Annotated in this window: 99 protein-coding genes (2 of these 99 cut by a window edge); 52 read left to right on the plus strand and 47 right to left on the minus strand. The window is 67.8% G+C overall.

Going from position 1 to position 115343, the window contains the following annotated elements:
• The 6 genes in view from EGM71_RS17035 to leuB are tightly spaced (at most 60 nt apart) and all read left to right on the plus strand, a layout consistent with a single transcriptional unit that may run on beyond the window.
• Positions 1-976 carry the 3' portion of a threonine dehydratase gene (locus EGM71_RS17035; protein WP_188485880.1) on the plus strand. It extends 116 nt beyond the left edge of the window, so 976 of the gene's 1092 nt are visible here — the last part of the coding sequence; its start codon lies off the left edge, out of view; it ends in the stop codon at positions 974-976.
• A complete protein-coding gene (locus EGM71_RS17040; protein ID WP_188485883.1) occupies positions 973-2559 on the plus strand; it encodes a 2-isopropylmalate synthase in 1587 nt (528 codons plus the stop codon). The genes EGM71_RS17035 and EGM71_RS17040 overlap by 4 nt, the downstream gene beginning before the upstream one ends.
• A gap of 10 nt (positions 2560-2569) precedes the next feature.
• Positions 2570-3349: a class I SAM-dependent methyltransferase gene (locus EGM71_RS17045; protein WP_188485885.1), complete on the plus strand. Its 780-nt coding sequence runs from the start codon at positions 2570-2572 to the stop codon at positions 3347-3349.
• 60 nt (positions 3350-3409) lie between these two features.
• On the plus strand, positions 3410-4828 hold the full coding sequence (gene leuC / locus EGM71_RS17050; protein ID WP_188485887.1) for a 3-isopropylmalate dehydratase large subunit: 1419 nt from the start codon (positions 3410-3412) through the stop codon (positions 4826-4828).
• Entirely contained in the window at positions 4828-5406 is a 579-nt protein-coding gene (gene leuD / locus EGM71_RS17055) for a 3-isopropylmalate dehydratase small subunit (RefSeq protein WP_188485889.1), read from the plus strand. Before leuC ends, leuD begins: the two co-directional genes overlap by 1 nt.
• The gene (gene leuB, locus EGM71_RS17060) at positions 5396-6457 is read left to right on the plus strand and encodes a 3-isopropylmalate dehydrogenase (protein WP_188485891.1); all 1062 of its coding nucleotides are present in this window, start codon (positions 5396-5398) and stop codon (positions 6455-6457) included. Before leuD ends, leuB begins: the two co-directional genes overlap by 11 nt.
• Before the next feature lie 58 nt (positions 6458-6515).
• Here leuB and EGM71_RS17065 read toward each other — a convergent pair whose 3' ends face one another.
• Both EGM71_RS17065 and EGM71_RS17070 read right to left on the minus strand, forming a co-directional pair.
• A complete protein-coding gene (locus tag EGM71_RS17065; protein WP_188485893.1) occupies positions 6516-7526 on the minus strand; it encodes a hypothetical protein in 1011 nt (336 codons plus the stop codon).
• 73 nt (positions 7527-7599) lie between these two features.
• Positions 7600-8373, minus strand: a complete 774-nt coding sequence (locus EGM71_RS17070; protein ID WP_188485895.1) for an SDR family oxidoreductase — start codon at positions 8371-8373, stop codon at positions 7600-7602.
• Positions 8374-8490: 117 nt separating this feature from the next.
• Between EGM71_RS17070 and EGM71_RS17075 the strand changes: the two genes are divergently transcribed.
• Entirely contained in the window at positions 8491-9396 is a 906-nt protein-coding gene (locus EGM71_RS17075; protein WP_188485897.1) for a LysR family transcriptional regulator, read from the plus strand.
• Positions 9397-9595: 199 nt separating this feature from the next.
• On the opposite strand, the gene EGM71_RS17080 is transcribed toward EGM71_RS17075, so the two are convergent.
• Together EGM71_RS17080 and EGM71_RS17085 are read right to left on the minus strand one after the other, a co-directional pair.
• The gene (locus EGM71_RS17080) at positions 9596-12757 is read right to left on the minus strand and encodes an efflux RND transporter permease subunit (protein WP_188485898.1); all 3162 of its coding nucleotides are present in this window, start codon (positions 12755-12757) and stop codon (positions 9596-9598) included.
• Between the two features lie 3 nt (positions 12758-12760).
• Positions 12761-13900: an efflux RND transporter periplasmic adaptor subunit gene (locus tag EGM71_RS17085; RefSeq protein ID WP_188485900.1), complete on the minus strand. Its 1140-nt coding sequence runs from the start codon at positions 13898-13900 to the stop codon at positions 12761-12763.
• A gap of 123 nt (positions 13901-14023) precedes the next feature.
• Here EGM71_RS17085 and EGM71_RS17090 point away from each other — a divergent pair, with 123 nt between their 5' ends.
• The 3 genes from EGM71_RS17090 (at position 14024) to EGM71_RS17100 (ending at position 16863) form a co-directional block, all read left to right on the plus strand.
• On the plus strand, positions 14024-14704 hold the full coding sequence (locus EGM71_RS17090) for a TetR/AcrR family transcriptional regulator (protein WP_188485902.1): 681 nt from the start codon (positions 14024-14026) through the stop codon (positions 14702-14704).
• 136 nt (positions 14705-14840) lie between these two features.
• Positions 14841-15488, plus strand: coding sequence for a protein-L-isoaspartate O-methyltransferase family protein (locus tag EGM71_RS17095; RefSeq protein ID WP_188485904.1), 648 nt, complete (start codon positions 14841-14843; stop codon positions 15486-15488).
• A 16-nt stretch (positions 15489-15504) separates the two neighbouring features.
• On the plus strand, positions 15505-16863 hold the full coding sequence (locus EGM71_RS17100) for a TolC family outer membrane protein (RefSeq protein ID WP_188485906.1): 1359 nt from the start codon (positions 15505-15507) through the stop codon (positions 16861-16863).
• A gap of 96 nt (positions 16864-16959) precedes the next feature.
• Here the strand turns inward: EGM71_RS17100 and EGM71_RS17105 are convergent, their stop codons facing one another.
• Positions 16960-18159 carry an amino acid transporter gene (locus EGM71_RS17105; protein ID WP_430544064.1) on the minus strand — a complete coding sequence of 400 codons (1200 nt, stop codon included), beginning with the start codon at positions 18157-18159 and terminating at the stop codon, positions 16960-16962.
• 271 nt (positions 18160-18430) lie between these two features.
• Positions 18431-19729, minus strand: a complete 1299-nt coding sequence (waaA, locus tag EGM71_RS17110; protein WP_188485909.1) for a lipid IV(A) 3-deoxy-D-manno-octulosonic acid transferase — start codon at positions 19727-19729, stop codon at positions 18431-18433.
• 60 nt (positions 19730-19789) lie between these two features.
• Between waaA and EGM71_RS17115 the strand changes: the two genes are divergently transcribed.
• Positions 19790-20707, plus strand: a complete 918-nt coding sequence (locus tag EGM71_RS17115) for an LpxL/LpxP family Kdo(2)-lipid IV(A) lauroyl/palmitoleoyl acyltransferase (RefSeq protein WP_188485911.1) — start codon at positions 19790-19792, stop codon at positions 20705-20707.
• A 100-nt stretch (positions 20708-20807) separates the two neighbouring features.
• On the opposite strand, the gene EGM71_RS17120 is transcribed toward EGM71_RS17115, so the two are convergent.
• From EGM71_RS17120 to EGM71_RS17130, 3 genes are read right to left on the minus strand one after another with little or no spacing between them, the layout of a single operon-like run.
• The gene (locus EGM71_RS17120) at positions 20808-22139 is read right to left on the minus strand and encodes an O-antigen ligase family protein (protein WP_188485913.1); all 1332 of its coding nucleotides are present in this window, start codon (positions 22137-22139) and stop codon (positions 20808-20810) included.
• Entirely contained in the window at positions 22120-23235 is a 1116-nt protein-coding gene (locus EGM71_RS17125; RefSeq protein WP_188485915.1) for a glycosyltransferase, read from the minus strand. The genes EGM71_RS17120 and EGM71_RS17125 overlap by 20 nt, the downstream gene beginning before the upstream one ends.
• 15 nt (positions 23236-23250) lie before the next feature.
• On the minus strand, positions 23251-23448 hold the full coding sequence (locus EGM71_RS17130) for a zinc-finger domain-containing protein (protein WP_005410967.1): 198 nt from the start codon (positions 23446-23448) through the stop codon (positions 23251-23253).
• Positions 23449-23869: 421 nt separating this feature from the next.
• On the opposite strand from EGM71_RS17130, the gene EGM71_RS17135 reads away from it, so the two are divergent.
• Positions 23870-27214: a GH92 family glycosyl hydrolase gene (locus EGM71_RS17135; protein ID WP_188485917.1), complete on the plus strand. Its 3345-nt coding sequence runs from the start codon at positions 23870-23872 to the stop codon at positions 27212-27214.
• A complete protein-coding gene (locus EGM71_RS17140; RefSeq protein ID WP_014038425.1) occupies positions 27211-27954 on the plus strand; it encodes a basic secretory protein-like protein in 744 nt (247 codons plus the stop codon). The genes EGM71_RS17135 and EGM71_RS17140 overlap by 4 nt, the downstream gene beginning before the upstream one ends.
• 424 nt (positions 27955-28378) lie before the next feature.
• On the opposite strand, the gene EGM71_RS17145 is transcribed toward EGM71_RS17140, so the two are convergent.
• Together EGM71_RS17145 and EGM71_RS17150 are read right to left on the minus strand one after the other, a co-directional pair.
• Positions 28379-30670 (minus strand): NADP-dependent malic enzyme, encoded by a 2292-nt coding sequence (locus EGM71_RS17145; RefSeq protein ID WP_087923578.1) that lies wholly within the window; start codon positions 30668-30670, stop codon positions 28379-28381.
• Between the two features lie 230 nt (positions 30671-30900).
• Positions 30901-32244: a dicarboxylate/amino acid:cation symporter gene (locus EGM71_RS17150; protein ID WP_188485919.1), complete on the minus strand. Its 1344-nt coding sequence runs from the start codon at positions 32242-32244 to the stop codon at positions 30901-30903.
• Positions 32245-32576: 332 nt separating this feature from the next.
• On the opposite strand from EGM71_RS17150, the gene EGM71_RS17155 reads away from it, so the two are divergent.
• Together EGM71_RS17155 and EGM71_RS17160 are read left to right on the plus strand one after the other, a co-directional pair.
• On the plus strand, positions 32577-33746 hold the full coding sequence (locus tag EGM71_RS17155; protein ID WP_072167603.1) for an OprO/OprP family phosphate-selective porin: 1170 nt from the start codon (positions 32577-32579) through the stop codon (positions 33744-33746).
• Between the two features lie 66 nt (positions 33747-33812).
• Entirely contained in the window at positions 33813-36455 is a 2643-nt protein-coding gene (locus tag EGM71_RS17160; RefSeq protein ID WP_188485921.1) for a hybrid sensor histidine kinase/response regulator, read from the plus strand.
• A 561-nt stretch (positions 36456-37016) separates the two neighbouring features.
• Here EGM71_RS17160 and EGM71_RS17165 read toward each other — a convergent pair.
• From EGM71_RS17165 to EGM71_RS17180, 4 genes are read right to left on the minus strand one after another with little or no spacing between them, the layout of a single operon-like run.
• Positions 37017-37667: a response regulator gene (locus tag EGM71_RS17165; protein WP_005410976.1), complete on the minus strand. Its 651-nt coding sequence runs from the start codon at positions 37665-37667 to the stop codon at positions 37017-37019.
• A gap of 28 nt (positions 37668-37695) precedes the next feature.
• Entirely contained in the window at positions 37696-38751 is a 1056-nt protein-coding gene (locus EGM71_RS17170; protein ID WP_188485923.1) for an ABC transporter substrate-binding protein, read from the minus strand.
• The gene (locus tag EGM71_RS17175; protein WP_188485924.1) at positions 38748-40139 is read right to left on the minus strand and encodes a sensor histidine kinase; all 1392 of its coding nucleotides are present in this window, start codon (positions 40137-40139) and stop codon (positions 38748-38750) included. The genes EGM71_RS17170 and EGM71_RS17175 overlap by 4 nt, the downstream gene beginning before the upstream one ends.
• The gene (locus tag EGM71_RS17180; protein WP_005419188.1) at positions 40132-40821 is read right to left on the minus strand and encodes a response regulator transcription factor; all 690 of its coding nucleotides are present in this window, start codon (positions 40819-40821) and stop codon (positions 40132-40134) included. Before EGM71_RS17180 ends, EGM71_RS17175 begins: the two co-directional genes overlap by 8 nt.
• Positions 40822-41063: 242 nt before the next feature.
• On the opposite strand from EGM71_RS17180, the gene EGM71_RS17185 reads away from it, so the two are divergent.
• The 5 genes from EGM71_RS17185 to EGM71_RS17205 all read left to right on the plus strand — a co-directional run bounded on the left by EGM71_RS17185 (position 41064) and on the right by EGM71_RS17205 (position 47563).
• Entirely contained in the window at positions 41064-42203 is a 1140-nt protein-coding gene (locus EGM71_RS17185) for an OprO/OprP family phosphate-selective porin (protein ID WP_188489875.1), read from the plus strand.
• A 75-nt stretch (positions 42204-42278) separates the two neighbouring features.
• Complete coding sequence (locus EGM71_RS17190) at positions 42279-43607, plus strand: CitMHS family transporter (RefSeq protein ID WP_188489877.1); 1329 nt, start codon at positions 42279-42281, stop codon at positions 43605-43607.
• 24 nt (positions 43608-43631) lie between these two features.
• Positions 43632-44372 (plus strand): acetoacetyl-CoA reductase, encoded by a 741-nt coding sequence (gene phbB / locus EGM71_RS17195; protein ID WP_012481221.1) that lies wholly within the window; start codon positions 43632-43634, stop codon positions 44370-44372.
• A 208-nt stretch (positions 44373-44580) separates the two neighbouring features.
• Positions 44581-45105, plus strand: a complete 525-nt coding sequence (locus EGM71_RS17200) for a hypothetical protein (RefSeq protein WP_188485926.1) — start codon at positions 44581-44583, stop codon at positions 45103-45105.
• A 160-nt stretch (positions 45106-45265) separates the two neighbouring features.
• Positions 45266-47563, plus strand: a complete 2298-nt coding sequence (locus EGM71_RS17205; protein ID WP_188485927.1) for a TonB-dependent receptor — start codon at positions 45266-45268, stop codon at positions 47561-47563.
• Positions 47564-47999: 436 nt separating this feature from the next.
• On the opposite strand, the gene EGM71_RS17210 is transcribed toward EGM71_RS17205, so the two are convergent.
• Positions 48000-49253 carry a flavohemoglobin expression-modulating QEGLA motif protein gene (locus tag EGM71_RS17210; RefSeq protein ID WP_188485929.1) on the minus strand — a complete coding sequence of 418 codons (1254 nt, stop codon included), beginning with the start codon at positions 49251-49253 and terminating at the stop codon, positions 48000-48002.
• A gap of 209 nt (positions 49254-49462) precedes the next feature.
• Positions 49463-50572, minus strand: a complete 1110-nt coding sequence (rsgA, locus tag EGM71_RS17215) for a ribosome small subunit-dependent GTPase A (protein WP_188489879.1) — start codon at positions 50570-50572, stop codon at positions 49463-49465.
• A 114-nt stretch (positions 50573-50686) separates the two neighbouring features.
• On the opposite strand from rsgA, the gene EGM71_RS17220 reads away from it, so the two are divergent.
• Genes EGM71_RS17220 through EGM71_RS17230 form a run of 3 tightly spaced genes read left to right on the plus strand, consistent with a single transcriptional unit; the run spans position 50687 to position 53306 of the window.
• A complete protein-coding gene (locus tag EGM71_RS17220; protein ID WP_188485931.1) occupies positions 50687-51961 on the plus strand; it encodes a pyridoxal phosphate-dependent aminotransferase in 1275 nt (424 codons plus the stop codon).
• 3 nt (positions 51962-51964) lie between these two features.
• Positions 51965-52582: an SGNH/GDSL hydrolase family protein gene (locus EGM71_RS17225; RefSeq protein WP_188485933.1), complete on the plus strand. Its 618-nt coding sequence runs from the start codon at positions 51965-51967 to the stop codon at positions 52580-52582.
• A 4-nt stretch (positions 52583-52586) separates the two neighbouring features.
• Positions 52587-53306: a class I SAM-dependent methyltransferase gene (locus EGM71_RS17230; RefSeq protein WP_188485935.1), complete on the plus strand. Its 720-nt coding sequence runs from the start codon at positions 52587-52589 to the stop codon at positions 53304-53306.
• A gap of 44 nt (positions 53307-53350) precedes the next feature.
• Here the strand turns inward: EGM71_RS17230 and EGM71_RS17235 are convergent, their stop codons facing one another.
• The gene (locus EGM71_RS17235) at positions 53351-54130 is read right to left on the minus strand and encodes a polysaccharide deacetylase family protein (RefSeq protein WP_188485937.1); all 780 of its coding nucleotides are present in this window, start codon (positions 54128-54130) and stop codon (positions 53351-53353) included.
• Between the two features lie 59 nt (positions 54131-54189).
• On the opposite strand from EGM71_RS17235, the gene grxD reads away from it, so the two are divergent.
• On the plus strand, positions 54190-55116 hold the full coding sequence (gene grxD / locus EGM71_RS17240) for a Grx4 family monothiol glutaredoxin (protein WP_188485939.1): 927 nt from the start codon (positions 54190-54192) through the stop codon (positions 55114-55116).
• 76 nt (positions 55117-55192) lie between these two features.
• Here grxD and EGM71_RS17245 read toward each other — a convergent pair whose 3' ends face one another.
• Both EGM71_RS17245 and EGM71_RS17250 read right to left on the minus strand, forming a co-directional pair.
• A complete protein-coding gene (locus EGM71_RS17245; RefSeq protein WP_075676279.1) occupies positions 55193-55732 on the minus strand; it encodes a DUF924 family protein in 540 nt (179 codons plus the stop codon).
• A gap of 43 nt (positions 55733-55775) precedes the next feature.
• Positions 55776-56552, minus strand: a complete 777-nt coding sequence (locus EGM71_RS17250; RefSeq protein ID WP_005414446.1) for an AMP nucleosidase — start codon at positions 56550-56552, stop codon at positions 55776-55778.
• A 152-nt stretch (positions 56553-56704) separates the two neighbouring features.
• On the opposite strand from EGM71_RS17250, the gene EGM71_RS17255 reads away from it, so the two are divergent.
• The 5 genes from EGM71_RS17255 to EGM71_RS17275 all read left to right on the plus strand — a co-directional run bounded on the left by EGM71_RS17255 (position 56705) and on the right by EGM71_RS17275 (position 61681).
• Positions 56705-58114 (plus strand): amidohydrolase, encoded by a 1410-nt coding sequence (locus EGM71_RS17255; protein WP_188485941.1) that lies wholly within the window; start codon positions 56705-56707, stop codon positions 58112-58114.
• The gene (locus EGM71_RS17260) at positions 58114-59376 is read left to right on the plus strand and encodes an amidohydrolase family protein (RefSeq protein ID WP_188485942.1); all 1263 of its coding nucleotides are present in this window, start codon (positions 58114-58116) and stop codon (positions 59374-59376) included. The genes EGM71_RS17255 and EGM71_RS17260 overlap by 1 nt, the downstream gene beginning before the upstream one ends.
• A 219-nt stretch (positions 59377-59595) precedes the next feature.
• Complete coding sequence (locus EGM71_RS17265; RefSeq protein ID WP_188485944.1) at positions 59596-60228, plus strand: 2-hydroxychromene-2-carboxylate isomerase; 633 nt, start codon at positions 59596-59598, stop codon at positions 60226-60228.
• Positions 60229-60323: 95 nt separating this feature from the next.
• Positions 60324-61265, plus strand: a complete 942-nt coding sequence (locus EGM71_RS17270; RefSeq protein ID WP_188485946.1) for a DegV family protein — start codon at positions 60324-60326, stop codon at positions 61263-61265.
• Between the two features lie 77 nt (positions 61266-61342).
• Positions 61343-61681, plus strand: coding sequence for a hypothetical protein (locus tag EGM71_RS17275; RefSeq protein WP_071305891.1), 339 nt, complete (start codon positions 61343-61345; stop codon positions 61679-61681).
• A gap of 144 nt (positions 61682-61825) precedes the next feature.
• On the opposite strand, the gene EGM71_RS17280 is transcribed toward EGM71_RS17275, so the two are convergent.
• The 4 genes from EGM71_RS17280 to EGM71_RS17295 all read right to left on the minus strand — a co-directional run bounded on the left by EGM71_RS17280 (position 61826) and on the right by EGM71_RS17295 (position 67001).
• A complete protein-coding gene (locus tag EGM71_RS17280) occupies positions 61826-63238 on the minus strand; it encodes an efflux transporter outer membrane subunit (RefSeq protein WP_188485948.1) in 1413 nt (470 codons plus the stop codon).
• The gene (locus EGM71_RS17285; RefSeq protein ID WP_188485950.1) at positions 63235-64317 is read right to left on the minus strand and encodes an HlyD family secretion protein; all 1083 of its coding nucleotides are present in this window, start codon (positions 64315-64317) and stop codon (positions 63235-63237) included. The genes EGM71_RS17280 and EGM71_RS17285 overlap by 4 nt, the downstream gene beginning before the upstream one ends.
• 23 nt (positions 64318-64340) lie before the next feature.
• Positions 64341-65867: an MFS transporter gene (locus EGM71_RS17290; RefSeq protein WP_223224490.1), complete on the minus strand. Its 1527-nt coding sequence runs from the start codon at positions 65865-65867 to the stop codon at positions 64341-64343.
• Between the two features lie 225 nt (positions 65868-66092).
• Positions 66093-67001 carry a LysR family transcriptional regulator gene (locus EGM71_RS17295; protein WP_075676271.1) on the minus strand — a complete coding sequence of 303 codons (909 nt, stop codon included), beginning with the start codon at positions 66999-67001 and terminating at the stop codon, positions 66093-66095.
• 141 nt (positions 67002-67142) lie between these two features.
• Between EGM71_RS17295 and EGM71_RS17300 the strand changes: the two genes are divergently transcribed.
• Together EGM71_RS17300 and EGM71_RS17305 are read left to right on the plus strand one after the other, a co-directional pair.
• Positions 67143-67589, plus strand: coding sequence for a universal stress protein (locus tag EGM71_RS17300; RefSeq protein ID WP_188485952.1), 447 nt, complete (start codon positions 67143-67145; stop codon positions 67587-67589).
• A gap of 5 nt (positions 67590-67594) precedes the next feature.
• Positions 67595-68065 (plus strand): hypothetical protein, encoded by a 471-nt coding sequence (locus tag EGM71_RS17305; RefSeq protein ID WP_188485954.1) that lies wholly within the window; start codon positions 67595-67597, stop codon positions 68063-68065.
• A 52-nt stretch (positions 68066-68117) separates the two neighbouring features.
• Here the strand turns inward: EGM71_RS17305 and EGM71_RS17310 are convergent, their stop codons facing one another.
• The 5 genes from EGM71_RS17310 to EGM71_RS17330 form a co-directional block, all read right to left on the minus strand.
• Positions 68118-69563, minus strand: a complete 1446-nt coding sequence (locus tag EGM71_RS17310; protein ID WP_188485956.1) for a GGDEF domain-containing protein — start codon at positions 69561-69563, stop codon at positions 68118-68120.
• 148 nt (positions 69564-69711) lie between these two features.
• On the minus strand, positions 69712-70542 hold the full coding sequence (fghA, locus tag EGM71_RS17315; protein WP_188485957.1) for an S-formylglutathione hydrolase: 831 nt from the start codon (positions 70540-70542) through the stop codon (positions 69712-69714).
• 50 nt (positions 70543-70592) lie between these two features.
• On the minus strand, positions 70593-71702 hold the full coding sequence (locus tag EGM71_RS17320) for an S-(hydroxymethyl)glutathione dehydrogenase/class III alcohol dehydrogenase (protein WP_135275069.1): 1110 nt from the start codon (positions 71700-71702) through the stop codon (positions 70593-70595).
• Between the two features lie 58 nt (positions 71703-71760).
• Positions 71761-72036, minus strand: a complete 276-nt coding sequence (frmR, locus tag EGM71_RS17325; protein WP_005411009.1) for a formaldehyde-responsive transcriptional repressor FrmR — start codon at positions 72034-72036, stop codon at positions 71761-71763.
• 71 nt (positions 72037-72107) lie between these two features.
• Entirely contained in the window at positions 72108-73013 is a 906-nt protein-coding gene (locus tag EGM71_RS17330) for a LysR family transcriptional regulator (RefSeq protein WP_188485959.1), read from the minus strand.
• A 130-nt stretch (positions 73014-73143) separates the two neighbouring features.
• On the opposite strand from EGM71_RS17330, the gene EGM71_RS17335 reads away from it, so the two are divergent.
• Complete coding sequence (locus EGM71_RS17335; RefSeq protein ID WP_188485961.1) at positions 73144-74247, plus strand: alkene reductase; 1104 nt, start codon at positions 73144-73146, stop codon at positions 74245-74247.
• A 49-nt stretch (positions 74248-74296) separates the two neighbouring features.
• On the opposite strand, the gene EGM71_RS17340 is transcribed toward EGM71_RS17335, so the two are convergent.
• The gene (locus EGM71_RS17340; protein WP_188485963.1) at positions 74297-74974 is read right to left on the minus strand and encodes an SMI1/KNR4 family protein; all 678 of its coding nucleotides are present in this window, start codon (positions 74972-74974) and stop codon (positions 74297-74299) included.
• 114 nt (positions 74975-75088) lie between these two features.
• Here EGM71_RS17340 and EGM71_RS17345 point away from each other — a divergent pair, with 114 nt between their 5' ends.
• Positions 75089-75505 (plus strand): VOC family protein, encoded by a 417-nt coding sequence (locus EGM71_RS17345; RefSeq protein ID WP_188485964.1) that lies wholly within the window; start codon positions 75089-75091, stop codon positions 75503-75505.
• A gap of 12 nt (positions 75506-75517) precedes the next feature.
• On the opposite strand, the gene EGM71_RS17350 is transcribed toward EGM71_RS17345, so the two are convergent.
• Entirely contained in the window at positions 75518-76213 is a 696-nt protein-coding gene (locus EGM71_RS17350) for a DAPG hydrolase family protein (protein WP_188485967.1), read from the minus strand.
• Positions 76214-76288: 75 nt separating this feature from the next.
• On the opposite strand from EGM71_RS17350, the gene EGM71_RS17355 reads away from it, so the two are divergent.
• Complete coding sequence (locus EGM71_RS17355; protein WP_188485969.1) at positions 76289-76951, plus strand: TetR/AcrR family transcriptional regulator; 663 nt, start codon at positions 76289-76291, stop codon at positions 76949-76951.
• A 127-nt stretch (positions 76952-77078) separates the two neighbouring features.
• On the opposite strand, the gene EGM71_RS17360 is transcribed toward EGM71_RS17355, so the two are convergent.
• A complete protein-coding gene (locus EGM71_RS17360) occupies positions 77079-77963 on the minus strand; it encodes a LysR family transcriptional regulator (RefSeq protein WP_188485970.1) in 885 nt (294 codons plus the stop codon).
• A 107-nt stretch (positions 77964-78070) separates the two neighbouring features.
• On the opposite strand from EGM71_RS17360, the gene EGM71_RS17365 reads away from it, so the two are divergent.
• The gene (locus EGM71_RS17365; RefSeq protein WP_032129891.1) at positions 78071-79129 is read left to right on the plus strand and encodes an NAD(P)-dependent alcohol dehydrogenase; all 1059 of its coding nucleotides are present in this window, start codon (positions 78071-78073) and stop codon (positions 79127-79129) included.
• A gap of 65 nt (positions 79130-79194) precedes the next feature.
• The gene (locus tag EGM71_RS17370) at positions 79195-80451 is read left to right on the plus strand and encodes an NnrS family protein (protein WP_188485972.1); all 1257 of its coding nucleotides are present in this window, start codon (positions 79195-79197) and stop codon (positions 80449-80451) included.
• Positions 80452-80518: 67 nt separating this feature from the next.
• Here the strand turns inward: EGM71_RS17370 and EGM71_RS17375 are convergent, their stop codons facing one another.
• A complete protein-coding gene (locus EGM71_RS17375; protein WP_188485974.1) occupies positions 80519-81883 on the minus strand; it encodes a glutamate--cysteine ligase in 1365 nt (454 codons plus the stop codon).
• 152 nt (positions 81884-82035) lie between these two features.
• Between EGM71_RS17375 and EGM71_RS17380 the strand changes: the two genes are divergently transcribed.
• From EGM71_RS17380 to EGM71_RS17390, 3 genes are all read left to right on the plus strand, one after another.
• The gene (locus EGM71_RS17380; protein WP_100440123.1) at positions 82036-82740 is read left to right on the plus strand and encodes a VIT1/CCC1 transporter family protein; all 705 of its coding nucleotides are present in this window, start codon (positions 82036-82038) and stop codon (positions 82738-82740) included.
• Positions 82737-83561, plus strand: a complete 825-nt coding sequence (locus tag EGM71_RS17385; protein WP_188485976.1) for a helix-turn-helix transcriptional regulator — start codon at positions 82737-82739, stop codon at positions 83559-83561. The genes EGM71_RS17380 and EGM71_RS17385 overlap by 4 nt, the downstream gene beginning before the upstream one ends.
• Positions 83562-84183: 622 nt before the next feature.
• Entirely contained in the window at positions 84184-85158 is a 975-nt protein-coding gene (locus EGM71_RS17390) for an MBL fold metallo-hydrolase (RefSeq protein WP_188485978.1), read from the plus strand.
• 98 nt (positions 85159-85256) lie between these two features.
• Here EGM71_RS17390 and yihA read toward each other — a convergent pair whose 3' ends face one another.
• Positions 85257-85859, minus strand: a complete 603-nt coding sequence (gene yihA, locus EGM71_RS17395; protein WP_126930274.1) for a ribosome biogenesis GTP-binding protein YihA/YsxC — start codon at positions 85857-85859, stop codon at positions 85257-85259.
• A 156-nt stretch (positions 85860-86015) separates the two neighbouring features.
• Between yihA and EGM71_RS17400 the strand changes: the two genes are divergently transcribed.
• From EGM71_RS17400 to EGM71_RS17415, 4 genes are all read left to right on the plus strand, one after another.
• On the plus strand, positions 86016-86816 hold the full coding sequence (locus tag EGM71_RS17400) for a c-type cytochrome (protein ID WP_049442872.1): 801 nt from the start codon (positions 86016-86018) through the stop codon (positions 86814-86816).
• Positions 86817-86922: 106 nt separating this feature from the next.
• Positions 86923-87573, plus strand: a complete 651-nt coding sequence (locus EGM71_RS17405) for a thiol:disulfide interchange protein DsbA/DsbL (protein WP_049442871.1) — start codon at positions 86923-86925, stop codon at positions 87571-87573.
• A 106-nt stretch (positions 87574-87679) separates the two neighbouring features.
• Positions 87680-88516 carry a thiol:disulfide interchange protein DsbA/DsbL gene (locus EGM71_RS17410; protein WP_188485980.1) on the plus strand — a complete coding sequence of 279 codons (837 nt, stop codon included), beginning with the start codon at positions 87680-87682 and terminating at the stop codon, positions 88514-88516.
• 53 nt (positions 88517-88569) lie between these two features.
• Positions 88570-89307 carry an endonuclease/exonuclease/phosphatase family protein gene (locus tag EGM71_RS17415; protein ID WP_170871753.1) on the plus strand — a complete coding sequence of 246 codons (738 nt, stop codon included), beginning with the start codon at positions 88570-88572 and terminating at the stop codon, positions 89305-89307.
• Positions 89308-89418: 111 nt separating this feature from the next.
• Here EGM71_RS17415 and EGM71_RS17420 read toward each other — a convergent pair whose 3' ends face one another.
• On the minus strand, positions 89419-90288 hold the full coding sequence (locus tag EGM71_RS17420; protein WP_049447799.1) for an EamA family transporter: 870 nt from the start codon (positions 90286-90288) through the stop codon (positions 89419-89421).
• A 72-nt stretch (positions 90289-90360) separates the two neighbouring features.
• Here EGM71_RS17420 and EGM71_RS17425 point away from each other — a divergent pair, with 72 nt between their 5' ends.
• The 4 genes from EGM71_RS17425 (at position 90361) to EGM71_RS17440 (ending at position 94341) form a co-directional block, all read left to right on the plus strand.
• The gene (locus tag EGM71_RS17425; protein WP_188485982.1) at positions 90361-90843 is read left to right on the plus strand and encodes an Lrp/AsnC family transcriptional regulator; all 483 of its coding nucleotides are present in this window, start codon (positions 90361-90363) and stop codon (positions 90841-90843) included.
• An 11-nt stretch (positions 90844-90854) separates the two neighbouring features.
• A complete protein-coding gene (locus EGM71_RS17430; protein ID WP_188485984.1) occupies positions 90855-91403 on the plus strand; it encodes a M23 family metallopeptidase in 549 nt (182 codons plus the stop codon).
• 185 nt (positions 91404-91588) lie between these two features.
• Positions 91589-93748, plus strand: a complete 2160-nt coding sequence (gene fhuE / locus EGM71_RS17435; RefSeq protein ID WP_188485986.1) for a ferric-rhodotorulic acid/ferric-coprogen receptor FhuE — start codon at positions 91589-91591, stop codon at positions 93746-93748.
• 143 nt (positions 93749-93891) lie between these two features.
• Positions 93892-94341 (plus strand): hypothetical protein, encoded by a 450-nt coding sequence (locus tag EGM71_RS17440; RefSeq protein WP_188485987.1) that lies wholly within the window; start codon positions 93892-93894, stop codon positions 94339-94341.
• Between the two features lie 49 nt (positions 94342-94390).
• On the opposite strand, the gene EGM71_RS17445 is transcribed toward EGM71_RS17440, so the two are convergent.
• From EGM71_RS17445 to EGM71_RS17455, 3 genes are all read right to left on the minus strand, one after another.
• Complete coding sequence (locus tag EGM71_RS17445) at positions 94391-97252, minus strand: TonB-dependent receptor (protein WP_188485989.1); 2862 nt, start codon at positions 97250-97252, stop codon at positions 94391-94393.
• Between the two features lie 271 nt (positions 97253-97523).
• Positions 97524-97931 carry an ExbD/TolR family protein gene (locus tag EGM71_RS17450; RefSeq protein ID WP_223224491.1) on the minus strand — a complete coding sequence of 136 codons (408 nt, stop codon included), beginning with the start codon at positions 97929-97931 and terminating at the stop codon, positions 97524-97526.
• Between the two features lie 71 nt (positions 97932-98002).
• The gene (locus EGM71_RS17455) at positions 98003-98410 is read right to left on the minus strand and encodes an ExbD/TolR family protein (RefSeq protein WP_014038483.1); all 408 of its coding nucleotides are present in this window, start codon (positions 98408-98410) and stop codon (positions 98003-98005) included.
• Positions 98411-98561: 151 nt separating this feature from the next.
• Between EGM71_RS17455 and EGM71_RS17460 the strand changes: the two genes are divergently transcribed.
• The 3 genes from EGM71_RS17460 to EGM71_RS17470 all read left to right on the plus strand — a co-directional run bounded on the left by EGM71_RS17460 (position 98562) and on the right by EGM71_RS17470 (position 102127).
• On the plus strand, positions 98562-100547 hold the full coding sequence (locus EGM71_RS17460) for a transglycosylase SLT domain-containing protein (protein ID WP_188489885.1): 1986 nt from the start codon (positions 98562-98564) through the stop codon (positions 100545-100547).
• Between the two features lie 67 nt (positions 100548-100614).
• Positions 100615-100851 (plus strand): hypothetical protein, encoded by a 237-nt coding sequence (locus EGM71_RS17465; RefSeq protein ID WP_049447806.1) that lies wholly within the window; start codon positions 100615-100617, stop codon positions 100849-100851.
• 55 nt (positions 100852-100906) lie between these two features.
• Complete coding sequence (locus EGM71_RS17470) at positions 100907-102127, plus strand: multifunctional CCA addition/repair protein (RefSeq protein WP_188485991.1); 1221 nt, start codon at positions 100907-100909, stop codon at positions 102125-102127.
• A 49-nt stretch (positions 102128-102176) separates the two neighbouring features.
• On the opposite strand, the gene EGM71_RS17475 is transcribed toward EGM71_RS17470, so the two are convergent.
• The 3 genes from EGM71_RS17475 to EGM71_RS17485 are packed head-to-tail and all read right to left on the minus strand — an operon-like array spanning position 102177 to position 104036.
• Positions 102177-102611 (minus strand): SseB family protein, encoded by a 435-nt coding sequence (locus EGM71_RS17475; RefSeq protein WP_005419309.1) that lies wholly within the window; start codon positions 102609-102611, stop codon positions 102177-102179.
• Between the two features lie 49 nt (positions 102612-102660).
• Entirely contained in the window at positions 102661-102996 is a 336-nt protein-coding gene (locus tag EGM71_RS17480; protein ID WP_101766079.1) for a hypothetical protein, read from the minus strand.
• Positions 102993-104036 carry a S41 family peptidase gene (locus EGM71_RS17485; RefSeq protein ID WP_188485993.1) on the minus strand — a complete coding sequence of 348 codons (1044 nt, stop codon included), beginning with the start codon at positions 104034-104036 and terminating at the stop codon, positions 102993-102995. Before EGM71_RS17485 ends, EGM71_RS17480 begins: the two co-directional genes overlap by 4 nt.
• Positions 104037-104450: 414 nt before the next feature.
• On the opposite strand from EGM71_RS17485, the gene EGM71_RS17490 reads away from it, so the two are divergent.
• A complete protein-coding gene (locus EGM71_RS17490; protein WP_188485995.1) occupies positions 104451-104885 on the plus strand; it encodes a hypothetical protein in 435 nt (144 codons plus the stop codon).
• Between the two features lie 158 nt (positions 104886-105043).
• Here the strand turns inward: EGM71_RS17490 and EGM71_RS17495 are convergent, their stop codons facing one another.
• From EGM71_RS17495 to EGM71_RS17520, 6 genes are all read right to left on the minus strand, one after another.
• A complete protein-coding gene (locus EGM71_RS17495; RefSeq protein ID WP_188485997.1) occupies positions 105044-108070 on the minus strand; it encodes an autotransporter outer membrane beta-barrel domain-containing protein in 3027 nt (1008 codons plus the stop codon).
• A 399-nt stretch (positions 108071-108469) separates the two neighbouring features.
• Complete coding sequence (locus EGM71_RS17500) at positions 108470-109552, minus strand: acyltransferase family protein (RefSeq protein WP_223224492.1); 1083 nt, start codon at positions 109550-109552, stop codon at positions 108470-108472.
• Positions 109552-110700 (minus strand): N-acetylglucosamine-6-phosphate deacetylase, encoded by a 1149-nt coding sequence (gene nagA / locus EGM71_RS17505; RefSeq protein ID WP_188485999.1) that lies wholly within the window; start codon positions 110698-110700, stop codon positions 109552-109554. Before nagA ends, EGM71_RS17500 begins: the two co-directional genes overlap by 1 nt.
• Complete coding sequence (locus EGM71_RS17510; protein WP_188486001.1) at positions 110700-111728, minus strand: SIS domain-containing protein; 1029 nt, start codon at positions 111726-111728, stop codon at positions 110700-110702. The genes nagA and EGM71_RS17510 overlap by 1 nt, the downstream gene beginning before the upstream one ends.
• A 7-nt stretch (positions 111729-111735) precedes the next feature.
• Positions 111736-112803, minus strand: a complete 1068-nt coding sequence (locus EGM71_RS17515) for a LacI family DNA-binding transcriptional regulator (protein WP_188486002.1) — start codon at positions 112801-112803, stop codon at positions 111736-111738.
• Positions 112804-112842: 39 nt separating this feature from the next.
• Positions 112843-114132: a sugar MFS transporter gene (locus EGM71_RS17520; RefSeq protein ID WP_188486005.1), complete on the minus strand. Its 1290-nt coding sequence runs from the start codon at positions 114130-114132 to the stop codon at positions 112843-112845.
• A gap of 376 nt (positions 114133-114508) precedes the next feature.
• Between EGM71_RS17520 and EGM71_RS17525 the strand changes: the two genes are divergently transcribed.
• Positions 114509-115343, plus strand: the 5' portion of a protein-coding gene (locus tag EGM71_RS17525) for a glucokinase family protein (protein WP_049442849.1). 182 nt of this gene lie beyond the right edge of the window; only the first 835 of its 1017 coding nucleotides appear in the window; the start codon lies at positions 114509-114511; the stop codon falls past the right edge of the window.

The following is a 115343-nucleotide window of genomic DNA, read 5'->3' on the forward strand; positions in this document are numbered from 1 at the left end:
CGAGCGCTTCGGCACCTGGCTGAAGCTGGAAAACCTGCAGCGCACCGGCTCCTACAAGGTGCGCGGCGCGTTGAACGCGCTGCTGGCCGGACGCGAGCGCGGAGACACCCGCCCGGTGATCTGCGCTTCGGCCGGCAACCACGCCCAGGGCGTTGCGTGGGCGGCCTATCGCCTGGACGTGCCGGCCATCACCGTGATGCCGCATGGTGCACCCGCCACCAAGATCGCCGGCGTCGCCCACTGGGGCGCCACCGTGCGCCAGCACGGCACCAGCTATGACGAGGCCTACGCCTTCGCCGTCGAACTGGCACAACGCCACGGTTATCGCTTCCTGTCCGCGTTCGACGACGCCGACGTGATCGCCGGCCAGGGCACGGTCGGCATCGAGCTGGCCGCGCATGCACCAGACGTGGTGATCGTGCCGATCGGCGGCGGTGGCCTGGCCTCCGGCGTTGCACTGGCGCTGAAATCGCAGGGCGTGCGCGTGATTGGCGCGCAGGTGGAAGGCGTCGATTCGATGGCACGTGCGATCCGCGGCGACGTGCGCGAGATCGCCCCCGTCGCCTCGCTGGCCGACGGCGTGCGGGTGAAGATTCCCGGCTTCCTGACCCGCCGCCTGTGCACCTCGCTGCTGGACGACGTAGTGATCGTGCGCGAAGCCGAGCTGCGCGAAACCCTGGTACGGCTGGCGCTGGAGGAACACATCATCGCCGAGGGCGCCGGTGCGCTGGCGCTGGCCGCCGGTCGCCGCGTGGCCGGCCGCCGCAAGTGCGCGGTGGTATCCGGCGGGAACATCGATGCCGGCGTCCTGGCCGGCCTGCTCACCGACATCCGTCCGCGCCCGCCACGCAAGCCTCGGCGACGGCGCAGCGAAACCCCGCGTTCGCCCGGCAAGGCCAGCGCTCTCGCCTCCCCCACCTCTTCCCCTTCGCCCCTGCAAGCCGTCGCACCCGCTGTCGAGGAGATTTCCCTGTGACCACCATCGAACGAATTACCACCCCGCGCATCCGCATCTTCGACACCACCCTGCGTGACGGCGAGCAGTCCCCCGGCTGCAGCATGAGCCCGCCGCAGAAGCTGGTGATGGCGCGTGCGCTGGACGAACTGGGCGTGGACATCATCGAGACCGGCTTCCCGGCCAGCTCGCAGTCCGACCGCGAAGCGATGGCGCTGATCGGCCGCGAACTGCGCCGCCCGAGCCTGACCCTGGCGGTGCTGTCGCGCTGCCTGCAGGCGGACATCGAAACCTCGGCACGTGCTCTGGAAGCGGCGGCCAACCCGCGCCTGCACGTGTTCCTGTCAACCAGCCCGCTGCACCGCGAGCACAAGCTGCGGATGACCCGCGAGCAGGTGCTGGAGTCGGTACGCAAGCATGTATCGCTGGCACGCTCGTACATCGACGATGTCGAATTCTCGGCCGAGGATGCCACCCGCACCGAACTGGACTACCTGATCGAAGTCTCGCGCGTGGCCATTGCCGCCGGTGCCACCACCATCAACCTGCCCGACACCGTCGGCTTCACCACGCCGGAAGAGATCCGCGCGATGTTCCAGCAGGTCATCGCCGGCGTCGCCGATGTACCGAACGCGGCCAACGTGATCTTCAGCGCGCACTGCCACAACGACCTTGGCCTGGCCGTGGCCAACTCGCTGGCCGCCATCGAAGGCGGCGCGCGCCAGGTCGAGTGCACCGTCAACGGCATCGGCGAGCGCGCCGGCAACTGCTCGCTGGAAGAGATCGCGATGGTACTGAAGGTGCGCCAGGCCTTCTACGAGCAGGACAGTTCGATCAACACCCCGCGCATCGTCGGCACCTCGCAGCTGCTGCAGCGCCTGGTCGGCATGCCGGTGCAGCGCAACAAGGCCATCGTCGGCGCCAACGCCTTCGCCCACGAGTCGGGCATCCACCAGCACGGCATGCTGCGCCACCGTGGCACCTACGAAATCATGCGCCCGGAAGACGTGGGCTGGGAGGATTCGCAGATGGTGCTGGGCCGCCACAGTGGCCGCGCGGCCGTCGAAGCGCGCCTGCGTGCGCTGGGCTTCTGGCTGGACGAAGACGAGCTGAAGCTGGTGTTCGAGCAGTTCAAGGGCCTGTGCGAACAGCAGCGCGTGGTCACCGATGCCGACCTGCAGACGCTGATGCAGGGCGGCTCCAACGCGCAGGGCTACCGCCTGGCCTCGATGACCATCAGCGACGTCGGCAGCCGCGCCAACGCGCTGGTGGAACTGTCAGACCCGGATGGCAACCGCGTGGCCGAGACCGCGCAGGGCGACGGCCCGGTCGATGCGCTGTTCGGTGCGCTGTCGGCCGCCACCGGCGTGCAGCTGATGCTGGACAGCTACCACGTGCACAGCGTCGGCATCGGCGCCGATGCGCGCGGCGAAGCCAACCTGAGCGTGCGCCACGAAGGCGTGGAGTACGACGGCACCGGCACCAGCAAGGACATCATCGAAGCCTCCGCGCTGGCCTGGCTGGATGTTGCCAACCGCCTGCTGCGCCAACGCCAGGCCTCCGCCCATAGCAGCACCGACGTTCCCGCCCCTGCCACCGCCTGAGGAACCCACCATGAGCGCCTTCGACACCATCACCCCGGCCAGCGCCGCTGGCCAGCAGTGGAACGCCCAGGACTATGCGATCGACGCCGGCTTCGTGCCGGTGCTCGGCGGCGCGGTATCGCGCCTGCTCGACCCGCGCGCCGGCGAACGCATCCTCGACCTGGGCTGTGGCGATGGCGTGCTCAGCACCGAACTGGCGCTGAGCGGCGCGCGCATCCACGGCGTGGATGCCTCGCCGGAACTGATCAATGCCGCCCGCGCGCGCGGCGTCGACGCGCAGGTGATGGATGGCCACGCGCTGACCTTCAACGCCGAGTTCGATGCGGTATTCAGCAATGCCGCGCTGCACTGGATGGGCACCCCGGACCGCGTGCTGGAAGGCGTCCGCCGCGCGCTGCGCCCCGGCGGCCGCCTCGTCGCCGAGTTCGGCGGCCATGGCAACGTGGCCACGATCATCGCGGCGGTGCAGGCCGCGCGCGTGGCCCACGGCCACGCCGCCAGCGCCTTCCAGTGGTACTTCCCGACAGCCGATGCCTATGCCGACCGCCTGCGCCAGCATGGCTTCCAGGTACAACTGATCGAGTGCACGCCGCGCCCGACCGCGCTGCCGACCGGCGTGGCGGGCTGGCTGCGGGTATTCGCCGCACCGCTGCTGGACGACCTGCCCGCGGAGGCACGCGCCACTGTGCGCGAGGCCGCCACTGCCCTGCTGGCCGAGCTGCCGCGCAATGCCGCCGGCCAGCCGCTGGCCGACTACGTGCGCCTGCGCGTGCTCGCACGTCGTCGCTGACTTGACCGTTCCGCCTTCTTTTCTGATGTTCGCTACTTCGTACTTCTGCCAGGCATACGCATGACTTCCGCACCCCGCACCCTGTACGACAAACTGTGGGACGCCCACGTGGTGGTCCCCGAATCCGAAAGCGCGCCCGCCGTGCTGTACATCGACCTGCACCTGATCCACGAGGTGACCTCGCCGCAGGCGTTCACCGAACTGCGTGAGCGCGGCCTGTCGCCGCGCCGCCCGGATCGCACCAAGGCGACGATGGACCACTCCACGCCGACCCTGCCGGCCGCTGCCGACGGCACGCTGCCCTACGCCAGCGCAGCCTCTGAAGCGCAGGTCGCCACGCTGGCACGCAACTGTGCCGAGCACGGCATCGAACTGTTCGACATGGACTCGGACAACCGCGGCATCGTCCACGTGATCGCACCGGAACAAGGCTTCACCCAGCCGGGCATGACCATCGTCTGCGGCGACAGCCACACCTCCACCCACGGGGCCTTTGGTTCGCTGGCGTTCGGCATCGGCACCAGCGAAGTCGGCCACGTGCTGGCCACGCAGTGCCTGCTGCAGCGCAAGGCGAAGACGCTGGCGATCACTGTTGATGGGCCGCTGGCACCCGGCGTCGGCGCCAAGGACGTGGTCCTGCACATCATCGGCGTGATCGGCGTCAACGGTGGCACCGGCCACGTGATCGAGTTCCGTGGCAGCACCATCGAAGCCATGGATATGGAACAGCGCATGACCCTGTGCAACATGTCGATCGAAGCGGGTGCGCGTGCCGGCATGGTGGCGCCGGACCAGGTCACCTTCGACTTCGTCGCCGCTACGCCGCGCGGCCCCAAGGGCGCCGATTTCGACGCAGCCGTGGCGCGCTGGCAGCAGCTGCGCAGCGATGAGGGCGCGCGTTTCGACAGCGAAGTGCACATCGACGCCGCCGACATCCGCCCGACCCTGACCTGGGGCACCCATCCGGGCACCGCGATCGCAGTGGATGCGCCGATCCCGGCGGCCAACGATGCCGCCGCACAGAAGGGCCTGGACTACATGCATTTCCAGGCCGGCAAGGCGCTGGCCGGTACACCCGTGGACGTGGTGTTCGTCGGCTCATGCACCAACGGCCGGTTGAGCGACATGCGCGAGGTCGCACAGGTCCTGCGCGGTCGGCGCGTCGCCGACCGGGTGCGCATGCTGGTGGTGCCGGGCTCGGAGATCGTCAAGCGCGAGGCCGAGGCCGAAGGCATCCATGAGATCGTGCGCGCGGCCGGGGCCGAGTGGCGCGAACCGGGCTGCTCGATGTGCATCGCCATGAACGGCGATCTGGTCGCTCCAGGCCAGTTGGCCGTGAGCACCAGCAACCGCAATTTCGAAGGCCGCCAGGGCCCCGGTTCGCGCACGCTGCTGGCTTCGCCGATGAGCGCCGCCTGGGCCGCGGTGAACGGGCACGTCGCCGATACCCGCGAACTGTTCGCACAGGAGGTGGCGTGATGACCGGTTTCCGTACCCTGACCTCGTCCAGCGTGGTGCTGGCGCAGACCAACATCGACACCGACCAGATCATCCCGGCGCGGTTCCTGTCCACCACCGAGCGCGCCGGCCTGGGCCGCAACGCCTTCAACGACTGGCGCTGGCAGGCTGACGGTTCGCCGGTGGCCGACTTCGCCTTCAACCAGCCGCACAACGCTGGCCGCAGCATCCTGCTGGCCGGCCGCAATTTCGGCTGCGGTTCTTCGCGCGAGCATGCCCCGTGGGCGCTGACCGACCTGGGCCTTTGCGCCATCGTCAGCAGCGAGATCGCCGATATCTTCCGCGGCAACTCGCTGAAGAACGGCCTGCTGCCGATCGTGCTGGACGAGGCCGACGTGCAGGCGCTGATGCAGCGGCCAGACGATGAACTGACCATCGACGTCGCCGCGCGCGAGCTGCGCACGCCTGACGGCCGCGTCTATTCCTTCCCGCTGGATGGCTTCTCGCAGACCTGCCTGCTGGAAGGTGTCGACCAGTTGGGGTATCTGTTGGGCCGTGTCCCTGAAATCGAACGTTACGAGAGTGAGCATGCACGCTGAAATTGTTGTCCTGCCCGGTGATGGCATCGGCCCGGAAGTGGCCGCCGCGGCAGTGGCCGTCCTGAAGGCCGTCGCCGAACGCTTCAACCACACCTTCACCTTCAGCGAGCACGACATTGGTGGCGTCGCCATCGACCGTCATGGCGAACCGCTGCCCGCCTCCACGTTGACCGCCTGCCAGGCCGCCAACGCCGTACTGCTGGGCGCGGTTGGCGGCCCGAAGTGGTCCGACCCCAATGCCAAGGTGCGCCCGGAACAGGGCCTGCTGGCGATCCGCAAGGCGCTGGGCCTGTATGCCAACCTGCGCCCGGTGCGTACCCACGAAGCCGCACTGCACGCCTCGCCGATCAAGGCCGAGCTGCTGCAGGGCGTGGACTTCGTGGTGGTACGCGAGCTGACCGGCGGCATCTACTTCGGCGACAAGACCCGCGACGCCGACAGCGCCAGCGACCTGTGCCGCTACACCGTGGCCGAAATCGAACGCGTACTGCGCAGTGCGTTCCGCCTGGCCCAGCAACGCCGCGGCAAGGTCACCTCGGTGGACAAGGCCAACGTGCTGGAAACCTCGCGCCTGTGGCGCGACGTGGCCGCGCGCATCGGCCGCGAGGAGTTCCCGGACGTGGCGCTGGAGCACCAGCTGGTTGATTCGATGGCGATGCACCTGCTGGCCAAGCCGCGCGAGTACGACGTGATCGTCACCGAGAACATGTTCGGCGACATCCTCACCGACGAAGCCTCGATGCTGGCCGGTTCACTGGGCCTGCTGCCCTCGGCCTCGCTGGGCGAACCCGGTGCGGTCGGTATCTACGAGCCCATCCACGGTTCGGCCCCGGACATCGCCGGCAAGGGCATCGCCAACCCGTACGCGACGATCTTCAGCGCCGCGATGCTGCTGCGCCATTCGCTGGGCCTGGAAGCCGAGGCTGCGGCGGTGGAAGCCGCCGTGCACGCCGTGCTGGACGATGGCGTGTTCACTGCCGATCTGGCAGCCCGGGGTTCCGCCGTGAGCACGGCGGCCGCCACCGACGCAGTGCTGGCCAAGCTGGGGTGATACATGCGGGTGCCGGGACACGCCCGGCACCCGGCCCTGTGCCGGTGATGCGATCCGCTCAGCGCGGACGGCTGCGCACGTAGTCGCTGGCGCAACCGGCGATGACGTGATCCTCGTCGGTACGCATGACAATGTGCTGCGGGATCCAGTCGCCCCCCTTGAACGCGACCGGCGGCAATGCGCGCTGCCAGGCCGCCTTGCCAATGCTGTGCGAGGCGTCCATGCCGGCCCTGGCCAGCACAGGGTTCAACGCGGCATCGCCGAGATCGGCACCGAAGAAGCCGCCAAATGCCAGCGCGACCGTATGCGTGGCAACGCCATGGACGCGGAAAGGCGACTGCAGCCCGATCAGCAGCAGGGGCAGCTCTTCATCACCGACGGTGTAGCTCACCTCTGTGACCGAACGGACCTCCTGTGGCCATTGGAACTGCGGGCGCTCTGAGATGCCCTGCCAGAACGCCTGCAGCCGGCGCATCGTGGCCTCGTCGGCGCGGCACTCGCTGGCTTCCTCCAGGTCCTGCACAGCCATTGCCGGACGTGCCGCGGCGTCCTTGCCCGTTGCCTGGGGTGCACACCCCTGTCGATAGCCGTCCCCCGCACTGCGCACGATGACCGAGGTTGTGGGCGCAGACCAGAGCGCGAACGGCTCGCGCAACGTGCTCGACTGCAGCCGCAGGCCATGGGCAGCGATGACGCGCTCGCGCTGCACGGTGTCGAGCGCAATCGAGAAACCGAATGCGTCGGCAATGATCTGCGATGCATCGATACCATGGACCGTCATCGGCTGGGGCGGAATGATGACGGTCATCCGCTGATCGTCATCCTCGCTCTTCTCCTCGAAACGCCAGCCGCGCAGTTCCGCAGTGCGTTCGGCGACGTCGGTATAGCGTGCCGCGCGCAGGCGGCTGACGACGCGCTGCTGCAGATCCGGGCCTGCGCTGCATTCAAGCACCTCACGCAGATCATTCTGGAACAGCACTGCATCTGTGTCTGCGGTCTGCGCACGGGCGCTCCCGCTGCAGGCAGTCAGCAGCAGCAGCGCCAGAGCGCAGATCGTGCGGATGAACATGGCAGGCGCTCCGGCCCTGGAACAGCCCGCTATTGTGCCTGCGCGCCTTTTGCAGCGTCGAGCCCGCGCAACGTTACTTGGTGGTGTAGCCCCCATTGACCAGGATGGTCTGGCCGGTCATCCACCAGCCATCGGTGACCAGGAAGCGGATCCACGGCACGATGTCGGCGATGTCGGTCAGGCCAGTGCGGGTGAACGCCGACAGCGCCGCCGCGGTCTTGTGATACGCCTGCGCGTCGGCGCTCTCGGCCGGATAGAAGAACGGTGTGTCCATCGGGCCGGGGCCGATCGCGGTCACCGAGATGCCGCGCTCACCGAACTCCTTCGACGCCGCACGGGTGAAGTGCTCGACCGGTGCCTTGGTGCCGGCATAGCTGGAATAGAACGGCGTGAACGCACCCAGCAGTGAGGTGACCAGGGTGCAGATGCGGCCGCCGTCATTGACGTGACGTCCGGCCTCCTTGAGGAAGAAGAACGCGGCCTTGGCGTTGACCGCGCTCATCTCGTCGTACTCCGCTTCGCTGATGTCCAGCAGTGGCTTCTTCAGTACCTTGCCGACCGTGTTGATGGCAATGTCGGGACGGCCGACCGCGGCCACGGCATCGGCGAACAGGCGCTCCATCGCTGCCGCCGACGTCAGGTCGCCCTGCAGGGCCACTGCCTTGCTGCCAGCCGCCTGCACCGCGGCAACGGTCGCCTCCGCGTCGGCCTGGGTACCTGCGCTGTTGTAGTGAATGACGATGGCCCTTGCGCCCTGTGCGGCGAAGTCGCGGGCCAGCAGGCCGCCCAGGTTCTTGGCGCCACCGGCGATCAGCACGGTCTTGCCCTTGAGGGAATGGTCGGTCATGGCTTCGGTCTCGGGAGGGGGCTGCCCGGGGTGGCAACCCTGCCCTGACGACGATATCGTGCAGAAAATGCGGATAAAGCCCGCCACATTGACTTAACTTTCCAGAGCAAGCGAACAATGGACCGGATCGATCGCTTCCGCATCTTCACCCGGGTGGTTGAGTGCGCCAGCTTCACCCGCGCCGCCGATCAGCTCGGCCTGCCCCGCTCCACCGTTTCCGCGGCGGTGGCCGAGCTGGAGCAGCGGCTCGGCACCCGCCTGCTGCAGCGCTCGACCCGGCGGGTATCCACCACCCACGACGGCGACGTGTTCCATGCCCGCTGCCTGCGCCTGATCGCCGAAGTTGAAGACGCCGAGTCGTTGTTCCGCCAGGATGATGCGCAGCCGATCGGCCTGCTGAAGATCGATGTGCCCAGCCGCATCGGCCGCCGCATCCTCGCCCCGGCCCTGCCCGACTTCTTCGCGCGCCATCCGCAGGTTGAAGTGGACCTGGGCATGACCGACCGCGCGGTGAACCTGATCGAAGACGGCTGTGATGCGGTGCTGCGGGTCGGCCAGCTGGGTGACTCCAGCCTGGTGGCCCGCATGCTGGGACAGCTCGACTTCGTCAACGTCGCCGCGCCGGCCTACCTGCGCGAGCACGGCGTACCGCAGCATCCTGCCGACCTGCAGCAGCACCGCGCGGTGAACTACGCATCGCCGACCACGGCGCGGGTGGAACCGTGGGAATGGCAGGACGGTGGCCAGCTGCGCACGCTGCCGATGCCTGGCTGGGTACGGGTAAACAGCGCCGAGGCCTCGATCGCGTGCTGCGTGGCGGGGCTCGGCCTGCTGCAGATTCCGCGCTACGACGTGCAGGCGGAACTGCACTCCGGCGCGCTGGTGGAAGTGATGCCGCAGTATGTGGCGCAATCGTTGCCGGTAACCCTGCTGCAGCCGCATCGGCAGCATCGTGCGCAACGCGTGCAGGTGTTCATCGAATGGCTGCTGCCAGTGCTGCGGAGCGGCCTGCAGCTGCAGTAGATCCACGCCATGCGTGGATACATGCTTCAGTGCCAACCAAGGTTGGCACCTACCAGGGCAACGACCCGCTGCGGTAGATCCACGCCATGCGTGGATGACGGAACCTGAAATCCGCAGCCACCCATGGGGTGGCTCTACTGGGAGACGTACCAACCAGGGTTGGCACCTGCCAGGGGCCGTGGCCGCAGAACCCGGGGCATTACGCCCCGGATTCGTCGGGCTTCACCCGGAACCACGCCGCGTACAGCGCCGGCAGGAATACCAGCGTCAGCACCGTGCCCACGATCAGGCCGCCCATGATCGAGATCGCCATTGAGCCATAGAACGCGCTGCGCGACAACGGAATCATCGCCAGCACGGCCGCCAACGCGGTCAGCACGATCGGGCGGAATCGACGCACCGTGGCATCGATGATCGAATGCCAGCGATCATGCCCGGCGTCGATGTCCTGCTGGATCTGGTCGATCAGGATCACCGAGTTTCGCATGATCATGCCGGCCAGTGCGATCGTGCCCAGCAGCGCGACGAAGCCGAACGGCGCGCGGAACAGCAGCAGGAACAGGGTCGCACCGATGATGCCCAGCGGCGCGGTCACCAGCACCATCGCCGCACGCGAGAAGCTGCGCAGCTGCAGCATCAGCAGCGTGGCCACCACGATCAGGAACAGCGGCATGCCGGCCTTGATCGAGTTCTGGCCACGTGCCGAATCCTCAACCGAGCCACCGGTTTCCAGCAGGTAGCCACTGGGCAGTTCGGCACGGATGCCGTCCAGCGTCGGCACGATCTGCTGCACCACGTCCAGCGCTTGCATGCCATCGCTGATGTCGGCACGCACGGTCACCGTCGGCAGGCGGTTGCGATGCCAGATGATGCCGTCCTCGAACGCGTATTCCAGCCGCGCGACCTGCGACAGCGTCACCGCCGTGCCGCTGCTGGTGGGCATCGCCAGGCTGCCGATCAGGTCCAGCTGCGCGCGCTCGTTGTCCGGGCCACGCAGCAGCATCTCGATCTGGCGATTGCCTTCGCGGTAGGTGCTGACGCTCATGCCCGACAGCGAACTGCTGAGGAACTGGCTGACCTGCGCGCTGCTGACGCCCAGCGCACGCGCACGGTCCTGGTCGATCACCAGTCGCACCACCTTGCTCGGCTCGCTCCAGTCGAGATTGACGTTCATCACGTGCGGGTTCTCCCGCACCTTGGCCTCGACCTGGCGCGCGATCGCCTGCACCTGCGCAATGTGCTCACCGGAGACACGCATCTGCACCGGATAGCCGACCGGCGGTCCGTTCTCAAGCCGGGTCACGCGCATCTGTACATCCGGGAACTGCTTGACCACGTCCTTCAGCATCCAGTCGCGGGTCGCTTCGCGGGCCTTGGCGTCTTCGGTAAGCACCACGAACTGGGCGAAGTTGGTCGCCGGCAGCTGCTGGTCCAGCGGCAGGTAGAAGCGCGGCGAACCGGTGCCGACGTAGGCCACGTAGTTGCTGATGCCCTCGCGCTGCTTCAGCAGCTTTTCCAGCTTGCTGGCCTGCGCCTGGGTGGCCGCCAGCGATGCGCCTTCGGCCAGTTCGATGTCCACCATCAGCTCGGGCCGGGTGGAATCGGGGAAGAACTGCTGCGGAACGAAGCGGAACAGCATCAGCGAGCCGATGAACAGCGCGATGGTCGCACCGATCACCCACCAGCGATGGCGCAGGCAGGTATCCAGGAAGCCACGGAAGCGGGTGTAGAACGGCCGCTGGTACGGGTCATGGTCGTGCGCATGCTCCTTCGGCGCGATCCAGCGCGCGAGCGCCGGATGGCGGTCGGCCCACTGCAGGCGCTTGGCACGCCAGCGACCGGCCAGACTGTCAGGCTTGGGCAGCTGCGGGTTGAACAGGTCCGGCAGCATCTTGTCGCCGAGGTACGGGATGAACAGCACCGCTGCGATCCAGGACACCACCAGCGCGATGGTCACCACCTGGAACAGCGAACGGGTGTACTCGCCGGTGCTCGAAGCCGCCGTTGCGATGGGCAGGAAGCCGGCCGCGGTGATCAGCGTGCCGGTCAGCATCGGGAACGCGGTCGATTCCCAGGCGAAACTGGCCGCACGCAGGCGGTCGTAGCCCTGCTCCATCTTGGTGGCCATCATTTCCACCGCGATGATCGCATCGTCCACCAGCAGGCCCAGTGCCAGCACCAGCGCGCCCAGCGAGATCTTGTGCAGGCCGATGTCGAAGTAATGCATGACGAAGAAGGTCATCGCCAGCACCAGCGGAATGGTCACGCCCACCACCAGGCCGGTGCGCAGGCCCAACGAGAAGAAGCTGACCAGCAGCACGATCACCACCGCTTCGGTCAGTACCTGCACGAACTCGCCAACCGACTCCTCCACCGCGTGCGGCTGGTCGGAAACCTTGCGCAGCTGCATGCCGGCCGGCAGGGTCCTCTGCAGGCGCTCGAACTCGGCATCCAGGGTGGCACCAAGTTTCAGGATGTCGCCGCCATCCTTCATCGCCACCGCCAGGCCGATCGCATCCTGGCCCATGAAGCGCATCTTCGGCGACGCCGGATCGGCAAAGCCACGCTTCACCTCGGCGATGTCGCCCAGGTGCAAGGTCCGCTCGCCGGCCTGGATCGGGAACTTGCGGATGTCCTCGATCGAATCGAACTGGCCGGTCACGCGCAGCTGCACGCGGTCGGTCGGGGTTTCGAAGAAGCTGGTGGCGGTCACCGCGTTCTGGTCGGCCAACGCCTGCTGCACCTGCTGCAGCGACACGCCCAGCGTGGCCAGCTTGGTGTTGGACAGTTCGATCCAGACCTTCTCGTCCTGCAGGCCGACCAGGTCGATCTTGCCGACGTCAGGCACGCGCTGCAGTTCCAGCTGGATGCGGTCTGCATAATCGCGCATCACCGCGTAATCGAAGCCTTCGCCGGTCAGCGCATAGATGTTGCCGAAGGTATCGCCGAACTCATCGTTGTAGAACGGCCCGACGATCTCGCGCGGCAGCGTCGCCTTGATGTCACCCACGCGCTTGCGCACCTGGTACCAGAGGTCGGGGATCTGCTTGGAGCGCAGGCTGTCGCGGGCCATGAAGATCACCTGCGATTCGCCCGGGCGGGAGTACGAGCGGATGAACTCGTACTCGCCGGTGTTCATCAGCGCCTTCTCGATCGGCTCGGTTACCTGCCGCGAGACCTGCTCGGCGGTGGCACCGGGCCACATCGTGCGCACCACCATCGCCTTGAAGGTGAAGGGTGGATCTTCAGACTGGCCCAGATGCTTGTAGGACCAGGCGCCGATGACAGCGAAGGCCAGCATCGCAAACAGCACCAGCGGGCGATTGCCCAACGCCCATTCGGAGAGATTGAAGCGGCGCACGGATCAGTGCCCCTTGCCTGCGGCCGGCGCAGCGGCCGGCGTAGCCGCCGGTGCCAGCACTGGACGATTCTGGCGGTCGACCGGCGTCACCACCTGGCCTTCGCGCAGAAGATGGCCGCCGGCAGCCACCACCCAGTCACCTGCGGCCACGCCGGACAGCACCGGCACCGCCTGCGCACCATAGGCGCCGATCGTCACCGGGGTGGCCTTCAACGCACCGTTGGACGGATTGACCACCCACACACTGGCCTTGCCATCACTGCCGCGCAGCACCGAGCCGAGCGGCAGCTGCAGGGTGCCACTGCGGCCAGCGGCGGCGAACACCCGCGCGCTCTGGCCCAGCTCCACTTCGCTCAAGGCTTCCGGGGCCAGGCTGACCCGCGTGGCATAGGTGCGTGCCTGCGCATCGGCGGCCGGTGCAATCTCGCGCAGGGTACCCGGCAGCAGCTGGCCCGGGCGGTTCCACAGTTCCACCTGCACCGGCTGCCCGACCTTGTAATCACGGATGTTGCTTTCCGGCAGCGCGATCAGCACTTCGCGGCCACCATCTGCGGCCAGGGTGAACACTGTCTGCCCGGCACTGACCACCTGCCCGGCTTCGGCCTGGCGGCTGGCGATCACGCCGTCGGCCGGCGCGCGCAGCTGCGCGTACTCGGCCTGGTTGCGAGCCACCGCCAGGTTGGCGCGGGCGGCATTGGCCTGGCCCTGCGCGGCCTTGAACGCGGCGGTCTGCTGGTCCAGCGCCGAGCGGCTGACCAGTTGGTCTTCGGCCAGCTTGGCATAGCGCTTCTGGTCATCGCGGGCGCGCACGAGGTCGGCTTCCGCCGCCGCCAGCTGCGCCTGCGAGGCTGCCGCCTGCGAGGCGTAGTCGGCCACGTCCAGCTCAGCCAGCAGCTGGCCCTTCTTCACGCGTTGCCCGGCGTCGACATGACGCTTGACCAGGTTCCCGCCGACCCGGAACGACAGCGGGCTCTCCTGGCGGGCGCGCACCTCGCCGGGGTAGGCCGCCGGCGCTTGTCCGTCCTGCGTGGTGGGATGCACCACCAGCACCGGAATGGCCGCCACCGGTTCGGCGGCCTGCCTGCCACAGGCTGCCATCACCACCGCCAGCACGCCAACACCCAACCAACGCATGTTCTTCATGAGGTACAAGACCTGAAAAGGGGATCCGGGGGAACGCGCCGGCAACATACTGTTGCGACACGGACATTAGTGAACCAGCCGGTATAGTATAAATATCGAACCGCTTGGTCTAGTATTGTCGCGATGAGTTCTCACACTTCCCGCAAGCCGTCGGCCAAGCCCGCTGCCAAGGCCACCGGACCCGGGCGCCCCAAGGACCTCGGCAAGCGCGCGGCGATCCTTGAAGCAGCCAAGGCACTGTTCATCGAACAGGGCTATACCGGCGTGAGCATGGACACCATCGCCGCTCAGGCTGGCGTCTCGAAGCTGACTGTGTACAGCCACTTCGGCGACAAGGAGACCCTGTTCTCCGAGGCCGTGCAGTCAAAGTGCATTGAAATGCTGCCCGACGCGCTGTTCGTGGCCGACGCGAACGGTCCGCTGCGCGACCAGCTGATCGGCATCGGGCTGGCCTTCTTCGAGCTGATCACCTCCGACGCGGCGATCTCGATCCAGCGCATGATGATGGCGCCGGAGACCGACGAACGCCTGCGCGAGCTGTTCTGGCAGGCCGGCCCGGAACGCACCTGCGAGGCCCTGGCCGACTTCCTGCGCGCGCGCGGTGAGCGCGGCGAACTGGATATCCCCGACTATTACCTGGCCGGCCAGCAGTTCCTGACCCTGGTCAAGGGCGAAGTGCACATGCATATGATGTGCGGCATGCCACTGTCACCGGTGGAGTGCGACCCTCTTGCCCATGTGACCGCCAGCATCGACTTCTTCCTGCGCGCCTATGCGCCGCGAGGGGCCGGGACGGCTGAATAACCAAAACTGAACGAACCGGAGGTCGCGATGACTTCCGGCACTGCGACCCCGGCCACCCGGCAGCTGATGCTCTGGGCGCGCCGCCGGCCTCCGGCACCGGTAAAATGGCCGGCCCACTGCGCTGGATTTGAACCTCATGACGATTGATTACGCCCACGCCCGCGAACTGATGGTGGAACAGCAGATCCGTCCCTGGGACGTGCTGGACATCAAGGTGCTCGACGTCCTGGCCCGCCTGCCGCGCGAGGCCTTTGTCGCCGACGCGCACCGGGCACTGGCCTACGCCGATGTCGAACTGCCGATCGGCCACGGCCAGAAGATGATGAAGCCGGTCATCGAGGGCCGTACCCTGCAGGCGCTGGACCTGCAGCCGGGTGACGAAGTGCTGGAAATCGGCACCGGCAGCGGCTTCCTGTCGGCCTGCATCGGCGCGCTGGCGCGCGACGTGCTGAGCCTGGAGATCGACCCGGAGCTGGCTGCCGCCGCACGCGCCCGCCTGGATGCCTCCGGCCTGGGCACGAATGTCCGCGTGGAAGTGGCCGACGCCCTGACCTGGCAGACCGAACGCCGCTTTGACGTGATCTGTGTCACTGGTGCGGTCGACGTGGTGCCGTCACAGTTCGCTTCGTGGCTGCGTCCGGGTGGTCGCCTGTTCGTGATCCATGGCCGTTCGCCGGCGATGGAGGCCCTGCTGGTCAAGGCCGACGGCAGCAGCGAGTCCCTGTTCGAGACCGATATCGATTACCTGCGTGGTGCCGCCCCGGCCCCCCAGTTCCACCTCTGAGTCCAAGGAAGCCGCAATGATCCGCCGATCCCTCGCTGTTGCGCTGGCCACTGCCCTGCTGCCGTTGTCCGCCCATGCCGCCGACCTGCTGCAGGTCTACGAAATGGCGCGTAATGGCGATCCGCAGCTGTCCGCCGCCGAATCGACCCGGCTGTATGACAAGGAAGGCGCCGTGCAGGCGCGCGCCGCGCTGCTGCCGCAGATCAACGGCCAGGCCACGCTGAACCGCTCGCGCAGCGAGGCGAACCATGACGCCAACTCCGGCACCGTGACCAGCAAGCGCCGCAACTACACGATCGACGGCAGCCAGACGCTGTTCAACTGGACCCAGATCAACAACCTGCGCTCGCAGCGCGAGCTGAGCAAGGCGGCGGACTTCACCCTCGATTCGGCCAACGACAGCCTGATCGTGCGCACCTCGGCGGCCTACTTCAACGTGCTGGTGGCGATCGAATCGCTGAACGCCGCACAGACCAATGAAGCGGCCGCGAAGAAGCAGTTCGACTTCGCCGACAAGCGCCTGGAAGTGGGCCTGGCGCCGATCACCGACGTGCACGAAGCACGCGCCCAGTACGATCAGGCGCGCGCCAACACCATCGTTGCGCAGAACACCCTGGCCGATAACTACCAGGCCCTGACCGAACTGACCGGCCAGCCGGTGGTGAACCTGCGCGGCCTACCGGCCGACTTCCGTCCGGAAGTGCCGGCCAACCGCGGCAACATCGACGAGCTGGTGCGCCAGGCGAGCTCGCAGAATCCGGCGCTGAAGGCTCAGGAACTCAAGGTCAGCGCCGCCGAAGCCGGCGTGCAGGCTGCTCGTGGCGGCCATTACCCGACCCTGTCGCTGGGCGGCAGCTGGGGCAAGAGCGCGACCTGGGGTGACAGCACCGGCGCCGGATCGTTGTCGCCGGATGCACGCACCAACAGCATCGGCCTGACCCTGAGCGTGCCGATCTTCTCCGGTGGTGCCACCCAGTCCGGCGTGCGCCAGGCACTGGCCCAGCGTGACATCGCACAGGACGGCTACGAGCAGCAGAAGCGCGCCCTGGACCGCAACACCCGCAATGCCTACCAGACCCTGGTACAGGGCATCAGCGAAGTGGAAGCCCGCCGCCTCGCGGTGGTCTCGGCACAGAGCGCCTACGACGCGTCGCAGGTCGGCCTGGAAGTCGGCACCCGTACCGTGCTGGACGTGATCCAGAACCAGCGCATCCTGTTCTCGGCGCAGCTGGATTACGCCAACGCCCGCTACACCTTCCTGCAGAACCGCCTGCTGCTGAGCCAGTCGCTGGGCGCGCTGGACGTGGCCGAGCTGCAGGACGTCAACCGCCTGCTGACCCAGGACGCGGGCAACCCGTCGACGACCACGCACTGAGTCGTCGCCCTGCCGGCAACGAAGAAGCCACCCGCAAGGGTGGCTTTTTTGTAGGCGGTGCATCCACACGCCCCCATGGAGTGGCCCCACGAACCGTCAGCCCGGCCATGCCCGCAGGCGTTCCAGCGCCGCAAGCACGCACAGCGCGGCTGCCAGGGGCGCCAGCATCGGCATCATCAGCTCGCGTCCGGCTGCGCCTTGCCCGGTGTCATCCCGTCGCCGCAACACCGCCAGGCACAGCGCCGCCATCACCACCAGCGTCGCCGCACCCGGTAGCGCCGGCAGGGTGCCCTGAGGCAGCCACAGCACCAGCATCACCGCCGGAAGCCCGACCACCACTGCACTCAGGCCCGTGCCGGATCGTCTCACCGCATCAGCTGCGCGGGGCCACAACGACGTGGCCAGCCGCACGGCAATCATCAGCAGCACCAGCTGCAGGGCGGCCAGGCCCGCTGCCCCGGCCAGCGGCAACAACGGCAGCATCCACTGCAGCTGCGGATGCACCTGCAGCGCCACCGACAGTGGCCGGGTACTGGCCAGCGCGGAAAACTCGACCAGCCCGGCCTGCAGTGCTGCCAGCACGATCAGCAGCAACATCGCCAGCAACGAGACCAGCGCCAGCACCGCCGGCTGCCACATCGCACCCTGGCGGCGCAGCGCAGGAAAGCCCAGTGCCAAGCCTACGCTGGCAAATACCCCCAGCAGCGGTACTGCAGCCGCCAGCACACCGCCCAGCCCGAAGCGATACGGCGCGGTCGCCGCTGGCAGCCAGGGAATCCAATGCGCGTAGTGCACATGACGTGCCGCCAGCGCCAGCAGCAACACCCCCACGCCGATCTTCACCGTCAGCAGGGCACAGGCCGCCAATGCCACACCCCGTGGCGGCAGCAACGCCAGCGCACCCAACATCAGCAACCCCACCGCCGCCGTTACCTGCTCGGGCAGCCAGTTGCTGGCCTGGAGGCCTCCCGCAGCCAGCACCGCGTGTACATGGTGGGCCATGGACTGCGCCGCACCCGCCGTGGTCGCCACCAGCTCAAACAACAGAATCGTGCCCAGAACGGCGGCCACCCGTGGCCCCCAGCTGGCGGCCAGCAGCCCATGCAGGCCTTCGGCCGCCGGCAGTCGCAGCACCAGATCCTGCAGGCAGCACAGCACCAGGCCGGCCCCCAGTGCGGCCAGCAACAGGCTCAGCACGATGGCCGGGCCGGCCTGCGCCGCCGTGTGCTGGCCCACCAGCGCGATCACGCTGCCGCCCACCAGCAGCGTCAGCGCCACCACCGCCAGATGGTCCATCCCCAGCCGCGCCCCACCGGTGCCATCCCTACCCCTGTCGCCGTCCATCGCAAGTTCCCTTGATACCCGCCCAAGCGCGGTCGACAGCAGGCTGGCAGCCTGCGTCGCGCTGCGGAATCAGAATCGGTGCCGTGTGCGCCACGATGTGATGGCAGGCACGCTGCCATCGGCAAGGTCGGTCCAGCAACGACAGAAAAATCGTCGCTAAGCAGAATTGATGAAGTTGATCACGACAGCACTCGTCTGCGACACCGAAGCTGCGCTGCCGGGATCACTCGCGCGGCGGCGGCAGGTGCGGCGCAACCAGGGCAAGCGTGCGCTGCAGCGCACCGCGGCCATTGCTGACCAGCGTGCAGCCCGCACGCGCCATGTCTTCGCGGGCCTGGGCATCGTCGAGCAGGTGCTGCAGCAGATCGCCCACCGCCTGCGCATCCTCGCCGATCAGCAGCGCACCGGCCTCGCGCATGCGCCGGGAGATTTCCGCGAAGTTGTGCAGGTGCGGGCCGGTCACCGCCGCCGTTCCCATCGCGGCGGGCTCCAGCAGGTTGTGGCCACCGATGGCCTGCAGGCTGCCGCCGACGAAGGCGACCTGGGCACAGGCGTAGAACGGCATCAGCTCGCCGAGGGTATCGATGACGAACACGTCGGTGGCGGCGTGCGGCCACTGGTCCACGCGGCGGGTCGCCACGCTCCAGCCCTGCTCGCGTGCCAGCGCTTCCACCTTCGGGAAGCGCTCGGGATGGCGCGGTGCCCACAGCAGCAGCAGTTCCGGATGCTGCTGGCGCAGGCGCCGGTGCAGGTCGATCACCGCCTGCTCTTCGCCATCATGGGTACTGGCGGCGATCCACACCGGGCGCGCGCCCGGCACCCGTGCATGGAACTGTTCGACGAAGCCCTGCACGTCCGGCGTGGTGATATCGAACTTCAGGTTGCCCAGGGCCTGCACCTGGCCGGGCTCCGCCCCCAGCTGCACGAAGCGCTCGGCATCGTCCTGCGACTGCGCGGCCACGCAGGTGACGGTGCGCAGCGCGCGGCGGATCAGTGCGGCCAGCAGCCGGTAGCCGCGCAGCGAACGCGCCGACAACCGGGCATTGAGGATGTAGACCGGAATACCGCGGTCACGGCAGCCGAACAGCATGTTCGGCCACAGCTCGGTTTCCAGGATCAGCGCCAGGCTGGGCTGGAAATGGCCGAGGAAGCGGTTGACGCTGCCCGGCACGTCGTACGGCAGATAGACATGGTCCAGTGCGTCGCCCCAGAGCGCACGCACACGCTCGGAGCCGGTCGGAGTGATGGTGGTGATGACCCAGCGGATGTCCGGGCGCTGCTTGCGCAGGGCATTGACCAATGGCGCGGCGGCATTGACCTCGCCCACCGAGACCGCGTGCAGCCACACCCGCGGCTGGCCGGTCGGCTGCGGATAGGAGGCGTAGCGTTCATCCCAGCGCCGGAAGTATTCACGGACCCGGAAGCCGCGCCAGACCAGGTGGTACACGGTGATCGGCAGCAGGATGTAGAGCACGACCGAGTACAGGCCGCGCAGGATCCATTCGACAGGGTCTTTACGCATGCCGCAAGGATACGGGAGCCCCCCGGGAAAGACACGCGGCCGCCTTGGTAGAATGGCCCCATGTCAGATGCCTCCACCGCCGTCCGCCCGTCGCTGCGCGATCCGCGCAACTGGCCGATGTTCGCCGCCATGTTCGGTGCCTTCGCCATCGCCCGCCTGCCGTGGATGCTGCAGCGCGCGCTGGGCCGGGGCGTCGGCTGGATCACCTGGCGCCTGCTCGGCAGCCGCCGCCGCGCCGCCGAGGTCAACCTGCAGCTGTGCTTTCCCGAAAAGGATGAAGCCTGGCGGCAACGCCTGGTGCGCGACAGTTTCGATGCGCTGGGCGTTGGCGTATTCGAGTGCATCCGCGCCTGGTGGGGCAGCATCGACAGCATCCGCCCGCAGGTACGGATCGAAGGCCTGGAACACCTGCGGCAGATGCAAGCCGAAGGCCGCGGCGTGCTGCTGGTCTCCGGCCACTTCATGACCCTGGAAATGTGCGGCCGCCTGCTGTGCGACTACGTCGACCTGTCCGGCATGTACCGCAGGCACAAGAACCCGGTGTACGAGTGGGCGGTGAAGTTCGGCCGCCTGCGCTATGCCAAGGCGATGTTCGCCAACGAGGACATCCGCGCGACCGTGCGCCACCTGAAGAAGGGCGGCTTCCTCTGGTACGCGCCTGACCAGGACATGCGAGGCAAGGACACCGTGTTCGTGCCGTTCTTCGGCCACACCGCTTCGACCATCACCGCGACCCACCAGCTGGCGCGGATGACCGGTTGTGCGGTGATTCCGTACTTCCACCGCCGCGAAGGCGGAAGGTACGTGCTGAAGATCGGCGCACCGCTGGAGAACTTCCCCAGCGAGGACGTGGAAGCCGATACCACGCGGGTCAACCAGGCCATCGAAGAGATGGTGCGCGAAGCCCCCGACCAGTACCTGTGGATCCACCGCCGCTTCAAGCGCCAGCCCGGCGGCCGGAGTGATTTCTACAAATAACCGGATGCGGTGGAAGGGCCGGCATGCTCGTGGTAGTCGCCAACCTTGGTTGGCGCCGATGAACCGAGGCCGGTCCCGGGGAGCCAACCAAGGTTGGCGACTACTGCATCGGCGGAGATTCGTCCGATTCGCGGGCCAGCAGGCTGCCGGCGAACAGGGCCGCCAGCAGCACGGTCAGGCCACCCCAGAACGCGGAATAGAACGCCAGGTGCGTATTGAGCGGGAACACCGTGACCGCCAGCGCCAGCATCGCCGGTCGGGCGCGATCACGCGCAGCCGGCGGAGCATAGCGCCAGGCCCGCCAGGCCTGCGCCACTGCCGCCAACCACAGCAGCAGGCCCAACACGCCGGTCTCGGCAAGGACTTCCAGCACGATCTGGTGGGCGTGCAATGCCGGTTGGTTGCCCCACACGGCGGGGCCCTCGTCGGCCACGCAGGCCGGATACGCATCGCGGAAGCCGCGCGCACCGACACCGTTGACCGGATGCTCCTCGATCATGCACACGGCCGCCTTCCAGATCCGCGCGCGTCCCGAAAGCGCCTCGTCAACGCCCTGCCCGTCTTCGTTCCATGCCTGTGCCGTGCGCGCAACGCGCTCGCGCAGCTGCGGCACGCCCGCTGTCAGTGCGGCCGTACCCAGCGCTGCCACCAGGGCCAGCAGCAGCAGCCGCTTCCAGCCGAACTGGCGCACGCCGCTGTAGGCCAGCACCAGCACAAAGGTGATCCACGAGGCACGCGAACCGGCCAGCAGCAGCACGCATCCCAGTGCGGCAGCGGCCAGCAACCACCCTGCGCTACCGAAACGCCGCGCCATCGGCAGCAGCAGGAACGGTGACAGGCTGGCCAGCACCTGGCCGAATTTCAGATTGCAGGGCCCGAGCGCGCCACTGAGGCGGTCGGCCAGTGCGGCTTCGTCGGCCGGGCACAGCGCGTGGCCACTCACGGCCAGCTTCAGGTGCTCCAGCGACCAGAACCACGGGCTGGTGCCGGCCAGCGCCTGCACCAGCGCGTCCAGCGTCCACGCCGCGGTGATCAGCGCCAGGCCGCCGAAGGTCAGCCGCCGCCGTTCCGGCGTGGCCACCGCGATCGCCACCAGCCACATGAAAGGCAGGTAGCGCAGGCCGGCGGCAGCCTTGGTCCACGAGGCCGAAGGATCGATCGCATCGATGGCCGAGAACGCCTGCGGCAGCCAGTAGCCGAGGAACAGGATCGAGGTCAGCGCCCACGCCGCCGTGCTCAACAGGTGCGGGCGCCGCTGCAGCCGGCGCATGACCATGCGCGCGGCAGCATAGAGCGCGCCGAGGCCCAGTACGGTTTCGGCGATGCCCGGCAACGGCCACATCGCCACGTACGCCAGCACCCACCAGGGCGCCCAGCGCCCGGCGCGGTCGTCACGCACGATGACAGCGGGGTCAGCCAGCGAGATCGGCATAGAGGCGGAGGGTATCGCGCTGCATGGCCTGCAGGGTAAACGGGATGCGGGTCGGCAAGGACGGCGGCTGCGCCAGCAGGGCCAGCGCACGTTCACCCAGCGCGCGTGCATCACCGAGCGGCACCGCGCCGCTGGGCTGCAGTTGCTGCAGCAGTTCGCCGACGCCGCCGTGGTCCCAGCCCAGCACCGGGCGGCCGACCGACAGCGCCTCGACCACGGTGCGGCCAAAGGCTTCCGGCTTGTCCGACAGCTGCAGCACCAGATCGCTGACGGCGTAGGCCTGGGCGATGCGTGCGGTAGGCGTGCTGATCTGTACGGCCCCGGCCACACCCAGTGCCGCAGCCTGGCGGCGCAGGTCGGCCACGTAGGCCTCGCGCCCGGGTTCATCGGTGCCCAGCATCCACAGCTGGGCCGGCACGCCGGCGGCACGCACATCGGCCAGCAGGCGCAGCGCGTGGGCGTGGCCCTTCAGCCGGGTGCCGCGCCCGGGCAGCAGCAGCAGCGGGCCTTCAACCTGGGCCAGCCAGGGATAATCGGCCGCAAGGGCCAGTCGTGGTCGACGGTCGGCACGCGCTACGCGTGGGAACTGGCCGACATCGACACCACGGGGAATGACCTGCAGTTTCTCTTCCGGCACCGTCGGGTAGTGGCGTTGCACGTAGGCGCGCACGGTATTGGACACGCAGATCACGCGTTCGCCACTGGTCATCACCGCGCTGTAGCGGCTGGGCGAATTCAACCCGTGCACGGTGGTCACCCAATGCGGACGCTGCGCGGCGGGCATGGCGCGGATCGCATACAGGCCCAACCAGGCCGGCAGCCGCGAACGCGCATGCACGATGTCCGCACCGACCTCGGCAAACAGCCGGCGCAGGGTCGGCAGATGGCGCAGGGTCAGCAGCGACTTGTGGCCGATGTCCAGCGTGAGGTGCTCGGCACCGCTGTCCAGCAGCGGCTGCACCAGGCGGCCACCCGCGGATACGACCAGCGCACGATGGCCGGCAGCAACCAGGGCCGCAGCAATTTCAAGGGTCGAGCGCTCGACACCACCGGAGTGCAGCGCCGGCAGCAACTGCACCACGGTCAATCGGCGCATCGAAGGGGCCGCCGTTTAGTCGGCCAGCACGAACACGGAACCGCAGTACGGGCACTGCGCTTCGCCGTTGGGCTCGTCTTCAATCGGCAGGTACACGCGCGGATGCGAGTTCCACAGCGCCATTTCCGGGGTCGGGCAGCTCAACGGCAGATCGCTGCGGTGCACGGTGTAGCGCTTCTCGGCGTTGGCGGGCGCGGTGGCGGTATGGCTCATGGCGGATGTCGGTGAACGGGTTGCGAGGCCTGTGATTCTAGCATCTGGGCCGCACCGACATTGCGCCGCAACGGGCCTTTGCGCGCTCCCGCCACTGTCGCGCAGCTCCAGGCCGCACCCCTGGGCGTTGGCACCCAAGGGGATTCTGCGGTGGTTCCGGCAGGTTCCCTCGCCAGAATCGTCTCCAGCGATATTTCCCGCATTTGGATCGAACTAAATGGCACTTGTCAGCGCGCGGCGGCTGTTGCAGGATCGAGCCAGGTCGCACCCCGACCCCTCCAATCCGACCCGATCGCATGGCCCGCCCCCACCGGACCGGCATCGCCTCTTCCACTGCCAGCCCGGCGGTCGGAGCGATGCTGTCCGTGGTGTCCGCCGATGCGGGTTCTGCCCGCCGCCAGCCCTTCCGGGAGACCCTTGCATGACCCTGTCCGATCCGCGCCGCGCCCTGCTTCCGCTCGCCCTGGCCCTGGCCTGTGCGACCACTGCGATGCCGGTGCTGGCGCAGGGGCTGCAGACCTCGTTCGAACCGGGCGAACCTGCCCCGACGCAGACCGCGGGCGCGCTGCAGGTCACGATCGGCAATGGACCGGCCGCGCCCTACACCGCCAAGCGCAACGCCGGCTACAGCGGCCTGCATGCGCTGCGCTACAGCAGCGAGGGCGGCAGCGCGCGGCGCGAACTGTTCAAGGCCGACCTGCCCATCGAGGCTGATACCACGCTGTCGTGGCTGGTGCTGCCGGAGATCGTCGGCAAGGACACTGTCGCCTCGACCTATGCATCGCTGGACCTGCTGCTGGACGATGGCAGCCGCGTTTCGGCCGGTGCGGCGCGCGACCAGCATGGGGTGGCAATCGGCGCGCGCGCGCAGGGCGAGTCGAAGACGCTGTACCCGCAGCAGTGGGCGCGCAAGGCAGTGCGGCTGGGCGACGTGCCGGCGCTGAAGGGCCGCCGCGTGGTGGCGATCGAGCTGGAGGTGGCCAGCGCCGAGGGCGCGCCGGTCTCCGGCTGGATCGATGACGTGCACCTGGACACGGTGCCAAGGCAGCAGCCGCAGCGCGTCTCGGACTGGGTGCTGACCACCCGCGGCACCCAGGCCAACGGCACCTTCTCGCGCGGCAACAATTTCCCGGCCACGGCGGTGCCGCACGGGTTCAACTTCTGGACCCCGGTGACCGATGCCGGCGCACTGAACTGGCTGTACCGCTGGAACGAGCAGAACGATGCGCAGAACCGTCCGCAGCTGCAGGCGCTTGCGCTGAGCCACCAGCCCAGCCCGTGGATGGGCGATCGCCAGACCTTCCAGGTGATGCCCTCGTCCAGCCGTGGCGCGCCGGACGCCGACCGCCGCAAGCGTGCGCTGTCGTTCGACGGCAGCCATGAAAGCGCGCGCCCGTATCGCTACGACGTGCGCTTCGACAACGGCATCGCTGCCGCCATCGCACCGACCGATCATGCCGCACTGTTCCGCTTCGACTTCCCCGAAGACGGTGACGCCAACCTGCTGTTCGACAACGTCGATGCGCGTGGCGGCCTGACCCTGGACGCCACCACGCAGACGCTGTCCGGCTACACGGATACGCGCAGCGGCCTGTCCAACGGCGCCAGCCGCATGTACGTGGTGGCCAGCTTCGACAAGCCCTGGCGCAGCAGCGGCCGCCTCGACACCGGCCGCCCGACCGGCTACATCAAGTTCGACGCCGGCAGCGACCGGCGGGTGACGATGCGCATCGCCACCTCGCTGATCTCGGTGGAGCAGGCGCGGCACAACCTGGCACTGGAGATCGCCGCCACCGATACGCTGGAGAGCGTGGCCGGCCGCGCGCAGGATGCATGGGACGCGCGCCTGGCCCGCTTCGACATCGGCGATGCCAGCGACGACCAGAAGACCACGCTGTACTCCAGCCTGTACCGGCTGTACCTGTACCCCAATTCCGGCCACGAGAACGCGGGCAGCGCGGCCGCGCCGGACTGGCGCTACGCCAACCAGGCCAGCGCCAGTGATGACAACACCGAGGGCAGCGCGAAGCGCAGCTTCACTGGCGTGCGCGATGGCAAGGTGTTCGTCAACAACGGCTTCTGGGACACTTTCCGCACCACCTGGCCGGCCTACGCACTGTTCACGCCCGACGATGCCGGGCAGATGGTGCAGGGCTTCATCGAGCAGTACCGCGCCGGTGGCTGGATCGCGCGCTGGTCGTCGCCGGGTTACGCCGACCTGATGGTCGGTACCAGCTCGGACGTGGCTTTCGCCGATGCGTGGCTGAAGGGCATCGGCGGCTTCGATCCGGCCGAGGCCTACGCCGCCGCGCTGAAGAACGCGACCGTGGTCCCGCCCGACCGCCATGTCGGCCGCAAGGGCATGGACCGTTCGACCTTCCGTGGCTACGCCAGCGCGGACGTGCACGAGGGCATGTCGTGGACGATGGAAGGCGCACTCAATGATTTCGGCATCGCCAACATGGCCGATGCGCTGGCCAAGCGCGCGACCACGCCGGCCGCACGCGAGCGCTACAGCACCGAGGCCGAGTACTTCCGCTATCGCGCCGCCAGCTACACGACGATGTTCGATCCGGCCGCCGGCTTCTTCCAGGGCCGCAATGCCGATGGCCACTGGCGCGTGGACGCCAAGGACTACGACCCGCGCGTGTGGGGCCACGACTACACCGAATCCAATGGCTGGACCTTCGCCTTCACCGCCGCCCACGATGGCGAAGGCCTGGCCGCGCTGTACGGTGGCCGCGACAAGCTGGCGGCGAAGCTGGATGCCTTCTTCGCCACGCCGGAAACCGCGGACCCGGCACTGGCCGGCTCCTATGGCGGCACCATCCACGAGATGACCGAAGCGCGCGACGTGCGCATGGGCATGTACGCGCACAGCAACCAGCCGGCGCACCACATCCCGTGGATGTACTTGTACGCCGGGCAGCCGTGGAAGACCCAGCAGCACGTGCGCGAGATCCTGTCGCGACTGTACGTCGGCAGCGAGATCGGCCAGGGTTATCCAGGCGACGAGGACAACGGCGAGACCTCGGCGTGGTACGTATTGGCCTCGCTGGGCCTGTATCCGCTGCGCATGGGCGCGCCGGAGTACGTGATCGGTTCGCCGGCCTTCCAGCACGCGCGGGTGGAACTGCAGGGCGGCGCGGTGCTGACCGTGAACGCGGCCAACAATTCGCGCGAGAACGTGTACGTGCAATCGCTGAAGATCAACGGCACGCCCTGGACGAAGACCTGGGTGCCGCACGACCTGATCGCCAAGGGTGCGACGCTGGACTTCGTGATGGGCCCGCAGCCGTCGCGCTGGGGCAGCGGCGTGGATGATGTACCGCGCTCGTTGACCGCCCGTGGCCAGCGACCTCAGCTGCTGCACGACCTGCTCGGCAGCGGCGCGAAGGCAACACTGGCCGATGGCCGTGCCCTGCCAGCGCTGGTCGATGACGATGCGGCCACTACCGTGGGCCTGGGCGGCGGCGCGACCATCGCGCTGACCGGCCTGAGCGACGGCGCGCCGACGATGTACACGCTCACCAGCGGTGACGGCCGCATCCAGGGTGGCGAATGGACGCTGGAAGCACGCAACGGCGATGGCCGCTGGGTCGTGCTCGACCAGCGCAGCGGCGAAGCCTTCGAGTCTGCCCGCCAGACCCGACCGTTCCGCATCGCCAGGCCAGGCCACTACGGCGAGTACCGGCTGCGCCTGACTGCCCCGGGCCGGCTGCCGCTGGCGGAGATCGAACTGTTGGCGCCCAGCGCCGTACAATGAGCCCTATGCGCTACCGTCTGTTGCCTCTGGCCCTTGTTGCCCTTTCCTTCTCCAGCTTCGGCCAGACCCAGGCCTTTGATGCGCAGCTGACCCGCGACGGCGTGACGCTGAACTACCAGGACGCCCGTGGCGCCCTGGCCGCGCCGCAGCGCAAGCGGGTGATCGATACGTTCTACTTCGCCTACCTGCGCGAACGTGCGGACTTCCACCCGGCCGCGCCGTCGATGGTGCGCATCGTGATCGATCCGGCCTACACCGGCATCGCCTTCGTCGGTGACAAGGACCAGGCGGCAACGATCACCATCAACCCGGGCTGGTTGGCGCAGCACCCGAACGACATCGACCTGGTCACCCATGAGGCCATGCACATCGTGCAGGGCTATCCGGGCTACGGCGACGCGCGGGTGCCGGGCTGGCTGGTGGAAGGCATCGCCGACTACGCACGCGACCGCTACGGCATGGACAATGCCGCCGCGGGCTGGGCACTGCCGGGCAAGGTCGAGAAGGGGCAGAACTTCGACAGCGGCTACCGGGTCACCGGTGCGTTCCTGAAATGGGCCGACGCCGAACACCCGGGCCTGGTGCTGGCACTGGACAAGGCCCTGCGCGACGGCCGCTATGCACCGGCGCTGTGGCAGAAGCACACCGGCAAGGCACTGCCTGCGCTGTGGGCGCAGTACGCCAAGCCACGTTCGGATGCACCGCCGCCAGCCCCTGCACGCCGCGGCAAACGGCACTGACACCTACGCACCACACGTTTGCCGGGCATTGCCCGACGCTACCGCATCGCCGCCTCAGCGCGACTGCACGAAACCGGCGTACAGCGCGAACAGTTGCTGGAAATATCGCCGCGTCACTCGATTACGCATGACAGCCTCACCCATGGAAAGTTGGTCGGGCCCAGGGTGGGAAGGCCGGTCCGGTCCCTTCCCACGGCCGGGCCGCGTGGGCGTATTGGGCCGCAGCGGCGTTGCAGGGAAATGACCGGGTTGCGTAGCGCGTATGGCACAGACCGGGGTAGAGCCGGCCGCTGGCCGGCAACCCCAATGATGTCCAGGTACACGACGGCAGCCGGCCAGCGGCCGGCTCTACCCGTTTCCGCTGTGCGGAAACAGAAACGCGCCCCTTGGGGCGCGCTTCTGCAGCTCGAATCGGAAAGAAGGCTTATGCCTTCTTTTCCGCTTCCAGCTGCTTCCTGATCTGCGCATCGACCGCCGCAATCGCGGTCATGTTCAGGATCCGGCGCGAGGTCGCGCTGGTGGTCAGGATGTGCACCGGCTTGTTCACGCCCATCAGGATCGGACCGATCGCCACACCGTCGGTGAACACACGCACCAGGTTGTAGGCGATGTTGGCCGCTTCCAGGTTCGGCAGCACGAACAGGTTGGCGCGGCCCTGCAGGGTCGAGCCCGGCAGCAGCTTCTGGCGCAGCGCTTCATCCCACGCGGTGTCGCCCTGCATTTCGCCGTCCACGTTCAGACGCGGGTTGCGCTTGAGCAGCAGCTCACGCACCTGGCGCATCTTCAGCGCGTCCTTCGAATCATGGCTGCCGAAGTTGGAGTGCGACAGCAGCGCCACCTTCGGCTCGATGCCGAACAGCTTCATGCGGTAGGCCGCCTGCAGGGTCGCTTCGCACAGCTGCTCGGCGGTCGGGTCTTCCTGCACGTGGGTGTCCACGAAGAAGAACACGCCCTGCTGGTTGATCACGCCGGTCATCGCCGAGGTCGAGGTGACCTTCGGCTCCAGCGGCAGCACGCTGCGCACGTAGCCCAGCTTCTTGTGGAAGCGGCCGACGATGCCGGTCAGCATCGCATCGGCTTCGCCACGGGCGACCATCACTGCCGCGATCAGGGTCGGGCGCGAACGCATCAGGTTCTTCGCCGCGGCCACGGTCACGCCACGACGGCCGGTCAGGCCGTGGTAGTACTGCCAGTATTCGTTGAAGCGCGGGTCGTCGTTGATGTTGGTGACTTCAACGTTCTCGCCGATCTTCAGGCGCAGGCCGAGGCGCTCGATGCGCGACTCGATCACTTCCGGGCGGCCGATCAGGATCGGGTGCGCCAGGCCGTCATCGACCACGTTCTGCACTGCCTGCAGCACCACTTCCTCTTCGCCTTCGGCGTACACCACGCGCTGCTTGTCGCTGCGCGCGCGGTCGTAGACCGGCTTCATCATCAGGCTGGTGCGGTAGACGAACTGGGCCAGCTTGTCGCGGTAGGCGCCCATGTCCTCGATCGGGCGCGAGGCCACGCCCGAGTCCATCGCGGCCTGGGCCACGGCGGCCGACAGCTCCACCAGCAGGCGGCGGTCGAACGGACGCGGGATCAGGTATTCACGGCCGAAGCTCGGGGTGTCGCCGCCATAGGCCGAGCCCATGTCGGTGGCGGCGCGGCGGGCCAGTGCAGCGATCGCACGCACGCAGGCGATCTTCATTTCCTCGTTGATCGCGGTGGCGCCCACGTCCAGCGCACCACGGAACAGGTACGGGAAGCACAGCACGTTGTTGACCTGGTTCGGGTAGTCCGAACGGCCGGTGCCGATGATCGCGTCCGGACGGGCGGCGCGCGCCAGTTCCGGCATGATTTCCGGGGTCGGGTTGGCCAGCGCGAAGATCACCGGATCCGGCGCCATGGTCTTGACCATGTCGGCAGTCAGGATGCCCGGCGCCGACAGGCCCAGGAAGATGTCCGCGCCGTCGACGATCTCGGCCAGGGTGCGCTTGTCGGTGTCGCGCGCATAGCGCTGCTTTTCCGGGTCCAGGTCGGTACGACCGGTGTGGATCACGCCCTCGCGGTCGAAGGCCAGGATGTTCTCCGGCTTCAGGCCCAGCTGCACCAGCATGTTCACGCAGGAAATGCCGGCCGCGCCCATGCCCGTGGTCGCCAGCTTCACTTCCTCGATCTTCTTGCCGGTGATCGCCATCGCGTTGAGCACGGCCGCGCCGACGATGATCGCCGTGCCGTGCTGGTCGTCATGGAACACCGGGATCTTCATGCGCTCGCGCAGCTTGCGCTCGACCACGAAGCATTCCGGCGCCTTGATGTCTTCCAGGTTGATGCCGCCGAAGGTCGGCTCCAGCGAGGCGATGATGTCGACCAGCTTGTCCGGGTCGGTCTCATCGACTTCGATGTCGAACACATCGATGCCGGCGAACTTCTGGAACAGCACGCCCTTGCCTTCCATCACCGGCTTGCCGGCCAATGCGCCGATGTTGCCCAGGCCCAGCACGGCGGTGCCGTTGGAGATCACCGCCACCAGGTTGCCGCGGGCGGTCAGCTCGCTGGCCTGCTGCGGGTCGGCCTTGATCGCTTCACAGGCGTACGCCACGCCCGGCGAATACGCCAGCGACAGGTCGCGCTGGGTCAGCATGGGCTTGGTAGCGGAAACCTTGATCTTTCCCGGCGGGGACATCCGGTGGTAATCGAGGGCGGCCTGTTTGAAATCTTCGTTGGACATCGATGTGGGTTACATGAATGGGCAGAAGGGACAGGGGATGATACCCCCGTTGGAGCGTCTGGACCTGTCGCTATCCTGTCGCAGGCATGCTGCGACCGCACAATTCCGTGCCGTATGCGACGGTACCGCGACACCAGCTTCGGCGCTGCCCATGACAGCCATGGGACGCCCTGAAACGCCGCGGGGCCGTACCACTGTCGTGACCGGCCCCGCGGTACCACACACCTGGATCAGCCCTTGGCCGGCAGTGCCTCGGGCAGCGCATCGACCGGCGGCGGCAGTTCGCTTTCGCGGCCATCCAGCGCCAGCTTCAGGCGGTTGCGGTCCAGCGCGCCTTCCCAGCGCGAGACCACCACGGTGGCCACGGCATTGCCGATGAAGTTGGTCAGCGAGCGGCACTCGCTCATGAAGCGGTCCACGCCCAGGATCAGCGCCATGCCGGCCACCGGCACTTCCGGCACCACCGCCAGGGTGGCGGCCAGGGTGATGAAGCCGGCACCGGTGACGCCGGCCGCGCCCTTGGAGCTGAGCATGGCGACCAGCAGCAGGGCGATCTGGTGGCCCAGGGTCAGTTCGGTGTTGGTGGCCTGGGCGATGAACAGCGCCGCCAGGGTCATGTAGATGTTGGTGCCGTCCAGGTTGAACGAGTAGCCGGTCGGGACCACCAGGCCCACCACCGACTTGCTGCAACCGGCACGCTCCATCTTCTCCATCAGCGACGGCAGTGCCGACTCCGACGAGGAGGTGCCCAGCACCAAAAGCAGTTCGGCCTTCAGGTAGCGCGCCAGCTTGAAGACCGAGAAGCCGCACAGGCGGCAGACCACACCGAGGATCACCGCCACGAACAGGAAGGCGGTGAGGTAGAACGAGCCGACCAGCCAGGCCAGGTTGATCAGTGAACCAACGCCGTACTTGCCGATGGTGAAGGCGATCGCACCAAAGGCGCCGATCGGGGCGGCCTTCATCAGGATGTGCACCAGCTTGAACACCGGGGCGACCAGCGCCTCCAGGAAGTTCAGCACCGGCTTGCCCTTCTCGCCCACCATCGCCAGCGCGATGCCGAACAGCACGGCCACGAACAGCACCTGCAGGATGTTGCCATCGACGAAGGCGCTGAGCAGCGTCTTCGGAATGATGTCCATCAGGAAGCCGACCAGGGTCAGGTCGTGCGACTTCTCGACGTAGCTGTGCACCGCGGTCTGGTCCAGCTCGGCCGGGTTGATGTTCATGCCGGCGCCGGGCTGCACCACGTGCGCCACGATCATGCCGACGATCAGTGCCAGCGTGGAGAAGAACAGGAAGTACGCCATCGCCTTGGCGAACACCCGGCCCACCGTGCGCAGGTGGGTCATGCTGGCAATGCCGGTGACGATGGTCAGGAAGATCACCGGCGCGATGATCATCTTCACCAGGTTGATGAAGGCATCGCCGAGCGGCTTCATCTTCTCGCCGACCAGCGGCTCGTAATGGCCGAGGATGGCGCCCAGGACGATCGCCACGATCACCTGGAAGTACAGCTGGCGATAGATCGGCAACGGCTTTGCAGGCACCGGTGCTGCGGTCGGGATGTGCATGGCGGACTCCGGAAGGGGCGTTTTCAGGCACGTACGGCCCCGGGACTGCACGGGAACCGTTACCGTGGAAACTGATCGCAGGCCCTGTGCAGCACGCACAGGGGGTGCGACCAATGGACGCCTTTGTACGCGCCAGGCACGCCGGCGCAGATAACCTATTGGTACTAGCCCCCCGGTTCAGGTGGCACAGGTGCCTACACTGGCGCCGCACCGCCCGATCCTGGGGAGGCTGGTGGCCCGAGCTGAACGGCTGGGCATGTCTTTGCGAAAGTTCCGGCCCTTGCGGCCGTTGATGTCCTGTCCACACGCAATCTGAGAGAGCCGCACCCAACATGCGCCCGAATCCCACCTTGCTGGCCCTGTCGCTGGCCGCCCTTCCCGCCTTCGCCTCGGCCGCCGATTTCGACAACTGGCCGACCAAGTACACCTTCGGCGATGGCACCGAGCTGGCGGCCACCGCCAACATCGCCTACGACTACAACGACTTCTCCTCGGCCAGTGGCCTTGAGGACGACGATGCCGTGCGCCGCAAGGAATTCGGCGCGACGCTGAAAAAGAAGGGCGTCTACGATGCGATGGTCTACTACGACTTCCAGGCCGACACCTGGCTGGACGTGTTCGTGCGCTTCGAGAGCAAGGCCTTCTTCGGCCGTGACGTCGGCCGCTTCCGCTTCGGCTACATGAAGACCCCGGTCGGCCTGGATGCGAACACCTCTTCGCGTGCCGGCAGCTTCCTGGAAACCTCGCTGCCGGTGCAGGCCTTCTACGAAGGCCGCCGCACCGGTGTGGAGTGGGTGCTGGAGCGCCCGCAGTACCTGCTGCAGGCCGGCGCCTATGGCGGCAAGGACCTGCAGGGCGACAACCCCGGCACCACCCAGGCCGTGCGTGCGGTGTGGACGCCGGTGAAGGCACCGGGTGATGTGATCCACCTGGGCCTGGCCTACTCGCAGGAAAACCCGCGTGGCTACAGCGATGGCCGCGACGTGCACCACGAGGCCAGCGCCCGCCTGCGCGCGCGCCCGGAAGCCGGCCTGACCGACATCCGCTACGTCGATTCCGGTGCGCTGGTCACCGCTGACCAGATCCGCCGCACCGGCCTGGAAGGCATCTGGATCCGCGGCCCGTTCTCGCTGCAGGCCGAAGCGCTGCGCGCCACGGTCACCCGCCATGACGGCAAACCCGACTTCACCGGCAGCGGCCAGTACGCGATGGCCAGCTGGGTGCTGACCGGTGAGTCGCGCCCGTACAACGCCGGCGCGGTGGCCAACATCAAGCCGGCGCACAACTACGGTGCGGTCGAACTGGTGGCGCGCTACAGCCGCCTGGACCTCGACGATGGCGACATCCTGGGTGGCCGCCAGCACGACCTCACCCTGGGTGCGAACTGGTACCTGACCAGCCACTTCAAGTTCCAGGCCAACTACGTGAAGGTCGACGCCAGCCGTCGTGGCGTGCACAGCACGCCGGAGATCTTCGAACTGCGCGCGCAGATGCACTTCTGACCCCTTCCACGTCAGACCCCGGCGGGCGTGCACGCCACGCCCGCCGGCCCTGCGTAGACTGCCGCCATGTACTGGCTCAGCCGCCACCGGATGCTGTTGCTGACCATCCTGGTGATGGTCGGTGGCACCATGCTGTGCGCGGTCGCCGCTGGCCACTACGCCTGGCGGCGCGCGCTCGGCGACGAAAGCAGCCAGGTGCAACGCCAGCTGCAGCTGTATGGCCAGGGCCTGCAACAGCGCATCGACCGCTTCGGTACCTTGCCGCAGGTGCTGGCGCTGGACCCGGATCTTCTGCACGCGCTGCGCGTGCCGCCCTCGCCCAGCGAACGGCAGCGGCTGAACCTCAAGCTGCAACGCGCCAATGAAGTCACCCGTGCCTCGACCCTGACCCTGGTCGGCCACGACGGCGTGGCGGTGGCGGCCAGCAACTGGGACCAGCCGACCACCAACGTCGGCGAGAACTACAGCTACCGCCCCTACTACCGCCAGGCGCTGGCGCAGGGCCGTGGCCGCTTCTACGGCATCGGCATGACCACCGGCGTGCCCGGCTATTACCTTTCACAGGCCATCGAAGAAGACGGAAAGCGGCTGGGTGTGGTGGTGATCAAGGTGGAGCTGTCCGCGCTGGAACAGGAATGGCTGAGCAGCCCCGACGTGGTGCTGGCCAGCGACGACCACGACGTGGTGTTCCTGGCCAACCGTGACAGCTGGCGCTACCGGCTGCTGCGCCCGCTGGGCACCGATGAACGCCGCGAGATGCTGGACGCCCGCCAGTACGCCGACCGCACATTGCAACCGCTGCGCGCACGCACCGAAGACGTGCTGGCCGACGGCGGCCGCATGGTGCGCCTGCTGGATCCGGCACTGCCGCAGCCGATGCTGTGGCAGAGCCTGCCGCTGCCCGCCGAAGGCTGGAACCTGCACCTGCTGCACGACGCCAGTGCCGCCACCGCGGCCGGTCGCGCGGCGGCACTCACCGGCGGTGCCGCGTGGCTGGCACTGGGCTTCCTGGTGCTGTTCGTGCAGCAGCGCCGGCGCCTGGCCAAGCATCGCCTGCGCAGCCGCCGCGAGCTGGAGACGCTGCTCAAGCAGCATGCACAGGAACTGCGCACCGCACAGGATGGCCTGCTGCAGGCCGCCACCGATGCCGACAGCGGCCTCAGCCGCAGCCTCGAACACCTGCCCCAGGGCGTGGTGGTGATCGACCGCGAACTGCGCCTGGTCGCATGGAATTCGCGCTACCTGGAACTGTTCCGTTTCCCGCTGGACCTGGTGCGCGTGGGCCGGCCGATCGAGGAACTGTTCCGCTTCAACGCACGCCGTGGCCTGCTCGGTCCCGGCCCGGTGGACGAGGCCATCGAGCGCCGCCTGAACCACCTGCGCAGCGGCCGCCCGCACATGCGCGAGAGCGAAAAGGACGACGGCACGGTGCTGGAAATCCGTGGCAACCCCTTGCCCGATGGCGGCTTCGTTACCAGCTATGCCGACATCACCAGCTACAAGAACGCTGCGCGTGAACTGCGCTCGCTGGCCGATGCGCTGGAACACCGCATCGCCGAACGGACCCACGACCTGGACGAAGCACGCCGCGAAGCCGAACAGGCCAACCGCTACAAGACCCGCTTCGTGGCCTCGGCGGTGCACGACCTGCTGCAACCGCTCAATGCGGCGCGCATGTTCGTCTCGGTGCTGCGCGGCAAGCTCAGCGACCCGGCGCAGCAGCAGACCAGCGACCACATCGACGCTGCACTGGCCGCGCAGGACGCGATCCTCAACAGCCTGCTGGATATTGCCCGGCTGGAATCGGGCAGCCTGCCGACCCGCGTGCAGGCATTCCGGCTGGGGCCGCTGCTGCAGACGCTGGCGCGTGAGTTCGGCATCGCCGCACAGTCGCGCGGGCTGGTGGTGGACTGGGTCGATACCGATGCGGTGGTGGTCAGCGATGAAGCGCTGCTGCGGCGCATCCTGCAGAACTTCCTGTCCAATGCACTGCGCTACAGCGAGCGCGGCCGCGTGCTGCTCGGCTGCCGTCGCCGCGAAGGCATGCTGTGGATCGAAGTGCACGATCAGGGCCCCGGCATTCCCGACGCGTTGCAGGGCGAGATCTTCGAGGAGTTCCGCCGCCTGCACGACGGGCAGCAGCGCGGCGCCGGCCTTGGCCTGGCCATTGTCGACCGCATCGGCCGCCTGCTGGGGCATCCGATCCGGCTGCGCTCGCAGCTGGGCCAGGGCAGCGTGTTCGCCGTAGGCGTGCCATTCGGTGAAGCCAGCGCGATTCCCGCCTCTGCACCCGCGCCGGTACTGGTGCAGGAACCGGCCGCGGACAATCCGCTGCGCGGGCGCCGGGTGTGGGTGATCGACGACGACCCGCACGTCTGCGCCGCCAGCCGCGCGCTGCTGGAGCGCTGGGGCTGCGAGGTGCTTCTGGCCGATGGCCCGCAGGCGGCGCTGCAGTTGGCCAGTGCAGCAACCGTGCCGGAGTTGGTGCTGCTGGATGTACGCATGGGCGATCACCACGGCCCGGTGCTGTATGAGACGTTGGCGGAGCTGTGGCAGGCACGCCCGCCAGTGGTGCTGGTCACCGCCGAACGCGATGCGGGATTGCGTGAGATGGCCGCCGAGCGTGGCTGGGGAATGATGGCCAAGCCAGTGAAGCCGCCGGCGCTGCGGGCGCTGATGAGTCAGTTGCTGGTCCGGCATCGCGGGTGATTCCAGCCAACGGCACAGCCCCTCCTGTGGGTGGTGTCTGGTTGCTCGTGAAAAGCAAAAGCCGTGGGTGGGCCGGTCGGGTTGGGTGCGCGGGGGACGCCGTGAATCCATCCCTGGAGGCTTGGCAGCCGCATCCATGCGGCTGACACCCCCGCGAACCCAACCCGACCGGCCTCTGACAGATTTCGGTGGCCTGCCACCCACGGAGAAGAAAAAGAAGATCAAAAGCGGATCGCGCGCTGCGCTTGCTCGTGTAAAGCCGAGCCCATGCTCGGCTTCGCGGACCGGCCGCAAAGCAGCCGAGCGTGGGCTCGGCTCTACAAAAGGCAGCCTGCCAGGCTGCCTTTGCTTTTGATCTTCTTTTCTCTTCCGTGGATGGATGCGCACGGAACCTGTCCGTGGCCGGGCAGGTGGGCTGCGCAGGGGCGTGAGCCGCATGGATGCGGCGACCGAGCTTACATGGACGTACTTGCAGCGGCCCCTGCGCAGTCCACCTGCCCGGCCTCACTCATGAACTACTCTACGTGTCCACCCACGAGGGGCTGCGCCGTTGGCTGGAAACTACAACCCGATGCCCGCGTCGCCCTCAGGCTCCAGCGCCTTCACCAGCACCGCCGCCTGCGTTCGGCTATGGCACTCGAGTTTTTTCAGGATGGCGGTGACATGCACCTTCACCGTGTTCTCGGCCAACCCCAGCGTATAAGCAATCTGCTTGTTGAGCAGGCCATCGGCCAGGCACAGCAGCACGCGGAACTGCTGCGGGGTCAGTTGGGCCAGGCGGCTGGCCAGCAGCGCGTCGGCCTCCGAACGCTCGGCGGCCATCGCCGGGAACCACAGGCCACCATCGAGCACCGCCTGCACGGCCTCGCCGATGGTCTCGGCCGGGGCCGACTTCGGGATGAAACCGGCCGCGCCGAACTGCTGCGCGCGGCGGATCACCCGCGGGTGGTCGTTGGACGAGAGGATCACCACCGGGATGTCCGGATGCGAGCCACGCACGTGCAGCAGCGCGGAAAAACCGTGCGCACCAGGCATCGTCAGGTCGAGCAGCACCAGGTCCACATCCGGGTGCGCGTCGAGGGCTTCGGCCAGCGCATCGGCGCTGGCGACCTCGCGCACCTGCGCCAGCGGCAGGCTCTGCCGCAAGGACTGCACCACCGCCGAGCGCAGCAGCGGATGGTCATCGGCGATCAGGATGGTGTATTCGCTCATGCCGCCATTGTACGGGCAGGCCGGAGCCTCAGCGCCCCGCCGGCTCGACGCTGCTGCGCCAGGCGTCGAGGAACTGGCGGCGCTTGAGCGCGTCCAGGTACACCAGCAGACCCGGGCCGAGCTGGATCGGACGCCGGCTGCGGCCGGGCGCATCGTCGCCACGTGCGTTGCCGGTCACGATCGGCATCAGCCGCGCCTCACGCGACAGCACCTGCTGGCCACGCGGCGACAGCAGGTAATCGAGGAAGCGCCGCGCTTCTTCCGGGTGTGGGCCGGTGCGGGGGATCACCGCGGTGCGCAGCACCACCAGCGTGTAGTCCTCGGGCTCGACGATGGCCAGTGGCGCGCCGGCATCGACACGTGCCTGCGCATAGGAGCCGAGCACGTTGTAGACCAGCGACAACTCGCCGCTGGCCACCTTGTCCAGCAGCACGCCGGTGCGCTCTTCGCGCACCACGTCGTTGTCGCCGAGCGCCCCCAGCAGCGCGCCGGCAATGCTGCCGCGCTGCGCATCCTGGGTTGCCAGCAGGTAGCCGACACTGCTGCGCTCAATGTCATAGGTGCCCACCTTTCCGCGTAGCGGTGCACCTTCAGCACGCAGCCGGTCGAGCAGCTGGCGGCGCGTGTGCGGCACCTTTGCCGAAGGCATCGCACGGGTGTTGTAGACCATCACCACCGGCTCATAGCTGATGCCGAACGCCTCGTTGCGCCACTGTGCCCAGGCCGGCAACGCAGCGGTCTGCGCCGAACGGTGCGGCAGCGCATGGCCATCGTTGACCAGCTTGGTCTGCAGGTCCATGCCACTGGAGATCAGCAGGTCCGGCGATGCCGGCCCGACGCGGTCGTGCAGGTACCGCGCGTACAGGTCCTGGGTGATGATGTCCTCGTACACCACCTCAGTGCCCGGGTGCATGCGCTGGTAGTCGGCGATGACCACCGCGAACACTTCGATGTCGGTGGTGCCGTGGATGCGCAGCTGCTCGGTGGCGGCTCCCTGCGCAGGGAAACGGCGCACATCGCCCGGTGCGGCCAGCACCGGCAGGGCCAGCAGCAGGGCAACGGCCGTGGCGAACAGGCGGATCATGAACTGCTCCGTGGCAGGCGGATGGTGGCGATCAGCCCGCCCTGCGGGCGGTTGCTGAGGTCGATGCGGCCGCCATGGCTGTCGACCACGCGCTTGACGATGGCCAGGCCCAGCCCGGCACCGCCGGATGGCGCGCCTTCGCCACGCGCGAAACGTTCGAATACGCGCTCGGCATCGGCGGCCGCGATGCCGGCGCCATGGTCGGCGATGGTCAGCACGGCCTGCCCGCCTTCCACGGTCAGGGCGATCTGCAACGGGCCGTCGCCGCCATACTTCAATGCGTTGTCGACCAGATTCTTGATCGCCTCGCGCAGCAGCAGTGCATCGCCGTGCACCTGCACAGGTTCGGCGGTCATCGCCAGCTGCACGCGCGGCGCCGGGCCGGCCTGCGGCAGCGCTTCATGCAGGGCCTGGTGCACGGTCTCGGCCAGGTCCACCGCCGCAAAGCGCTGCAGGTGCGAACGATGGATCACGCTGGCATCGCTGAGCAGCTGGTTGAGCAGCCGGCTCATGTGGGTGGCGTTACGCTCGATCGCCTGCAGGCTGCGTCGCATGTCCTCCGGGTCGTCGTCGTCCAGCGCCAACTGCGCCTGTGCACGCAATGCCGCCAACGGCGTACGCATCTGGTGTGCGGCCTCGGCCATGAACGCGCGCAGTGTCTCGTTGCTGCTGGACAGGCGTTCCATGAAGCGATTCAACGCGGCCACCATCTGGTCCATCTCACGCGGCACGCGGGCATCCAGCGGCTTCAGGTCGGACGGTTCCCGTCGCGACAGCTCGCGCTCCACCCGCACCAGCGGCCGGAATGCGCGATGCACGCCGAACGCCACCAGCGCCAGCAGCAGCCCGGACAACACACCGATCGCCAACAGCGCGCGATTGACCATGTCCTGCGCGACGGCTTCCCGTGCACGCCGGGTCTGGCCAACCTGGACCTGTACCTCGCCCTGCGCCGAGGCGGCGGCGAAGCTGCGGCCGACCACCACGAAGCGCACGGTCTCGCCGCTGTAGGGGGCGTCGAACAACTGCGGCTGCGTGCCGGGCCGGCGCGGCGGTGCCGGCAGGTCGCCGTAGCCGGTGATCAGGTTGCCTCGGTTGTCGGCCACCCGGTAGAACACGCGGTCTTCCGGCGCCATCGCCAGCAGGTCCAGCGCCGCATACGGCAGATCGACCTGCCACTGGCCATCGACCAGGGCCACCGAATCGGCAATGGACAGCGCCGAGGACACCAGCAGGTGATCGTAGGATCGGTTGGCGGCGCGCTGGCCATAATCGCGCGCGGCAAACAGCAGGGCCACTGCGAACACCGCCAGCAGCACGCCGAGGTAGAGCAGCAGCGTGCGCCGCAGCGAACCCGGGGCGGCAGTGGCAGCGCGCGCGTCAGCCATCGGCGTCGGCATGGGTATCGCTGGCTTCCAACAGGTAGCCGACGCCGCGCACCGTGGTGATGCGCAGCGGCGCGCCGGCCAGCTTCTTTCTCAGGCGGCCAACGTACAACTCGATGGCATTCGGGCCCGCTTCGTCATCGAAGCCGAACAGGCCGTTGCCGATCTCGTCCTTGCCGACCACCTGGCCGAGACGGCCGACCAGGATCTCCAGCAGGCGGTACTCGCGGTTGGGCAGTTCGATCGGTTCGCCGTCGAGGCTGACCCGGTGCGCAGCGTTGTCGAACTGGAAGCCGCCGATCTGCACCACTTCGCTGGCCTGGCCTCGCGCACGCCGCAGCAGCACGCGGCAGCGCGCTTCGAACTCGCGGAAATCGAACGGCTTGCCCAGATAGTCGTCGGCCCCCACATCCAGCGCCTGCACGCGATCTTCGATGCCATCACGCGCGGTCAACATCAACACTGGCGTGCTGTCACCGCGCTCGCGCATGCCAGCCAGCACGCGCAGGCCATCGAGCTTGGGCAGGCCGATATCCAGCACCACCAGGTCGAAGCTCTGGTAACGCAGCACGCTGGCGGCGGCCAGTCCATCGGCCTGCCAGTCCACGGCGTGCCCGCTGCGGCGCATCCGGCGGATGATCGCATCGGCCAGATCCGGATTGTCTTCGACCAGCAGCAGGCGCATGGGCACACGGGCGGGAGGGGAACCGAATGCTACCGCATGCTGCCTCCGCGCTCGCCGGGCATGGCATGGCGAGCGCAGCGGCCCGCTTTTCGCTGCACCGCACAATCCGTTGACAGGACGATGACAGCTTGCCCGACCCAGACTGCGGCCGCGCACCGTCCGGTGCCCACGATTGCCGCGCGCCTGGCGCGCACCTGGGAGGGTTTGTGGAATTCACGTTTGCCTGGCGGCGTCCTGCCGCCATGATGGCGCTGGCCGCCCTGTCGGCGCCGGCCTTTGCCGCTGAAGACGACCGTCCGGTCACCGCCACCCTCGGTGGCCGCCTGCACCTGGACTTCGCCACCTTCGACAACGACAACCGCGGCACCCCGAACAAGGACGACACCGAGATCCGCCGTGCCTGGCTGGACGTGTCGGGCAAGTTCTTCGTGGTCGACTACAAGCTGGAGGCCGACTTCTCCGGCGACCGCGTCGAGGCCAAGGACGTCTACCTGGCACGCAGCTTCGGCAAGGCCGGCAAGCTGACCGTGGGCCAGTTCAAGCAGTACTTCTCGCTGGATGACCGCACCAGCTCCAACTACGGCAGCTTCCTGGAGCGCGGCAACGCCGGCACCACGCTGGCGCCGCTGTACCGCCTGGGTGCGTCCTGGCAGGCCAACCCGGGTGACTTCACCTGGGCGGCCAGCCTCTACAGCCTGGAGAGCATCGACGCGTGGCAGGTGAAGGGCCGCGCGGCGGGTGGTCGCGTCACCTGGGCGCCCTCGCCCAGCGACGGTGACGTGCTGCACCTGGGCCTGTCGCTGGCCCGCGAGGCCTACGACAACCCCGGCGCCAATGGCACCCCCGGCCTGAAGATCCGACCACGCCCGGCCGGCCACCTGTCCGACGAAAGCCGCCTGACCCTGGTCGACTTCTCCGCCGGCCGCGATACCGACGTCAACAAGTGGTCGCTGGAATACGCGCAGGTGCGCGGCCCGCTGTCGTGGCAGGGCGAGTTCAGTGGCGCCACCTTCGATGACGGCGCCCAGCGCGGCGACGTGATGGCCGCCTACGGCATGCTCAGCTGGTTCGTCACCGGCGAAAGCCGCGCCTATGACCGCAAGACCGGCCGCTTCGCGCGGGTGAAGGACATCCGCCACAAGGCCGGTGCCTTCGAAGTGGCGCTGCGCTACGACCAGATGTGGGGCGCGCAGCACCTTGATGGCGCTCCGGACCTGCGCCGCGGTAGCACCGAAGCGTGGACGCTGGGTGGCAACTGGTACCTGCGCGACAACCTGCGCTTCATGCTCAACGTGATCGAAAGCCGCAACCGCGACCGCCTGGCCGGGGTCACGGTGGACCGCACGCGCGCGGTCACCGGACGCCTGCAGTACGACTTCTAAGCCCCACATCCCGGGCACGTCGCCCGGGCCCCTTCCACTCCCCCACATCCTGTTTTTGCAAGGAGTCCGCAGATGATGCTGAGCATCCTCGGCTTTGGCATGGTCATTACGTTCATGTACTTGATCATGAGCAAGCGCCTGTCGCCGCTCGTCGCCCTGATCACCATCCCCATCCTGTTCGCGCTGATCGGTGGCTTCGGCGCCGGCCTCGACGAGATGATGCTGGAGGGCATCAAGAAGATCGCGCCGACCGGCGTGATGCTGATGTTCGCCATCCTCTACTTCGGGGTCATGATCGATGCCGGCCTGTTCGATCCGCTGGTGCGGATCATCCTGCGCTTCGTCAAGGGCGATCCGATGAAGATCGTGCTCGGCACCGCCGTGCTGGCGATGCTGATCTCGCTCGATGGTGATGGCTCGACGACCTACATGATCACCGTCTCGGCGATGCTGCCGCTGTACCAGCGGCTGGGCATGAACGCGCTGAACATGACCTGCGTGACCATCCTCGCCGGCGGCGTGATGAACCTGACCCCGTGGGGCGGCCCGACCGCACGCGCGGCCACCGCGCTGCACGTGGACCCGGCCGATGTGTTCGTGCCGCTGATCCCGTCGATGGTGATCGCCTGTGCCGGCGTGCTGCTGCTGGCCTGGTACCTGGGCCTGAAGGAACGCCGTCGCCTCGGCGTGGTGACCCTGCCCAAGGGCGGCAGCTGGATGGACAACAGCGTGTCCGACGACAGCAACCCGCTGCCGACCGTGGAAGACGCCGAAGACATCAAGCGTCCGAAGCTGCTGTGGGTCAACCTGGCCCTGACCGTGGCACTGATGACCGCGCTGATCATCGGCGTGCTGCCGATGCCGGTGCTGTTCATGGTCGGCTTCGCCATCGCGCTGGTGATCAACTACCCGAACCTGGCCGAGCAGCGCCGCCGCGTGGTCAACCACGCCGGCAACGTGCTGTCGGTGGTGTCGCTGATCTTCGCCGCAGGCATCTTCACCGGCATCCTCAACAACACCGGCATGGTCGAAGCGATGTCGCACAGCTTCCTGGCGGTGATTCCGGAATCCTGGGGCCCGTACCTGGCGGTGATCACGGCCGTGGCATCGATGCCGTTCACCTTCTTCATGTCCAACGACGCGTTCTACTTCGGCGTGCTGCCGATCCTGTCAGAGGCCGCCGGCAACTACGGCATCACCCCGGTGGAAATGGCGCGCGCCTCGCTGGCCGGCCAGCCGGTGCACCTGCTCAGCCCGCTGGTGCCGTCCACCTACCTGCTGGTGGGCCTGGCCAAGGTCGAATTCGCCGACCACCAGAAGTTCACCCTGAAGTGGGCCATCGCCATCTCGATGCTGCTGATGATCGGCAGCCTGCTGTTCGGCCTGTATCCCCTCGCCGCCTGACCCCTTACCCAGGAGCCTTCTGCAATGACGCTTCGAATCGCTTACGTCACCAGCGGCATGGGCAGTGTCGGTACTGCCATCTGCCAGAGCCTGGCCCGCAGCGGCCACACCGTGGTTGCCGGCTGCGCGCCGAACTCGCCGCGCAAGGCCAACTGGCTGCGCGAGCAGCGCGAACAGGGCTTCGACTTCATCGCCTCCGAAGGCAACGCGACCGACTGGGCCTCGACCAGCGCCGCGTTCGCCAAGGTGCGCGCCGAAGTCGGTGAAGTGGATGTACTGGTCAACAACTCCGGCGGCAGCCGCGACCTGCTGTTCCGGCAGATGACGGTGGAGGACTGGAACGCGGTGATCGCCTCCAACCTCAATTCGCTGTTCAACCTGACCAAGCAGGTGGTCGACGGCATGGCCACGCGCGGCTGGGGCCGCATCATCAACATCGGTTCGGTCAGTGCCCACAAGGGCCAGATCGGGCAGGTGAACTACGCCACCGCCAAGGCCGCGATGCATGGCTTCAGCCGTGCGCTGGCGGCGGAAGTGGCCTCGCGCGGGGTCACCGTCAACACGCTGTCGCCGGGCTACATCGCCAGCCAGGCGATCAGCAGCTTCCCGCCGGACGTGCTGGACCGGCTGGCCGCGTCGGTGCCGGTGCGCCGCCTCGGCCGCCCCGAGGAAGTGGCCGGCCTGTGCGCGTGGCTGGCTTCGGACGAAGCCTCGTACGTGACCGGCGCCGACTATCCGGTCAACGGTGGCCTGTACATGGGTTGAGCCCGCCTCCACGCAACGCGTGGACCGCCTCCCCCACGGAGTGCGCGGGGCCGGTGAACCTTCGCTTGCGAGGGGGATCCGGCCCCTTTTTTGTTTCTGCATTTTCGGGACGCATTGCCCGATACATCGGCAGAACCGGTGCTATACCTGCCAACGCTCGCTGAGCCCGATGGATGAACGGCCGGAATCGCGGATCAAGGAGGTTGGCATGCGTGCATTGCTGAGTGCGCTTCTTGTGGTCGCCACCCCGCCACTGGCGGCCACCCCACCTGCTGCCAGTGCGGATGAGGCGGATGCAACATGGCGGCTGGTGGAGCGCTGGTCCTTGCAGCTGTCACGCTCTGACCTTGTCGCGCAGCTATCACCTCTGGTCCCGGTCGGCTCGCGTTCGGAAGCAAGAATGGGCCGGGGCGACAGCGCCACCATCGATCTGGCGCCATTCGTGGTCGCTGGGAGGATCAAGGGGCCTTCTGGCCAGATCTACACCGATGCGTCGGGGCGAATCATCAAAGGCATCACGCTGTCGCTGGGCGGCGCCTGCATCTCGCGAAGGCAGATGGGTCGTCGCTACCCCGACTTCAACGTCCTTTCCGTCCCGTCCGGGCATAGTCTGGACGAGTCGACGGTGTTCGGCACGGTAGTGAACGGCATCCAGATCGGGTTCTCATTCTCCGAACATGATCGTGACTGCATGGACCAGCTCAAATTCGGCTGGCCCGGTGAGCGCTTCTGATTCCCACCGGCATACCGCCATGACGAACATGTTGCAGGACACGCACCACCGCCCTGCACCGTTCGTTGGTTTTTCGTAAAGAAGGTTTCATGTTCCGTTCGCATAGTGGCCATGCACCGCGCACCCGTGCCGGTGACCACCCCCAATGCAACGGACCACCATGCAGACCCGACACCTGACGATCGCCGTGGCGATCGCGCTCTCCGCCGCCGCCAGCGCCCACGCCGCCACCACCGCCGATACCGGCGCCAGCACCGATGCCGCGCTGAGCGCGCAGACGCTGGATACCGTCTCCGTGATCGGCCAGGGCGAGACCCGCCAGGTGCAGCGCATCACCACCGTCGACAAGCAGGTGCTGCCGCCTGGCACCAGTGGCCAGAAGATCCTCGACCGCCTGCCGGGCGTGTCGGTGCAGTCCAATGATGCCTTCGGTGCCAACGAGGAATCGCAGACCATCAGCCTGCGTGGCTTCGACAAGAGCCGCCTCGGCTACACGCTGGACGGCATCCCGCTGGGCGACAACAGCTACGGCAACTACAACGGCCTGAGCATTTCCCGCGCGATCATCGCCGAGAACCTGGCTGGCGCCGAACTGTCGCAGGGCATCGGCTCGCTGGGCGTGGCCTCGACCAGCAACCTGGGTGGCACCATCCAGTATTTCTCGATGGACCCGTCCACCGAATTCGGTGGCCGCGCCAGCGTCACCGTCGGCGACAACAGCCAGCGCCGTGGCTATCTGCGCGTGGACACCGGCGACATCAACGGCTTCTCGGCCTATGTGTCCGGCGTGCACCAGGACCAGGACATGTGGGCCGCGCCGTACCAGAACCAGACCACCCGCCAGTTCAATGCCAAGGCGGTGTGGAATGTCGGCGACCACCGCTTCGGTGCGTTCGTGGCGACCTCGCGCGCCAGCCAGGCCAACTACGCATACCTGTCCAAGGACATGCTGGCCCGCGGCCTGGGCTATGACTGGAACATCTACGCGCCGGACTGGGACCGCGCCGTCGCTGCCGCGTACTGCGCGCCGGGCACCTACAACAAGGCGCGCTGCGCGTTCAGCGGCGGCGTCAACAGCATCGACGATGCGTACTACCAGAGCCGTGCGCTGCGCGACGACAACCTGTACTCGGTCGATGCCGACCTGCGCCTGGGCGAGCAGGGCCGCCTGAAGCTGCTGGCCTACCATCACGACAACCGTGGCCAGGGCCACTGGTGGGCACCGGGCCAGCCGTCCTACCCGGGCACCGACAAGATGCTGCCGATCTCGATCCGCAGCACCAACTACACGATCAACCGCGATGGCCTGACCGCCGCACTGTCGTGGACGGTGGGCATCCACGAGCTGGAAGCCGGCCTGTGGTACGAGCAGAACGACCATAACGTGTCGCGCAACTTCTACTACATCAGCGGCCCGTTCCTGGACGACCTGTACCTGAAGAACCCGGACCGCCTGCTGTTCAACCAGGACTTCGACATCCGCACGCGCCAGTTCTACGTGCAGGACCGCATGCGCTTCCTGGACCAGCGCCTGACCGTGGACGTGGGCATCAAGAGCCCCAACACCCGCATGCGCGCCACCGCGCAGCCCGGTGTGGAAACCAGCATTGCATCAGGCACGCTGACCGCCAAGGAATCGGTGCTGCCGCAGGTGGGCCTGGGCTTCAAGCTCAACGCCAACAATGAGCTGTTTGCCTCCTACGCCGAGAACATCGCCGCCTTCGTCGGCGGTGGCAGCGGCGGCCCGCTGCAGGTGTCGCCGGAATCGTTCGCGGCCAGCGCCGGGCTGGAGCCGGAGAAGTCCAAGAGCCTGGAAGCCGGCTTCCGTACCTTCGGCGAGAAGTACCAGGCGTCGATCGCGGCCTACAACGTCAAGTTCGACAACCGCCTGCTGTCGCTGAACCCGTGCTCGAGCATCGAGGTCGGCACGCGTCCGGAGTGCGTGACGCGCTTCATCAACGTCGGTTCGGTGAAGAGCTACGGCGCAGAACTGACCTTCATCTTCAAGCCGATCGATGGCCTGCAGTGGTACAACGCGCTGTCCTGGAACAAGACCACCTACGAGGACGACTACCTGTCCGGCGGCGCGGTGGTGCCGGTGGCCGGCAAGATCACGGTGGATACGCCGCAGCGCATGGCCTCCAGTGAGATCAGCTGGAACCGCGACGGTTTCTTCGCCAGCCTGCGTGCCAAGTACACCGGCAAGCGCTACTACACCTACACCAACGACCAGTCGGTGCCGGGCGTGACCACCTTCGACGCCGGTGCGGGCTACGATTTCGGCCCGGGCCTGGGCCTGCGCAACGTGCGGGTGTCGTTGAACGCGACCAACCTGACCAACAAGCGCTACGCCGGCCAGCTGAGCTCGTTCGCACCGACCGATCCGAAGGGCACGCGCTATGCGATCCATGCGAGCGCACCGCGGCAGCTGTTCATGACGGTGGCGGCGGAGTTCTAGGTCGAAAGCGTTGCCCCGCGGCGTCTTGATTATCGTCGCGGGGCAGGGCCGGATGGGCCGGCGCAGGACACGCCGTAAACCCATCCATGGGGGCTCGATGGCGCCATCCATGGCGCCAACGGTCCTGCGCCGGCCCATCCGACCCTGCTCGACGGTTTCCCGCGCCACGGTGCGGAGGGCAAAGAAGAGCAAAAGCAAAGAGCCGGGCAATGCCCGGCTCTTTGCTTTTCAAGCTCTTCAAGCGCAATCCCTCTGGTGGACTGCTGGCCGTCTCGCGGGAAATTGTCTGGAGCGGGGGGCTTGCGCTGGCTAGGACCGTCTACGGCATGGATGCCGTGGCCGAGCCTACAGGGACGTACTTGCGGCGTGTCCTGGCCAGCGCAAGCCCCCCGCTCTCCCCGATATCAATCGAGACGCCACAGGCCGCCAACGCATTTCATTCCGGCGCCAGCTGGTCCATCCGTATCCGGTTGGCAAACAGCGAGAACGCCAGCATGCCGGCCAGGCCGTTCGCCCGGCTCACCCAGTGCGGCAGCCAGCGCGGCGGCTTCAGCACTCCCGCCTCGAACAGCGGCGCGAATGCAATCGCATCGGCCAGGCTCATCTTGCCGGCAAACAACCAGCGGCAGACCTGCAGGCGATCCTCGGCCAGCATGTGGCGGAAGAAGGTGTGCACCGACACCAGGCCGCGCAGGTACACCGTGTCCTTGGTGAAGGCAAGGCCGCCACTGGGCGGCACGCCGCGGAACACGCGCTGCGCCGAAGCGAAGCTCTCTTCCGCGTTCTGCCCGGCATCGCAGAAGTAGCGGAACACTTCGATGAAATCGGCGCCTTCGCGTGCCATGGCAATCGCTTCGGTACGCAGGCTGATGCGCTTGAGGCGCTCGATGTCGATGCTGCCGGTGATCTGTTCGGCGAAAGTGGCCAGCCCTTCCTGGGTTGCCGTCACCCGTGGCGAGGACAATGCCAGGCTCGGCAACACCGGCTGTTCGCGGCCGTTCAACGCGGTCAGCGAATGCACCAGCGCTTCATGGTGGAACAGCTGCGCGCGGTCGTAGGCACTGAAGCGCGCGCTGGTACGCAGGCGGATGCGGGTCGGGCCGGCGGCGGCCTTGGACACCAGCTCCGGATCCAGCTGCACCTGGATGATGCGTGATTCGAAGAAAGCGTCCAGATCGTTCTGCAACTGCAGCTGCAGTGCGATGGCCGAGACCGGCACCTGCTCCTCCGGCGCCAGCAGTTCGTGGTCCAGTTCGGCGGCAATCTGGATGAAGTGCCGCGCCGCTTCGCGCGTGCTCGGGCCATTGCCCGGCAGCGGCTGCTCCGGCGCACCGAACAGCTGCACCGAACAGGTATCAACGGCGGCGGTACCCAGCCCCTCAAGCAGCTGCGCGGCCAGGTCCCAGCTCTGCGCCGACTGCCGCACGTAGTGGCCCAGCGGATGGCCTTCATCGCAGTCGGCAGCGATCGCGGCCAACGCACGGCGTTCTTCGCTGAAGTCGAGCCGTGGGTAATCCACCTTCGGCAGCACCGGCTGGCCACGCGCCACGCTGTCCAGGAACGGTGCCTGCAGCGTTGCCGGCCAGCTGGTCAGGCCCAGCAGGCGGATGCCTCCCACGGCCTCGACCAGGCGCGCATCGAGCGCTGCATGGTGGGCCACCTCACGGTCCAGCGTCGCGGTCGGTTCCATGCGCGGACTATAACGCCCTGCCCGCGCGTTGGTAGGTGCCAACCTGGGTTGGCATCCGCCGGCGGCGGGCTTCGAACACATCCGTGCCAACCAAGGTTGGCACCTACCAGGCGCCGGCCGTTGGCACCTGCCCGAAGCGGGCAGAGGCGGGTTCATTGCAGGGGTCAGAGCCCATTGCGGCGCAATGGGATCCGACCCTGCGGTACCGATCAGCGCCGGCGCGGCTTGCCAGCCGGGCGGAACTGCTGGCCCTTGCCCTTCTTGCCGCCGCGCTCCTGCGCGGTCTCGGCCTGGCGAACCGCCAGCTTGGCGGCAGCGGCAGCCACTTCTTCCTTCAGCTTGAAGTAGTTCAGCAGCCGGCTCTCTTCGATCTCGCCAGCGTCGATCGCTGCGCGAACAGCACAGCCCGGTTCCTGCTGGTGCTTGCAGTCGTTGAAGCGGCACTGTGCGGCCAGCGCTTCGATGTCGGCGAAGCCACCTTCGGACAGCGTTTCTTCGCCGGTCGGCTTCAACTCGCGCATGCCGGGAGTGTCGATCAGGCAGGCGCCCATCGGCAGCGGCATCAGCGCGCGGTGGGTGGTGGTGTGGCGGCCACGCGAATCGTTGGCGCGCACCGCGTTGGTCTTCATTCGCTGCTCGCCGAGCAGGGTGTTGGTCAGCGTGGATTTGCCGGCACCCGACGAACCCACCAGCACCACCGTGCGGCCCGGGCCCAGCCACGGCTGCAGCACGGCTACGCTGTCGGCATCCAGGCCATTGATCGCATGCAGCGCGATGCCCTGCATCTCCAGCTCTTCCAGCACCGCCAGCGCATCCTCGCTGTACTCGGTCTGGTCGGCCTTGGTCAGCACCACCACCGGTTCGGCACCACCACCGCCGACCAGCAGCAGATAGCGTTCGATGCGCCTCGGATTGAAGTCGGCATCCAGGCCGCAGACGATGAACACCGTATCGATGTTGGCCGCGATCACCTGCTGGTGGTAGTGCTCACCGGCGGCGCCACGCTTGATCGCGGTGCGGCGTGGCAGCAGCGCGACGATGCGGATGCCGTCCAGCAGCACCCAGTCACCCACGGCCGGCCGCTCGTGGCTGGGGAAGCGCGGTCGCTGCCATTCCGGCAGCGACTCGGCCTTGATCGCCGCATCCGGGCCATCGGCAACCACGTAGTGGGTACGGTGCTGTTCGATCACCCGCGCCGGGCGGGCCTGCGGGTGCGCGGCCATCACGGCCTGCCAGTCGGCCTGCTGCGCCGGGCCCGGCCAGGGCCAGCCGATGGTCTGCAGGGCGATGAAATCGGGGGTCTGGGTCATCGCCGCCATTCTACCTGTGACCGCCCCCTGCCAGCCCAGCAATGACAAGCCCGGAGCCCTTGCCATGCACTGCAGCAATTCCGGTAGGATGGAATCCCCATGCCTTTTGACGGCCCAGCCCCCATGTCCACCATCTCGCCCAAGCCCCTGGCCATCCGCGAGCGCCTTTCCGAAGTGCGCTACGAAATCCGCGGAGAACTGGCGCGGCGAGCCCGGGAGCTGGAGGCGCAGGGCCGCAAGCTGATCAAGCTCAACATCGGCAATCCGGGCAACTTCGGTTTCCGCGCGCCCGAGCACCTGCAGCGCGCGATCGCCGACGACATGGGCCGCACCGACCCGTACACCCACCAGCAGGGCCTGCCGGTGGCACGCGAGGCCATCGCCGATTACTACGCCCGCCGTGGCGCACCGGATGCACACCCGGACCGCATGTTCGTCGGCAACGGCGTCAGCGAGCTGATCGACCTGTCGCTGCGCGCGCTGCTCAATCCGGGCGATGAAGTGCTGGTGCCTTCGCCGGACTATCCGCTGTGGTCGGCCTCGACCATCCTCAACGATGGCCGCCCGGTGTACTACCGCTGCGCCGCCGAGAACGGCTTCCAGCCGGACCCGAGCGAGATCGAGACGCTGGTGTCGTCACGTACCCGCGCCATCGTGCTGATCAACCCGAACAACCCCAGCGGCGCCAGCTACCCGCGCGAACTGCTGGAGCGCGTGGTCGAGATCGCACGACGCCACAACCTGCTGTTGCTGGTCGATGAGATCTACGACCAGATCCTGTACGACGATGCGGTGTTCCAGCCGGTCGCGCCGCTGGCCGGCGACCACCCGTGCCTGACCTTCAGCGGCCTGAGCAAGGTGCACCGTGCCTGCGGCTGGCGCGTGGGCTGGGCCCACCTCAGCGGCGACGATGCGCGCCTGGGCGACTTCCGCGCCGCGCTGGACCTGCTCGGCGCGCTGCGCCTGTGCGCCAACGTGCCGGGCCAGTACGCCATCGAGGCCGCGGTGAACGGCCCGGACACCATCTCCGAACTGTGCACCCCCGGTGGCCGCCTGTATGAAACCCGCCGCGCGGTGATCGAAGCCTGCGAAGCCAGCGAGCACCTGTCGCTGGTCGCGCCGGCCGGCGCGCTGTATGCGTTCCCGGCGGTGGTCGGTGCTGCCGCCAAGGGCTTTGACGACCACAACTTCGCGCTGGACCTGATGAACAACGAAGGCGTGCTGGTGGTACCGGGTTCCAGCTTCAACGTGCCCTACCGCCATCATTTCCGCGTGACCCTGCTGCCGGAAGCCTCGGTGATGCGCGATGTGTTCGCCCGCATCGACCGCGTGCTGGCCCGCCGCGCCGAGGACGCGACCAAGGTCGTACCGTTGAAGCCACGCCGTTCGGTGGCCTGAGCCGTGGCGCTGTCCTACCTGGCGCTGGGCGACTCGTACACCATCGGTGAAGCCGTTGCGGTCGAAGGCCGCTGGCCGCACCAGCTCGCCGCCGCCCTGCGTGCGCAGGACGTGGCGCTGGCCGACCCACAGACCATCGCCACCACCGGCTGGACCACCGACGAACTGGACGCTGGCATCGATGCGGCCGCACCGCAGGGCCCGTTCGATTTCGTCAGCCTGCTGATCGGCGTCAACAACCAGTACCGCGGCCGCCCGCTGGACGAGTACCGCCTCCAGTTCGAGGCCCTGCTGCAGCGGGCGATCGGCTTTGCCGGTGGTCGCCCCGCGCGTGTGCTGGTGCTGTCCTTCCCCGACTGGGGCGCGACGCCGTTCGGTGCCGGCAGTGGCCGCGACCTGGCCACCATCGAGATCGAGACCGACGAATTCAATGCGGCCGCCGAGGTGATCAGCACCCAGCAGGGCGTGGCCTTCGTCGACATCACCGACATCAGCCGTGACCACGGTAACGACCCGGCGATGATCGCCGAGGACGGCCTGCACCCGTCGGCGCGGATGTACGCGCTGTGGAGCGCACGCGCGCTGCCGGTCGCCGCACACCTGCTCGGCGGAACGGACTGAGGCGATGGATGGCACGCCACGGAACGGCTCGCCCCTGCCCTGCACACCGCTGACCGCCCCGCAGGCCCGCGCGATCGCCGAGGCGTTCCGCCCGGCACAGGCCTGGGGCAGCCGCCGCGACTACTACTACACCCGCGGCAAGCTCGGCAGCGACCCGCTGTACGACGGCGTTCTGCAGCATCTGCCCGACGACGGACGGGCGTTGCTGGACCTGGGCTGCGGGCTGGGCCTGTTCGCCCATGTACTGCGCCAGCGCGGTGGCGCCCAACCCTACCTCGGCGTGGACGTGGACGCCGGCAAGATCCGCCGCGCCCAGCGTGCCGCCACCGGCCTGCTCGATGTGCGCTTCGATTGCCTGGACGTGCAGGCGCCGCTACCGGCGCAGGCCGGGCACGTCCTGCTGCTGGATGTGCTGCAGTACCTGGATGCGGGCCCACAGCAGGCACTGCTGCGTGCGGCCAGCGCACGGGTCGCTCCCGGCGGCCGCCTGCTGCTGCGCACGCCGCTGGCCACCGGCGATGGCCGCGACCGCACCACCCGGGTGGCGGATCGGCTGGCCTGGCTGGTCGGCTGGATGGGCACGCGACCGCGCCACTATCCCGACCCGCAGGTGCTGCAGGCGACACTGACCGAAGCGGGATTGCAGGTGACAGCGCCGCGCCCCCTGCATGGACGCACGCCCTTCAACAGCTGGCTACTGGTGGCCGAACGCCCTGCGCAGTAATGCCGAGCCCATGCCCGGCTGCTCCAAGCGACCAGAACCCGGAGTTACAGGGCCGGCAGCTGGGCCTTCAGCCCGCGCTCGTCCAGCGCCTGCAGCACGCGCTCGATGATCGCCAGGTTGTGGCCGTGGGCGGCACCCTCATGCAGCAGCACGATGGCGCCCGGGCGCAGGTCCGGCAGCAGCCGGTCGAGCACGCCCTGCACCGTGCAGCCGATACCGTCGAAGCCGCGCGCGCTCCAGCCGACCCGGACCAGGCCCAGCCGCTGCAGTACCGGTGCCACGAACGGATTGGTCATGCCCACCACCGAACGGTACCAGCGCACCGGGCGGCCGCTCACCGCCTGCAGGGCATGCTGGCAGCCCTCGATCTCGGTGCGCATCGCCGCCGGGCCCAACCGCCAGAAGCGTGCCTGCGGGTGGCTGTGGCTGTGGTTGCCCAGGTCGTGGCCGCGGCGCAGGATCTCCTGCACCAGGTCCGGCTGCGCCAGTGCACGCTCGCCCACCAGGAAGAAGGTGGCGCGGGCCTGGTGGCGGTCCAGCAGGTCGAGCACCGCACGGGTCTCCGGGCCAGGACCGTCATCGATGGTCAACCAGACGCTGTTGCCGGCATCCGGCATCCGGCTCAGCACCGGCGCGTAGAAACGGCTGTTGGGCAGGAACACCGGCACCATGAACAGTGCGTGGCTGGCCACCATCAGCGGCAGCCCCCAGTGCCAGCCGGCCAGGGCCCAGACCAGGATCACAACCAGCTGCGACGCCACCAGCCAGGGCAGCCAGCGCCAGGGGCGGGTCGGGATGCGATGCAATGTTCCTGCGTTGCTCATCCCCCATGATGCCATGAGGGTTAGAATTGATGATTCGAATTCCCGGAACCCCGACGTCCATGTCCCTCGATACCGCCCTGCGTTCGCGCATCGAATCCATCCTCAACGCCAACCGCGTCGTGCTGTTCATGAAGGGCCAGCCGTCGATGCCGCAGTGTGGCTTCTCGGCCAAGGCCGTGGGCGCCCTGCAGGACCTCGGCGTCGAGTTCGCCCACGTCAACGTGCTGGCCGACCAGGAAATCCGTGAAGGCATCAAGGCCTATGGCGACTGGCCGACCATCCCGCAGCTGTACATCGACGGCGAACTGGTCGGCGGCAGCGACATCGTGCTGCAGATGGCCGCCAGCGGCGAGCTGAGCAGCGTGCTGGGCCTGGCTGCGCCGGACCGTACCCCGCCGAGCATCACCGTCACCCCGGCAGCCGTGGAAATGCTCAAGGGCGCGCTGGCCGATGCCCCGGGCGCGGCCCTGCAGCTGTCCATCGACGCCGGTTTCCAGCCGAACTTCCAGCTGGCCCCGCACGACGAAGGCGCCATCGCCGCCGAGTCCAACGGCCTGCGCGTGCAGTTCGACCTGGCCAGCGCCCGTCGCGCCAACGGCATCACCATCGACTGGGTGGACGACATCCGTGGCAAGGGCCTGGCCATCGACAACCCGAATGCGCCCAAGCCGGTGCAGGAAATCAGCGTGCGCGATGCCGACGACCTGGTGCGTGCCGGCAACATCACCCTGGTGGACGTGCGCCCGGCCGACGAGCGTGAAATCGCCGCCGTGGGCGTGCCGTTCAAGACCTTCGACGGCACCGGCCGCGCCGCGCTGGAAGCCCTGCCCAAGGACACCGCGCTGGCCTTCATGTGCCACCACGGTGGCCGCAGCGCGCAGGCCGCCGAGCAGTTCCGCACCCTGGGCTTCACCAAGGTGTTCAACGTCACCGGCGGCATCAATGCCTGGTCGGAAGACGTCGACAACGGCGTGCCGAAGTACTGATCGACACTGAAAAAGGGGACGGAGGGGATTAAGTCGTTTTGCCACAAACGACTTAATCCCCTCCGTCCCCTTTTTCTTAGCCGGCGAAACCGCCTTCGGCCAGGTAGTCCAGTTCCTCCGGCGAGGGAATACGCCCCAGCACGGCGTTGCGGTGCGGGAAGCGACCGAAGCGGCGGATGATGTCGCGGTGCAGCTCGGCGTACTGAAGGTATTCCTTGTCGCCCAGCACATCGAACATCGCCACCGAACGGTCCTGGTCCAGCGGGTCCTCGGAGTGCTCGAACGGCAGGTAGATGAAGGCGCGCAGCTTGGGCACCAGCTGCAGGTCCAGGCCTTCCTCGATGGCGCGCATGGCGTAGTGCCGGGCGAGGCCATCGGTGGCATAGGAATGGGCGCTACCGCGGAAACAATTACGCGGGAACTGGTCCAGCAGCAGCATCAGCGCCAGTGCGCCCTCGGCACTGCCCAGCCAGTGTTCACGCGCACGCGAAGCGGCCGCGAAATGCTCATCCAGGAACAACTGGCGGAACTGCGCGTCGAACGCGTCGTCGCGGGCGAACCACTTCGCAGGGCCCGCCTCTTTCCAGAAATCCACCACTTGCGCGGCAACATCCATCACCTACTCCCCAGGGCCGGCGCGCCGCGCCAGGCCATCATCATCATTCGTCGAAGCGCAGGTGGCGGACCGACTTGCCGTTGCGCCGGATAAGCTTAAGCGCCTCGATACCGATCTGGATATGGTTTTCCACGAACTGGGAGCTGACCTTGGCATCGGACGCCTCGGTCTTGACCCCATCGGGGATCATCGGCTGGTCCGATACCAGCAGCAGCGCGCCGCTGGGGATGTGGTTGGCGAAGCCGGCCGCGAACACGGTGGCGGTTTCCATGTCGATGGCCATGCAGCGCATCGCCCGCAGCCGCTCCTTGAAGGCCTCGTCGTGCTCCCAGACCCGGCGGTTGGTGGTGTAGACGGTGCCGGTCCAGTAGTCGTGGCCGAGGTCGCGGATCATGGTCGAGACCGCACGCTGCAGCGCGAACGCCGGCAAGGCCGGCACTTCCGGCGGCAGGTAGTCGCCCGAGGTGCCCTCGCCGCGGATCGCCGCGATCGGCAGCACCAGGTCACCCAGCTGGTTCTTGCGCTTGAGGCCACCGCACTTGCCCAGGAACAGCACCGCCTTGGGCATCACCGCCGACAGCAGGTCCATGATGATCGCGGCATTGGGGCTGCCCATGCCGAAGTTGATCATGGTGATGCCGTCGATGGTGGCACTGGCCATCGGCCGGTCCAGGCCGATGACGGGGGCGCCGGTCAGCTCGGAAAAGGTATGCAGGTAGCCCCCGAAGTTGGTCAGCAGGATGTGCTGGCCGAACTGGTCCAGGGGCACGCCGGTATAACGCGGCAGCCAGTTGTCGACGATTTCCTGCTTGCTCTTCATGGGCGGTCCGGTACGGCGTGGGGACCGGCTATTTTCGGCCAGCCGGGCGGTGCCGTCGAGCCGTCGGCGACCGGCCTGTGAAGAAGGTCACTTGGCAGCCCGCCAGCGCCCGGCTAGCGTCGGCGGTTGGATCACGCCGCAAGGGGAACTGCATGGCATCGACGTTGTTGCGCGCCGGGGTGGCACTGGCGCTGCTTTCATTGAGCACGGCACCGGCGGTGGGCGCCTCGCGCTTCGTTGCCGATCCGTACCCCAGCACCTACCAGGCGCATCCCGATGCGCCGGTGCTGATCCAGAACGCCACCGTGCTGACCGGCACCGGCCAACGCCTGGACAACGCCGACGTGCTGCTGCGCGATGGCCGTATCGTTGCCGTCGGGCCCCGGCTGCAGGCCGATGCCGGTGTCACCCGCATCGATGCGCAGGGCAAGTGGGTCACCCCGGGCCTGATCGACGTGCACTCGCACCTGGGCGTGTATCCCAGCCCGGGCGTCGGCGCGCACAGCGACGGCAACGAGATGACCGCGCCGGTCACCGCCAACGTCTGGGCCGAACACTCGGTGTGGCCGCAGGACCCGGGCTTCGCCACCGCACTGGCCGGCGGCGTGACCAGCATGCAGGTGCTGCCGGGCTCGGCCAACCTGGTCGGTGGCCGTGGCGTGACCCTGAAGAACGTACCGGCCATCACCTACCAGGCGATGAAGTTTCCCGGCGCACCGTGGGGGCTGAAAATGGCCTGCGGCGAGAACCCGAAGCGGGTCTACGGCGAAGGCAAGGGCGTCGCGCCGGCCACGCGGATGGGCAATGTTGCCGCCTACCGCGCCGCCTTCATCGACGCCGCCGACTACATCGCCAAGAACAAACCCAAGCCGGCCAAGCGCACGGGCTGGTTCGGCAGCGACAAGGGCGACAGCGCCGGTGATGCCGGCGGCAAGCGCGATCTCAAACTGGACACGCTGGCCGGCGCGATCGAAGGCGACATCCGCGTGCATATCCACTGCTACCGTGCCGACGAGATGGCCACCATGCTCGACCTGGCCAAGGAATTCGGCTTCAAGGTGGCCGGCTTCCACCACGGCGTGGAGGCTTACAAGCTGGCCGACCGGCTGGCCGCCGACGGCGTCTGTGGTGCGCTGTGGGCCGACTGGTGGGGCTTCAAGATGGAAGCCTTCGACGGCATTCCGGAGAACATCGCACTGGTCGACCGGCCGAAGAACAGCTGCGCCATCGTCCATTCCGATTCACCCGAAGGCATCCAGCGCCTGAACCAGGAAGCGGCCAAGGTGATCGCCGCTGCGCGCCGCGCGCACATGCCGGAGATCACCCCCGAACACGCCATCACCTGGATGACCGCCAACGCCGCCAAGGCGCTGGGCATTGAAGGCCAGACCGGCACCCTGGAGGCCGGCAAGATGGCCGATGTGGTGGTGTGGAATGGCAACCCCTTCAGTTCGTACGCACTGGCTGAGCAGGTCTTCATCGATGGCCGCAGGCTGTACGACCGCCGCGCACCGGCGGCGACACCACGTTCCGATTTCCAGCTTGGCCAGGAGGTGCACTGATGGGCGCGTTGAACAAGCGTCGCCGGGCATGGCTTGGCGCTACGCTCATGGTGCTGGCCTGCATCTCCGCATCCGCACAGGCGCAGGACCTGCTGGTGCGCAACGCCACCGTGCATACCGCCGGCGCGCGCGGCAGCCTGCAGCACGCCGACGTACTGGTGCAGGGCGGGATCATCCGCGCGGTCGGCAGCGGGCTGTCCGCCCCGGCCGGGGCCAGCGTGATCGAGGCCGATGGCCGCCCGCTGACGCCGGCGCTGTTCGGTGGCATCACCGAGATCGGCATCGAAGAGGTTTCCGGTGAAGCGAGTACGGTCGACAGCACGTTGAAGATCGGCGAACAGCCGTTGCGCCCCGAATTCGATGTCACCCTGGCCTACAACCCGGCCTCGGTGCTGATCCCGGTGGCGCGCCTGGACGGCATCGGCTTCACCGCCCTGGGGGCCGCCACCGGTGGCGGCTTCGTTGCAGGCCAGGGCGGCGTGATGCGGCTGGACGGCAGCGCCGATCCACTCGGGCCGCGCGCGCTGTTCCTGCGCCTGGGCTCGGCGGCGGTGGAGCTGACCGGACATTCGCGCGCGGCGCAATGGATGCTGCTGCAGCAGATGGTGGACGAGGCGCGTGGCCAGGTCGCTGCGGACTCACCGCATGCGCTGCTGACGCCGGCCGGGCGCCGCACGCTGGGCAGGTACCTGGCGGGCCAGGGCCGCATCGTGGTGGAGGTGGACCGCGCGGCGGACATACGCCAGCTGCTGCGCTGGGCCGCCCGCGAAAAGGTGAAGATCGCCATTGCCGGTGGCAGCGAAGCCTGGCAGCTGGCGCCGGAGCTGGCGGCCGCGCAGGTGCCGGTGTTCGTCGATGTGCTGTCCAACCTGCCGGCCAGCTTCGACCAGATCGGTGCCACGCTGGAAAATGCGGCACGCCTGCAACGTTCCGGCGTGGCGGTTTCGTTCGTGCAACGTGGCGACGCCTCGCACAACGCACGCAAGATGCGCCAGCTGGCGGGCAATGCCGTGGCCAATGGCCTGCCCTGGGCCGACGGTCTGGCCGGCCTGACCCGGGTACCGGCGCAGGCGTTCGGCGTGGCCGACCAGATCGGCAGCATCGAGCCGGGCAAGCGTGGCGACCTGGTGCTGTGGGAGGGCGACCCGCTGGACGTAGCGCACTATGCCGAGCAGGTCTGGCTGGGCGGCCGGGCGATGCCGATGCGCTCGCGCCAGACCGAGCTGCGCGACCGCTACCTGCAGCGCAACGCGCAGCCTTGAGTGGAACCGCGCCCCTTCCGGCCGTACAGCCGGTGGGGGTGGCCCCCCCCTTCGCGTCCACATTCAAGGACGCGGCGCTTGGTTGGATTCCAACCACGCAATGCTGCAATCCGCGCACCTCGCAGGCATCTCCAACGGCCCCGGCAGGTAGATTGAGGGTGGCTGCGGCATCTGCCGCGCGTCCGCGACCTGCGTCCTCTCCGAACAGGAACCTCTGCAATGGCTACGCTGCGCTGGTATTTCGACTTCATCTCGCCGTACTCCTACCTGCACTGGCAGAAGCTGAAGCAGCTGCCCCAGTTCGCACAGATCCAGACCGTGCCGATCGCCTTCGGTGCCGTGCTGCATCACCTGGGCAACCTCGGGCCGGCCGAGATTCCGGCCAAGCGCCGTTTCATCTACCGCCAGCTGCTGTGGACTGCGCAGGCCGAAGGCACACCGCTGCGGTTCCCGCCGGGCCACCCGTTCAACCCGTTGTCGGCGCTGCGCCTGTGCCTGGCAGCCGGTGCCAGCGTGCAGGCGGTGGACGTGCTGTTCGACTGGATATGGCGCGAGGGCCATGCGGCCGACAGCCCTGAGGCCCTGCGCGAACCGGCTGCGCAGCTGGGTATCGAGGATGTCGCCAGTGCCATCGCCGACCCGGCGGTCAAGGAGCAACTGCGGCGCAACACCGAGGCGGCCATCGCTGCCGGCGTGTTCGGCGTACCCACCCTGGCCATCGATGACGAGCTGTTCTGGGGCAATGACGCCCATCCGCTGATGGCAGCGGTGCTGGCCGACCCGGAACTGCTGCAGCAGCCCGAATGGCAGCGCCTGGCCGAGCTCCCGGTGGCTGTGCAGCGCAGTCGCTGAACAGGGCGTGGCGCGTTTCCCTCGCGCGCCACGCCAGGTTTTGAGATAGATTTCACGTTTCCGAACCTACAACCGCCCTGGAGGGGGAGCCGCGGATGCGCATCGGAATCGTCGTCGACTCGGCCTGCGACCTGCCGCAGGACTTCATTGCCGAGCACAACATCGTGCTGCTGCCGATCACCGTACGGATCGGCGAAGCCGTGCTGGCCGATCATCGCGATGAGCAGGCCACCCTGAGTTTCCTGCACGCGCATGTGGCCGAACATGGCGCCGAAGCGGAGACCATCCCCTTCAGCGTCAACCAGATCCGCGACCTGTTCCTGCAGCAGCTGGTGATCGATTACGACCACGTGTTCTGCATGACCATCACCAAGACCCGCAGCCCGATCCACGACAACGCGCTGCAGGCCAGCTTCGCCATCCTCAACGATTACAAGCCGGTGCGGCAGGCAGCGGGCTACAACTCGCCGTTCGCGCTGCGCGTGCTCGATACCCAGAACCTGTTCGCCGCGCAGGCCGTGACCGCGGTGGAGGCGGTTCGCCTGCGTGACAGTGGCGCCAGCGTGCAGCAGATCCGCGAACGGCTGGAAGAACTGGCCGGCAACGTGCACGGCTACATGATCACCCGCGACCTGTATTACATGCGCGCACGCGCACGGCACAAGGGTGACCGCAGCGTCGGCCTGCTCAGCGCGGCGCTGGGCAGTGCGCTGGACATCAAGCCGGTGCTGCACGGTTACCGGGGCGAGACCGGGCCGGTGGCCAAGATCAAGGGCTTCGACAGTGCCGTGCAGAAGCTGTTCGCGGTGGTCGGCCAGCGCGTGCGGGCCGGGCTGATGACGCCCACGGTGTGCGTCAGCTACGGCGGCGAACTGGACGAGCTGCGCACCCTGCCCGGCTATACACAGATGAAGGAAGTCTGCGCCGGCCATGGCGTGACCGTGTACGAATCGGTGATGAGCCTGACCGGCATGGTCAACGTCGGCAAGGGCGCGGTCACCGTGGGCTTTGCCGATGGGCCGCATCGGTTCGAATGAGCGCTGGCCACGGCCGGAATCTGCACATCGATTCCACCGCGACTGTGCCAGCCTTGCCGCACTTCAAGGAGAACTCCATGCCTGCGCAGTACCACATCAGCCTGCCCGACCCGTCCAAGGCCCGCGGCAACGACCCTGACCTGTCCTTCCATTCGCAGGGCGCCGCCGGTTTCGCCGAGGAGCTGCAGGACGCCCTGCGCAGCGGCACGCTGTTCGAGCGCTGGAAGGCCAAGCAACCCGACCCGGATGCGGTGGAACCGCAATGGGGCGTGACCGATCCGGAGGCCACCGTGACCGGCGAGCAGAAGGATCTGCGCATCAACCTGGTCGCCACCACCCGCATCGACAGTGACGTGTTCAAGCAGCGCCTGCGCCTGCTGGCCGGCCACCACTGGGAACTGCGCGACGTGCGTTGAGGCCCCGTTCTGGTAGATGCCAACCTTGGTTGGCGCTTCTTAAAAAAGCTGCCAACCAAGGTTGGCAACTACCGGGGCACACGGTAGTGCCGGCCGCTGGCCGGCAACCGCAACATCCATGGAGGTGCCGGCCAGCGGCCGGCACTACCAGCCGCCGCCCAGCGCGCGGTACAGCTCCACCCGCGCGATCGCGGCCGTGGCCTGGCTGTTGGCGAGCGCGGCCTGGTTGTCCAGCGCGATGCGCTGGGTGGTCAGCACATCCAGCATGTCGACCACGCCGGCCTGGTACTGCCGGCGCGCCGCGCTCAGTGCGGTCTCGCTCTCGTCCACCGCCACATGCAGCTGCACAGTGCGCTGCTGCTCGGCACTGTAGCCATCCATGGCATCGTCCACCTCATGCCAGGCCTGCAACACCGTACGGCGGAACTGCAGCGACGACTGTTGCTGCTGCAGCCGGCTCAGCGCGAGGTTGGCCTTCAGCCTTCCGCCCTGGAAGATCGGCAGGCTGATCGACGGCCCGATGCTGAAACGGTGCGCGTTCCAACCGTCCAGATCATCGAGCTGCTTGGCCTGGAAACCAGCGTCGCCATTCAAGGTGATGCGCGGCAGGAAACTGGCTTTGGCCACGCCGATGCCGGCCGTTGCAGCATGCAGTGCCGCTTCGGCACGACGGATGTCCGGGCGACGCTCGGCCAGTTCACTCGGCAGACCCACCGCCACCGCTGGCAACGCCGGCCAATCACGGCGTGCATCCTGCAGCTGCGCGTCCAGCGCCTGCGGCGGCTGTGCCAGCAGGAACGCCAGCGCGTTGCGCAGCTGGGATTCGCGATGCCGCAGCGGCGCAATGCGGGCCTGCAGCGATGCCACCTGCGCGGCCGCACTGGACACCTGCAGCGTGCTGGCCACGCCCTGGCGCTGGCGTGCTTCGGTCAGCCGCTTGATGTCGTGGGCGATGCTGAGGTTGTCCTCGGTGATCGCCAGCAGTTGCCGCGTCGCACGCAGCTGCAGGTAGTCACGCGCGGTTTCCGCCAGCAGCGCGGTGCGCACCGCGTGTGCATCTTCCTCGGCCATCTGCACGCGCGCGTCGGCCGCTTCCACCTGGCGGCGCACGCGGCCCCACAGGTCCAGCTCCCAGCTCAAGCCGATACCGGCCTGGAACAGGCCGTAGTCATCACGGCCGCCGTTGCCGGACGGATCGTTCAGGCCCACTTCGCTGTTGCGTGCACGCACGCCACTGGCGCTCGCGCTGACGCTGGGCAGGCGATCGGCGGCGGTGATGCCGCGTGCAGCTCGGCTCTGCTGCACCCGGTTGGCCGCCAGCTGCAGATCCAGGTTGGCCGCCAGCACCTGGTTGGCCAGCTGCCCCAGCAGCGGATCGTCGAAACCGGCCCACCATGCGGCGTCCCGATCGATGGCGTTGCCGGCGACAGCCTCACCCTGCCAGTGGCCGGGCAGCTCCGCCTGCGGGCGTACGAAGTCCGGACCCATCGTGCAGGCAGCCAGGGCCGTGCACAGGGTGGCCGCAACGATGGTGCGGAACACGGTGGCGGCGCTCATGCGCCCTCCCCGCCCTTGTGGCCCGGTCCGTGCTGCACGCTCTGTGCGCGTGCGCGGCTGCCCAGGTCAACGCTGGCTTCCACCGACATGCCGGCACGCAGCTGGTCCAGCAGCGGCTGGCCCGGCTCCAGCACGATCTTCACCGGAATACGCTGCACCACCTTGGTGAAGTTGCCGGTCGCGTTTTCCGGCGCGACGGCTGCAAAGGTGACGCCGGTGGCCGGCGCGATGCTGTCGATGTGCCCGCGCAGCGGCGTGCCTGGGAACACGTCCACCTTCAGTTCGACCTGCTGGCCGGCCTGCATGCGGGTCATCTGCGTTTCCTGGAAGTTGGCGACCACGAAGGCGCGCTTCAGCGGCACCACCGCAGCCACCGGCGTCCCCGGGGTCAGGTAGGCACCCACGCGCACTGCACGACGACCGACCATGCCATCGATCGGCGCGCGCAGCACGGTGTGCGACAGATCCAGTTCGGCGCGTGCCTGCGCCGCTTCTGCGCGCTGCACCGCCGCCTGCGCGGCCTGCACGCCGGCGGTCAGGATGTCGGTGCGCTGGCGTGCGGTCGACAGTGCGGCCTGGCCTTGCTGCAGATGGGCACTGGCCACGGCCTGCTTCGATTGCGCCTGCTGCGCGTTCTGTACGGTACCGGCGCCGTCGCGGGCCAGTTCGCGGTAGCGCTGCTGGTCGGCGCTGGCCAGGGTCAGTTCGGACCGGCTGACATCGACACTGGCCCTGGCCTGCTCGATCAGCGAGTCCTGCTGGGCCAGTGCAGCCTGTGCGTTGGCCAGCTGTGCACGGGCATTGGCGAGGTCGGCGCGGGCTGCCTGCAGGGCCACCTGGTAGTCGCGGTCGTCGATGCGGGCGAGCACGTCGCCGGCCTTCACCGACTGGTTGTCTTCCACCTCCACGGCACTGACGAAGCCGGCCACCTTCGGTGCGACCACGGTGAAATCCGCATTGACGTAGGCGTTGTCGGTGCGCTGGTAGCGCGAGTCGCGCAGCAGCAGCCAGCTGCCGATCGCCAGGGCCAGCACGCCCAGGACAAGGCCGGTGTTGAGGGTTGTCTTGTTGAGGCTCATGGGGGAGTCCTTACGGGTGAGGGTCAGGCCACGGCACGTGGCGGATGGACACGGGTGGCCCACGGCAGCAGCGGCAGGCAGCCCAGGGACACCAGCGCGACCAGCCAGTACAGATCCGCCGAGGTGAGCGCCTGTACCTGAGCGTGCAGGCGCGCGGGCAGATCGGCGCTGGCGGACAACCACGGCTGGTTGCCCAGGTGGTCGACCAGCGCGGTGGAATGGAGGTGGCGCCGTGACTGTCCGACCGCATCAAGCACGCCACCGGCAAACACCGCCGAAAAGCCTTTCACGGTGTTGAACCAGGCCGAGGCATAGGGACCGTCCTGCGGCGCCAGGCCGGTGGTCGCCAACAGCAGCAACGGCAATACCGCCATTGGCTGCGCCACGACCTGCAGCAGTTGCACCCACAGGAAGGTGTCGCGGTTCCATTGCACATCCAGATGTGCCCCCATGAAGCACGCCGCCGCCAGCAGCAGCAGCCCGGCCGCCTGCACCCAGCGGCAATCCACCGCACGCTGGTTCATCAGCGCAGCCACCAGCGGCAACGCAATCGCCTGCGGCAGCGCCACCCACAACAACATCGGCGCGGTCTGCAGCGGGCGGTAGCCCTGCACGCTGGCCAGGAAACCGGAGGGGATGGCGATGACCGCCAGCAGTACGAACAACACGCCCACGCAGGTGACCAGCGAATAGCTGAGATTGCGATGGGCCAAAAGTTGCAGCTTGAAGAACGGCAGCGGGTGGAACCACTCGTTGATGAAGAACAACGCCAGCAGGCCGGTGCCGCCGCCCAGTAGCACCGCGATCAGCGGTGAATCGAACCAGTTCAGGCGTGCGCCCTGGGTCAGGCCCAGCACCAGCATCACCAGCGCCGGCAGCCCCAGGGCCAGGCCCACGCCGTTGAACTGGGCAAAGCGCTCCAGGCGCACCGGGTCCTGCGGCAGGCCCCAGCCGACCATCACCATGCCGGCCATGCAGAACGGCACGATCTGCCAGAACGCGAACTGCCAACCCGCGTGCTCGACCCATAGCGCGGCCAGCGGCGTGCCCATGCTCGGCCCGAATGTTGCGGTGAGCGCGTAGCCCGCCAGGCCATACAACTTGATGCCCGGCGGCAGGAAGCGCAGCGCCACGCTCATCAGCAGCGGCGGCAACGCACCACCGGCCAGGCCCTGCAATGCACGCAGCAGCAGGAAGGTCGGCAGGTTCGGCGCCAGCGGGCACAGCACGCCCAGCACCATGAAGGCGGCGATCATCACCAGGCCGAAGCGGCGCAGCGAAAAGGTGGCCGCACACCAGGGAGCGAAGGCCATCGCGCTGACCGACATGGCGCTGTAGATGCCGGTGATCCAGTTGCCGTCATCGGCACTGAATCCCATCGCGCCGCGGATGTCGGCCAGCGCGACCTTGGTGACGTTTTCGTTGAAGCCCGACAGCAACACCACCAGCAGCACGCCGCACAAGCCGACCACGATGCGGCGATCGAAGGTGGGGGCAAGCGGCGCGGCCGAGGATGGGACCGGGGCCTGCGGCAGGGTGATCGCGCTCATCGATGCGGGCCGATCCGTGCAGCGCACGGCAGGTGAAGCGACATGGCGTGCGCTCCGTGAATGTGGGGAGCGCAGTCTAGGTCGGCCGACTACTGCAACAAATGGCGTGATCGCGATGTCAGGCGTGCGCTGGACGCACGGGTGATCCCAGTTGCCCGGCGCGACGCTTCGAGAGTGCCGACCGGAGGTTGGCACGTCCTTCGATGCAGTTGCGCACGCGCGGCGCTACACAGCGTCGGCGTCGCACATGCTCTTGATCGCACGGCGCAGCCAGCGGTGCGCCGGGTCGTTGTCCATACGCGGATGCCAGGCCTGCACCAGCGCCACCGTGCGTACTGGCACAGGCAACGGAAACATGCGCAGTGGCAGCCCCATGTAGGCGATGCGATCAAGCATCACGCTGGGCATCTGCGGCAGCACCAGGTCCGAGGCGGCTGCAGCAAAGATCGCGCCGTGGAAGGTGGGGATGACCATCGCCACCCGCCGCTGTAGGCCCAGCTGTGCCAGTTCGTCGTCGATCGGCCCATGCGCGATGCCGCGCCGCGAGACGGCGATGTGGTCACAGGCGGCAAACCGTTCGGCGGTGATATCGCCGTCGAACAGCGGATGATCCTTGCGCGCAGCGCCCAGCAGTGCCGTGGTGAACAGGTTCTGCACCTTGGTTTCCTGCGTATGCTTGCCGGCGGTGCTGATATACAGATCGATCCGCCCCTGCACCATCGCGTCGTCGTCGGTATCGCCTTCGGGCATGAACCGCAGCGTGCAGCCTGGCGCCTGCTGGCGGAACACTTCCCGCAGGCGGCCGCCGTAGCTGCCGATGAACACGTCGTTGGCGCGGATGCTGAAGGTATGTTCCAGGGTCTGGATGTCCACCTCACGCCCATCGTTGAACACCCGATGGGCCTGCTCGATCACATCGCGTACCTGCTCGCGCAGTTCCAGCGCGCGCGGCGTCGGCGCCAGGCCGCGACCGGCGCGTACCAGCACCGGGTCGCCCAACGCGTCGCGGATCCGGCCCAGCGTTCGGCTCATGGCCGGCGCGCTCAGATTCATGCGCCGAGCCGCTCCGGCGACGCTGCCTTCGTCCAGCAGGACATCCAGGGCGAGCAGCAGGTTGAGGTCGGGCAGGGGCATGGCAGTCTCCAATGGATGAAATGACTCTACGACACTCCAGGTAAAAGTTAATTGCATGTGGCGCACGCATTGCCTGCACCGCACGGCATGGGTGCGCGCGGAGACATCGGCGACCATCCCCGGCCTGCCAAGGAGACATCCATGTTCAACACCCTGCTGGTCGCCCTGGACGGCGGCCCCCAGCACGCACGCGTGCTGGACCTGGCCGCGGCCATCGCCGGCCCGCGTAGCCGCCTGCACCTGCTGTGCGTGCTCGACCCCGAATTCGCGCTGGCCGCCGATGCCAGCGAAGCCGACCGCCGCGAGTATCCGGAAGCCGCGCGGCAGCGCTCACAGGCCGAGGCGGTGCTGGCTGAAGCCCTGGCCGAGCTGCGCGAGCGCGGCGTCGATGCCATCGCACAGATTCCCTCCGGCGACCCCGGCGAAGTGATCAGCGAGCAGGCGCGGCGCCTGAAGTGCGACCTCATCGTCATCGGTCATCGTCACCTGTCCCGGCTGGAACGCCTGTTCGAACCCTCGATCGGGCAATGGACCATCGACCACGCGCCCTGCCCCGTGCTGGTGGAAACCCGCGACCCGCAACCCTAGCCCCCATGGCCTCACGATCCCCGTTGTTTCCTACCCGCGTCAGCTATCGCGCCTTCGGCCGCCAGTTCGGCCACGGCGAGCAGGCGCTGCTGGGCGCGCTCCGCCAGCTGCACGATCCCGATCTGCAGCCCGACGGCGTCGCCCAGCTGAGCGCGCTCGGGCTCGACCCGGAGGGCTGCGACGCCTTCATCGGCCTGGTGCCGCTGCTGGCCACGCCCGCCGCCCCCATCGATCTGCTGCCGGCTGGCTCGCCGTTCATTGCCGCCAGCGAACTGGACCTGCTGGTCTGCCTGCTGCGCATCGCGCAATGGCGGCATGCAAGGCCCCGCGAAGACGACACGCTGGCACCATTGCGCCAGCAGTTGGCGCGCTGTGCGATGGCCGTGCAGGCAGCACATCTGCCGTTGCGGCAGCGCTCATTGTCCCCGGTCGGGCTGAGGCTGCTCGATCCCAGCGGTTGGGTGCGGCAGCGATGACCCGGTCGCGGCCCCATGCGCAATCACACGCAGGCCCGGGCACCTGGCGCGCTCAGCAGTCCATCCTGCCGTGTGCGCTGCCTTCGTCGTCCAGCACGTGCGCATGCAGGATCACCTGGTTGCGGCCGGCACGCTTGGCGGCATACAGGCCGGCATCGGCATCCGCCAGCAACTGATCGGCGCTGGCCAGCGCCGGCGGGTGCAGGTAGCCGACGCCGATGCTGATACTGACTGATCCTTCCGGCAACGGCAGCGCTTCCACCGCCTCGCGCAGGCGCTCGGCCAGCGCCAGAACGCCCGACAGCGCACTTCCGGGCACGATCACCGCAAATTCCTCGCCGCCATAACGCGCGACGCTGTCGCCGGCGCGACCGGCGCTCGTCTTCAGCACCGCAGCCACGGCCTGCAGGCAGCGGTCGCCGGCAGGATGGCCGTGGCGGTCGTTGAAGACCTTGAAGTGATCGATATCCAGCAGCAGCAGGCCCAGCTCGGTGCCGCTGCGCCGTGCGCGGTTCCATTCGGCCAACAGCAACGCATCGAACTCGCGGCGGTTGGCCACCCCGGTCAGGCCATCCTGCCGCGCCAGCTGGTCCAGTGAGGCCTGCCGTTCCATCAGGTCCACCTGCAGCAGGATGCTGCGCAGGCCAAAGCCCAGCGTTGCCACCACGAAACCGGTGACCGCCAGAGGCCGCGCGTGGTCGACCACCAGGGTGCCGACCACCAGCAGCAGCAACGGCAGGATCATCGGACCCGCCGCCTGTACCGTGCGCGCCATCCGCGGATGCGGCACGAACACCGGCGCGGGCGCCTGGCTCAGCGCCAGCAACGCCAGCAGCAGGAACGGCAGATCGATCAGCAGATCGTTGTAGGCGCCGAACGCATCCCCCGACGTGTAGTGGTTGATGTAGTACGCCACGATCAGGTAGGCCACGGCGTAGATCGCCAACGCGCGGAAGAAGGTGCGTCGCTCCGGCACGTCACCGACCAGCCAGCGCACCACCGCGAACCCGGCAATGCACAGATTCTGGATATCGAACATGCGTTGCATGTTGGACAGCGCGTGGTCGTCGATGTCCACGCGGTCGGCGAACGACTGCGCATGCACGAAGAACAGCACGCCCAGCAACGCCGCCATCGCCGCATCGATCAGGCTGATGCTGAGCCGCTCGCGTCGCGCCCGGGCGAGGATGAACACCAGCGGCACGCCATACAGCACGTAGAGGAACAGGCTCGCCTGTGGGGTGACATCGGCGCGGCCGGCCCCCACTGCGTCGATCATGTTGACCGCCATGCCACCGGCCCATAGCAACAGCGCCATGGCGGTGGCGCGCCAGCCGAGCGCAGCACGGTCGCGACGCGCCCGCCACAGGCAGGCGGCCGCCGCCAGCAACGGTGCACCGGTCAGGAACACGAAGGATCCCGCCCCGGCGGGGCCCGGCCACAGGGTCAGCGCCAGGCCATGACACAGCACATACAGCAGCGCCAGCACTACCGGCATGCATCCCCCGATCCACAAGGCCGTACGCGCGCACCATAGCCCCGCCCGCGCCACGGCCACGTAAAAAAAAAAGGGGACGGAGGGGATTAAGTCGTTTGCGGCACAACGGCAAATGCGACTTAATCCCCTCCGTCACCTTTTCAGGCGGTCAGCTGCGCAGGGCGCGGGCGTGGTGCGCGACGTGCTCGCCGATGAAACTGGCGATGAAATAGTAGCTGTGGTCGTAGCCCGGCTGCAGGCGCAGGGTCAGCGGATGGCCGGCGGCATCGCAGGCCTCCTGCAGGCGCTGCGGCTGCAGCTGGGTCTGCAGGAACTCGTCCGCCTCGCCCTGGTCGACCAGCAACGGCAGGCGCTCGCTGGCCGCCGCCAGCAGCGCGCAGGCGTCCCACTGCGCCCAGTCGGCTGGATTGTCGCCCAGGTAGGCGGCGAACGCCTTCTGCCCCCATGGCACGTGGCTGGGCGCGACGATCGGCGAGAACGCCGACACGCTGCGGTAGCGCCCCGGATTGCGCAGCGCGATCACCAACGCACCGTGCCCACCCATCGAGTGGCCGCTGATGCCACGCGCCTCGGTGACCGGGAAGTTCGCCTCGATCAGCGCGGGCAGTTCCTGCGCCACATAGTCGTGCATGCGATAGTGCTTCGCCCACGGTGCACGGGTGGCGTTTAGATAGAACCCCGCCCCCTTGCCCAAGTCGTAGCCCTCGGCATCGGCCACGTCATCACCGCGCGGGCTCGTGTCAGGCGCGACGATGATCACACCGTGCTCGGCTGCATAGCGCTGCGCGCCGGCCTTGGTGATGACGTTCTGCTCGGTGCAGGTCAGCCCGCTCAGCCAGTACAGCACCGGCAGTTCCTGCGTTTCCGCCTGTGGCGGCAGGTACACGGCGAACTGCATGTCGCAGCCCAGCGTGGTCGAACGATGGCGATAGACATCCTGCCAGCCGCCGAAACAGGCGCGGTGTTCAATGCGTTCCATGGGTTCCTCCCGGGGGGCGGCAGGCACGGCAGCCTGCCGCCCGGCGTGGATCAGTAATGGACCACCGAACGGATCGACTTGCCTTCATGCATCAGGTCGAAGGCTTCGTTGATCTTGTCCAGGTCCATGGTGTGGGTGACGAACGGGGCCAGTTCGATATCGCCCTTCATCGCGTCCTCGACCATGCCCGGCAGCTGGCTGCGGCCCTTCACGCCACCGAAGGCGGTGCCCATCCACTTGCGGCCGGTCACCAGCTGGAACGGCCGGGTGGAGATCTCCTGGCCCGAGCCGGCCACGCCGATCACCACGCTCTGGCCCCAGCCACGATGCGCGCACTCCAGCGCCGCACGCATCACGTTGACGTTGCCGATGCACTCGAAGCTGTGGTCCACGCCCCAGGTGGTCATTTCAACGATGACCTGCTGGATCGGCTTGTCGAAGTCCTTCGGGTTGATGCAGTCGGTGGCGCCGAATTCGCGCGCCAGTTCGAACTTGGACGGATTGGTGTCCACCGCGATGATGCGACCGGCCTTGGCCTGGCGCGCACCCTGGATCACCGCCAGGCCGATGCCACCGAGGCCGAACACGGCCACGCTGTCGCCTTCCTGCACCTTGGCGGTGTTGTGTACCGCCCCAATGCCGGTGGTGACGCCGCAGCCGAGCAGGCAGACATGCTCCGGGTTCGCGTCCGGATTGATCTTGGCCAGCGAGACTTCGGCCACCACGGTGTACTCGCTGAAGGTCGAGCAGCCCATGTAGTGGTACAGCGGCTCGCCGTTGTAGCTGAAGCGGCTGGTGCCGTCGGGCATCACGCCCTTGCCCTGGGTGGCGCGCACCGACACGCACAGGTTGGTCTTGCCGCTCTTGCAGAACAGGCACTCGCCGCACTCGGCGGTGTACAGCGGAATCACGTGGTCGCCCGGCTTGACGCTGGTCACGCCCTCGCCGACATCCACCACGATGCCGGCGCCTTCATGGCCCAGCACCACCGGGAACAGGCCTTCCGGATCATCGCCGGACAGGGTGAACGCATCGGTGTGGCAGACACCGGTGTGGGTGATCTTGACCAGCACTTCGCCCGCCTTCGGCGGGGCGACGTCGATCTCGACGATCTGCAGCGGCTGGCCGGGACCAAAGGCGACGGCGGCACGGGACTTCATGGTGGCTTCTCCAAAGACAGGCAGTAACAGGATGGGCAGCGCAATGTTGCGCCGTCGTTTATTTCAGGTACGAGCGGATCAACGCGCTCATGTCGCGCACGCGTTCGGCGCGCTGTTCGTCGGAGGCTGCGGGCTGGCCAAACTCCTCGCGCAGATGGGCCTCCATCACCTCGGACATCAGGCCGTTGACCGCGCCACGGATGGCGGCGATCTGCTGCAGCACCGGCCCGCAGTCGGCGCCGGCTTCCAGCGCGCGGTCCAGCGCATCGCACTGGCCACGGATGCGGCGCACGCGGGCCAGGACCTTCTTCTTCTCTTCGGGGGAGTGCGGCATGGCGAGGCCACCTCGGAACTATACTGGGGGATAGTATACAAGCCACAGCCTCGGACTCAATCCCGGCCGGCTCAATCGAACAATCCCTCGCCCGCCAGCCGCGCCAGCTCATCCACCACATAGCGAACCTTCGGCCGCAGGTGCCGGGTTGGCGGCCACAGCGCATGGATGTCGATGTGCCGCTGCATGTGTTCGTCCAGCACCGATTGCAGCGCACCGGACTCCAGGTGGCGGCGCACCAGTGAAATGGGCATCTGGCAGATGCCCAGCCCGGCGATGGCCGCTTCGATCACCGCGTCGCCGTCGTTGAGCTGGTAGGCGGCGTTCGGGATGAACGTTCCCTCCGCATCGTCACTGCCAATCCGCCACCACACCGGCTGCCCGTGGCGGAAGCCGACGATGCTGCGGTGTTGTGCCAGTTCCTCCACGGTGGCTGGCACGCCATGCGCCTGCAGGTACTCCGGCGATGCGCAGGTGACCAGGCGTTGGCGACCCAGCCGACGCGCGACCAGGTGCTCTGCGTGGTGCAGCCCGCCGAAACGGATCAGCAGGTCGATGCCCTCTTCGACCGGATCGACGAAGTGATCGGTGAAGGTCATCGTCAGCTGCAGGTCCGGGTACTGCCGGCACAGGCGCAACAGCACCGGCAGCACCACCAGCCGCCCGAACGAGGACGGCATGTCGATGCGCAGCCGTCCGCTGGGCAGGCCGGCCGAACCCAGGCAGGCCTCGGCCGCGGAGATCTCTTCGATCGCCGCCGCACACGATGCGTAGTACGCCTCGCCATCGGTGGTCAGCGCGATGCGCCGCGTGGTGCGGTGGAACAGGCGCACCCCCAGCCGTGTTTCCAGGCGGGCGATGGCCTTGCCCACCGCCGAGCGCGAGATGCCCAGCGCGTCGGCGGCTTCGGTGAAGCTGCCCGAGCGGGCCGTGGTAACGAAGGTCACCAGGCCATTCAACGATTCCAGCGGCAGCATCCTCGACTCCACATTGGGGACAAATAGTCCCGCACCGAGGGAGATCGAAGCGCTTTATGCGCCTGCATGTCAACTCCATCCTGTGTGCATCGCGCCGCTGGCGCCCCTCCACCGCACCGAGATGACCGACATGACCGCCGCCCTGTTCCACCCCTTCGACCTGGCAGGCACCGCCCTGCGCAACCGCATCGCGATGGCCCCGATGACCCGCGCCCGCAACCCCGGCGCGGTCGCCAATGAACTCACCGCGCAGTACTACCGGCAGCGGGCCAGCGCCGGCCTGATCATCAGTGAAGGCACCCCGGTCTCGCCGCAGGGCCAGGGTTACATCGACGTGCCGGGCATCTGGTCGGCCGAGCAGGTCGCGGGCTGGAAGCAGGTGACCGACGCCGTGCACGCCGAACAGGGCACGATCTTCGCCCAGCTCTGGCACGTCGGCCGCATGTCGCATGCCTCGCTGCAGCCCGACGGTGGCCAACCGGTCAGCGCTGGCACCCGTCCGGTCGCCAGCGCACCGAAGAACACCTCGTTCGTCTATCTGGACGACGGCAGCCGCGGCCACGCCGATCCCACCCCGGCACGTGCACTGGAAACCGCAGAGATCCCCGGCATCGTCGACGACTTCGTGCGCGGGGCGGACAACGCCATCTCCGCCGGCTTCGACGGCATCGAACTGCATGCCGCCAACGGCTACCTGTTCGAGCAGTTCCTCAACCCGCTCATCAACCAGCGCGAAGACCGCTATGGCGGCTCGCTGCCCAATCGTGCGCGCTTGATCCTGGACACCGTCGATGCGATGGCCCAGCGCATCGGCGCGCACCGCATCGGCGTGCGCCTGGCACCGAACAACCTCACCTTCGACATGCCGTTCTACCCCGACAATGAAGCGACGTATCTGTACCTGGCCGAGGAACTGGGCAAGCGCGGGCTGGCCTATGTGCACCTCAACGACAACCTGCAGGCGGGCCAGTCGGTACTGGGCGAGGCCTTCCTGCAGCAGTTCAAGCAGGCCTACGGCGGCACCGTGATCCTGGCTGGTGGCATGACCCGCGAACGCGCCCTGCTGCTGGTCGAAGCCGGCACCATCGACCTGGCCGCGTTCGGCCAGCCGTTCATCGCCAACCCGGATCTGGTCGAGCGCCTGCAGCGCGACATTGCGTTGGCCACTCCGGACCGCAGCAGCTACTACGGTGGCGGCGAAGCAGGCTACCTCGACTACCCGACCGCAGGCTGATCCCGCACGGGGTCGGATCCCCGCCACAGGTGGGGCTCCGACCCTTGGTTCAGGCGTCCTCGCGCACGTAGCCGAACGACTCGTCCAACCGCTCGAAGCCGATCACTTCAGCGACGATGGCCTGTGCATCGTCTTCGCTGAAGTTTCCTTCTTCAATATCGGCAACGCGGGCGAACAGCCGCTGCAACGTCGCGTACTGGTCGTCGCGCAGGAAGGAATGATGGGTCTGCAGCCAGCGCTGCAGATTCCCGGCCAGCTCGCCATGCGACAGCAGCGTGTATGGCCGCTGGTAGTCGGCAACCGCTTCGACCATCTTGCGGAACAGGAAATCCTGGTAGCTGGCGGCCAGCAGATCGGCACGGTCGTCGTCATGCCACACCATCACCACCGGCGGTTCGCTGAAACCGGGCGCGTTGCTCCAGAAGCAGTAGTTGTCACCCGCGCCGGTCCGCGCAAAGGGCAGCAACTGCAGGTCAGTGCGCACGGGATTGTAATGATCCTCCGCGGTCAGCTCCTGCCACGCCTCGAGCAGCGCATCATGCTCCAGCGGCTCATAGTCCTGGGCGTACAGCAGCACCGGTGGATCCGCCTGCAACACCGGGAATACCACCTCGGACCATTCCGGATGAGGAGTACCCCAGCTCAACCGACCCGCTGCATGCAACTGCTTGAACAGGGGCGGGAAGGTCTGGCCGGTGGCCTGTTCGATGCTGGATAGCGCGCTCATGGATGTCCTTGTCGATAGAGACCAACCAGCTTGCCCGAATCCGCGCAGCAGATGAACCGGCAGCAGCACGCGGCAGGACTAGACTGCGACCACCGGATGCCGCCCATCGCTGCCATGAACGCCACTGCCCACAGCTTCATCGTCAACCTCGACGTGCCCGACCTGGCCGCCGCCGAGGCCTTCTACACGGAAGCCTTCGGCCTGCGCATCGGGCGCCGCCTCGGGCCGGATGCGGTGGAGCTTCTCGGTGGACCCGCGCCGCTGTATCTGTTGAAGAACGAACCCGGCAGCGCCGCCACCGAGGACGGCGACGTGCGCGACTACGAGCGCCACTGGACGCCACTGCACCTGGACTGGGTGGTGGATGACATCAACGCCGCGCTGGTACGTGCAGTTGCAGCCGGGGCGACACTTGAGCAATCCGTGCGCGAGCGTCGCTGGGGTCGCATCGCCGTGCTGGCCGATCCGTTCGGCCACGGCTTCTGCCTGATCCAGTTCAGTGCTGAAGGCTACGACGCGCTGGTCGAATGACCGGCGCGACGTTCACCACGGCAACGGCACTGCTTCGCCGTTGGCACGCTCGCCGTAGTACAGCGACGGCAGCAGTCGCGAGAGGAAACTGAACTCCGTGTAGCAATGCTTGAGCAGGCCCAGGCCGACCGCGTCTCCGGCCTCGCGCTGCGGATCGGAACTATCCAGGCCGAGCACGAAGCGGCTGCGCAGCACACAGCCAAACGGCGTATCGCGCGCCACGTGCAGCATCTGACCGTCGCAGGGGTCGCCCTGTGCATCCAGGCGCACGCAATCACCGAAGCCGATGCGCGCGGCGATCACCGCCGATACATCGCCTGCATCCTGTGCCGCCTGCAGGCGCTCGGTCACCAGCAGCGTGCGCGGGTCATGGAACTTCAGGCGCGCCGCCACCGGCGGAATGTCGGCCAGTGATTCCACGGCATGGATGCTGGCGCCGTGATAGCTGCGTCCACGCTGCCAGGCCGCGTCCCAGCCGCGATGCTCGACATGATCGACCGGATGCCACCAGCGGATGTGCTGGGTGGTCTCGAAGAAGGTGAACCACCAGTCCAGCATGCGACCCTTGCAGCCGTGCAGATCGGTGCGCACCGCCACCAGCAGGCTGCCATCTTCGCGGCGCTGGATGCCGGTCTCCAGGTGCATCGGCGCCGGGTCCAGCAGATCGTGGTGGTCCAGCCAGGCGCGAGCGTTCACAGCGGTATCCATGGGGGTCTCCTACGGGTTGGGAGACTCGACAATACGGAAACGCTTACCGTTTCGCAATTGGCCGGATGCGGTAAGATGGGCGTAATGAACAGCACGACCCTGCCCGAGCCCACAACGCCGACCCGCCGCCGCGGCCGCCCTGCGCGCCCGGAGGCGGAAGTCCGCCACGCGGTACTGCAGGCCACGCTGGAGCTGCTGCTGGCACAGGGTTACGAGGCCACCACCATCGAAGCGGTGGCGGCGCACGCCGGGGTGGCGAAGAAGACGGTGTATCGCCACGCCAGCAATCGCGAGGAACTGGTTGGGCTTGCGGTGCGCGAGTGGACCGACGGCTTCGCGCCGCAACTGCAGCGCGATGCGCGGGATGCCGACGAGGTGATGCCGTTGCTGCAGGCCATCCTGCACGCGGTATGCGCACAGGCGCTGTCGGCGCAGGCGGTGCAGGTGTTCCGCCTGCTGGCCACCGAATTTCCCGGCAAGGACGCGCTGCTGCAGGCCTATCTGGACAACGGCATCGAACGCGGCCGTGCGCTGCTGGCCGACTGGCTGGCGCGCCAGCAGCAGCGTGGGCTGCTGCGCGAGGGAGATCCGGTGCGCATGGCGCGGCTACTGCTGGCGATGGCCGTGGCCGAACCGCTGCGCGAACGCGTGATCGGCGTGGTGGCCGAGGATGCACCGGTGGAGGTGCACCTGCGTGATTGCCTGGTGTTGTTGGGGCCGGTGTTGCAGGCGCCGTAAGGTTGCTCCATCCACGCGTGGCGTGGATCTACTGTGTGCGACGGCGTCCATGCATCGCGGGGGTCAACATCTCCATGCGGCGATGGTCAGTAGATCCACGCCATGCGTGGATGCGATCCACCACGATTCACTCCCGCAGCATATCCACGAACGCGCGCAGCGCACCCGGCATCTGCCGCTGCTTCGGGTAGTACAGCGCGAAGCCGGCGAACGGTTCGCTCCAGTCTTCCAGCACCGCCACCATCTGCCCGGATTCGATGTACGGCCTTGCCGTGTCTTCCAGCACGTAGGCCAGGCCGATGCCATCGAGTACCGCGCCGACCACGGTGCCCTGCTCGCCCAGCGTGAGCCGTCCGGGCACGTCGATCTCCAGTGCCTGCCCACCGCGCTCGAACTGCCACTTGTACAGGTGCCCGCTGGCGAAGCGGAAGCGGATGCATTCGTGCGCGGCCAGGTCGCGCGGATGCTGTGGCGCCGGATGCCGCCGCAGGTAGTCCGGCGAGCCGACGATCAGACCGCGCAGTGGTGGCCCCATCGGCACCGCCACCATGTCCTCGGGCACGAACTCATGCAGGCGCACGCCGGCGTCGTAACCCTCGGCGACGATGTCGACCAGACCATCGTTCTCGGTCAGTTCCACCCGCACGTCGGGATGGGCGTGCAGGAAGCGCGCCAGCCGCGGCCCCAGCTGGGTCGACACCGCCGCACGGGTGGCGTTGATGCGCAGCAGGCCCGCCGGGACGGCGCGGAACTGGTTCATCTCCTCCAGTGCTTCGTGCACCTGCCCCAGCGCCGGCTGCAACCGCTCCAGCAGCCGCTGCCCGGCCTCGGTCAGGGCCACGCTGCGGGTGGTGCGATGGAACAGGCCCACGCCCAACCGTTCTTCCAGCGCGCGGATCGCATAGCTCACCGCCGAGGTCGACAGCGCCAGCTCCGCACCGGCACGGCGGAAGCTGCGGTGGCGGGCGACCGCAGCGAACGCGGCCAGGTGGGAGAGGTTGTCAGTGGCCACGATTGTGCAGTTTCACTTGATGAATCATGCCGATATCCGGGCTTCTGGCCGCTGGGTACGGGGCGTATTGTAAAGCGCCTTTCGACAAACCCTGCCAAGGATTCCCCATGTCCCTCGCCCGTGGTTACGCCGCCCATTCACATACCGACCCGCTGATCCCCTACGAATTCGAACGCCGCGCGGTCGGCCCGGACGATGTGCGCATCGAGATCCTCTACAGCGGCATCTGCCATTCCGACCTGCACCAGGCCCGCGACGACTGGGGTGGCTCGATCTACCCGATGGTGCCCGGCCACGAGATCATCGGCCGCGTCACCGAGGTCGGCAGCAACGTCACCCGCTTCAAGGTCGGCGACCACGCCGGCGTGGGCTGCATGGTCGACTCGTGCCGCCACTGCGACGCCTGCGAGCACGACCTGGAGCAGTACTGCGCCGAAGGCGCGACCTGGACCTACAACGGCCGTGAACGCGAAAGCGGCGCGCCGACCTACGGCGGCTATTCCGACCACGTGGTGGTCGAACAGCGCTTCGTGGTGAAGGTGTCCGAAACGCTGGACCTGAAGGCCGCCGCCCCGCTGCTGTGCGCCGGCATCACCACCTGGTCGCCGCTGCGCCACTGGAAGGTCGGCCCGGGCCAGAAGGTCGGCGTGATCGGCCTCGGTGGCCTCGGCCACATGGGCGTGAAGTTCGCCAAGGCGCTCGGCGCGCACGTGGTGATGATCACCACCACGCCGGAAAAGGGTGCCGACGCCAAGCGCCTGGGCGCCGATGAAGTGCTGGTCTCGCGCGATGCCGCGCAGATGAAGGCGCATGCCGGCAGCTTCGATTTCCTGCTCAACACCATCCCGGTCGGCCATGACACCAACCCGTACATGGGCCTGCTCAAGCGCGAGGCCACCATGTGCCTGGTCGGCGTGCTGACCGAACTGGACCCGCCGCTGACCGGTGGCAGCGTGATCTTCGGCCGCAAGCACCTGACCGGCTCTGCGATCGGCGGCATGGCCGAAACCCAGGAAATGATGGACTTCTGTGCCGAGCACGGCATCGTCAGCGATGTCGAGATGATCGACATCAAGAACGTCAACGAAGCCTGGGAACGCATGGCGAAGAACGATGTGCGCTACCGCTTCGTGATCGACATGGCGACGATGAAGAACGCCGCCTGATCGATCGGCGACGGTGAACGAAGAACCCCGGCACTGCCGGGGTTTTTTCTGGTCGTGCATTGGGCATGACGAAGGTCAAGGAAGCGGCCATCGCTCGGGCGCAGACTCGCCACATGGTCCGCCTGCCCTCCCCTGCGATGCTGATGCATGCGCCGCATCGGCTGCTGTTCTTCATCGGCGCCAGCAACCTGCTGCTGGCGATGCTGTGGTGGGCGCTGTGGCTGGGCGCATTGCGCGGGCTGTGGACGCCGCAGCCACCGCCGCTGCCACCGGCCTGGCTGCACGCGCTGCTGATGCAGTACCTGGTGCTGCCCAGTTTCATCTTCGGCTTCCTGCTCACCGTGTTTCCGCGCTGGATGGCGCAACCGGAGCTGCCACGCAGCCGTTACGCGCCGGTCGGCATCGGGCTGTTTGGCGGGCAGGCGCTGCTGATTGCCGCCGCCTGCGGCTGGACACCCGGGTTGTGGCCCGGCCTGCTGCTGGCACTGGCCGGCTGGAGCGCCGGACCGATCGTGCTGGGACGCGTGCTCAAGGCCGCCGGCCCCAACCGTAACTGGCACGCGCGTGCGTGCTATGCCGCACTGCTGTTGGGCTGGCTGGGGCTGCTGCTGTTCATGGCGGTGGTGCGCGGCCACGCCACGCTGATGCCGGTCACTGTGGCACTCGGCACGTTCGGCCTGCTGCTGCCGGTCTACCTCACCGTCGCGCACCGGATGATCCCGTTCTTCGCCAACAACGTGGTGGACGGCTATGTGCCGTGGCGGCCGCTGCGCTGGCTGGCCGCGATGTGGGCCCTGCTGATGCTGCGCCTGCTGTTGAGTGCGTTGCAGATCGACAACCTGCTGTGGCTGGTCGATGCGCCGCTGCTGGTGTTGTCGCTGCAGGCGCTCTGGCACTGGTGGCCACGGGGGCCGATGCCGGGCCTGCTCGCAGCCCTGTTCCTGGCGCTGGCGTGGCTGCCGGTCAGCTTCGCGCTGTACCTGCTGCAGGACGTGGGTCAACTGCTCGGCCATCCGCAGCTGCTCGGCCGCGCGCCGCTGCACGCACTCGCCGTGGGCCTGTTCGGCAGCCTGCTGGTGGCGATGGTGACCCGGGTCACCCAGGGGCATTCCGGGCGACCGCTGGTAATGCCGGCAGTGGCCTGGTTCGCGTTCGTCGCGCTGCAGGCAGTGGCGATCATGCGCATCCTCGCCGAGCTGATGCCCGATGCCTATGCGTGGCATTTCGCCGCTGCCATTGGTTGGCTGCTGGCACTGGCCCCGTGGGTGGCCCGGCTGGGCTGGATCTACCTGAGCCCACGGCGCGACGGCAAGCCGGGCTGACTGCATCGCCGGCCAGGCGACGTCCATCGGTAGTGCCGGGCCATGCCCGGCGGCCACCGCAATCCACTCAGTACGCGAACTCGCGGAACACCGGATCGACGTCGCCGTGCCAGCGGCCATGGAACAGCGCCAGCTTGCGCTCGGCCGGGGTCAGGCCGGATTCGACGATCTCCTGCAGCACGTCCAGGAACTTGCTCTCGTCCTGGCCGTCGGCATTGCGCGCCGCGCGGCGCTTGAGGCCTTCAACGGAAATCCTCACCGCTTCGCGGGCCAGGTCGCGCACGCTGCCATTACGGAACGGCAGGTTCATCGCATGCTTCGGCACGCCGTCGCGCAGTGCATGGCGCTCGGCCAGGGTGAAGTCACGCACCAGGTCCCAGGCGGCATCCAGTGCGGTGTCGTCGTACAGCAGGCCCACCCAGAACGCCGGCAGCGCACACAGGCGGCTCCACGGGCCACCATCGGCGCCGCGCATTTCCAGGTACTTCTTCAAACGCACTTCCGGGAACGCGGTGGTCATGTGGTCCGACCAGTCGCGCAGCGTCGGCAGCGCACCCGGCAGCACCGGCAGCTTGGCCTGCATGAAATCGCGGAAGCTCTGCCCACTGGCGTCGTGGTAGATGCCATCTCGGTAGGAGAAGTACATCGGCACGTCGAGCAGGTAATCGACATAGCGCTCGTAACCGAAGCCATCCTCGAACACGAAGTCGAGCATGCCGGTGCGGTCGGCGTCGGTGTCGGTCCAGATGTGTGAGCGATAGCTCAGGTAGCCGTTCGGCTTGCCTTCGGTGAACGGCGAATCGGCGAACAACGCGGTGGCGATCGGCTGCAGCGCCAGCGACACGCGGAACTTCTTCACCATGTCCGCTTCGGTGGCGTAGTCCAGGTTCACCTGCACCGTGCAGGTGCGGGTCATCATGTCCAGGCCGAGCGAGCCGACCTTGGGCATGTACGAGCGCATGATCTTGTAGCGGCCCTTCGGCATCCACGGCATTTCATCGCGCTTCCACTTCGGCTGGAAGCCCATGCCGAGGAAACCCAGCTGCAGTTCGCCGGCCACCTGCGCCACTTCATTGAGGTGGGTGCCGGTCTCCACGCAGGTCTGGTGGATGGTCTCCAAAGCCGCGCCGGACAGTTCCAGCTGCCCGGCTGGTTCCAGCGTCACCGAGGCACCATCGCGCAGCAGCGCGATCGTGTTGCCGTTCTCCTGCACCGGTTCCCAGCCGAAGCGGACCAGCCCGTTGAGCAGCGCTTCGATGCCGCGCTCGCCTTCGAAGGTCGGCGGGCGCAGGTCATCCAGGCGGAACCCGAACTTCTCGTGCTCGGTGCCGATGCGCCACTGCGCACGGGGCTTCTCGCCGGAGGCGATCACCTCCACCAGCTGCGAGCGGTCGGTAATGGGTGTATCGGCGACGTGGCTGGGGCTCGACAAGGGGAAGGCTCGCTGGACGGTGGCGGGGGATGTGGGGCTCGGAGCCTTCCATCGCAAGGGCGCACTATAGCGTGGCGACCCGTTGCGTCATGCGACGGTGACGGGTTTCTGCATCCTACCGACGCCCTCTTGACCCTCGTACACTCGGAGCCATGAGCCGCCATTCACGACACCCCGAACTGCACCGCTCCGAGCGCGTCGGCTGGCTGCGTGCTGCCGTACTGGGGGCCAACGATGGCATCGTCTCGGTGGCCGGCCTGGTGGTCGGCGTGGCCGCCAGCGGCGCCTCCGCGGCGACCATCCTGGCCACCGGCGTGGCTGGCACCGTGGCCGGCGCGATGTCGATGGCCGCCGGCGAGTATGTCTCGGTGCAGACCCAGGCCGACACCGAAGACGCCGACCTGGCGATGGAGAAGCGCGAACTGCACGAAGACCCGCACAGCGAGCTGGAAGAGCTGGCCGCGATCTACCGCCACCGCGGCCTGGAGCCTGCACTGGCACGGCAGGTGGCCGAACAGCTCACCGCCCACGACGCGCTGGGCGCCCATGCCCGCGACGAGCTGGGCATCACCGATACCCTGCGCGCCCGCCCGCTGCAGGCAGCGCTGGCCTCGGCCGGCGCCTTCACCTGCGGTGCGGCACTGCCGGTGCTGACCGCGCTGCTCGCACCGGTCGACAAGGTCGCGATGATGACCACCGCCAGCACCCTGCTCGGCCTGTGCCTGACCGGCGCGATGGCGGCCCAGGCCGGCGGCGCACCGCCGGTACGCGGCGCGATCCGGGTGATGTTCTGGGGCGCGCTGGCGATGGCCGCGGCCGCAGGCGTCGGCCGCCTGCTTGGTGCCCACGTGTCATGACCGCCATGCTGCCCCCGGCCACCGCACTGCTGGCCGAGATGGCCAGCCTGGCCGGCTGCGCACGCGCCGAAGGCTATGCATGCATCTCCGCTCGCCGGGAACATGGCGCCAGCTCGGTGGAGATTCCACAACCGCAGTTCGCGATCCTGCTGGAGGGCCGCAAGCAGGTGCGGACCGCACACCAGTCGCTGGAGTTCATCCCCGGCGACATCCTGCTGCTGACCCAGCGCTGCCGCATCGATGTGGTCAACACCCCCGACCCACGCAGCGGCCGCTACCTCAGCGCCATCGTGCCGCTGTGTGCCGAAGTGCTGGCAGCGGCACGCACGCTGTGGAGCGAGGACCTTCCCGCCCCGGGCCAGGCGATGGCGCGACTGCCGTTGATCGATCATGGCGCCGTGCTGCGCCAGTGGCGGCAATCGCTGCAGGACGGCCGTTACAGCGAAGCGCGGCTGGCCCTGGCCTCGCTGGTACTGACCCTGTGCCGGCAGGGTCATGGCAACCTGCTGCTGCCGCAGGCACCGAGCCTGGGCGAACAGATCCGCGACCGCATCGCCGCCGAACCGGCACGCGACTGGCAGTCGCGCGATGTGGAAGAACAGTTCGCGCTGAGCGGCGCGACCCTGCGCCGTCGCCTCGCCGCCGAGGACACAAGCCTGCGCCAGCTGCTCACCGAGGCACGGCTGGCGCATGGCATGCAGCTGCTCTACACCACCGACCTGCCATTGAAGACCGTCGCAGCACGCGCGGGCTACCGGTCCACGGCGAGTTTCAGCAAGCGCTTCGTCGAGCAGTACGGACTGGCTCCCACAGACATTTGAGGGGGTTCGGCAGGGCTGCGCCCTGCACCCGCCGAAGCGAGTGCAAGAGCCGGAGCAACAGCAACAGCGGCTATCCGTGGGATGGCGGGGCGGTGTGGGTGGGCAGGACACGCCGTAAACCCATCCATGGGGGCTCGATGGCGCCATCCATGGCGCCAACGGTCCTGCCCACCCACACCGCCCCACCTCTGACAGATCTCCGCCGGCTGTTGGTAGGTGTCGACCTTGGTCGACACATCTGTCAGATATCGAATGAAATTCCGGGGTCAGATCCGTTTTCCTGCGGAAAACGGATCTGACCCCAAGAGCATTTCCAACAGATCGCGGAAAACTGTCGAAGGCGGGGTGGGTCCGGTTGCGGGGGCGTGAGCGCCATGGATGGCGCGACCGAGCCTACAAGGACGTATTTACGGCGTCCCCCGCAACCGGACCCACCCCGCCATCCCACGGATAGCCGCTGTTGCTTCGGCCGTTGCTCTGGCTCGTAGCAGGTGCAGGGCGCAGCCCTGCAGACACCCCCCCCTTCCCTGAGCATTCCGCGCAGTGGTTTGAGCGCCGCGCACACGCCGGCCGCGGCACGCTATGCAGCAACGGAATCGCCCGTCGTCCACCGAGAACCGCCATGACCCTGCGTTACCTGCCGCTGCACGGCGCCCTGCTGCTGGCACTGTCGTCCCTGCCGCTGGCCGCGATGGCCGAAGCCACCTCGCCCGCTCCCACCCAGCAGGTGCCCGGCGTCTACCACCAGCGCGTCGGCGCGCTGCAGGTCACCGCCCTGTTCGACGGCGTGGTCGCGCTGGGCCGGCAGGAAGTGGTGGACGTGCCGCCGACACTGGTCAGCCGCCTGTTGGAAGGCCGCTACGTACCGGAAGACAAGAAGGGCCTGCAGACCGCGATCAACGCCTTCCTGGTACGCCAGGGCAACCACCTGACCCTGGTCGATACCGGCACCGCGCAGTGCTTCGGCCCCGGCCTGGGCCAGGTGCTGGGCAACCTGCGCGCCTCCGGCGTGGATCCGGCCGAGGTGGACGAGGTGCTGTTGACCCACGCCCATCCGGACCACCTGTGCGGGGTGCTCGACGCGCAGGGCAAGCCGGCCTACCCGAATGCCACCGTGTGGCTGTCCAGGGCCGATGCGGATTACTGGCTCAACCCGGCCAGCGAGGCTTCCGCGCCGAAGGGCGTGCGCTTCGCCTTCCCGCTGGCGCGCAACGCGGTCGCGCCGTACCAGGCCAGCGGCCACCTGCGCACCTTCAGCCCCGGCGATGCCCTGCCCGGTGGCGCGGTGGCGATGGACACCCATGGCCACACCCCCGGCCATGTTTCCTACCGGTTCGACAGCCAGGGCCAGTCCCTGCTGGTGTGGGGCGATGTGCTGCACTTCCATGCGGTGCAGTTCGCGCACCCGGAGGCGGCATTCGAGGCCGATTCGGACCGCAAGGCGGCCATCGCCAGCCGTCGCGGGCTGCTGCAGCAGGCCACCGCCAACGGCTGGTGGGTGGCCGGTGCGCACCTGCCGTTCCCGGGCCTGGGCCACGTGCGTGGCGAGGGCCAGGCCTACGCGTGGGTGCCGGCGGAGTATTCGCCGTTGAAATGAGGTGCCGACCGCGGTCGGTGAGGCTGCCGGCCAGCGGCCGGCACTACCAGGAAGCAGATCGGTAGCGCCCGGCTGCCAGCCGGGCGACCGGAAATACCTTATGCCAGCCCCAGCCAGCCGCCGATCACGCCGCGGGCTTCGTCCACGCCGGTGCGGTCCTCGCCGGAGAACACCTGCACGCTCACGCTGTCGCCATAGGCCGAGTGCAGTTCCTTGCGCACCTTCTGCAGGGACTGCATCTGCTGGCTGCGGCTGAGCTTGTCGGCCTTGGTCAGCAGCGCGTGCGCCGGCAGGCCACGCTGCACGGCGTAGGACAGCATCTGCCGGTCGTAATCCTTCAGCGGATGGCGGATGTCCATCACCACCACCAGCCCCTTCAGGGCCTCGCGGGTGCGGAAGTACTTGTCGATGAAGGCCTGCCAATGCGCCTGCAGGTCCAGCGGCACCTTGGCGTAGCCGTAACCGGGCAGATCGACCAGATGGGCTTCCGGGGTGACCTGGAAGAACACCAGCTGCTGGGTGCGGCCGGGGGTCTTGGAGACACGGGCCAGGGCGTTCTGGCGGGTCAGCGCGTTGAGCGCACTGGACTTGCCGGCGTTGGAGCGGCCGGCAAAGGCCACTTCGGCCCCTTCGTCGGGCGGCAGCTGCCGCACGTTGTGGGCCGAAAGGTGGTAACGGGCGCGTTCGATGAGCAATGACATGTGCCTAGGATCGCATGTTGCGGCGCCGCGCGCCCGTGCCGGCGGCCTCCGTGGCCATTTTGCTGCACTGCTGCGTTGACCGTGCGCAGAAACGGCGTTGATAATCCGGGCGATGCCGGCGGCCACCGCCCGGCCCGGTCCATACGGAGCTTTAGCATGCGCCACGCTCGCGTTCTTGCCGTATCCGCCCTAGCCACTGCTGTAGTCGTTGCCGCTGCTGCGTTCGCGCAGACCACGTTGACCCCGCTACCCGACAACGGGCCGATCCGCACCGCCTCGCTGGAGGTGGATTTCAGCAAGACCCACTGGGGCGATGCCAAGGCCGGCCAGACCAAGGCGACGGCCTGCGCGGCCTGTCATGGTGCCGACGGCAACTCCACGGTGGAGATGTACCCGTCCATCGCCGGCCAGAGCGAACGCTACGTGGCCCAGCAGATGGCCCTGATCGCCAACGGCCAGCGCAGTTCCGGCGCGGCGGTGGCGATGGTGCCATTCGTGCAGAACCTCACCCCGCAGGACATGCGTGATATCGGCGCGTTCTTCGCCACGCAGAAGGCCACCGCCGGCATCGCCGATGACACGGCGGTCACCGAGGGCCCCTACAAGGGCATGAAGTTCTACGAGATCGGCCAGCAGCTGTACCGTGGCGGCGACGCCAAGCGCGGCCTGCCGGCCTGCATGGCCTGCCACGGCCCCAGCGGTGCCGGCAATCCCGGCCCGGCCTATCCGCACCTCGGTGGGCAGCACGCCAGCTATGTCGCGCGCCGCCTGCAGGAGTACCAGGCCGGCCAGACCAACGAGACCGACAAGGCGCACTTCCAGATCATGGCCACGGTCGCGCAGAAGCTCAGCGAGCAGGAGGTGCAGGCCCTGTCCAGCTACCTGCAGGGCCTGCACAACAAGGCCGACGATGTGGCCGCTGCGGCCACGCCGACGCAACCGGCCGCCGCCCCCTGACCACCACTGGTCGGCCCGGGCCGCCACGTCGGCCCACGGCTGCGGTATGTTTCCTTCACGCCGGCGGCTGCGCCGGCGTTGCTTTTTTCAACGGAGATGCGTGTCGATGAGGTTGATTTCCCGCCTGCTGTTGTCCGTGCTGGTGCTGCTGCCGCTGGCAGCCTACGCCGCCACCCCCGCCAATGCCCCGCTGGTCGAGGGCAAAGACTACGAGCGCATCGCCCAGCCGGGCCCGTTCCAGCCGCTGGCCGGCAAGATCGAGGTGGTCGAGGTCTTCGGCTATACCTGCCCGCACTGCGCCCATTTCGAACCACAGCTGGAAGCCTGGGCGGCCAAGCTGCCGGCCGACGTGCGCTTCACCCCGGTCCCGGCCGCCTTCGGTGGCGTCTGGGATGCCTGGGCACTGGCCTACTACGCCGCCGACGAAGTCGGCGTGGCCAAGCGCAGCCATGCCGCCGTGTTCAAGGCCCTGCACGAACAGGGTTCGCTGCCGATGCAGAACGTCTCGGCCGATGAGCTCGCCACCTTCTACAAGGCCTACGGCGTGACCCCGGACCGCTACATCCAGGCCCTGCGCGGCGATGCCGTGCAGAAGAAGGTCGAGGCCGCGCGCGCGTTCGCCCAGCGCACCAAGATCCCGGGCACCCCGGCCATCATCATCAACGGCCAGTACCTGGTGCGCGGCAACAGCTTCGACGACCAGCTGCGCATTGCCTCGGCGCTGATCGCCCAGGCCCGCGCTGCCCGCGGCCGCTGAACCCAGCCCCACCACCGACACGGCGCTGTCGCCGCCGCGTGTCATCATTTCCCCTTGGCCGGCGCCTGCCGCCGGCCCCACCTTTCCAGATGCTGGAGACGTTTCCATGAAGATCCGTTACGCCCTCGCCCTCGCAGCGCTGCTGCCGATCCTGGCCGCCTGCAAGGCCGACGACGGCAGCACCAACACCACCGCGGCCCCGGCCGAACCGGCAGCCGCCCCGGCAGCCACCACCGAACCGACTGCTGCGCCGGCCGCGGGCAGCGAAGGCGCCGCGCCGGCTGCCGCTGAAGGCGAGAAGGCCCCGGCCGAAGCGGCTCCGGCCGCCGCGCCGGCCCCGACCACCGCCGCGTTGACTGGCCCGGCCCCGGTGGAAGGCGCCGACTACCAGGTGATCCCGAACGGCCAGCCGTTCCAGCCGGCCGCCGGCAAGATCGAAGTGACCGAGATCTTCGGCTACGTCTGCCCGGCCTGCGCCGCGTTCCAGCCGCTGGTCGGCCCGTGGAAGGCCGGCTTGCCGAGCGACGTCAACTTCGTCTACGTGCCGGCCATGTTCGGCGGCACCTGGGATGACTACGCCCGTGCCTTCTACGCCGCGCAGACCCTGGGCGTGCAGGAGAAGACCCACGAAGCGCTGTACGCCGCCATCCACTCGCAGAAGACCCTGAAGGGCGAGCGCGGCCGTGACTCGGTGGAAGACATCGCCAAGTTCTACACCGCCTACGGCGTGGATCCGAAGCAGTTCGCCGCCACCATGGGCAGCTTCGCGGTGAACGCCAAGACCAACTCGGCCAAGCAGTTCGCCCAGCGCAGCCAGATCAGCGGCACCCCGTCGATCATCGTCAACGGCAAGTACCTGGTGAAGGGCAAGAGCTTCCCGGACATGCTGCGCATCGCCGACCACCTGATCGCCCGCGAACGCGGTGCGGCCCAGGCTCACTGATCCAAGAGAAGCATTTCCCGGCCGTGAATTCCCCCCGTACACGGACCCTGCGCTTGCTGACGGCCAACATCCAGGCCGGCTCAAGTACCCGCCGCTACAGCGACTATGTGACCCGCAGCTGGTCACATGCGCTGCCGGCGGGTCGCAAGCGCAGCAGCCTGGACGCGATCGCCACCCTGGCGCGCGAACATGACATCGTCGGCCTGCAGGAGGCCGATCCGGGCAGCCTGCGCTCGGGCTTCACCAACCAGACCCACTACCTGGCCCAGCGCGCTGGCTTCAACTACTGGAGCCACCAGCCGAACCGGCGCATGGGCGGGGTCGCCTCCAGCGCCAATGGCCTGCTGAGCAAGCTGGAACCAGTGGAAGTGCAGGACCACGCTCTGCCCGGCCGCATCGGCGGGCGCGGCGTGCTGCTGGCCAAGTTCGGCGACGGTGCCGATGGCCTGGCGGTAGCGGTGGCGCATCTGTCGCTGGGCGCGGGATCGCGGATGTCGCAGCTGGGTTTCATCGCCGAGCTGCTGTCCGACCATCCCAACGCCGTGTTGATGGGCGACTTCAACTGCCTGGCAGAACGCCCGGAAATGCAGGTGCTGTACCAGAAGACCCGGCTGCAGCCACCGGGCTGCATCGTGCCGACCTTCCCCAGCTGGCGCCCTGACCGCGCCATCGACCACATCCTGGTCAGCAGTGGCCTGCAGACCCGCACCGTGGAAGCCGTACCGGCCGCGTTCTCCGATCACCTCGCCCTGGCGATGGCGATCGACGTCCCGGCCAACGCCCTGCGCTGAACCGCCGCCCTGGTAGGTGCGGACCGCTGGTCCGCACGCTCTGCGCCGGCCGCCGCCCGGCGCCCCCCTAAATCGGGGCATAAACGACTTAATCCCCTCCGTCCCCTTTTTTCAGGCGGTGACCGGTACCTTCAACCGCCGCGCGGTCATCGTGCTGCCCACCGAGGCCAGCACCGTGCAGCCGATCGCCAGCCACTGCAGCCCGTGCAGGTGCTCGTGCAGCAGCAGCATCGCCCACAGCGCGGCCACTGCCGGCTCCATGCTGATCAGGATGCCGAAGGTCTCCTTCGGCAGGCGCTTGAGCGCCATCATCTCCAGCGACATCGGGATCGCACTGGACACCAGCGCCACCAGCAGGCCGGCCGCCAGGATCTTCGGATCGAGCAGCGCGGCGCCGGCATGCACCACGCCCACCGGCACCACCACCAGCGACGCCGCCAGCAACCCCAGCGACACCGAATGCCCGGCGTGCAGGTGGCCGGCACGCTTGCCGAATACGATGTAAAGCCCCCAACACGCCGCTGCGCCCATCGCATACAGCACGCCGGCCGGATCCAGCGCCGGGCCGCCGCCCAGCGGCAGCAGCAGCAACAACCCCACCACCGCGCAGCCCACCCAGACGAAGTCGATGGGTCGTCGTGATGACAGCATCGCCACCGTCAGCGGCCCGGTGAACTCGATGGCCACCGCGATGCCGAACGGAATCGTGCGCAGGGCCATGTAGAACAGCAGGTTCATCAGGCCCAGGGTGAGCCCGTAGCGCAGGATGGTGATCGCATCCACGCGGCTGGTCTTCCAGCGCCACGGCCGCCAGAACAGCAGCAGCAACAGCGCCGAGAAGCCCACGCGCAGCGCGCTGGTGCCCTGGGCGCCGATCAGCGGGAACAGGTGTTTTGCGTAGGAGGTGCCGATGGCCAGCGAGGTGACCGAGCCAAGCACCGCCAGCGCCGGCAACATCGGCGCGAGTCGTGAGGTCTGCATGGGCAAAGTCTATTGCGCCAGCGCCGAGCACTTGGCTCAATTGACAGCCCGTTCGTGCAACTTCTGCTCGCCATGGCCACCGCCCCCGTGCTCGACAGCTTCGACCGCGCCATCCTCGACCTGCTGCAGCGGGACAACACCCTGCCGCAGCGCGAGATCGCCGAGGCCGTGCACCTGTCCACCCCGGCCGTGCAACGCCGCATCAAGCGGCTGCAGGACAGCGGCGTGATCGCGGCCAACGTGGCGGTGGTCGCCGCGGCCAAGGTCGGGCGGCCACTGACCATCATCGTCGAGGTGCGCGTGGTCAGCGAACAGCGTGAACGCGTGGCGCCGTTCAAGCGCCGCGTGCAGGACGACCCGGCCGTGCAGCAGTGCTACTCAATCACCGGCGATGGCGATTTCCTGCTGCTGCTTTCGGCGGCGTCGATGGAAGAGTACGAGGCGATCACCGAGCGGTTGTTCGGCGGCGATGACAACATCGAGCGCTTCCGTACGTCGGTCGCGCTGGGGACGTTGAAGCGCAGTTTCGAAGTGCCGCTGCTGCCGGTTCCGTAGCGTCGGAGACCATGAACACACCGTCCTCCCCCGCCCGTCGCCTGCGCCGCTGGTTGCTCGGCCTATGGCTGGCCATTGTCCTCATTGCCGCGTTGATGCTGTGGAACAGCCCATGGGCCGCTGCACCGAAGCTGCTGTGGACGCTCTCGCGGATGCCTCCGGCCGCCGAACTTCCGGTGCCGGTGGAGGGCATCCGTCCCCGGCAGATCGCCGATACGTTCGGCGCTCCGCGTGGCCGTGACCGCTCCCACGCCGGCATCGACATCTTCGCCAAGCGCGGCACCCCGGTGCGCAGTGCCACCGCCGGCGTCATCGCGGATGTCAGCGAGCGCGGGCTCGGTGGCCGCCAGGTGTGGGTGATCGGGCCCGGGCGCGAGCGCTACTACTACGCCCATCTGGACGACTGGGCCCAGGGTCTGGCGCGTGGCCAGGTGGTCCAGGCCGGCGACCTTCTCGGCCACGTCGGCGACAGCGGCAATGCCAAGGGCACGCCGCCGCACCTGCACTGGGGCATCTACGGCGCCGATGGCGCCCGCGATCCGCTGCCGCTGCTGCGCTGAACCCCATGTGCTGCGTCGAGCCCTGCGCGAGCGCCTTCCTTGTTCATGATTTGTAAATAGGAATAGTTCGTATTACCATTTCTTTCGTTTCCGGTGGTGCCAGGACGGCCTGCCCGCCCGTTTCCCACCCGTAGCGCCTCGCCCTCTGGATGCCGGCCGAGCGCGCGTGCTCGTCCAGGACCCCCATGACCCGTTCCGCCTTCCGTATCCCGCAGCCGCAGCGGCTGTCCGTTGCCGTGCTCGTTGCACTCTGCGCCCTGGCCCCGGCCGCCTTCGCCGACACCGCCGCCGACCCGACCACGCTCGACAAGGTGGTGGTCAAGGGCGAACGCGCCGAAGGCTATTCGGTGCGCCGCACCTCGGCCGGTACCCGCTTCGACCTGGCGCCGCGCGAGATCCCGCAGTCGGTCAGCATCATCAGCCACCAGCGCATCGAAGATCAGAAGCTGGACGACATCATCGACGTGCTGGCCAACACCACCGGCGTGACCAGCACCCAGTCCGACAGCGAGCGCACCGAGTTCTACGCGCGCGGCTTCTACATCGATGCCTACCAGTTCGATGGCCTGCCGACGCAGATGGTGCAGAACTGGAGCTACGGCGATTCCGGCCTCGATCTGGCCCTGTACGACCGCGTGGAAGTGGTGCGCGGCGCCACCGGCCTGCTCAGCGGCGCCGGCAACCCGTCGGCATCGGTGAACCTGGTGCGCAAGCACGCCGACAGCGCCGAGCTGACCGGCAGCGTCTCGGTGAACGTCGGCAGCTGGGGCCGCACCCGCACCACGGTGGACGTGGGCAGCGCACTGAACGCCAGTGGCACGGTGCGCGGCCGCGTGATCGGCAGCTACCTGGACACCGACGGCCAAATGGACCGCTACAACCAGCGCAAGACGCTGGGCTACGCCGTCATCGACGCCGACCTGACCCCGGACACGCAGTTGAGCGTGGGCTACGACTACCAGCAGAAGCGCGCCAATGGCGCGACCTGGGGCGGCTTCCCGATGCTGTACTCCGATGGCTCGCGCACGGGCTACGACGAATCGTTCAACGCCAGCCCGAACTGGACCTACTGGGATACCACCAGCAAGCGCGCCTTCGCCACCCTGCAGCACGCCTTCAGCAACGGCTGGAAGTTCAAGGTGGGTGCCACGCACGATGAGACCAAGGCCGACGACAAGCTGTTCTACCCGGCCTACAACGACTGGACCACGGGCGCATCGAACTTCGACAAGACCACCGGCACGGGCATCTCGCCGTCCGCGGGTTTCTACAACACCGAGCGCAAGGTCACGGGCGTCGACGGCTACGTTGATGGTCCGTTCCAGCTGTTCGGCCGCGAGCACCAGTTCATGGCCGGCCTGAGCTACAACAAGCGCGAGTACGCCAACTACGGCGACTACCAGGTCGGTGGCGCCGGCCAGACCTGGGACCCGTTCGCCAGCTATCTGAACTGGACGGGCAACATCAGCGAACCGAACTGGAACCCGCTGGCACTGGCCAGCGAGGGCACCATCACCCAGAAGGCCGGCTACGCGGCCGCACGCCTGTCACTGGCCGACCCGCTGAAGCTGATCATCGGCGCCCGCTACACCGACTGGAAGAGCCAGGGCGAAGGCGCCGACCGCGCGCACAAGGTCACCACGCCCTACGCCGGCCTGGTGTTCGACATCAACGGCACGTACTCCACCTATGCCAGCTACACCGAGATCTTCCAGCCGCAGACGCTGAAGGACCGCAACGGCAGCTACCTCGATCCGGTCGATGGCAAGAGCTACGAAGTGGGCGTCAAGGGCGCATGGTTCGACAATCGCCTGAACGCCTCGCTGGCGGTGTTCCGCATCGAACAGGACAACGTCGGCCAGGCCACCGGTGAACCCGTGCAGGGCAGCCAGAACGAGTTCGCCTATCGCGCCGCGCGTGGCACGGTCAGCCGTGGCTTCGAGTTCGAGCTGAACGGCGAACTGGCACCCGGCTGGAACGCGACTTTCGGTGCTTCGCGCTATGTGGCCAAGGACATCAACGGCGCCGACATCAACACCAACCTGCCGCAGACCGCGCTGAAGCTGTTCACCAGCTACACCCCGCAGTCGCTGCAGGAACTGACCGTCGGTGGCGGTGCCAACTGGCAGAACCGCATCTACTACCCGGTACCGGCCTACGGCCGCATCGAGCAGAGCGGCTACGCACTGGTCAGCGCCTTCGTGCGCTACCGCATCTCGCCGGAGTTCAGCGTGCAGGCCAACCTCAACAACCTGCTGGACAAGAAGTACCTGTCGCAGATCAACGGCTACGGTGCGTTCGGTGATGGCCGCAATGGCTCGCTGACGTTCACCTGGGCGTTCTGATGGAAATGGCGCCGGGCCTGCCCCGGCGCCATCGCGTTGCGGCGGCGACCTTGCAGGTGTAGCTTCGCGCACACGGTGGCTCGCAGTCCTGCCCCGTGCCATGCGGACACATGACGCGCTTCCACTCTCAAGGACGACCTGCCATGCGTACCGGTACGAAACTCGGTCTCTCGCTCACGGCACTGCTCCTGTCGCTGCCCCTGATGATCATCACGGGCAATGGCTATTTCATCCTGCTGCTGTTGATCGGCCTGCCTGCCGCGATCCTGTTCTGGTTCGACCTCGGCCGGGAACTGCGGGCCCTCCCCACACCCAGCCGCGCTGAGCGGGCGCTGGGCCTGGCAATGGGCGTTCCGCAGGTGCTGTTCGGACTGTCGTGCGCGGGAATCGGCCTGATTCTGGTGATCTGGATCCTGTACAACCTGTTGATCGAATCCCGGCCGCACTTCCGCGTTCCGTCACTGCCAGGGTTCGCAGTCGGGCCGATGATGATCGTGATTGGGCTGGGTTGGGCCCGCACCGCGTTTCGCCGCGTGGCGCCCCAGCATGGCAGTGTCGAACAGGAGGCTCCGGACCAGGACATTCCGGATTGACCGCCGATGATGACCGGTGCCGGGAACATCCCGGCACCGGCCGCTTGCATCAGAAGCGCAGGTCCGCGCGCAGGTACCAGTAACGGCCACGCGGGATGTCGTAGGTCGAGGCATCGTAGCCGTTCAACGAGCACGACAGGCAGATCGGCGGATCCTTGTCGAACACGTTGTTCAGGCCCGCGGTCAGCTGCAGCCCCTTCATCCAGTCAATCTTGTAGCCCACCTGCATGTCGTGGAAGGTGGTGGCCGAGAGCGTGTTGGTGCCGGCGGCCTGGTTGCTGCACACCGGGAATGCAACTGCATCGCCGCAGTTCTCGGTCAGCTCGGAGATGTGCCGCACCGTCCAGTTCGCACTCCAGCGGTCCATCGTCCAGGCGATGCTGGCGTTGCTGGTCCACTCCGGGATGGAGCTGTCGGCCACTTCCACGCCCGGCTTCTGCGGCTGCTTCTGCCCCGCCGCGCCGGTGGCTTCGTAACGGCCGACGAAGGTGTTCTTCCAGGCCAGCTTGAACTGGCCGATGGAGCTCTGCGGCAACGTCCAGAACAGGTCCACGTCCCAGCCGTCGGTCTTGATCGAGCCCAGGTTGGTGAGGCGGTTGTTGAAGCTGCTGACCGCGCCGGTGCTGGCGCGGGTGATGCCATCGCAGTACACCGGGTCGAGCGTGTCCACGCACAGGTCCAGCTGGGTCTGCGCGTTGATGGCCTGGATCGCACCGTCGATGGCATGGCGGTAGAAGGTCACTTCCACGTCGAAGCGCTCCGACCACGATGCGTTGTTGCCGAACCACGGGCTCCACACGAAGCCGGTGCTGAAGCTGCGCGAGCGCTCCGGTTCCAGCTCGCGGTTACCGCCGGTGGTCACCGAGATCTGCGAATTGGCCTGCTGGAAGCCAGCCGGTACGCCCAGCGCGGCACAGTTTGCGGCGCTGCCACGCGGCGGCGTACCACCCAGGCCCACCGAGCAAGGATCGAACAGCTGCAGGTCGGCGCGCGCGGCCGAGCCGTACAGTTCGCCGATCGACGGCGCACGGAAGCCCTCGGCGTAGGTGGTGCGCAGCACGAAGTCGTCGGTCACCTGCCAGCGCAGGCCGTACTTGGGTGTGAACTCGCCACCGAAGGTGGAATAGTCCGAGTAGCGGCCAGCCAGGCTCAGGTCCAGCTTCTTGCCCAGCGGCGAGTCGGCGAAGATCGGAACGCTCAACTCCAGGTACGCTTCGTTGACATCATACGAACCGGACGTCGGCTGTGACGGCACGCCGTTGTAGTGGCCGATCACCGTCAGCGGATCAGGCTGGTACCAGCCCTTGTACTTGCGGTACTCGTAACCGCTGGCGAACGACACCGGACCGGCCGGCAGGGTGAACAGGTCGCTGGACAGGTTGGCGGTGAACAGGCTCAGCTCATTCTGGCTGCGATCACGCACCACCGGCTGGATCCACTTCAGCATGTCCGGGGTGATCGAGCCGACGCCGCCGAAGATGTTCAGCGGCACGCAGCCCGGCGTCGCCGCGCACACCGCAGGATCACCCAGCGCCATGTTGACGTTGTAGATGTTGTAGCTGCCGTAGTTGGTCTGCTCGGCCTTGTTCTTGCTGTACATGCCGTTGACGTCCCAGTACCAGCTGCGGTCGGCGGCATGGAAGTTGCCGACCAGGCCGGTGGCCACGTAGGTCGTGTTGACCTCCTGCTTGAACACGCGCGCGCCACCTTCGACCGGGCGGCGGCCGATCAGGCTCATGTTGCCCGAGGACACCAGGTCGAAGCCGAACGGGTTGTACGGGTTCAGGCGCGAGACCACGATGTTGTCGGCCAGCGGGTTGCCGGTGGCACCATCGGGCCCGAAGAACAGCGGTTCGGGGCCGGCCTGGTTGGTCGACTCGCGTCGGTTGCCCAGCGCCTTGATGTACCACTGCACGTTGTCGGTGATGTCGAAGCGGAACTGGCCGAACAGGCCCTTACGCTCGGACGGGGTCAACACCATGTTGTATTCGGCGAAGTTGAAGCGGTCGGCACTGGTGAAGCAGTGGTAATCGTCGGTGCGGTTGCAACCGGCGCTGCCGTCGTAGCGCGGGCTGCTGACGCCGGTGTTGGGCACGATGTCCTGCTCGGCACCGGTGTTGGGGTCGACGAAGGCGAAGCGGCCCTGTGGAATGCCGCCGCTGCCGAAGGCCAGGCCGGTGCCCGGGATCGGGAAGCGCGACTGCTCGCGGTCGCGGGCGAACACCGGGTCCTGCTTGGTCCAGCTGGCACCGAGGAACAGGCTGTAGCGATCACCACTCTTGCCCCACGCCAGGTCCACGCCCTTCTGCGTGCCGTCACCCTTGCTGTACTCACCGTAGTTCAGGGTCACCTGGCCGCCATCGAAGTCGCGGCGGGTGATGATGTTGACCACGCCGGCGATGGCATCGGAGCCGTACAGCGACGATGCACCGTCTTCCAGCACCTCGATGCGTTCGACGATGGCCAGCGGGATGGTGTTGAGGTCGGTGGCCGCACCGACGCCCGATGCGGACGACTCGTTCACCCAGCGGATGCCGTCGACCAGCACCAGCACGCGCTTGGCACCGAGGTGGCGCAGGTCGACCTGCGCCGAACCGGCACCCACGCCGCTGCCATCCGGCGGGAAGCCGAAGTTGCCGGACGAATTGAACTTGGCATTGAGCGCCGAACCGGAACCGGTGAGCTGCTGCAGCACCTCGCTGATCGAGTTCAGGCCGGTGCGTTCGATGTCGCCGCGGGTCAGGGTCTGGATCGGGACCTGGCCTTCGACCTCAGCGCGCTTGATGCGGGTACCGGTGACTTCCACCGCGTCGAGGTTGGTGGTGGATTGTGCAGCGGCACCCAAGGGTGCCAAGGCCATCACGCACAGCGTGACGGCAACCGCCAACGGGCGGTGGTGCAGGTGCTTCATTCGCTCTCTCTCCAAAGGAATGTCGGGACATGGACTGCCGCGCTCCCCCCTGCATGGCGGCAGCGTCTCCTTTGTAAACAAGCGGTAAAAATCACGGCGTGATGATCGACACTATTTCACGCGGAATTGACGCAATTGACGGCCATTTGCGACAAATGAGGGCCGTTTAGAACCGGACGGTACTGTTCACCGCCCTGCGCGTTGGTGCCGGCTGCGACAGCACGCGCCGAGATCCGCCACGGCTCATCAAGCGGACTTGTCGGTGCAGGCGCTAGTGGCCGGGCGCGTCGACGCGCAGCCCATGCTGGCTTACGGCCAGCAGCACGCGTGCCATGTCTCCGTAGTCGGTGTCGTCGGCGGTCGCCAGGTGCACCCAGGGGCGATGCTGCTGCGGCATCTGCTGCGCCTGCACCAGGTGCCGCTGCAACGCGGCAGCGTCCAGCGGCTGGCCATTCCAGAACACCGCCCCCGCTGCGTCGATGCGAAGGGTGATCGGCTGGGGGGAGGACGCCGGCCAGGGTGGGCACGAGGTGCGCTGCTGGAACGCCAGCAGGCCGGTTGCCTGCGCCATCGGCAGCGTGGTGATCACCAGCGCCAGCAGCACCAGCAACACATCCACCAGCGGTGCCAGGTTGGGAGCGGCCATCAGTGAGGTCGCGCGCTGTGTCCCGTATCGCATGCCACGTTCCCTCGCAGTAGGAGCGGCCTGCCGATGGCAGGCCGCCCGTTGCCGGACTCACCGCACGAAACTCACCGCACGAAGGCGATGCGCTCCATGCCGGTGGCCTCGGCGGCGGCCAGGATCCGCGCCATGCCTTCGTACTCGGCCGACGGATCGGTGGCGATGCGCAGCTCCGGCAGGTTGCCGGCATGTTCTCCGGCCTGCGCCTGCAGGCGCGCCTGCAGATCGCCGATGGCCATCGGCTGGCCGTCCCAGCTCAGCTGGTTCGACGCATCCAGGCGCAGCTCGATCGGCGGGGGTGGTTCGGGGCGATCGATCGTGCGATCGGTGGCCTGTGGCAACTGCACGGCAATCGGCCGGGCCACGATCGGCGCGGTCACGATGAAGATGATCAACAGCACCAGCATCACATCCACCAGTGGCGTGACATTGATATCCGCCAGCGGGCCGCTTCTTCCTGCGCTACTGAACGCCATGTGCCGCTCCCTGCAGCCGGGCCGTTCGCCCAAGGCCGACGTTACGACGCCTGCGACCCCGTGCGGCAGGGGCCTGTGCGGAATCATTCAGCTGTCGTTGCCGACGCCCGGCGTGCACGCAATGCGAAACTGAATTCAGCCATTGCCCGCTATGCTGCCCGCCATGACCCGACGCTCTTCGACCGCCCTGTCCCTGCTGCCCTTGGCCACCACGCTGCTGATCGGCTGCGCCAATGCCCAGTCCCTCGACGCCCAGAACGCGCAGCTGAAGGCCGCGATCGCAGCCGCCGAACGCGGCCAGTTCGATCCTGGCCAGGCCGCTGCGCTCAGCCGCCATCCGGCCTATGGCTGGCTGGAGTACGCCAACCTGCGCCGCAACATCGACACCGTCGATACCGCGCAGGCGCAGGCCTTCCTCAAGCGCTACGACGGCCAGGCCGTGGCCAACACTTTCCGCAGCGTGTGGCTGCCCTCGGTCGCACGCCGCCAGGACTGGCCGACCCTGCTGGCCAACTGGGCGCCCACCGACAACGCCGGCCTGCGCTGTGCGCAGCTGACCGCGCGCCAGGTGACGGGCAAGGTTGATCCGCAGTGGATCAGTGAAGCGCAGGACCTGTGGCGCAAGAACGGCAAGTCGCTGCCGGATGGCTGTGACGCCGTTTTCGCCGTGCTGCAGGCACAGGGTGGCCTGAGCGATGCCCTGCGTTGGGAACGCATCGATGCCGCCGCCGACGCGCAACAGCCGGCGGTGATGCGCAGCGCCGCGCGCGGCCTGCCCGCCACCGATCTGGCGCTGGCGAACAACTACGCTGCCTTTGTCGACAAGCCCAACGCCAGCGCATTGAACTGGCCGCGCAACGAGCGCAGCCGGCGCATCGCCACCGATGGCCTGGCCAAGCTGGCCAAGGCCGATCCCGGCGCTACCGAACAGCAGCTGCCGCAGTACGCCCAGGCCCTCGGCCTGAGTGCCGACCAGCAGGGCCAGGTGCTGTACCAGATTGCGCTGTGGACGGTGGCCTCCTACCTGCCCGATTCGGCGCGCCGCCTCAACGCGGTGCCCGAATCGGCGTATGACGAACGCCTGCACGAATGGCGCGTGCGCGAAGCGATGTCGCGCGGCGACTGGCCGGCGGCACTGACCGCGATCCGCAAGATGGCCAGCAAGCAGCGCAGCGACCCCCGCTGGCGCTACTTCGAAGGCCGCATGCTGGAGAAGACCGGCCAGGCCCAGCAGGCCCAGCCGCTGTTCCGCGATGCGGCACGTGCACCGACCTTCCACGGGTTCCTGGCCGCCGACAAGCTGCAGCAGGGCTATACCCTGTGCCCCTGGAAGCCGAATGACAGCGCGCAGGCGCAGGCGGTGATCGCGCGCGATCCGGCCATCCAGCGTGCGATGGCGCTGTACCAGATCGATCGCGCCGGTTGGGCCGTGGCGGAATGGAACAGCGCGCTGTCGCGCTTCGATGACACCCAGCGTCGCCTCGCCGTGCGTGTGGCGCAGGACAACGGCTGGTTCGACCGCGCCGTGTTCGCGCTCGGCAAGCAGCCGCAGGAACAGCGCCTGTACGACCTGCGCTTCCCGCTGCACCACGACGCCACCATCCGCCGCGAATCGGCGCGCAACGCGATCGATCCGGCCTGGGTGGCCGCGGAGATCCGCGCCGAGAGCACCTTCACCCCGCGCGCGCGCTCGCCTGCCAACGCCATGGGCCTGATGCAGGTGTTGCCGGCCACCGGTGCCGGCGTGGCCAAGTCGATCGGCCTGACCGGCTACGGCGGTGCCGACAGCCTGTACGACCCGGACACCAACATCGCCATCGGCACCGCCTACCTGCGCCAGCTGATGAACAAGTACGACGGCCTGCCGTACGTGACCATCGCCGCCTACAACGCCGGCCCGACCCCGACCGCGCGTTGGCAGGGCCAGCGCCCGGGCTTTGATCCGGACCTGTGGATCGAGACCATCAGCTACAAGGAAACCCGCGAGTACGTCGCCCGCGTGCTGGCCTTCAGCGTGATCTACGACTGGCGCCTCAATGGTGATGCGCTGCCTCTGAGCGACCGCCTGATGGGCCGCCTGGTGGACAAGCGCAAGAGCTTCAGCTGCGCCGCAAACGCCGACCAGGGCGGCGATTGATCGCAATGCGGTCGTGCCGGCCGCTGGCCGGCACGATCCGGTATCCACTCCCGGGGAGGGGAAGACAATGAGCCTGCTGGCCTGGATCGGGATATTCGCCGCCTGGAGCCTGCTCGCCACCTGGGTGCTGCGTTGGGGTGGCGCGGCCTGGATGGAAGGCTGGAAGTCGCTGGCTTTCGTCGACAGCTGGGGCAGCCTGTGGGACGAAGCGCAGATCAAGCTGTATTTCCTCTGCCTGTGGATCGTCTACGGCCTGTGGTTCCTGGCCGGCCTGTTCGTGCCGGAGTGGCGCGGTTTGCCGTGATGCCCCTGCATCGGTCGTGCCGGAACATCTGCGCCTGCCATGCGATCATCCCCCCATGAAGATCTATCTTGTCGGCGGCGCCGTACGCGACCGCCTGCTGCAGCGCCCTGCCGGCGACCGCGACTGGGTGGTGGTTGGCGCCACGCCCGCGCAGATGGAAGCGCAGGGCTACACCGCCGTCGGCCGCGATTTCCCGGTGTTCCTGCATCCGAAGACGGGTGAGGAATACGCGCTGGCGCGCACCGAGCGCAAATCCGGTCGTGGCTATCGCGGCTTCGTGGTCGATGCTGATCCAGCGGTGACGCTGGAAGAAGACCTGCAGCGGCGCGACTTCACCATCAACGCGATTGCCTGCGACGAAGACACCGGCGCGCTGATCGATCCCTATGGCGGTGTGCGCGACCTGGAACAGCGCGTGCTGCGCCACGTTGGCCCGGCCTTCGTCGAAGACCCGCTGCGTGTGCTGCGCGCGGCGCGCTTCATGGCGCGCTTCGCACCACTGGGCTTCACCGTCGCCGAAGAGACCCTGGCCTTGATGCGCGACGTTGCCGCCAGTGGCGAGCTGGACGCGCTGGTGCCGGAGCGCGTCTGGCAGGAACTGCGCAAAGCACTGGTCAGTGCCCAACCCTCCGCCTTCCTGCGTACGCTGCACGATGCGCATGCACTGGGCCCGATCCTGCCCGAACTGGAAGCACTGTACGGCGTACCGCAGCGTGCTGAATTCCACCCGGAAGTCGATACCGGCATCCACCAGGAAATGGTCAGCGACATGGCCGCGAAACTGGCGCCGGGTGATGACCTGGTCGGCTTCGCGGCCCTCACCCACGATCTCGGCAAGGGCCTGACCCCGCCGGAGGAATGGCCGCGCCACATCATGCATGAGCAGCGCGGCATCAAACCCCTGAAGGCTTTGTGCGCGCGGTTGAAGATTCCCTCCGAGCACCAGCAGCTGGCCGAAGCGGTGTGCCGCGAGCACTTGAACGTGCACCGCATCGACGAACTGCGCGATGCCACCGTGCTGGAACTGCTTGGCCGCTGTGATGCGCTGCGCCGGCCGGAACGCGTGGCCCGTATCGCGCTGTGTTGCGAGGCCGACAAGCGCGGCCGGCTCGGCTTCGAGGACGCCGACTACCCGCAGGGCGAAACGCTCAAGCGCCTGCACCAGGCGGCGCTGTCAGTGCAGGCCAGGGATCTGGATACCACCCATCTGAAGGGCCCGGCCATCGGCGAAGCGTTGGCCAAGGCGCGGGTGAAAGCCATCGCCGCCGCACGCTGAAGCACTTGGTAGTGCCGGCCGCTGGCCGGCAACCAGACAATCCCTGGATTCAGTGCGCCATGCCGCGGGTGATCGCCGCCGCACGCTGCTTCAGCTGGGCCACGGCATCGGGAATCATCTCCATGCCCACGTCCAGACCCGGGTTCAGCACCAGGCCGACGCCGTCGCCGATACCGGCCAGCAGCGCGTGCACCGCGATCGGCATGGCATGGGCGAACTGCGGCAGCTGCTCGTGCCACAGGCCAGCGCGCTCGGGGGCGGTGAACACCGCGAACATCGGCTCACCGCTCTCGCTGGTCAGCACCAGCGGCGAGATGCTCTCGTCCCAGGCGCCATCTTCACCAATGGCCTTGTCCAGCAGCACGAACGCCGTCGAGGTCAGCAGGCCGTCGAGGAACTGCGCTGCGGTCAGCGTGCCGTCCTGGGCCTGTAGCAGGCGCACCTCGAGGTCGTTGAGGGGTTCGAACGGGGTGTCGTGGTCCATGGTCGGTTCCGGTACGTGATTGCAGGGCAGACTTTAACAGGCCCGGTCCTCAACCGATGTATCCGTGCCGCCACAGCCATCCGGCCACCGCCAGCGCGGCGACCCCCACCAGCATCAACGGCAGGCCGAAGCGGTGCCGCCACGGGATCGGTACCCCGCCGAGCTGCTGGTCCATGGTCTCGGTATCCAGCACCCAGCCGTGCTCGCACCGGGTGCAGGCCAGTTCGTAGCGGCGCTGGTAGGTGAACCCAAACAGCAGGTCGATGCGCGCCATCTTGTAGCGCAGCTGCGGCGCGAACTCGGTTTCCGTCTGGCAGCGCAGGCAGTGGTGCGCTTCGGTGGGGCCGACGATCAGCACCCGTTCCTGTTGGCCGATCAGGATCATGTCCGGTTGCCCTGGCAGGCGGGCTGGGCCAGCAGCCAGGCTTGAGCGGCGGCCACAGTGGCGGCATCACCCTCGACCCGCTGGTCGGGTTCGATCTTCAAGCCATCGCCACGATCATTGCGGTCCCGCATCACGCTGGTGGTCAGCAGCAGGCGACTGCCGTCGGCAAGGGTGTGCACGACATTGCCGGTGGAGACACCCGCGGTCGGCTGGCCAAAACTCCGCGCCTGCGGGCGGCCACGCCACGCCAGCACCGAGGCCTCGCCCGAACTGCCGGTGCGGGGCCCGAACAGCACCGCCACCGGTGCGCCAGGCTGCCGCACTACATGGCCGGACTGGCCGAAGTCCAGCAGCGGCCTGCCCGCCAGCTGTACCGCAGTCGCCGTCAACGTCCAGCGCTGCGGTCCTTGCACGGTTTCGAACGAGCCGACGTCCTCGTTGTTCACCACCGAGGTGCGCAGCAGCGGGGCCATGCCCAGCAGCATCGGCCACATGGAGCCACCGCTGTTGTCCCGCAGGTCGACGATCCAGCCACAGCGCGCGCCGTCGTCCTTGCTGCGGATGACCTGCTGCCACCGCGCGGCACGCTGGATGTCCTGGCGGAATTTCTCCTGCGGCGTCGCGCCCGGCGTGGAGGCATAGCCCTCGATGACCACCCAGCCGATGCGCGCATCCACCGCATCAGCGGCCTTGGCCCGGTCCACGGCGGCGGCACCGGCCTGCTGCGCACGCGCGAGGGATTCGCGCTGGCGCTGGGTCGTGGTCCATGCACCATGGTGGCCGGTGCTGAGCGCAATGGCTTCGCGCAGAACGGCCAGCCGTTGCGCGGGGTCACCCTGCGCCGATTGCAGGCGTACGCGGGTGGCGGGCCAGTCCACCCGGTCGCGATACAGCGCCTGGCGTTCAAGCAGATTGAGGATCTCGGTCTGGGCCTCCGGCGAGGGCACCTCGACCGCGCCTGGCGTATCGGCCATGGCGCCGGTCGCCAGCAACACGAGCATCAGCGCGCCGATGCGACGCACTCCCTTGCGAACCTGCATGCGACGTTTCCTTGTCGTTGAATCAGGACCGCAGCATAACCGGGGCATGATCGCTTGCGCCACGCGCGAACTGTCGTATCTGACCCTGCCGCGACCTGCAGCAAAGCAGGCGCCAGGCGATCACAACATTGCAACTTTGCCCATGTCATCGCGGCGTACAACGCGCCAAGGAGGCCCCGTCGGCGCTTCCTGCGCTGGCCGGGATTGGCGTCCTGAATGAAGCTTTTCACGAGCGGGCTTGCAACGTCGTTGCCGGCCCGAACAATGCACCGTCCGTCGTTCTGCGGCGGGCGGTGCGTGGGGATCCCCGGATCCGCCGGCGTCATTCCTCGTGAAGAGCTTCACCGGCACGCCAACCCGCACCGCCCGCCACCTTGCATCCCGCAGGTGGCCCTGCCCTGTGAGGTTGCCGCCATGAACACGCCCTACCCCACCTATCCACGCCTGCATGCACTGCTCGGCGCAGCATTGCCCGGCCTGCAGCTGTCCACTACCGCCGCCGAAGCATTGGAAGATGCGCTCGCCGAAGCCAACGAACAGGCGCCGCCCTCCGCATTCTTCGCGCGGTTGCGTGGTATCGCGCACAACCACGCGGCCGATGGGCAGCCGTGGCGCGAGCGGCAACTCAGCGAGGCGCGCGGTCGGGACCTGGCCGAGGCGACGCGTTGCCTTGCCGCATTGTCCGCCTGCGGCGGTGTGTTGCTGGCCGCGCAGTCGGCGCGCGAGATGGAGGATGCGGCGGCGCAGTGTCCACCGCAGGTGGAGGAAGGCCTGCTGCACGCGGTGGTGGTGCTGGCCGATCATGCCGGGGCGCTGGTGGAGTCCGATACACACGCCATTGTGTTGTAGAGCCGAGCACATGCTCGGCTGCGTGGAGGTCGCAGTGTCGGTGGGTTCTGTGCCGACCAAGGTCGGCACCTACCAGAGCAGCGTCGTGGCGTCGGTGGGGTTCTGTGCCGACCAAGGTCGGCACCTACCAGAGCGGGCCATGACATCCGTAACGCGCACTACCAGTCCGCGCGCAGGCCGATGTTGCCTTCGATGATGCGGCGCTTCTCGTTGCGGTCGCCGCCCAGCTCGCGCGTGTAGTCGGCCACGGCGTACGCACTGATGGTGCGGTTGAAGCGACCGACCACACCCACACCAGCTTCCAGCGCGCGTGAGCGCTGCGAATTGACGATCACGTCGTCGTCGAAGCGGATGCGGTCTTCACCGGAACCGCCATGCCAGTAGTTGAGCTTGAAGTACGGCTGCCAGCCGTTGTCAGCCAGCTGGTAATCGCCGGCAAGACGCAGGCCGACGCGGCCGGTCCAGGCGTTGTCGTTGTCGAAGCGCACGCTCGACACGTCATCGCGGCGGTCGTCCAGCGCGGTGCGTTGCCAGATCACCTGCACCTGCGGTTCCAGCCACCATGCGGACTGGCCGAAGCGCAGCAGCGGCTTGCCGGCCTCCACCGACACGCTGGTGCCGTCGCCGCTCAGGCCGAAGCCGAGCCCGCGCGAGGAACGCACGCGGCCGTCGTAGCGGCTCTGCATCGCCACGGCGTCGATGTAGCCCCCACTGCTGTCGGTGAACGTCCAGTACAGGCCGACGTGCTTGTCGTCCAGCCGGTTCTGGCCCACCTGTACGTTCTCCCAGCCCAGTGCCAGGCCGGTGGTCTTGCCCTGCGCGCGGGTGCGGCCGACGAACACGCCGATCTGGTTGCGATGGTTGTCGGAGGCAGCGGCCCACACGTCGAGGCCGGCCTGCAGGCCCATCACATCGCCATCAAAGCCGGGCTGTGCATCGCCCTTCCAGTGAATCTCGCTGCTCTGCCCCACCAACCGGCCCCACGCGGTGCGGAATGCGCCCTGGTTGTACAGCAGGCGTTGTTCGCCCTGCCGCTCGTGGAACGTGCCGAGACTGGCCAGCGAAGTCTCGCGCAGCAGCGGTGGCACCACGGTGTAGGCGGCGGCCTCCACGCGGTACAGCGGTACCACCGCGCCTTCAGCCGGGCGCGCACCTGGCGTCGGCGGGGTACCGGTACCGGGCAGCGCACCGCCGGCCACCGGCACGTCCGGCACCGCCGGGTCGCTGGGTGGCGACACCGGCGCCGGTTCCGGTGGCGGCGGTGGCGGAGCGGTCTCGCCCGCGGTCAGGTCCGGATCGGTGGCGCCTTCCGGCGGCGGCGGCGGTGCCGGAGTGATCGGTGGTGGTGGTGCCACCGGCGGCGTCAGTGGCGGTGGCGTGGCGCTGCCACCGCCGTTGGGGGCCGGTGTTGGTCCGGTCACCAGTGTCGAGCGCAGGTACCAGTTTTCGCTGGTGCCGGCACTGACACCGCCCTTGAACAGGAAGTATTCGTAGGCACCCGCCGCAACCGGCGCGAACAGCGAAAACGCGCCCGGTGCGGTGCGCCCCCCATTCAACGCCTGGACCACCAGGATGCCATCGGCCAGCGTAGCCGCACCGCTGCCGCCGGCGTTGAGCACGCCGATGCCGGTAGTACCCGTTGCGGTACCGCCATCGATCACCAGGCGGTCGCTGGTGGAATTGTCCGCGCCCAGCACGGTGCGCAGGTACAGGCCACCGCCGTCGCCGCGATAATTGCCACGCACGGTGAACACGTCGCCCGCGCCGGTACCGGTCAGGTCGATGCGCCCGGCGTTGACCATCTCCACCAGTGCGCCACTGTTGAACGGGCGGATGGCATGCCCCCCACTGCCCGCGTAGACGGTACTGGTGTCGTCCACGGTGAGCGTGCCGGTGCCGGTTCCGCTGTCGCCCAGCACCAGGTCACCATCGAAGGTCAGTTCGGTGCTGTTGGCCAGGCTGATCGTCTCCCAGTTCTGGAAACGGCCCACGCCTGCGCTCTTGACGTTGCTGAGGTTTAGCTGGTCGATGCCACTGCCACCGTCGAACAGCGGCACCGCACCGAGGTTGCCCTGGTTGAGGTTGCTGAGGTTGGCCACGTCGTTGTCCGGGCCCATGTCGATCGCGCCGTAGACAATGCCACCACCCTCCCAGTTGAAGGTGTCATTGCCGGTACTGAGCAGTACCTGCCCGCGCACGGTGCCGTCGGTGATGGTCACGCTGTCGTTGCCGCCGCTGACGCTGATGTTGCCGCCGATATAGGCCGTGCCCGAGATGATGATGGTGTCGGTGTCGAAGCCGGTCACCACGTTGCCATCCACGGTACCGCCGGACTGGTCCCACAGGTTCTTGTCCAGCTTCATGTTGACGCGGCCGATGCGGCCAGCAGTCATCCAGGCCTGGTCGCCATCCTCGAACGCGCCGATGATGCGGCCACCGCTCATGCGGAACGTATCGATGTTGTCGCCCTGCTGCAGCGCGCCGATCGTGCCGCCACTCATGATGAAATCATCGCGGCCACTGCCCTGCGCCACCACGCCGGTGACGGTGCCGCCAGTGACGGTCATCTGGTCATCGCCGCTGCCCTGGTCGACGCTGTCGATGGTGCCATTGCTCAGCAGCAACACATCATTGCCATCCCCCTGCAGGACACCGCCGCTGATGCTGCCGGCCTGCATCTCGAGGCGGTCGTTGCCCGCATCGAACTGTACGCCGGTACGCCCACTGATCGTTCCGCGGTTGACCAGCACGCTGTCGTCCGCGCCGATGAACTGCAGCGCGGTGTTGTTGCCGGTGCTGATGCTGCCCGAATTTTCGACACGGCTGCCGCCACCGAGCTGGACCGCCACACCGCCCACCGAACTGATCGTGCCCAGATTGGACAACAGGTGGCCACCCGCGCCGACAAGTGAAATCGCGCTGCTGCCACCGCTCTGCTGCAGTTGTGCCGTGTTGGCGACATTGACGGTGATGCCGGCCGCGCCATTGGCGATGATGGGAACCGTCTGCGGGTTCGGCGCATTGGCATCGCAGGTGACCATCTGGCCGGCGACAGGAGCGGCGCTGTCACAGCCTGCCCAGGCGACGCTGGCGGTCAACAGCAGGGCGGACGGAACAGCCAGGGCCTGAAGCATGGAAACAGTGAGGCGGCGCGGACGCACTGCGCGCGGGACGGCACGGGACATACAGCACTCCTGGACAGGGGATCAGGAACTGCGGATATGCGGGACTGCGAGCGCAGTCTGCGTCATGGTGAACGGTTTCGACGAATGAAATTGCGTGCGGGAAATCACAGTTCGGATGCGAACCTGATCGGGCCTCACTTCGCTTCTACATGCCTGAAATTATTCAGCTTTGCTGTGATCACGGGCCACGCGGAAAGCATCCACGCATGGCGTGGCTCTACTGCCCTCTGCCTGGTAGATCCACGCCATGCGTGGATGCGACCGCCAACACACCCGGTTGATACACCCCATTCACCGATGAAACACATCGCACAGTAGATCCACGCCATGCGTGGATGAGGTGCCCTCCCGGGAAGGGTCAGAACCCCTTCCTGCGAAAAGGGACCCGACTCCGTGCCGTCAGATCTTCAGATAGATCTTCCGCCGGTCCAGCCACCACGCCACGCCCCACCACAGCGCGACGAACGCCAGCGCCTGCAGCATCGACGCCAGCTCAAGCGCCTGCGGCATCGCGGTGGCCAGCTGCTGCCAGATCCAGCCCCAGGCGCCGCTGGCCATCAGCACCACCGACATTATCGATGCACCCAGATACGCGGTGATCGCGTTGACACCGAAGCGCCGGCCCAGCGCCGGCCAACCCTTCTGGTCGATCAACACATGGCCCAGCCATAGCGCCAGCGCGGCCAGGCCGCCGGTCCACAGCACGTAGCTGGGCGTCCACAGTTGCTTGTTCAACGGCAGCACCACGGCCAGCAGCAGGCCCAGCGCGGCAGTCACCGCACCCAGCCCCGCCAGCGCCGCGGCACGCCCGCTGCGCAGCAGTCCTCCGGCCAACAGGCCAAGCACGGTACTGGCCAGCGCACCCAGCGTGCTCAGCAATCCTTCCGGGTCGTGGCCCAGCCCGGTATCGGCCTGCCACTGGTAGATCCAGGGGGCGAACAGCGTGGTGTCCAGGCGGCTGGCCGGGTTGGTCCACGGCGCCAGGTCGCCGACGCCCAGCAACAGCACGGTGTAGCCCACCAACAGCGTGACCAGCACGCCGGCCTGCACGCGCGGCCGCGCATACACCGCCAGAACACCTACCAAAGCTGCGCATACCGCGATCCGTTGCAGCACGCCCCAGATGCGGAAGTGATGGGTATGCAGCGCCCACCAGATCAGCAGGTGCAGCAGCGCACCGGCCACCAGGATGCGCAGCGCGCGTTCCAGCACGCCGCGCGCCAATGCCGGTCGCGCCGCCGCATCCCGCGCGCGCGGTGCCACGCTGAAGGCCATCGACACGCCCACCAGGAACAGGAAGAACGGGAACACCAGGTCGGTGGGCGTGCAGCCATGCCATTCCGAATGGCGCAGCGGTGCGAACACTGCACTCCAGTCACCCGGGTTGTTGACCAGCAGCATCGCCGCCACGGTGATGCCGCGCAGGGCATCGATCGAGCCCAGGCGGCGCGGCGGCATACTTCCCTTCAAGGGATCGGCCATCAGGCGGCCTCGTACTGTCCGGCAATCCAGGTGCCACGCACCTGCAGGGCGTCATCCAGCAGGACCAGGTCGGCTTGGTAGCCCTCGGCGATGTGGCCGAGGCGGTCGTCGACGTTGAGGAACTGCGCCGGATAGGTCGAGGCCATGCGCGCCGCTTCGGCCAGCGGTTGGCCCAGCAGCTGCACGGTATTGCGCACGGCGGTGGCCATGTCCAGTGCAGAACCGGCCAGCGAACCGGCAGCATTGCGCACCACGCCATCGATGGCGGTGATGGTTTCGCCATACAGCACATAGCTGGGATCGTCGGCGCCGACCGGCGGCATCGCATCGGTCACCAGCAGCAGGCGGCCGCGCGGCTTGGCCGCCAGCGCCACGCGCAGGCTGGCCGGGTGCACATGCACGCCATCGACAATGATGCCGATCCAGCTGTCGCGGTCTTCCAGCGCAGCGCCCACCGCACCGGGCTCACGGCCCTGCAGCGGTGACATCGCGTTGTACAGATGGGTGAAGCCACGCACGCCGGCATCCAGACCGGCACGAATCTCTTCGTACGTGCCAGCGGTGTGGCCAGCAGCAACGATCACGCCACGTTCGACCAGCGCGCGGATGGTTTCCAGCGGCACACGTTCCGGTGCCAGCGTCAGCAGGGTCACGCCGTTGTCCAGCGACGCGGCGAGCGCGATCTCATCCTCGTCCGGCACGCGGAACTTGCTGGCATCGTGCGTGCCCTTGCGTGCCGGGGCGATGTACGGCCCTTCCAGATGGATGCCAATCACGCCCGGCACGCCCTGCGCGATCGCCTCGCGCATCGCACCGATCGCCTCGCGCATCACGCCCACGTCATCGCTGATCAGCGTGGGCAGCATCGCGGTGGTGCCGAAGCGACGATGCGCCTGCGCAATGGTACGCAGCGAGGCGACATCGGGCGTGTTGTTGAACAGCGCGCCGCCGCCACCATTGACCTGCACGTCGATGAAGCCCGGCAGCAACCAGCCGCCACCCAGGTCCACCTGCTCGGCCGCGTGGCCCAGCTGCGGTGCGGCATCAGGCAGCATCGCGCTGATGCGACCGTCCTCGATCACCACCGCCAGATCGTCGCGGAACTCATCGCCGGCGAGAATGCGGGCGTTGCGCAGCACCGTTGCCATCACACCGTCTCCGTAACCTTGTTCAGATGCGGCGGCAGATCCGGATTGAAGCCACGACGCAGCGCCAACGCGTTGATCGCGCGATAGAAGCTCTGCACGGTCAGCAGCGGTGCGCACAGCGGGTGCGGCGCGGCGGCCACCGGCAGGTTGCCGCCGGCACCGGCCATCCATACCTGCGCACCGCGTGCGGTGAATTCATCGACCACCGCACGCGTGCCGGCGCCGGTTTCGTCCGGCTGGGCGAAAGCCAGCACCGGGAAACCGCGATCGACCAGCGCCATCGGGCCGTGCTTGACCTCGGCCGAGCTGTAGGCTTCGGCGTGCAGGCTGCAGGTTTCCTTGAACTTCAGCGCCGCTTCCTGCGCCGCACCCAGGCCCAGGCCGCGGCCGAGCACGAACAGGTTGGTGGCATCGACCAGGCCTTCGGTCACTGCGCTCCAGTCGCACTGCCAGGCCTCACGCATCGCGTCCGGCAGCAGGTCCAGCGCTGCTCGCAGGCTGCTGTCCTGTTTCCAGTAGGCGGCCAGCTGCAGCAGTGCGGCCAGCGAGGCCAGGTAACTCTTGGTCGCCGCCACGCTCTTTTCGGCACCGGCATGCAGCGGAATGACCGTGTCGGCCAGCTGCGCCAGCGGCGAATCCTCGACGTTGACCAGCGCGATCACGCGCGCGCCGGCGGCCTTGGCTGCCTCGGCGTTGCGCAGCAGGTCCGGGCTCTTGCCCGACTGCGAAATGACGATGAACAGTGCACCGCGCAACTGCAGCGGTGCGGCATAGACCGAGCCCACCGACGGCGAGGCCGAGGCAACCACCAGGCCCAGCTGGGTTTCCAGCAGGTACTTGCCATAGGTGGCGGCATGGTCGGAGCTGCCGCGTGCGCAGGTGACCACGAACGGCGGCGGCGCGGCGCGCAGGCTGGCGGCCAGGGTTTCCATGGTGGCGTGGTTGCGCGAGAACTGGCGGGCAACCACGTCGGCCGCTTCAGCGGCCTCGGCGAACATCAGGGTAGCGGTGGGGTCTGACAGCGACATGGCAGGCTCAGGCAGGATCGGAAGAAAGGGGGCGTGCGCCGGCCGGGCGCATCGGCGCGGTCGAACCGCGCACCACCAGCTGCGGCACGAAGCCCTGGTTGTGCAGCGGTGCCGGCGCATCGTCGTAGGCGTCGCTGCGCAGCTGCGCGATCAGCAGGCGCGCGGCATGGCGGGCGATGTCCTCGGTGGCCTGCTTGGCGGTGGTCAGCGGCGGCCACGACTGGCGCGAGAACGGGCTGTCCTCGAAACCGGCAATGGACAGGTCGTAGGGCACGTTCATGCCGGCCGACTTGGCAGCGGCCAGCACGCCGGCAGCGATTTCGTCGTTGGAACCGAAGATGGCGGTGGGCGGCTCGCGCAGCGCCAGCAGGCGGCGCGCGCCGCGGAAACCATCGTCGAAGGTGTAGTCGCCCTGCACCACCAGATGCTTGTCCACGGTCATGCCGTAGTCCTTCAGCGCGGCTTCGTAACCGGCATAGCGCTCGCCCGAGGAGCGGTGCGAGATGCCGCCCCAGAGGAAGCCGATGCGCTGGTGGCCCAGCTGGATCAGGTGCTCGGTGATCTCGTAGGCGGCCTCGCGGTCGTCGACGAATACGCAGGCACCGTCGGCCGGGTCTTCGGTGGCCGCAATGATGCGCACCAGCTTGATGCCGCGCGCGGTCAGCGCCTGGATCAGGTCGCGGCGTTCGGACATCGGCGCGGTCAGCACCAGCCCGGCCAGGCGCGAGCGCTGCACCCAGTCGGCGAGTTCATCAGCCAGCAGCGGCGAGCTGGAATCGCAGGGATGGATCTGCAGGCCGAAACCGGTCTCGCGGCAGGCGGCCAGCACGCCGTTCTGCACGCCGATGATGTGGTACGGGTTCGGGTTGTCGTAGACCAGCCCGATCACGAAGGTGGTGCCGCTGCGCAGGTTGCGCGCGGACGGATCGGGCTCGTAATCGAGCTCGGCGATGGCACGCAGTACCCGCGCACGGGTGGCCTGCATCACCGAAGGCTCGTTGTTGATCACCCGCGAGACCGTCTTCAGCGAGACCTTGGCCTTCTCCGCAACGTCCTTGATGGTCGCTCTGCGCATGGGTTTTCCCTGGGGTTGGCTGCCGTCCATCATCGCCGATCAGGCCTTGTCCTGCGGCAGGCCGGCGCGATGGCCGATCACCGAGTAGAACAGGATGTACAGGTAGCAGGGCACCATCAGCAGCACGAACACCAGCTGGAAGTCGATGTGCTGCTTGAGCACGGCGAACAGCTGCGGAATGATCGCGCCGCCGGCGATGCCCATCACCAGCAGCGCCGAGCCGGTCTCGGTGAAGCGGCCCAGGCCGCGGATCGCCAGCGGGAAGATCGCCGGCCACATCATGGCGTTGGCGAAGCCCAGCAGGGCCACGAAGGCCACCGATACGTAGCCGTGGGTGGCCCAGGCGCCGAGGCAGAACACCACGCCCAGCACGGCGGAGAAGGTCAGGTAGCGCGACTGCGACACCACGTTGGGAATCACCAGCAGGCCGACCACGTAGCCGATGAGCATGGCGAACAGCGTGAATGCCGTGAACATCTTGGTCTGGTCCAGTGGCAGGTCGAAGCCGTGGCCGTAGGTACCGATCGCATCGCCGGCCATCACCTCCACGCCCACGTAGACGAACAGGCACAGCACGCCCAGCCACAGGTGCGGGAACTGGAAGATGCTGCGCCGTTCGGCGGCGCCGGCCGCGACCGGCGTGGCATTGGCTTCGGACGACTTGATTTCCGGCAGCGGCGAGAACAGCACGGCCACCGCCAGCAGCACCAGCAGGCCGGCCATGGCCAGGTACGGCGCGTGGATCTTGGCGGCGAACTCGTTGAGCAGCTGTGCCTTGGTGGCCTCATCGGCGGCGGCGACCGTCGCCGAGAGATCGCCGATGCCATGCAGCACCACGGTACCGATCACGATCGGCGCCAGGATGCCGGCGATCTTGTTGCAGATGCCCATCAGCGCGATGCGGCGTGCCGCCGTCTCGATCGGGCCGAGGATGGAGATATAGGGGTTGATCGCGGTCTGCAGCAGGGCCAGGCCGCTGCCGATCACGAACAGGCCGCCGAGCGCACCCGGGTACCAGCGCTGGGTGGCGAATTCACCGAACAACGCGGCACCACCGGCCATCACCAGCAGGCTCAGGCTCAGGCCCTTCTTCATGCCGGTGCGGCGCAGGATCCATGAGGCCGGCAGGGCGAGGAAGAAGTAGGACAGGTAGAACACCATCAGCACCAGGAAGGCGCCGACCTCGCTGAGCTCGAAGGCGAGCTTGACGAAGGTGATCAACGGGCCGTTGAGCCAGGTGAAGAAGCCGATCAGGAAGAACAACACGCCAACGATGGCGATGGAGGTGGCCACGTTCGGGCGCGCGCTTGCAGCGGGGACGGCGGACATCAGGAGGGCTCCTGCGGCGACGGCCGCAGAACGCGGCGTCGGAGAGTGGCTGGGAACAACGTTGTCACATTCTTTCGATGGACAACGGCGGTTTGTCAACTTCCCTGCACGCCCCCGTGAACCTCGTGCTGCACTGCGCAAGTCGATTGCGGTGCTCCGCGCTGAATGCGTGACAGGCCTAGAGCCCCATGCAGCAAAGGTTCCCGCATGAAACCCGCGCTCACGCCATGTAAACGTTTACCGCATGTCGTATTCGTTGCGGCGCAGCAACGAAAGTGTCACGAACTCGTTGACATCGTTGTCAACGCGGTTACAGACTCCGCCCCAATCGCCGCCCCCGATCCTGGGGCCGGCCCCACCTGCAGCAGGAGCCCGCGTGACCGCCAGCCACCCCGCCCCCTCGCATGTCCTGTCCCGCGTCGCGCCCTCGTTCCTGGCCGCGGACGTCGGTGGCACCCATGTGCGCGTGGCCCGGGTCCAGGCCAGCGGTGACACCGCCCATCCGGTGCAGGTGCTGGAATACCGCAAGTACCGCAACGCCGACCATGCCGGCCTCAGCGCAATCCTGTCCGACTTCCTCGGCGAGGGCCCGCGGCCCACGCATTGCGTGGTCGCCAGCGCCGGCTACGCCCGCGAGGACGGCACGGTGATCACCGCCAACCTGCCGTGGCCGCTGTCGGCACGCCAGGTGGAGGCCGATGTCGGCCTGCAGCGGGTCTACATCGTCAACGACTTCGAAGCGGTGGCCTATGCCGCCGCGCAGGTGGACGCCAGTGGCGTGCTGCATCTGTGCGGGCCGGACACCGCTGCGCGTGGCCCGACCTTGGTGGTCGGTCCCGGCACCGGCCTCGGCGCCGCGCTGTGGATTCCCACTGCGCATGGCCCGGTGGTGCTTCCCACCGAAGCCGGCCAGCCGACCCTCGCCGCCAGCACCGAACTGGAAATGGCCATCGTCCGCCACATGCAGCGCGACCGCGCCCATGTGTCGATCGAACATGCGATCTCCGGCCCGGGCCTGATGAACCTGTACCGCGCGGTGTGCGCGCTGCAGGGGCAGGCACCGACGCTGGCCAGCCCTGATGCGGTCACCGCCGCCGCCATGGCCGATACCGATGCGCACGCGCGCCAGGCGCTGGATGTGTTCTGCGGCCTGCTCGGCAGCACCATCGGCGACATGGCCCTGTTCTATGGTGCCCACGGTGGCGTCTACC

It is taken from the genome of Stenotrophomonas maltophilia (assembly GCF_006970445.1).
Classification (GTDB): Bacteria; Pseudomonadota; Gammaproteobacteria; order Xanthomonadales; family Xanthomonadaceae; genus Stenotrophomonas; species Stenotrophomonas maltophilia_AU.

Coding starts and splice junctions, on each gene's coding strand:
- EGM71_RS17115 (WP_188485911.1), top strand. CDS start 19,790: ATGTCAGATGCCTCCACCGCCGTCCGCCCGTCGCTGCGCGATCCGCGC.
- EGM71_RS17285 (WP_188485950.1), bottom strand. CDS start 64,317: ATGAGCCTCAACAAGACAACCCTCAACACCGGCCTTGTCCTGGGCGTG.
- EGM71_RS17295 (WP_075676271.1), bottom strand. CDS start 67,001: ATGCCCCTGCCCGACCTCAACCTGCTGCTCGCCCTGGATGTCCTGCTG.
- EGM71_RS17230 (WP_188485935.1), top strand. CDS start 52,587: ATGGATGGCACGCCACGGAACGGCTCGCCCCTGCCCTGCACACCGCTG.
- EGM71_RS17290 (WP_223224490.1), bottom strand. CDS start 65,867: ATGAGCGCGATCACCCTGCCGCAGGCCCCGGTCCCATCCTCGGCCGCG.
- waaA (WP_188485909.1), bottom strand. CDS start 19,729: ATGCGTAAAGACCCTGTCGAATGGATCCTGCGCGGCCTGTACTCGGTC.
- EGM71_RS17165 (WP_005410976.1), bottom strand. CDS start 37,667: ATGAGCGAATACACCATCCTGATCGCCGATGACCATCCGCTGCTGCGC.
- EGM71_RS17365 (WP_032129891.1), top strand. CDS start 78,071: ATGTCCCTCGCCCGTGGTTACGCCGCCCATTCACATACCGACCCGCTG.
- EGM71_RS17340 (WP_188485963.1), bottom strand. CDS start 74,974: ATGAGCGCGCTATCCAGCATCGAACAGGCCACCGGCCAGACCTTCCCG.
- EGM71_RS17300 (WP_188485952.1), top strand. CDS start 67,143: ATGTTCAACACCCTGCTGGTCGCCCTGGACGGCGGCCCCCAGCACGCA.
- EGM71_RS17440 (WP_188485987.1), top strand. CDS start 93,892: ATGCGTACCGGTACGAAACTCGGTCTCTCGCTCACGGCACTGCTCCTG.
- EGM71_RS17515 (WP_188486002.1), bottom strand. CDS start 112,803: ATGCGCAGAGCGACCATCAAGGACGTTGCGGAGAAGGCCAAGGTCTCG.
- EGM71_RS17125 (WP_188485915.1), bottom strand. CDS start 23,235: ATGCGCCGATTGACCGTGGTGCAGTTGCTGCCGGCGCTGCACTCCGGT.
- EGM71_RS17470 (WP_188485991.1), top strand. CDS start 100,907: ATGAAGATCTATCTTGTCGGCGGCGCCGTACGCGACCGCCTGCTGCAG.
- EGM71_RS17320 (WP_135275069.1), bottom strand. CDS start 71,702: ATGAAGTCCCGTGCCGCCGTCGCCTTTGGTCCCGGCCAGCCGCTGCAG.
- EGM71_RS17145 (WP_087923578.1), bottom strand. CDS start 30,670: ATGTCCAACGAAGATTTCAAACAGGCCGCCCTCGATTACCACCGGATG.
- EGM71_RS17495 (WP_188485997.1), bottom strand. CDS start 108,070: ATGTCCCGTGCCGTCCCGCGCGCAGTGCGTCCGCGCCGCCTCACTGTT.
- EGM71_RS17170 (WP_188485923.1), bottom strand. CDS start 38,751: ATGATCCGCCTGTTCGCCACGGCCGTTGCCCTGCTGCTGGCCCTGCCG.
- EGM71_RS17260 (WP_188485942.1), top strand. CDS start 58,114: ATGGGCGCGTTGAACAAGCGTCGCCGGGCATGGCTTGGCGCTACGCTC.
- fhuE (WP_188485986.1), top strand. CDS start 91,589: ATGACCCGTTCCGCCTTCCGTATCCCGCAGCCGCAGCGGCTGTCCGTT.
- EGM71_RS17420 (WP_049447799.1), bottom strand. CDS start 90,288: ATGCAGACCTCACGACTCGCGCCGATGTTGCCGGCGCTGGCGGTGCTT.
- EGM71_RS17070 (WP_188485895.1), bottom strand. CDS start 8,373: ATGACCGACCATTCCCTCAAGGGCAAGACCGTGCTGATCGCCGGTGGC.
- EGM71_RS17485 (WP_188485993.1), bottom strand. CDS start 104,036: ATGCAGGTTCGCAAGGGAGTGCGTCGCATCGGCGCGCTGATGCTCGTG.
- leuB (WP_188485891.1), top strand. CDS start 5,396: ATGCACGCTGAAATTGTTGTCCTGCCCGGTGATGGCATCGGCCCGGAA.
- EGM71_RS17520 (WP_188486005.1), bottom strand. CDS start 114,132: ATGTCCGCCGTCCCCGCTGCAAGCGCGCGCCCGAACGTGGCCACCTCC.
- EGM71_RS17210 (WP_188485929.1), bottom strand. CDS start 49,253: ATGGAACCGACCGCGACGCTGGACCGTGAGGTGGCCCACCATGCAGCG.
- EGM71_RS17350 (WP_188485967.1), bottom strand. CDS start 76,213: ATGGATACCGCTGTGAACGCTCGCGCCTGGCTGGACCACCACGATCTG.
- EGM71_RS17475 (WP_005419309.1), bottom strand. CDS start 102,611: ATGGACCACGACACCCCGTTCGAACCCCTCAACGACCTCGAGGTGCGC.
- yihA (WP_126930274.1), bottom strand. CDS start 85,859: ATGTCATTGCTCATCGAACGCGCCCGTTACCACCTTTCGGCCCACAAC.
- EGM71_RS17245 (WP_075676279.1), bottom strand. CDS start 55,732: ATGGATGTTGCCGCGCAAGTGGTGGATTTCTGGAAAGAGGCGGGCCCT.
- EGM71_RS17250 (WP_005414446.1), bottom strand. CDS start 56,552: ATGAAGAGCAAGCAGGAAATCGTCGACAACTGGCTGCCGCGTTATACC.
- EGM71_RS17280 (WP_188485948.1), bottom strand. CDS start 63,238: ATGAGCGCCGCCACCGTGTTCCGCACCATCGTTGCGGCCACCCTGTGC.
- EGM71_RS17345 (WP_188485964.1), top strand. CDS start 75,089: ATGAACGCCACTGCCCACAGCTTCATCGTCAACCTCGACGTGCCCGAC.
- EGM71_RS17105 (WP_430544064.1), bottom strand. CDS start 18,159: ATGGACCATCTGGCGGTGGTGGCGCTGACGCTGCTGGTGGGCGGCAGC.
- EGM71_RS17090 (WP_188485902.1), top strand. CDS start 14,024: ATGAGTTCTCACACTTCCCGCAAGCCGTCGGCCAAGCCCGCTGCCAAG.
- EGM71_RS17370 (WP_188485972.1), top strand. CDS start 79,195: ATGACGAAGGTCAAGGAAGCGGCCATCGCTCGGGCGCAGACTCGCCAC.
- EGM71_RS17310 (WP_188485956.1), bottom strand. CDS start 69,563: ATGCCGGTAGTGCTGGCGCTGCTGTATGTGCTGTGTCATGGCCTGGCG.
- EGM71_RS17150 (WP_188485919.1), bottom strand. CDS start 32,244: ATGCACATCCCGACCGCAGCACCGGTGCCTGCAAAGCCGTTGCCGATC.
- EGM71_RS17390 (WP_188485978.1), top strand. CDS start 84,184: ATGACCCTGCGTTACCTGCCGCTGCACGGCGCCCTGCTGCTGGCACTG.
- EGM71_RS17480 (WP_101766079.1), bottom strand. CDS start 102,996: ATGATCCTGATCGGCCAACAGGAACGGGTGCTGATCGTCGGCCCCACC.
- EGM71_RS17120 (WP_188485913.1), bottom strand. CDS start 22,139: ATGCCGATCTCGCTGGCTGACCCCGCTGTCATCGTGCGTGACGACCGC.
- grxD (WP_188485939.1), top strand. CDS start 54,190: ATGTCCCTCGATACCGCCCTGCGTTCGCGCATCGAATCCATCCTCAAC.
- EGM71_RS17410 (WP_188485980.1), top strand. CDS start 87,680: ATGAAGATCCGTTACGCCCTCGCCCTCGCAGCGCTGCTGCCGATCCTG.
- EGM71_RS17130 (WP_005410967.1), bottom strand. CDS start 23,448: ATGAGCCATACCGCCACCGCGCCCGCCAACGCCGAGAAGCGCTACACC.
- EGM71_RS17455 (WP_014038483.1), bottom strand. CDS start 98,410: ATGGCGTTCAGTAGCGCAGGAAGAAGCGGCCCGCTGGCGGATATCAAT.
- EGM71_RS17355 (WP_188485969.1), top strand. CDS start 76,289: ATGGGCGTAATGAACAGCACGACCCTGCCCGAGCCCACAACGCCGACC.
- rsgA (WP_188489879.1), bottom strand. CDS start 50,572: ATGGCGGCGATGACCCAGACCCCCGATTTCATCGCCCTGCAGACCATC.
- EGM71_RS17200 (WP_188485926.1), top strand. CDS start 44,581: ATGCGTGCATTGCTGAGTGCGCTTCTTGTGGTCGCCACCCCGCCACTG.
- EGM71_RS17425 (WP_188485982.1), top strand. CDS start 90,361: ATGGCCACCGCCCCCGTGCTCGACAGCTTCGACCGCGCCATCCTCGAC.
- EGM71_RS17185 (WP_188489875.1), top strand. CDS start 41,064: ATGATGGCGCTGGCCGCCCTGTCGGCGCCGGCCTTTGCCGCTGAAGAC.
- fghA (WP_188485957.1), bottom strand. CDS start 70,542: ATGGAACGCATTGAACACCGCGCCTGTTTCGGCGGCTGGCAGGATGTC.
- EGM71_RS17465 (WP_049447806.1), top strand. CDS start 100,615: ATGAGCCTGCTGGCCTGGATCGGGATATTCGCCGCCTGGAGCCTGCTC.
- EGM71_RS17140 (WP_014038425.1), top strand. CDS start 27,211: ATGAGCCCTATGCGCTACCGTCTGTTGCCTCTGGCCCTTGTTGCCCTT.
- EGM71_RS17095 (WP_188485904.1), top strand. CDS start 14,841: ATGACGATTGATTACGCCCACGCCCGCGAACTGATGGTGGAACAGCAG.
- EGM71_RS17085 (WP_188485900.1), bottom strand. CDS start 13,900: ATGAAGAACATGCGTTGGTTGGGTGTTGGCGTGCTGGCGGTGGTGATG.
- leuD (WP_188485889.1), top strand. CDS start 4,828: ATGACCGGTTTCCGTACCCTGACCTCGTCCAGCGTGGTGCTGGCGCAG.
- EGM71_RS17460 (WP_188489885.1), top strand. CDS start 98,562: ATGCTGCCCGCCATGACCCGACGCTCTTCGACCGCCCTGTCCCTGCTG.
- EGM71_RS17160 (WP_188485921.1), top strand. CDS start 33,813: ATGTACTGGCTCAGCCGCCACCGGATGCTGTTGCTGACCATCCTGGTG.
- leuC (WP_188485887.1), top strand. CDS start 3,410: ATGACTTCCGCACCCCGCACCCTGTACGACAAACTGTGGGACGCCCAC.
- EGM71_RS17305 (WP_188485954.1), top strand. CDS start 67,595: ATGGCCTCACGATCCCCGTTGTTTCCTACCCGCGTCAGCTATCGCGCC.
- EGM71_RS17500 (WP_223224492.1), bottom strand. CDS start 109,552: ATGGCCGATCCCTTGAAGGGAAGTATGCCGCCGCGCCGCCTGGGCTCG.
- EGM71_RS17330 (WP_188485959.1), bottom strand. CDS start 73,013: ATGCTGCCGCTGGAATCGTTGAATGGCCTGGTGACCTTCGTTACCACG.
- EGM71_RS17405 (WP_049442871.1), top strand. CDS start 86,923: ATGAGGTTGATTTCCCGCCTGCTGTTGTCCGTGCTGGTGCTGCTGCCG.
- EGM71_RS17045 (WP_188485885.1), top strand. CDS start 2,570: ATGAGCGCCTTCGACACCATCACCCCGGCCAGCGCCGCTGGCCAGCAG.
- EGM71_RS17265 (WP_188485944.1), top strand. CDS start 59,596: ATGGCTACGCTGCGCTGGTATTTCGACTTCATCTCGCCGTACTCCTAC.
- EGM71_RS17180 (WP_005419188.1), bottom strand. CDS start 40,821: ATGCGCCTGCTGCTGGTCGAAGACAATCCGGATCTGGCCGATGCGATC.
- phbB (WP_012481221.1), top strand. CDS start 43,632: ATGACGCTTCGAATCGCTTACGTCACCAGCGGCATGGGCAGTGTCGGT.
- EGM71_RS17400 (WP_049442872.1), top strand. CDS start 86,016: ATGCGCCACGCTCGCGTTCTTGCCGTATCCGCCCTAGCCACTGCTGTA.
- EGM71_RS17490 (WP_188485995.1), top strand. CDS start 104,451: ATGAACACGCCCTACCCCACCTATCCACGCCTGCATGCACTGCTCGGC.
- EGM71_RS17235 (WP_188485937.1), bottom strand. CDS start 54,130: ATGAGCAACGCAGGAACATTGCATCGCATCCCGACCCGCCCCTGGCGC.
- EGM71_RS17135 (WP_188485917.1), top strand. CDS start 23,870: ATGACCCTGTCCGATCCGCGCCGCGCCCTGCTTCCGCTCGCCCTGGCC.
- EGM71_RS17075 (WP_188485897.1), top strand. CDS start 8,491: ATGGACCGGATCGATCGCTTCCGCATCTTCACCCGGGTGGTTGAGTGC.
- EGM71_RS17445 (WP_188485989.1), bottom strand. CDS start 97,252: ATGAAGCACCTGCACCACCGCCCGTTGGCGGTTGCCGTCACGCTGTGC.
- EGM71_RS17380 (WP_100440123.1), top strand. CDS start 82,036: ATGAGCCGCCATTCACGACACCCCGAACTGCACCGCTCCGAGCGCGTC.
- EGM71_RS17450 (WP_223224491.1), bottom strand. CDS start 97,931: ATGCGATACGGGACACAGCGCGCGACCTCACTGATGGCCGCTCCCAAC.
- EGM71_RS17190 (WP_188489877.1), top strand. CDS start 42,279: ATGCTGAGCATCCTCGGCTTTGGCATGGTCATTACGTTCATGTACTTG.
- EGM71_RS17175 (WP_188485924.1), bottom strand. CDS start 40,139: ATGGCTGACGCGCGCGCTGCCACTGCCGCCCCGGGTTCGCTGCGGCGC.
- EGM71_RS17155 (WP_072167603.1), top strand. CDS start 32,577: ATGCGCCCGAATCCCACCTTGCTGGCCCTGTCGCTGGCCGCCCTTCCC.
- EGM71_RS17065 (WP_188485893.1), bottom strand. CDS start 7,526: ATGTTCATCCGCACGATCTGCGCTCTGGCGCTGCTGCTGCTGACTGCC.
- EGM71_RS17510 (WP_188486001.1), bottom strand. CDS start 111,728: ATGTCGCTGTCAGACCCCACCGCTACCCTGATGTTCGCCGAGGCCGCT.
- EGM71_RS17385 (WP_188485976.1), top strand. CDS start 82,737: ATGACCGCCATGCTGCCCCCGGCCACCGCACTGCTGGCCGAGATGGCC.
- EGM71_RS17335 (WP_188485961.1), top strand. CDS start 73,144: ATGACCGCCGCCCTGTTCCACCCCTTCGACCTGGCAGGCACCGCCCTG.
- EGM71_RS17275 (WP_071305891.1), top strand. CDS start 61,343: ATGCCTGCGCAGTACCACATCAGCCTGCCCGACCCGTCCAAGGCCCGC.
- EGM71_RS17100 (WP_188485906.1), top strand. CDS start 15,505: ATGATCCGCCGATCCCTCGCTGTTGCGCTGGCCACTGCCCTGCTGCCG.
- EGM71_RS17220 (WP_188485931.1), top strand. CDS start 50,687: ATGTCCACCATCTCGCCCAAGCCCCTGGCCATCCGCGAGCGCCTTTCC.
- EGM71_RS17270 (WP_188485946.1), top strand. CDS start 60,324: ATGCGCATCGGAATCGTCGTCGACTCGGCCTGCGACCTGCCGCAGGAC.
- nagA (WP_188485999.1), bottom strand. CDS start 110,700: ATGGCAACGGTGCTGCGCAACGCCCGCATTCTCGCCGGCGATGAGTTC.
- EGM71_RS17205 (WP_188485927.1), top strand. CDS start 45,266: ATGCAGACCCGACACCTGACGATCGCCGTGGCGATCGCGCTCTCCGCC.
- EGM71_RS17255 (WP_188485941.1), top strand. CDS start 56,705: ATGGCATCGACGTTGTTGCGCGCCGGGGTGGCACTGGCGCTGCTTTCA.
- EGM71_RS17430 (WP_188485984.1), top strand. CDS start 90,855: ATGAACACACCGTCCTCCCCCGCCCGTCGCCTGCGCCGCTGGTTGCTC.
- frmR (WP_005411009.1), bottom strand. CDS start 72,036: ATGCCGCACTCCCCCGAAGAGAAGAAGAAGGTCCTGGCCCGCGTGCGC.